Here is a 115343-nt window from a genome sequence, read left to right as displayed (position 1 = left end):
CCTTGGGCACGTATACTTCGAAAAGAGTTTCATAGCCGTAGTCATCCCAATAATTTTGCTCTAAAAATAAATGGTTCTTATATTCAGAATAATCTTTTCTTTTATCAATATATCTTTTAAACTTTTTAAATTGGGGGGTATTCATAAATTTATTCCTCATGGCTAATTTCTATATCTGATTTAGTTTAATTAACTCACAAATCAGATCATTCAAGTTTTCAATCTCCCTATCAATTTTTTGTATAAAATTATTAAATTCTATGCCACTAAAATACTCCACCATTTCATAAAAATAATTTTCTTTAAAAATTTCCATAGGAACCCCTGAAATCTCATAATGGAATATGTTATTTCGGAATTGACTTTTGTGAGGAAACAATACCTGTTTGCATTCGATTAGATTAGTTATTGAGGACTGTTGTTGCTTATCTAATTGGTTGGAGTATTTTTTATTTAAATTTTGTATAGCATTTACACTAGTCAAATAGCTTTGTAGTTTTGCACGATAGAAAAAGGTACCTTTAGAGTCGAAAATTCTTGGAAAAACGTAATTTACAAAATTATTCTGGCAATAAATATTAAATAAATAAAGTTGAAATTCATCATCTAATTCTCCTACCAAAATATCTCGTCTTTTAGAGTCCCTGAAAAAATAATCTTTATGACTAAATAATTCTTGGGCTACTTCAAAATTATTTTCGCTTTTGTTTAGTTCGGAAAGTCCAGAAATATGGGAAATTCCAGCTAAAAGAGAAGATAAGACTTCTGCATATTTAGCTAAGATAGTTTGTGATACTTCTTGAAATGCTGATATTGTATAAATATCATCTGGATCATAGAAGCTTTCTAAGTAGATACTGAGTTGACTGGTATTTCCGTATGGAACTCCTGAGAATGTAAAAACGCCTAGGTCTTTCTGGCCTACTAACTTTACCATGGCCTTTTGAAAAGAGCTGTATTCAGATTTTAAAATATTTAATCTTTGTTCTGCACCGCTATTTAATAATTTTTTAGCTCTATTATTTTTCTTATCTGTATATAGTTTATAGCTGATTCTTGATTTTTTCAGTAAGTCATAAAATGGTATTCCTTCGATATCGGGGAGTTCTGTACTTGTTCCATAACGTTGAATCCAACCATCAGCCAATGAAGATAAAAAGGGTAATAGAGCAATGGACAGTTCAGAATCTACCATGAAAAGATTATTATTTACCATTTTTAGTAGAATTTGAACTGCTTCATTTGTTTCTCTTGTCATTATTAATAATGAAATTTTTTCTAAATTATTCACTTTTGTATTCTCTTTTTGAAATTAATTTGATAATATTTTTGCTTTAATTCATTAATTGATTTATAGCGTTTTGTAATATCTGGGTGAGTACCAATTTTCATAAAATTTTCCAATCCCTCATATTCAAACTTAGTAAGTTTGCTAATTCTTCCCGTGATTACAAAATAAATTAATTTTGTTAATGCAAAACATTCATAACTAATATCATAACTTTTAAATCCATATAAATTCAGGTTGGTACTATCGTTCATTGCCCCTTTAACATCTGTATTTGTTGCAGTTAAAAAGCTATTTGATATTTTCCCTAGACCAAAATCGCATAGTTTTATCACTAATAAATCATCATATCTTTTTATCAAAAAATTTTTAGGACTTATATCTCTGTGCAAGATATTTTTAGTTGATAGAAATTCAAATACTCTAATAATTTGAGAACAAATTCTTTGTCTATCATTGAGGGATATTTTATTCCCATTTTTTTGAATATAATCAAATAGATTCATATCAGCTAATTCCATGGTGTATTCATTAGATTCTTTATTGAGTTTGTATACCTCAAGAATATAAGGAAATTGAAGCTGTTTCATTATATTAAATTCTTGATAAAATCTATTTAAGTCTGTTTGTGACAGATTCCTTTTAGCCCGTTTGACTGCAAATTCTTTGTCATAGAAAGCATCATGATATTTGTAAACTTCTGCATAAGAACCACTACCTATAGGTTGCAAACGATATGGAAATTTATCATTGTTTAAATTTGAAGAGACCGAAAAAATTGCTGAGTCGTAAACAATATCTATTTTTGCCATGTCTTCTGGAACTTCACTGCCTCCAGAAGATTTTAAAAATTCTTCAAATCGCTCTAGAACACCACTATAAGTGTCAATGATACAAAAATTTGAACTGTTTAATTCCTTAATTTTGCTTATTCTATCAATGATTTCGATTATTTGAAGGAGTTCTCTACTTGCATCTGCTAAATAATAGTAGTTTAAGTTTTGGATTCTATCATTAAACAATTTAAATAATCTATTTAATCGTAAATGAATATTTGATAATACCAACCCACATTCCATACCAAATGTGTTCTCGTATAAATACAAATTCCCATCGTCTGAAGATTCATTAAAATACTCATCGTTAATTTTTAACATTGTTTTTTTAAACAATGGATTGTTTAAATTTGAGGCTTGTTCCATATGATTAATTATACCATTTTTCTCATTTTCAAAAAGGCTGCCTTCACTATAATCATGCGATTGTATGATATTCAATTAAATAAAAGAGCAATTAAGAGTTTATAAGGTTAATATATAATTGTCGTATTATTTTAATATTTAGTATGCTATAATTCGGATAGCATATTTATGAGGTAAGTTATGAATCTAAAAAAACATTTTAAAGAATTTATGGATAACTGGAAAGACAATCTAAAGATATTTTTATTGTTTTTCTTTTTATCATCCTTTGTATTTTTAGGATTTATTATTAATTCCAAAGATGATTCAGCTATGAAGCTACTTATTTCAATTTTTAAAATTCTTAAGTACAGGTTCTTCTTCTTTGTACTGATTATCATATTTCAAGGAATGGTATTACAAATTTTAATTCACGAAGTCTTTAAGCTTATTTCACTAGAGAAACATAATGATATGAGGCGCTCTTTTAAAACTAGTTACGTACTTACACTAATTATCCTATTAGTATACTTACTAAACACCCTAGCTCTTGATCAGTTTAATTTATTGATCACGATTCTTGGTTTACCTATTTTATCAGTCTATTTTCTACCTGAAAAATTAATACAATTTTTAAAAAAGAAAATGAAGAAACAAGATCAATTTAAGAAGAGTTATCACCCCCGTCGTAAATTTCATTAATCATAACTGCCCATTTTGCTATTTAATATAAAATATGTTATTATGCACCTAAAGATAGCTTTCGAAGGATTACCGCTGTGTTCCCGAATGGGAGTAAGTCAATGGACGAGAATTCACACGCGCCTGGGATTATCTTTTTTAGTATGGCTGTTCTTTAGTCCCTCAGCAAAGTTTGAGGGTCTTTTTCTTTGCTCGTGTATTTGAATATTTAAAAAGCAGCCTTCGGTTTGGGCTGCTATGGTTAGTTCTACGATTCTATTAATAGACTAAATTGATAGACTTACTTCCTTAAAAAACTGGTTCATATCTATACACCTAACATTCAACTGTTTACAAACATCAGGAATTTTGGCATTTCTACTAGGATTTACCTTATTTAAACTAGGGACTGGCAGTTCGCTTGTAACGATGGTATACCCCTTCTCTTTAGCAATAGCTATTAACCATGGATCAGCAATTTTTTCATGTGCCCATCCTTTATCCGAAGCGAGGGCTTCAACTTTATAAAACCCACAGGTTTGAATGTGCGCTAATACTGCTCCCCACCCCTCAGCAAATTCTTTATGTTTGATGTATGAACGAGCATAATTTTCTGACAGCCACTCCTTTAGAAAGGTATCCTGATAGTTCTCATTAATGACGATATCTGGAATAACAACAGATGCGTTTAATATCTCAGGAAGTTTCTTCCAAAAACTCGGAAAAAATTCTTGCCGATAATAGCGATCATAAAAATTAATATAGATGTTCGAATCTAAAAGATATTCCAATCACTATCCTCCTTTTAACAAGGTTTTATAGCCCTTGTAACCAACTCCAACAATATTAAAGGCTTCTGTGTAAGTCAGCCTATTTTGCATAACCGCATTATTCACATATTGGAAAAAATTGCGATCCATTCTAAAGATTAAATTATTCTTGTAATTTCCTCTAGTATTTTCTTTTCTAGTAATATTTTCGAATTCTTTTGTTAGTTTTTCTACGGTATCGTCGTACTGTTTCTTAGTAATAAATTCCAAGTCAAACAGCCTTCTAACAATAACAAATTGGCTGACTTCAAAATACTTTGCTACAGTTACTAGCTGACTAAAGAAATCACTATTCCTATCAAGCCTCGTCATTAACTCTTCTTGAGGAACGAGTATCTCGGCGGTTACTCTATTAACAAAGCTTTCTAGCGGATCAACTGAGAAGGAAGTGCTCTCTTCAAATAAGTCATTTTCTCCTAAAAATAGGTGGACAAATTCATGAACAAGAGTGAAAAGCTGACCTGCTTTTGAATCTTTTTGATTGATGAAAATAATTGGAGCGCGTTTATCTGCTAAAGCAAAACCACGAAACTCTGATAAATTCAAATTACGGTGGGTGTTATCTTTAATTTTCCCATTGAAGAAAACAAAAACACCAGCTTGGTTTATCCTCTCACGATATTGTCGCAGTCTATCCTTATAAGAGGGAGTTTTTAGGTACTTTTTGATATCCTGAACAATGGTATTGGTATTCTCAGAAGCAGAAAACTTTCCAACAAAATCAAGGTCTGACTCGATTTCATTTTTCAAAAACTCCTGTTTCTCTTGCATCTCAAGAATAGTATCCTTCAACTCCGGACTCATCTCATCAATGGCTTGCGAACTGATGGTTCTGAAATTGAGATTAATGCTGTTGGTATCTACTTTATTGTTCAGCAGTAAGAGACCTGTTGGTACATTAATGAGAGTTGCTATTGCTGAAATTTGATTAAATGTGGGCTGTTTGGTTCCTTCTAAAATCTCTTGAATTTTAGGAACTTTTTTCTCTATGATCTCTAAAGGTGTATTCGATGATTTGATATAAGTCGATAAAATATCAGGATTGATAGTTAATCTTTGAACCATAAAAACACCTCCTTGTTACATCATATTTTATCAAAAACTCTATCATTATACTAGTTCTTTTCTAGCACTTACAGTTTTATGATAAAACTACTTTCATTGAAATGGTGGTAGTCTTACTGTCTCTAACTTTGCGCATCTTACCTACTTGGTCACTGTTGAGTTCTGCCGTTTTACAATAGCAGGTGCTTTTTAGGTCTTTGGGCGATCAGTTTTAGGACGTCGATCTTTTCTAGGTGGTCGATGGCTTTTTTGATGGCTAGTTTGGGATAGTCATGCGCTAGGATAGCCATGATATCATTGTCTGATAGGCTGTCGCCGGGGTCATCAACGAAGACTTTAGATTGATAGAGGAGAAAGAGAATGCTTTTTTGGAGATCGGTGTAAGCGGATTGCTCTAGCTCTTTGGAATAGTCTTCTAAGATGCTTCTTTTTTCTTCCAAAGTATGGATGATGTCCTCTTGACCGGCCTTTAAGATTTCCATGAGAGCAAGGACAAAGAAGGTGCCTTCTGCCTTGTTGTCGGCATCACCTGTGATCTTAAAGGCATCGTAGTATTTCTTCTTCTCTTTGATGATGCTCTGGGACATGACGAGACCTGAGTAGATATCTAGCTTTCTAGCTAAGTATCTGGAGAGAATGTATCTGCCTATTCAGCCGTTCTCTTTTACTACTATTATCAAAATTTCTATATTGGTGACTTTTAAGGGATTATAACTTATATGCCTTTTCCTATCTATCAAAAATAGCCAAAATCGAGAGATAGGATGACAAATTTCTAAACTTATCTCCTAATTTTGGCTAAAGTTGGAAAATACTATTTAAACCTCACTTCCTATCTTTTAAAAATCGTGAAAATTAGCAGATAGGATAGGTGGGAGCAATTAATGGTGTTTGATATAGAAATCGGTGGAAATTCAACTCAATAGAAAAAAGCCAGCATCATCGCTGACTTCTTTCCATAACCCGATATGCGAGCCAAGGGCGAACCTTGTTTCCTCAACTAACATTTTATTATGTTACTTCTAAAAAGTCAATAGTTTTACTTAAAATTGAGTCGAATAATTTTTTTATTGCACCTGAATCTTTTACTAATGCACTATCTTGATATCTTTTTAGGATCTCTTTTCCCTCAGCGTGTCTTCTATTATTCAGCTCATCTGAGCAAAGCTTAGCGTGGATATAAAACAGTGCTACGATATCTAATGTTTTCTGATATCGAATCAAGTGCGTATTAACTCCCATGCTATCTGCAAAAGATTTAATAGCAGGCTGGGGTCTGTAGACTGAAGAGTTAGCATCAAAAATATTGATTAAATAAACATCATTATGCGCACAAGCATTTCTAATGTTTTTTATAAACTTATGCTGAATGGCGTATAGATTTTTACTATCTCCTATTTTATATCCCTTATAAAATTCTAGAAATTGAATTAAAGTCCCATAATCTATAATTTCCATTAAAACCCAAACAGAAATTTGGTCTCTTTTTTGAAACATATCTTTCTTATAGTAATTGTTTCTAAAATGTCTGAGTATTTCTTCAAATTTATCAGAATTTTCGTCTCGAAAACTTTCAACAATACTATAGCCATCTTCACCTTCATCATTTGTAAGTATTGTCATTAACTTTGTCTTTGTTGCATGCTCAACATCCAAACATAAATCCAATAAGTATTCTCTTAATCGTACATCTAGCTTTGCTGTCTCTATAAGATGATCAAATGTCAAATTAAGGTACCCTTTACCTTGAGGATTTTTCGGATAATTTTTTCTATAACTAGCAATTTTATAATAATAACTTCTGGTCTGTAGATACTCAATAATTTGGTCATCTGTATAGCTACCATTAGAAATATTTCTCTCATGGAATTTATTCACTAAATCAGCAAAAGATAGCTTAGGTTTCAATTAATACTCCTTTTATCTAAAAATTATTTCTCATTAGGATCATTCTAACAAAACACTTTCTAAATATAATGAGTTTAGAGCATTTTGATTAGACAAAAATTTACTCGCTTATAGTGTATAAGCATTATCCGCTATATTTTAGCATAAAATATTGAGTTTGTTGACAACTACCGTCTCAGTCGCAATGGTTCGATGATGTTTTCGACTAGGTCCATGCAGGCTTTTTTGATTGCTTTTTGGTAGAGGAGGGGATTGAGGGGTTCTGCGACTTGGTTTTTGTAGTCTTGATAGCGCTGACTAGCATTGAGCTGGCTTTCACCTTCTTGCTTTTTACGGCCCTTTTGGTAGTGGGTGACTAAGTAGCTGAGCTCATCTTCGCCAATATACCATTTCTTGGCCAGATCTGCGACATGGCTTTGGATGATCTCTGCTATCATCTCGTCTAGGACAGTAGTCAAAGCATGGCCGCGGTAGCGTTCTGGATCATTCTTGATCTGGTGCCAGAGGGTGGACATGACGCTGGCGAGACTGCTGTTAGTTTTGGCGAGATTGGCGATATAGTCATCGATAGCGGCTAAGTCCTTGTCTGAGAGGTCGGCGGCTTCTTGGCCTTCTTGCGGGATCAGGGCTTGGATAAGCGAGAGGATATACTCGTAGTTGATCTCATCGACATGAACGGACTCGATTTCGTAGAGATAATTTATGGGCTCCTCGTCGTCTGCGCCTTCTTCTTCTTGCCGGCGCTTGAGCTCGGCGAGGACATTTTGGTAAACGCCCATATAGGACTCGAGTTGATCGGTGCTGAGACCGTACTCGGTATAGAGGGTCTCCTCATCGTACTCTTGGTAGACTTGGATAGAGGCGAATGTCTTGTCAAATTCCTGAAAGGCCTTGGCAAAGACCTTGAGCTCTTGGGTTGTAGCACCTTCTGGTGTGATTCCCAAGCTGGGCTCGTCGCTGACGTGGCTGCGAAAGGCTGCTAGCTTGACCTCAAAGTTTTCCTTCTCCTCCTGCCAGTCTGGGGCTAGGACGCTGGTCTGACCGCCATTTGAATAGAGCTGGAGGGCATTATCGACAGCTGCTTTAAAGCTATTTGGTGCTTGAAAGGTGATGATCTGTCCGTGGAGTTTGTTCCTGTCAAAGATCCGATTGGTCCGACTAAAGGCCTGAATGAGATCCTGAGGCTGCATGGGTTTGCGGTCGATAAAAAGGGTCGACAGACAAGGCGCATCAAAGCCAGTCAAGAGACGATTGACCACGATGACCAGATCCAGCTGCTCGGCTCGAAAGAGGTACTTGTCTTTCTTGCGGGCTAGGCGGTTGTTGACGTCGGTGTTGTAACTGCGCAAGTCGGCTGTTGTAAAGTGGGTGCCAAACTCTTTATTGTAATCGCTCAAGGATGCTTGCATCTTCTCCTGATTTGAGTGGGAATCCTCTTCATTTTCAGTGACTGAGTAGGTGATAGCGACCTTGGGGAAGTCTGGAAGAACCCGCTTGACGGACTCGCTGACCTTGAGGATCGTTTCCCCCTTTTTGATACGCTGGATAAGGTCGTAGTACTTCTGTGCCATGGGGATAGACTTGACCGTCAGGATGGCATTGTAGGTTTTGCCGACGCCGTTTTTAAAACCGAGCGGTCCCTTGGAGTGGTTGATGATGGTATCGAGGACCTGCAGCATGTGCTCTTCGTGCTCATAGGCCTCATCTGCGATAGTCTTCTCATCAGTCCCTTCATCAAGGAGCAGGGTACTTTTGTAATCAACTTTGAAGCCCAGAACGGCGCCATCATGGATAGCCTCTTTGACCGTATACTCGTGAAGCTTGCGGCCGTATAGTTCCTCGGTGGTTTGCGCCAGATTGCCCAGCTGCTGACGCTTATTCTCGCCAAAGATAGGCGTCCCTGTGAAGCCGTACCAGAGGGCATTGACAAAGAACTGCGAGATAGCCTGATGGGTCTGCGGAGTCACCGCACGGTGGCACTCATCGACTACGAAAGCAACCTTAAGCTGCTTGATTTTCTGAGCATTCTTGCTGTAGCGGCCTTCGCCAATCTTGCGCATGAGGGTGGAGAGCTTCTGAATGGTGGTTACGACCACGCGCTTGTCATCAGCCGTCAAACGCTTGACCAAATCGTGGGTGCTGTCGGTCTCATCGATATCGATGACATCATTGGTCGCATAGGACATGAAGCTCGAGGTCGTCTGCTGGTCTAGGTCGCGGCGATCCACGACAAAGATGGTCTTTTTGATGGAGGGAATCTGCAGGAGATTGCGAGCTACCTTGTAGGAGGTCAGAGTCTTACCAGAACCTGTAGTATGCCAGACATAACCCGACTCCTGCTTCTTGCTGGCTTCCTGAACCGCCTCAATGGCATGAATCTGATAGGGACGCAGCAGGATTAAAGCCTTCTTATCATCATCAATAACCGAATACTGCATGACCATCTGGTGGGCGCGCGGAATCGAGAGCACCTGCTGGGCAAAGGCAAAGAGATCTTCGACTGGCTGGTTCTTTTTGTCCACCCACTTGGTTAGAAATTTTCTGTTGAGCTTGTCGGCCTTGGCAGCTGCAATATAGCGTGTGTTGCTCTTATTGGAGATGACAAACATCTGGATGCTGGAGTAGAGCCCGCGAAACTTACCTTCACGGTCGTATTTCTGGATTTGGTTGAAGGCCTCATCTATCGAATGACTGGCACTCTTAAGCTCGATATGGATGAGCGGAAGACCATTGATCAGCAAGCTGACATCTGTCCTGCGGTCACGCTCAAGCTCTTTTGAGCGATTGCGGACAACCTGATGGACCACCTCATAGGCAGATTTCCCACCTGCAACATTGTCACGCCAGATCACAGACAGGCGGGCATTATCCAAAGTGGCATCCTCACGCTGGAGGTCGACCTTGGCAATACCATTTTCACCGACCAGCCACTTGGCAGCCTCGTAGTAGCTGGTGAAGTCCAGCTGTCCCTTGATCTGCTCCTTTTCCTGATTAGTCAGGGGATGGCCGTTGAGAGCTGCGGTATTATTTTGTTCCAGCTTGGCAAAGAAATTACCCCAAAGATCTTCTTCTGTGCGCAGGTCATCGCGCAGGCTCCACTGACTTTCGCCTGTTATCAATCGTTCAATGAGCTGTTCCTCAATCACCAGCTCATTTGTCACTGTAATCGCCATAGTCATCACTTTCTAATCTTATACTATCTTTATTATAGCATAGGAGAGGTTAAGGAAACATAAACCTTGGAAGATAAAGCCGCTAAAATCAAAAAAGCGCTCCAAACGTTAGTTTTTTGGACTAACTCTTGGGGCGTCTTTTCTTATGAAGTTTTTCTGCTAGGCACCGATTCTGTCAAAATTTGGATTTAGCTAGACCCTAGGATAAGATTGTAAACAAGAACTGCAGCTAGGGCGATAGGGTCGGGGCTGGACTAAAGACCGTTACCTATTTTTCAATGCCTAAGTCCTTTAATTGCTCTAAGATGCTTTCTGTGTCTGCACCAGCCTGTAAGAGTGCGGCGGCAGCATAGGCTCCTTCAACGATAGGGACATCCTTGATATGGATAATTTTTTCTGAAAAATCAGCGACCATTTCTAGGTTCATTTTAGCACTGCCTAGATCAAAGAAGGCCAAGAGCTCATCTCGTGAATTGCTTTCGATAACCTTTTGAACCTGATCAAAGCTGGTACCGATACCGCCGTCCTCTGTGCCTCCGATAGCCGTAATGTCGACATTGCTGGCGACTTCATCGATGAGATCAACAAGGCCTTGAGCGATATTCTTTGAGTGTGAGACTATAACAATTCCTGCTTGTGCCATACTAGGCACCTGCCTCCAGTAACGCTTCAAAAAGGTAGCCGGATGAGCAGGTCCCGGGATCGATATGCCCAATGGAACGCTCACCCAAGTAGGAGGCACGTCCCTTGGTTGCTCTGATAGGGGCAGAATCCTCAACATACTGATGGATCTTGTCTAGTGAGAGCTGTTCGGTACGTAAGTCCTCTAGAACCTTCACCCAAATGTCAACCATGGTTTTTTCGCCGACTTCTGCCTTGCCGCGCTTCTGAATCATCTCCAGTCCTGCTGCAACCGCCTCAGCTACGGAGTCACTGGTTTGAAAAGACTTGGTAAAGCCCATAAAGGCTGAACCGTAAAGGGGGCCTGAAGCACCGCCAACCTTGCTGAGAAGCTGCATTGAGACTACTTTAAAGACCTCAGCTGGATTAGCGAAATCTTTGCCTTCTAGATTTTCCATGACTGCAGCCATACCTCTTGCCATATTGCCTCCGTGGTCACCATCACCGATTGGCGTATCTAGCTGGGATAGGTAATCTTTATTGGCTTGAACCTTGTCATTAAATAATGACATCCATTTGATAGCTAATTCTGTATTCATATTAATCTCCTTACCAGGCAATTGTCCTAACAGGCGCCTCTAGTGCTTCTAGCCAAGTCTCGTCTTCCAGACGCACCAAGGTCAATGATAAACCAGCCATATCAATGGAGGTCATGACATTGCCCAGTTTTTTATAGGCGACCTGTATCTTTGCTTCTTCTAAAAGTTTCGCGAGGTCATTGGCGAAGATATAGAGTTCCATCAGCGGTGTTGCTCCCATACCATTGACGAGGACAGCATAGTTTTCACCTTCTTTTGGTTGGAAAGAATCCACCAGCTTTGTCACTAATTCTTTAGCGAGCTCGGCAGATGGTTTCATCTTTTCCCGCTGGTAACCAGGTTCGCCGTGGATACCGATGCCGTATTCGATTTCATCATCGGCGAGCTCAAAGCCTGGTTTACCAACTTCTGGAACTGTTGCACCGCTTAGGGCCAAACCGACAGTATGGATATTGGGAACCAGACGGTCTGCTAGCTCCTTAATCTCTGCCAGACTTTTTCCGCTGCGAGCTGCATGGCCTAGAATTTTATGAACGAGAACGGTTCCTGCAACGCCGCGGCGTCCTTGGGTATAGAGACTGTCCTCGACAGCGATATCGTCATCGACGACGACACTGGCGACAGAGATACCTTCCATTTCGGCCAGTTCTTGGGCCATTTCAAAGTTCATGACATCACCTGAATAGTTCTTGATAACCATGAAGACGCCTGCGCCCTCGTCGGCCTCTTTGATGGCTGCTAAGACTTGATCAGGAGTCGGTGAGGTAAAGACTGGTCCGCAGACAGCTGCAGAGAGCATGCCTTCTCCGACAAATCCTGCGTGGGAGGGCTCATGACCGCTACCGCCACCGGAGATAAGCGCTACTTTCCCTGTTTTCGGGGCATTACGGGCGATGATTTCCAACCCATCTACACGGTGAAGGAGCTCACCATGTGCAAAGACCATACCTTCCAACATTTCAGTGACAACAGCTCGAGGATCATTAATAATTTTTTTCATAAGTCCTAACTCCTTTGTTCTTCTTTATGCTTTTATTATAGTAAAGCGTTTGCAAAAAAGAAAGGGACAACTCTTAATGGCGTCCCTTTCCTTTTAAATGACAAAATAGAAAAATACTGAAGGGGTGAGTTTAGCACAAGTATCGCTATTCTTTTGCAAATAGTACAGTGAAAAAATTCAAAAAATCATAGGCTTTAAATTTACATAATTATATTTCCACCATATTTACTTTGCTGCTTAACCCACTTGCTTACTCGTGGAGCTCTAGGGGCAGGCCGTCGGGATCCTTGAAAAAGGTCATCTTTTCACCAGTGAAGCTATCACGGCGGATAGGTTCGCAGGTGATTCCCATAGCTTCAAGCTCAGCTACAAGGGCTTCGATGTTCGTAACACGAAAGGCCAGATGGCGCAGGCCTGCTGCCTCTGATACTGCTTCTGGATAGCCGACACGCTTGGGCGGTGCCTGATAGGCAGGATCGCTGGTCTTGTTGCCAAAAATCTCCAGCTCAATGTCTCCACACTTGAGATCCAATTTGTAGTCGTGACGCTCGGGGCGGTGGTTTTCCCGGATAATGTCAAAACCTAGTTTATTGACATAGAAGTCCCGAGACAGCTCATAATCTGAGACGATAATGGCAATGTGGTGAATAGCATTTAGCTGCATAGGTGATTCTCCTTAAGATTGAGTTTGAGCGGTCTGCATGTCATAGTAGACACCCTTCTTTCTCATAAGTTCCTGATGGCTGCCATGCTCGACGATATCACCATCCACCATAACCAAAATTAGGTCTGCTGTCTGGATGGTCGACAGACGGTGGGCGATGACAAAGCTGGTTCGCCCCTTCATCAAGGTTTCAAAAGAATCCTGAATCAGACTTTCGGTTCGCGTATCAATGGATGACGTTGCCTCGTCTAAAATCAAGATTTTAGGGACAGCAACAAAAATTCGAGCGATCGTCAAGAGCTGACGCTGACCTTGTGAGAGTGAACTGCCAGCATCGGCCAAATAGGTATCATAGCCGTCTGGTAGCTGGCGAATAAAGAAATCGGCATTAGCCGCCTTGGCCGCTTCGACAACGAGCTCACGCGTGGCATTGGGATGGCCGAAGGCGATGTTATCATGAATGGTCGCAGCCTGCAGCCACGTTTCTTGCAAGACCATACCGATCTGGCGACGCAGGCTGCTGCGAGTATAGTTAGTGATGGGCTTGCCATCCAGCAATATTCGACCTGAGGACACTTCATAAAAACGCATGAGTAAGTTGATCAAGGTTGATTTACCGGCACCAGTTGGCCCGACGATGGCAACGCGGCTGGCAGCCGGTACAGAGATATTGAGATCCTTTATCTGGGTCTTATAAGGTGTATAGCCAAAGCTTACATGCTCAAAAGAGATCTGACCTTCCACCTGATCGCTCCTCAACTCTTCATGTCCCGTCTCGACTAGACTGTCCTGATCTAAAACTTGATAAAGGCGTTGAGCACAGGCCAGTGCTCCCTGCAGTTCTGCCAGCACAGACGAAACGTCGTTGAAGGGCTTGGTATACTGGGTCACATAGTTTAAAAAAGTGGTCAGCTGGCCGATGGAAAAGGCGCCGCTCATAATCCGCAGGGCTCCGACAGCTGCTAAGAGAGCATAGATGAGGGCGTTGATAAAGCGTGTTGCCGGATTGACAGTCGAGGAATAAAAGATAGCGCTCTGCGAGTAGTCAGCATAAGTGTCATTGACCTTAAAAAATTGCTGAATAAACTGCTCCTGCGCATTAAAACTTTGAATCAGACTTTCTTGATTGAGGCTCTCCTCAATCATTTGAGTCTGGCGACCGCGGGATTGGGTTTGTTTTTGAAAGAGGAGGAAGGATTTGCGGGCAATAAAGCGCGATAAAAAGAGCGATAAGGGGGTTAGACACAGCACTAAAAGCATCATGAGCCCATCAATTTTAGCCATCGTGATAAGGGTCACCACAATGGTCAGTACGCCGACAAAGAACTGATTGAAAACCATGAGCAGGCCATTATTGAGCTGTTCGACATCTGTAGTCACGCGGCTGACGACATCTCCGACCGATTGACCCAGATAAGAGATAGGAAGCCGGTGCACCTTGTCAATAACCCGCTGGCGCAAATCTTGGCTGAAGGCAAAGATCAGTCGGTTGTAAAGCAAGGGATTGAGGTATTGCACCAGCGTATTGCTCAGAATGACGATGAGCATTTTAGCCAAAATCCCCCAAATCAGCTGGCGATTATGGGGCACTAAGACCGCATCGACAGCATTCCCAATCAGAATTGGCAGATAGATGGTCAGAGCAACCTGCAGGCAAATACCAATCAGGGCTAAGCCCAGCAAGAGCTTCTGTTTCAAAAAATCATGAACCAAACGTTTTAAAGGAGATGGTTTCATACCTGAGCCTCCTTACTATGCTGCGAATAGTGAATTTCCTGATAGGTAGGACAGGTCTCCAGCAGCTCCTCATGGCGGCCAAGACCAACCTGCTGCCCTTTTTCCAAAACCAAGATCTGATCTGCTGACTTCAGGCTGTTAGTCCTTTGAGATATAAGGATAAGGCTGGTTTTAAGCTCCGACTTAATCGCCTTGAGCAGGCGACTTTCTGTCAGGTAATCCAAGGCCGAAGTTGAATCATCCAAAATCAGAAAAGGCGCCTGCCGTAAAACCGCTCTGGCAATGGTTAAGCGCTGGCGCTGACCTCCAGAAAAATTGTGGCCAAATTCCTTAACTTGGGCATCTAAGCCACCCTCTTTTTCTTCGACGAAGTCGCGTGCCTGAGCGATTTCCAAAGCCCACCAGAGTTGGTCATCTGAGATGGTATCACCGTCTAAGCCCAATGTCAGATTGGAACGAATCGTTCCCAGAAAAAGCTCAGCCTTTTGGGGAACTAGGCCAATCCAAGAGCGCCACTCCGCTAAATTAGCCGGACTCTTGCCTTGATTAAAGATGGCCAGATGCCCTTGCTGCGCTTGGTACAATCCCATTAAGAGCTGCACTAGCGTGGATTTGCCAGAACCTGTTCCACCGATAATTCCCAGAGTTGTTCCTGCTGTCATTTGTAGTTCAATACCAGATAGAGAAGGCTGGGCCGCAGTTGGATAAGTGAATTTCACATCTGACAACGATAAAATTTGCTTTTTATCAGATTTTAGTAGGGGAATACTAGCTTGTAAATCCTCTTCTGGCTGAGCAAAAACTTGGCTAATCCGGCCAGCACTAATAAAACTCTGATTTAAATTAGTCACCATCATGGCCAGCTTGAGCAGCTCGGTCAAGATATTAAGCAGATAGTTAACCAAAGCAATCAAGCTGCCCTGACTGAGGAGGTTATCAGCAATAGCCAGATTTCCTCGCCAAATAATCATGACTAGGGTTCCGTTGACAATGAGATAGGTCAGAGGACTGACCAAACTTGACAGAGCACCTGTTTTAATCTGGGTTTTGGTGTAGATCTGATTGTGATCAGAAAACTGCTCTTTCAAACGCTCAGCTTGACCGAAGGCGCGAATCACCTGCATTCCCTCAAGCTGCTCTCGTGTCAGACTGACCAAACGATCGGTCTGTTTTCTAATCTTTAGGTAGAGCGGATTAACCAGCCGTGACATACCATAGATTAAAAGAGTTAAAAGCAACACCATCAGCAGAAACCACAGTGAAAGACTCGGGCTGATAACAAAGGCCATGATGACCGAGCCAAAGACAATGATCGGTGCTCTTAGAAAAAGGCGCAGAAATTGATTGATTCCTGTTTGAATTTGAAAGGTATCACTGCTCAGTCTGGTCAGCAGGCTAGCAGTCGTCAGGCGGTCACGGTCTTCCTTGGAAAGCCGCATGATTTTTCGATAAAGATCCTTGGTTAACTGCCTCGTGTAGCCTACTGCTGCCTTGGATGAAAAATACTGGGCTGTCACAGCCACAACAACACCCAATACAGCTAGGCAAACGAGAAGAAAAATCATCCCATACAGATGATTTTTGTCTTTATGGGGAATAGTAATATCAACTATTCTGGCTATAATGATGGGAACCAGCAATTCAAAACTGGCTTCCAGCAGTTTAAAGAGGGGGCCGAGAAAAGTTTCTTTCAGGTAGCCCCGAAAATAAGTTAATAGATGTTTCATAGTTTTAAAATTTCTCAACCAGTCGCACTAAAAAGAGATTAAACTGGACTTGTTTGGCATAGTAGAGATTGCCACCATCTACGTAAAGTTTACCGCCGCCATAGAGGATGGAGATGGTATTAAAATAATAATAGGTATCACCAGATTTATTGCCTAGACTGGGGGCGACCACATCTCTGGAGTAGGCCTTGGCAAGGTCGATCGTATTCTTACCGCCGTGCCTGGCCACATAAGGGATGTAGGCTGCCCCATAGTTATAGGCCTGAATAGCCGTCCAAGTGTCTGTCTCATGCTTTTGGGCTTTTTCCAAATTCTCAGCTAAAACTTTGGTGCCTTGTTTAATGCTGGCGCGATTATCACTGATGTCGTTGGTTTTTCCAGTCGAGCTTTCGCTGGCCTGCATAACATCATCATCACGTCCCTTAGTTTCGGTATAAATCACCGCCAGAACCAAGTCTTCATTGGTAGCATTGTCGTCCTCTGCCAGCACTTCTTCTACAAGGGGGCGGTAGGCCAGAACCGTTTTCACAGCCCGATAGACCGTCACCCCCTTATAAATAGCCAACAAGGCGATGATAATGATAATCAATCGTCTAATTTTTTTAAACATATTACTTGCTTTGGATATCTTCAATATTCTTGATTAAGATAGAGTAAGTGCCATCACTGTTTTGAATAAACTCCACCGCTTCTGCATCTTGATAGACCTGATTGGGTACCACCAGCTCAATCCCATTGGACAGGGATAATTTCTGACTCTCCAACTTCTTCGACTGACGGGAATAGTCCACATCTGCTACCGGAATCGGCTCTGGAATTTTTTCCTTAAGCTGATCCACAAAGGTTAGACGAGCCGTGAGATTATCATCAAAGAGCTGATTGGCCAGCTTTTCTGGCGAGAGCTCCTGATCTTCCTCCAGATTTTGAAAGATTGCTGACTTCATCTTAGACTGAAAGCTAAAATCATCCTGATTGAAATCATCGGCTACCTTTTGGGCTGTCTTTTCCAACAGATTGATGGATTTATTGACAGACTGATCCGGTTTAACCTTGAGCAGATTTTCAGAAAAATAGTTGGCAAAACTGCCATTATGCTTAATGCGTTTTTCAATCAAATAATAGCGATAGGACTGGCGGTTAATCACCAAGGCCTCATCTGGCGTTTGAGCAGCTGAAGGCAGATTATTCTGGGTGACCTTGAGCGGCTGCTCATCATCTCCCAGAATATGCGCCAAACTATCCTTGAGCACCAGTCGTAAGAAGGCGAAATGTTCAATACCATCCTTATCAAATTGGATAAAAATCAGATCATTAGTCTTTTGATCCTCGCTGATGACAAACTCTTCCTTCCAGAGCTGGGCTATTTTGCGGGCAGATTCCATAAAATCATCACCGAGGTTGGCGATAAAGTCATTTTCAGGCTCAAATGTTCCTCGCTTAGCATCGGCGGTAAAAACCTTAGCCAGCTTTTTACGGAAATATTCATCTAAACTTGGTGTTAAAGTCAGCGGCCTATCCGCAAAGCGAAGGTCGGTGTCGTCGGGACTGAATTGGTGGATAATAATCTTTTTTAAATATAAATCTAGCATGTTAGTAAAGTGGGAAAGTGTCTGTCAATAACTTGACATCTTGGCGAATGCGTTCCAGTACAGCCTCATCATCATGATTTTCTAAGGCTTGAATCATCAATTCAGCAATCTTGGTACTCTCAGCAATACCCATACCACGGCTGGTAATAGCTGGACTGCCGATACGGATACCCGACGTTTTAAAAGGTGACAGCGTTTCAAATGGGATGCTGTTTTTATTGAGGGTAATATTAACCTCTTCAAGGATATTCTGGGCCAATTTACCATTTTCAACGACCTTAGTCACATCAACGAGAAAGACATGATTATCAGTTCCGCCAGACACGACATGAAAATCAGGGTGGGCATCAAAAACATCAGCCATGGCCTGGGCATTTTTGATGACGTTTTGACCGTACTCTTTAAAAGCTGGGTCCAAGGCTTCCTTGAGGGCAACCGCTTTAGCCGCAATTACATGCTCCAAGGGACCGCCCTGCAAACCTGGGAAGACAGCGGAATTGATTTTCTTAGCCAGATTTTCATCATTGGTCAAAATCAAGCCGCCGCGCGGTCCGCGCAAGGTCTTATGAGTGGTTGTCGTCGTTACGTGAGCATAAGGCACTGGGCTAGGATGGTGGCCGGAAGCAACCAGACCAGCAATATGTGCCATGTCGACCATGAGATAGGCACCGACACTGTCAGCAATAGCGCGGAATTTGGCAAAATCAATAATCCGTGAATAAGCTGAAGCCCCCGCTACAATCAGTTTAGGCTGATGTTGAACAGCCAGCTGCTGGATTTCATCATAATCCAAAACTTCTGTCTCCTTATTAACATTATAAGGGACAAAATTGTAGGTTTTACCTGAAAAGCTGACGGGCGAGCCATGAGTCAGGTGACCGCCGGCCGACAGATCCATTCCCATGACGGTGTCTCCAGGTTGGATCAAGGCCATATAGGCTGCAGCATTAGCTTGACTGCCTGAGTGGGGCTGGACATTAGCGAACTTGGCACCAAAGAGCTCCTTGGCCCGCTCAATAGCGAGATTTTCAGCTACATCAACACAATCAGTTCCGCCGTAGTAACGCTTGCCGGGGTACCCTTCGGCGTACTTATTGGTTAAAACGGAACCTTGGGCAGCCATAACAGCCTTTGAGACCACATTTTCAGATGCGATCAACTCGATGTTATTTTGCTGTCGCACTTCTTCTGCTTGAATGGCCTGCCAGAGCTCTGGGTCGTAAGCCTTGTAATCATCTTTGTCAAAAATCATAAAATCACCTCATAGATTTAATAAAGCGCTTCTGGGAGTGGGAAAGAAGTCATAAATCATAGATTTTGACTTCGTTTTCCCACCCCCGCACAGTTGGCTAGGCTGATCGCTATCACTGCCTAGCAAGAGATAAGAACAGCCAGCCAACCACTGCGTTAAATGGGTTGGCCATTTTCATTAAAAGTAAGCCTGATAATAGTTGGCCAAAACTATCAACTATCCTATAGTGCCATAAAAAGCATGGGCATCTTTTCGATTGGCGCTTGAATTGAGCCGAATAAAGGCATACTGTCGTTTTCTAGCTTCTGCTTCCAGACCCTGCATCAGTTCTTTACCAATGCCTTGATTCTGATAGGCCGGCAAAACAGCTAAACCAAAAACATTGAAGCCAGTTTCTGAATAAAGTGTGTCATAAACCTCAGCATGGACATAGACAACCAATTCTTGGCTAACCTCACCTTCAAACCCTAACAAAAAATCTTGATCTAAGGTATAACCCAGCGAATAGCTGCAATATCTGATAAAACCAAAACTCTCACCATCAGTCAATTCTCCTTTAGAAATGTAATTCAGGCACTGCCTCCAGCAAGGCTTCCTTGCTGATAGTTCCTTGGCGAAGGATGATAGCCCTGTCTCCAGATAAGTCTAGGATAGTCGAATCTAAGCCTTGAATGGCTGAGTCATCTGCTATTCCTATCACCTGATAGTCCAACTGCTCAATAATGTCTTTGAAGTTTGTGCCAGAAGCTCGACCGGATAGGTTGGCCGATGGACCGATTAAGGGGCCGTATTTCCCAATGAGCTCCTGAGTTAGGGGATGATTAGGAAGGCGAAAACCGACCGTTGACAGACCCGAGTTGACCCAGCTTGGAACCTTGTCATTAGCCTTGAGGATAATGGTTAGCGGACCTGGTAGGAAGGCTTGATAGAGCCTAGCTAGATAGGCTGGCTGACCTTGGCTGTAGGCCAAAATATCTTCCAAGCTGGCTACGTTGAGGTTCATGGCCCTGTCGAGTGGACGTCGCTTCAGGTCATAGACACGCTTGACTGCCTGCTGGTTCAAGGCCTTGGCGAAAAGGCCATAAACGGTTTCAGTCGGGAGGACAACTGCTCCTCCTGCAGCTAAAATTTTAGCAACCGCTGCTTGATCAGCCATCATCAACCACCACCATTCTGTCCTGACCAAATTGGTCGGGCAAAACTCTTATCCGCTTATCTGGAAAGGCAGCTTGAAAGATCTGTGAGACTGCCTGCCCTTGCTTATAGCCAATTTCCAGGTAAATCTTGCCATCAGGTTTGAGATGAGCTGCTGCTCCTTCAGCGATCCTGCGGTAGACAGCCAGACCTTGCTCTTTGGCAAAAAGAGCAAGATGAGGCTCGGAGGTCAGAACATTGAGACCAACCTCCTCTTTATCTGCTTGGGAAATATAGGGCGGGTTGCTGACAATAATATCGAAAACCCCCTCAATCTGATCAAAAACATCGGATTGACGAAAATCTACCTGCACCTTGTTATCTAGGGCATTTTCACCAGCCAAGTCCAAAGCATCCTGGGAAATATCAGACGCCGTCACCCGCCAAGCCGGCCGACTGTGTGCCAACGATACTGCAATAGCACCGCTTCCAGTGCCAAGATCAAGCAAACTCAGCCCACTGTCCGCATTCTCCTCTAAAATCAAAGCAACCAATTCAGCTGTTTCAGGGCGAGGAATCAGCACTCGCTTATCAACCTTAAAGGTCAGATCGTGGAAGCTCTCATAACCAATGATGTATTGGGCTGGCTCGTGGGCAAGCAAACGTTGAACAAGCTCTGTCAGCAAGAAATCATCTTCCGCCGTCACCTCTCGGCGAAGCATGAGGATAAAGGCTGTCATGTCAAGCTTTTTAAGTTCTCTAAAGACAAAACTTAGGCTCTCAGCCTCCTCGCCAGCCGCCAGTAATTGTTCCTCATACTCCGTAAAAAGTTGAGCATAGGTCATTGATTTAACTCTTCTAATTTTTGAGTTTGGTCGTAAAGAACCAAAGCGTCAATGACCTCGTCTAACTTACCAGACAGAATCGTATCCAGTTTCTGCAGAGTCAAGCCAATACGATGGTCTGTCACTCGGTTCTGCGGGAAGTTGTAAGTCCGGATCCGCTCCGAACGGTCTCCAGTACCAATGGTTGACTTACGCTCAGCATCCTGCTCGTCTTGGGCAATTTGAGCAAAGTGGTCGGCCACACGAGCACGGATAACCTTCATTGCCTTATCGCGGTTCTTTTGCTGGGTACGCTCTTCCTGCATTTCCACTTTGATGCCTGTTGGAATGTGGACCATACGGACAGCAGTCGCCACCTTATTGACATTTTGTCCGCCAGCACCCGATGCATGGTAGATATCGACACGCAAATCCTTGGGATCAATATCATACTCTACCTCTTCAACCTCTGGCATCACTAGGACAGTCGCTGTCGACGTATGAACCCGACCTTGGCTTTCAGTCACTGGAACTCGTTGGACACGGTGGGCGCCGGATTCATACTTAAGCTTGGAGTAGACCGATTGACCTGATACCATAGCCACCACTTCCTTGATACCGCCCACGCCATTGTAGGATGCCTCCATGACCTCGAATTTCCAGCCCTGACTCTCGGCATATTTCTGGTACATCTGTAACAGATCGCCCGCAAAGAGCTGGGCTTCATCGCCGCCAGCAGCCCCGCGGATTTCCAGAATGATATTCTTATCGTCATTAGGATCCTTGGGCAGCAGTAAGATTTTGAGACGCTCCTCATAGTCTTCCTTGGCCTCCTTGGAATCTTTCAGCTCCTCCTTGGCCATCTCTTCAAGGTCTGGATCGCCGCTGGCATCCTTAATCATCTCTTCAGCATCATTAATATTTTGCAGCACCTTCTTATATTCACGGTAAACCGTGACTGTTTCGCGTGTACTAGCTTCTTCACGCGATAGTTCCATAAAGCGCTTGGTATCAGAGACCACATCAGGATCACTCAGCAGCTCACCTAATTCATCATAGCGGTCTTCTACAGCTTGCAGCTGATCATAGATATTCATAAAAAGGGTCATGCTCCTCTCTTAATCAATTTCTGGGTGGTAATAGTGCTTACGGCAGACCGAGATATAGGTTTCGTGTCCGCCGATTTGGACTTGTTCTCCCTCGTAAACGGGCTGACCGTCCTTAACTCGCAGTACCATGATGGCTTTTTTACTGCAGTATTGGCATATGGTTTTAATTTCCTCAATCTTGTCTGCCAAGAGTAACAGTTCGCGGGAACCTTCAAAGAGATGGTTGCGAAAATCATTTTTGAGGCCAAAGGCCATCACAGGTACATCCAACTCATCGACTACTCTAGCCAAATCAAAAACATTGGCCTTGGTCAGAAATTGGCATTCATCAACAAGGACACAGTAGGGCTTTTCAGGCAGGCCGTCAATATAACCAAAAATATCGGTATCTGCTGAAATTGGCTTTGCCTTACGCCTAAGGCCAATACGACTGGCAACCCAGCCGTATCCTTCACGTGTATCCAAGGCGCTGGTCATAAGGACAACTGGTTTCCCCTGCTCCTCATAATTGTAAGCAACCTTGAGAATTTCAATAGATTTCCCCGAATTCATGGTACCATAACGGTAATATAACTGTGCCAAAAATATGCCTTCCTGTCTAAAAAAGTTTATCGTCTTATTTTATCATAAATCAAGGGAATTATCAGTAGGAAATCTAAGAATCAAGACTTGGAAAATCATCTGCACAATCGCTTCAACTTTGCTATTCTTACAGTTTTCATGATACAATAAGAGAGTAATAAGTTATTTCTATTTTAGGAGGAAAGCCCTATGCCATTTGTCAAAATTGATCTCTTTGAAGGTCGTTCACAGGAACAAAAAATCGAATTAGCACGCGAAGTTACCGAGGTTGTTTCACGTATTGCCAAGGCCCCCAAAGAAAATATTCACGTCTTTATTAACGATCTGCCAGAAGGGTCTTACTACCCCCACGGTAAGATGAAAAAAAAGAACTAAGGTATTAGAAGGTGGAAATGCAAGAAAAAATAGACCCTCTGCCTATAGATCCTCAGGATTCTAAGGCAGGGGGCTGTTTTATTTTATGGTGTTCTTGCCTGCTGTATTTTTATGAGCTAGCTACCTACTTAACGAAAAGAAGATACCCGATATTCGATTCTTTGTGAGGCTCTTTTTTACCCAGTTCTTCCTAACTAAAAAAGAGCCGAAAGACGATTGATAATGGGAAAATGACTTCTAGATTTCAACGGGGAAAATAGGCGTAAGGAAACAATGTTAATTTTTTGAAAGCGCTGCCGATATTTGTTACAATTACCGTGTAAAAATCACTAGAAAGGAGCCAGGCTATGAAGGCTGCGACTTATTTAGAAAAAGGTAAGATCGGTTTGGTTGAGCAAGCTAAACCAAAGATTGTCAATCCAACAGATGCTGTTGTGAGGTTGTTAAAAACCACCATCTGCGGGACTGATTTACATATCTTGGGAGGCGATGTTCCAGAAACACCGCCGGGCACTATTCTAGGCCACGAAGGTATCGGTATTGTTGAGGACGTTGGTGATGCAGTTACTAATTTTAAAGTAGGTGACAAGGTTATTATTTCATGTGTTACAGCTTGCAATACCTGCTATTACTGTAAAAAGGGGATCCCAGCTCACTGCGAACAAGGGGGCTGGATCTTAGGCCATCTAATCAATGGTACGCAGGCAGAATATGTCCACATTCCGCAGGCTGATGGCAGTCTTTATCATGCACCAAAAGTGGTTGACGACGAGGCTCTAGTCATGTTGTCTGATATCCTGCCAACTTCTTATGAGATTGGGGTCCAAGCATCAGATGTTAAGCCAGGTGATACTGTTTGTATTGTAGGTGCAGGACCGATTGGCCTTGCTGCTTTACTGACAGCACAATTTTATTCTCCAGCACAAATCATCATGGTTGATTTGTCAGAATCGCGTCTGGAAGCTGCTAAACGTTTCGGAGCGACTGAGGTCATTTGCTCAGGAGACGCTGAAGAAGTTAAGAATCAGGTTGACGCCTTGACAGATGGTCGAGGGGTTGATGTTGCTATTGAGTGTGTAGGCTACCCAGCAACCTTTGATATCTGTCAAAAAATTATCGCAATTGGCGGTCACGTCGCTAACGTTGGTGTCCATGGTAAGCCAGTATCATTTGACTTACAAGATTTATGGATTAAAAATATTACCTTGTCAACAGGTTTAGTCAACGCTAACACGACAGAAATGCTGCTGAATGTTTTAAAATCTGGTAAAATTGACGCCAGTCAATTAGTCACTCATCATTTTAACCTATCAGAGGTTGATAAGGCTTATGACGTTTTCAAAAATGCAGGTGACAATCAAGCCTTAAAAGTGATTATTGACAATGACATCAGTCCAGTAGCTTAGTTCTCATCGTCTAAGAGGCCAATTTGGCCTCTTTTTCTACATGGAGCCGATAAAACCCGCTGAGAGTCAAAGTTCTCAGCGGGTTTTTAGGCTTAAAATTATCGTTAGGACAAACTCTCTTTGAGGAAAAAATCAGCAAAGAAGTCCTCAGCAAGAATTTTAATGATTTCAGGAACGCTGTAAGCAGCAGTCAGATTGGCAACACCTGATAGATGCATCACGGCAATTTCCTTTGTTTGGTAATCAAAGCTGACTTGAAAAGCAAACTGACCATAACCCCGAAAGGCTGAGCTAGATTCAAAAAAGTAGCACTTGTAACTGCGCTTATCAATTTCAGCTTCAACCAGTTCATAGCGCAGGGATCTCAGGGGGAGATCACTCATAAAGCGCAGCATAGCAACCAATTCATCTGTTCTCTCTGCCATGAAAGCATCAATATTGCTATCTTCAAATTTTTCCTTTATAAAGGCCATGACCACACACCCTCTCTCACTTTTTCAATAACATTCCACCCTTATCTTACCATTTTTTAGTGGAAACTGCTGTGTGAAGATTTGGCTAGCCCTGCTGCTTTTTAGACTTGGCATTAAAAATTATATTAAGCAAGATGGAGCTGAGCGTGGCAATGACTATACCGTTGGTAAAGAACATTTGGACAGTTGTGGGGGCGCTGGCAAAAAGGTTGGTATTATTGAATCCCAGTCCCGCTGCAATGGAGACAGCCGCAATAATGAAATTGTGCTCCTCATTTTTGAAATCAACCGTATTGAGCATCTGAATTCCTTGAAGGGCTACCATCCCAAAGAGTACCAGCATGGCACCGCCTAGAACAGGATTGGGAATCAATTGCGCTAAGGCGCCGAACTTAGGCACTAAACCAAGTACAATTAGAAAGACAGCCGTATAGTAAATCGGACGGCGGGTCTTGATCCCTGAGAGCTGGACAAGCCCAACGTTTTGTGAGAAACCAGTGTAGGGAAAGGTATTGAAAATCCCGCCAAGAAGGACTGCTAAACCTTCTGCACGATAACCGTTGCGCAGACGCTTGCTGTCTAATCTATCATTGGTCAAATCAGACAAGGCCAAGTAAACGCCAGTCGACTCGACCATGGAAACTGTCGCAATGATACACATCATAATGATCGAGGTCAGCTCAAACTTAGGCTGACCGAAATAAAATGGCTGCGGCACATGAACGAGCGGTGCCTGAGCGACAGCCGTGAAATCAACCAGTCCCATGAAACCAGCAAGAAGAGTTCCTCCCACTAGGCCAATCAAAATAGAAATGGACTTGATAAACCCCTTGGCAAAAATTTGTACTAAAAGAACGATGGCAATGGTTGTCAGAGATAGAAACAGAGAATCAAGACTTGGCTTATCAGCATTGTCCCCCATATTTCCCATGGCAACCGAAATCAAGCTGAGACCAATCACAGTAATAACTGACCCTGTCACGATTGGCGGAAAGAAGCGAGCAATTTTAGAAAAGACACCTGCCACTAAGATGACGTAAACTCCAGAGGCAATCAAGGCACCGAACATATAGCCTGAGCCCTGATTTTGGCCAATCATAATCAAGGGGGCAACAGACTGGAAGGCACAGCCAAGCACGACGGGGAGTCCGATACCAAAGTACTGATTGAGCTGGAGCTGCAGGAAGGTTGCGATCCCACACATAAAAATATCGGTTGCGATCAGATAGGTCAGCTGAGTCGCCGAATAGTTCAGACTGCTAGCAATCATGATAGGCACTAGAATAGAGCCCGCATACATGGATAAGAGATGCTGCAGGCCTAGAATAGCTGATTGGGTATGACTTTCTTTGTTCATTAGGCATCTGCCTCCTTGAAGTTTACTCGGCCATTAGCAAAACTAGCCACACGCGCCAAAGAGGTCACTTGAAGACCCATATTCTCTAAAATCTGGCGTCCTGTCTGAAATGATTTTTCGATAGCAATTCCGACCCCTACCACATCTGCTCCTGCCTGCTGGATAATTTCAATCAACCCCTTGGCAGCCTGTCCATTGGCTAAAAAATCATCAATGATCAAGACCCTGTCATCTTTGGAGAGAAACTTTTCAGCAATAGAAACCGTACTAGTGACCTGCTTGGTAAAAGAATAGACCTCTGCTGTCAAAATCCCTTGAGTCATGGTAATGTTTTTGTGTTTTTTGGCAAAAATCATCGGAACATCTAATGCTTGCGCTGTATAGACAGCCGGGACAATACCAGAAGCCTCGATAGTGACAATTTTTGTAATCCCTGCATCCCTGTAAACCTCCGCCCATACTTGGCCCATCTCCTGCATGAGTTGGTAGTCTACCTGATGGGTCAAGAAGCTATCTACTTTGAGAATGTCCTCCCCTAAAACCTGACCGTCCTTTAAAATCCGATCTTCCAGTGCTTTCAAAATTTTTTCCTCCTCTATTATTCCACAGGAAATCCTGAGACAGTACTTTTTAAAAATCATCATTAACTTCGGCAGGCCAACTAGCAAGAGCTTTAGCTGTTCCCATAGAACTTGGTGCAGAAAATTCAGCTTTAGCGAATTTTTAAGCCTTTGATTAGACTGATGAGATTTTTGAGTATAAAAGTACAAGGGAAAAACTACCTTGGTTCTCCTGATACATACACCTCAATCATAATAATTTGTGGTGCTGCCTACTTACCGCTTTCCCCAGTCATCAAGTCATTATAATCAGACGCCTTGTCCTTAATCGCTTGGTTGACAGCTTTGGAAAACTGGCCTTTAATGTCTTCGTCTAATTCCCCAGCAATCTTCTTCAGGCTGGACCTTGTCTCAGAAGCAATATGACTGATGGCTTTGTCATACTTGTCTATCAGCTCCTTACGCTTAGCCTTTTGAGCACTGGCACAAGCTCTAATAATCCCTTTCTCGTACTCCTTTTCAGCCGCTTCTGTATCTCCTGATACCGCGTCACCTACGGCTTTTCCCATATGTGTCCGTGTCACGCCGCCAGCCATTTCTTTGGCACTGTTCCAAGCATCCGTAAGGGCACTCATTGCTGTCCTCCTCTTTTCTTTTTCATCATTTTAGGATAATTTCCGCCGTTCAATATAGGCTGCTTCCAGTTTGTCACTGACAGGCTGGAAGGTTTTCTTATAAACCTTCTCTAATGATTCAAACTGATCGTCGTAATATCTAAAAACATCAATAAAGGCATTTTGAACCCGAGTGTTGATATCGGTTACGGTAGTGGTAAAATGCGTGCTGTCCTGAACCCCTAAGGCTCTAAAATCAGCCAGTGCTTCTTGATATTTAGTGTCCGTAATGGCGTTGAAGTTCTGCAGCCGCTCCTCATAGGATTCCCGCTCTTGCTCCAACTGTTTTTTGATCCGGCGGTAGTCCTCGTCCATAAATTCAAGTTCCAGCTCGTATTTCTTGATTTTATCTTGTATTACATCCCACTCATCCATCCTGAAATTTCTCCTCCTAAACGGCTGTCTTTGTCAATAAGCTCCTGCATACCTGTTTCAATTTGACCGCCTAGATTGGCAAACCCTTCAGATAGACTTGAGGCTTTAGTTGTTTTCTTGTCAAAATGATCTTTGACCTTGGTTACCATATAGTCATAGGTAATGCCTTCCTCGGCATAAACGGCTAAAATCTCATCATCTGTCAGCTTATTGACAGAAGCTGGGCGATCACTGGTCAGACTCTTATAGAGTTGTTCGGCCTCTTCACCAGCAGCATCGGCCTGTCCTTTGATGCTTTCATAACCGATTTGGGCTGCGCTTCCCAAACCAGAAGCCACGGCACTGGCAGACAGATAATCCAAGAAAATCTTTTCATGACCTGAATAGCCATCAGCCCCCAGCTTGGACTTCATGGCCTTGAAGTCCTTGCCCATGTAGCCAGAAACCATGGATTCCACCTCATCATAGACATGGGTCACATCTGCCACATTGCCGTTTTTATCAACCAGATTGCCATCTTTATCGAACTGCCAGCCAGCGACACTGTGGTCAGCCAGCATACCGGCATTTTTCCGCTCGACATAGATAGCCGTCTCAGTCTCATTGCCGGTGATGTTCCCTATTTTGTCATGGGGATTGCGGTAATTGCGGAACTGGCCCTTGTGCTTTTTCATGTAGGCAATTTCTTTATCCGAAAGCATATTATGGATATCAGGGCCATTGAAGCCGACATTGTTATAGCCCTTTTTCACAGACACATACATGGCTAAAGATTCTCCAAGGGAATGACCCGTCGTTGTAATCTCTGCTTTGGGATATTTTTTCGCGACCTTCTTAGCAAAGGCTTGGGCCGTTTTGAACTGAGAATCGACTGTCGGTCCAGTAGGCGAAGAACCGCGTTTTTTCAACTCATCACTCCCATGACCAATGGACTGAACATCTGTTGCAATATCATCAGAGTCAGCTTTATTCGTTCCAGCGTAGGCAATTACGACCTGGCTGGTATCCACATGACCATTTTTATCTACAGGTGCCACGGCCATAGCCTGCATACCGTTGTCAGTGTTGTCTTCGACTTTGAGGACTTTGTATTGACCATCCATTATTTCTTGTCCCTCTTTTATATGAACAACACCCTTTTTTCCACTGTCTACGTTGTAAACACGATTAGATAATTCGTTATAGTCTTTATCTGTGATTGTCATATTGATTACTCTCCATAATAAACTACTTTTATATCACCTTTAGAATCATTTGTTTTGTTTGTTTTAGGATGTTGAATGATAAAATCTTTTGTATAGTAGTCAAGAGATATTTCGCCACCAATACCTCTTTCATAAAACATCACTTCAAATTTATCATCAATTTCTGCAACACTAGTGTAGTAACCCGTTTTTGCATCCTTTTCAAAATTCTTAAACTCAATTTTTTCAACTCCTTCATAATGGCTAGCTAAGTATTCCACCATCCTATCCTGCTCTCCTTTATACCTTGGCTCATCCTTTCCTGTAAAGGGATTAATCATTATTATACCTCCTATTACTAAAACTGCTGTGATTCCTAATAAAATAACTGCCTTCTTTTTTACTGTCATAAAACCTCCTTAATATTATAATATAAGCTAAACCAGCTCTCTTTTAACTGGCTTGGATTAGATTATAATGCTCATCTTCAACTTTATCGACCAGATTGCCATCTTTATCGAACTGCCAGCCAGCGACACTGTAATCAGCCTGCATGCCATTGTCAGTATTGTCTTCGACTTTGAGAACTTGAAACTTTTGACCATCAGACTTGAATTTATACCCCTCAGCCACGGTATAGTCCTCTTTACCATCTTCGACAGCATAAGCTTGCTTTGTTATATCTTGATAATTCTTTTCCGTTATTGTCAATTTATTCCTCCAAATAACTAATATTAATATTTTTAAGTGTGGTGTCTTGGTCTACATCAGATTTTTCCTGAAGTTTAAATGTCTTAGAATCCCACTCCGGTACATAAGAATCGGTGTCATCTATATCATAAAATGTAATAGATAACTTATTACTATCGTTAATATTTAAATAAACTGTCTGTGAACCTGTTGTTTTATTTTCACTAACATCCTCAAATTTAACTTTATGAACACCCTCATAGTTTGCGACTAAATACCGTACAATCTTGTCCTGACTATCTTTATTGTATTTTGGAACTTTTTCGCCTGTAAAAGGATTAACCTTTCCTCCAAGCAGGTTAAACATCACTATACCTCCTATTACAAAAACTGCTGTGATTCCTAAGAAAATAACTGCCTTCTTTTTTACTGTCATAAAACCTCCTTTTATTATAATCTAAGCTAAACCAGCTCTTTTTTAACTGGCTTGGATTAGATTATAATACTTATCTTCAACTTTATCGACCAGATTGCCATCGTTATCGAACTGCCAGCCAGCGACACTGTGGTCAGCCAGCATACCGGCATTTTTCCGCTCGACATAAATAGCCGTCTCAGTCTCATTGCCGGTGATGTTCCCTATTTTGTCATGGGGATTGCGGTAATTGCGAAACTGGCCCTTGTGCTTTTTCATGTAGGCAATTTCTTTATCCGAAAGCATATTATGGATATCAGGGCCATTGAAGCCGACATTGTTATAGCCCTTTTTCACAGACACATACATGGCTAAAGATTCTCCAAGGGAATGACCCGTCGTTGTAATCTCTGCTTTGGGATATTTTTTCGCGACCTTCTTAGCAAAGGCTTGGGCCGTTTTGAACTGAGAATCAGTAACTTTAGCCGAATTCAGGCCTGAGCGCATTTGTAGCTTGTCTCTCCCCAGTCCAATAGACTGACTGTCGGTTTCGATATCTTTAATATCACTCTTATTCGTTCCAGCGTAGGCGATTACAACTTGGCTGGTATCCACATGGCCGTTCTTGTCCACCGGTGCCACGGCCATAGCCTGCATACCGTTGTCAGTGTTGTCTTCGACTTTGAGGACTTTGTATTGACCACCTGCTACGGTATCACCTGATTTAACAGGATTATCCACTTTTCCAGAATCAACACGATAAACTTCCTTCGAAATTTTATTATACTCTTGTTCAGTTGTCATAGTTACTCCTTAATCATAGTAAATCAGCTCAATGTCAGATAGATCCCGCTTGTTTTCCACGTTCTCTCGTATTTTGAATTCTTTAGAAGAGTAATTAGAAGTTGTTATCTCTTCACCTAATTTATCTTCTGTAAATGAAATTTTGTACTTATTATTTACTTTTATAGTAATACTCCAAAAGCCTGCCATCTCAATTTTCTGAAATTCTGTTACCTCTATCGTCTTGATATCATCACCATTTGTTAATTCATAATGGTCAATAAGATAGTTAGCTATCCTGTCCTGCTCACTTTTATACCTTGGCTCATCTTTGCCTGTAAAGGGATTAATCATTATTATGCCTCCTGCTACTAAACCTAAAACTGCTGCGATTCCTAATAAAATAGCTGCCTTCTTTTTTACTGTCATAAAACCTCCTTAGTATTATAATATAAGCTAAACCAGCTCCCTTTTAACTGGCTTGGATTAGATTATAATAATTAATTTGATCTCGTTCGACATGATTATCCTTCTCCACAGGCGCCACGGCCATAGCCTGCATGCTGTTGTCAGTGTTGTCTTCGACTTTGAGAACCTTGTATTTACCACCTGCTACAGTATTACCCTTTTTTACAGGATTAGCTACTTTGCCAGAATCAACGTCATAAACACGATCTGCAATTCTTTTGTAGTCTTTATCTGTTACCATTACTACCCCTCAAAATATATTATTTTAACACTATCTACACGATCACTCTTTAATTTTTCATCACTTTCTTTAAACTCCTTAGGAGAATAATTAGCAGTCTCAATTTCTTCCCCCAAGGAATTTTCTGAAAACGAAATATCATATTTCCCATTAATTGTTGTTGTTATTCGCCAAGTTCCCGTCATATCATTTTTTTGAAATTCAATAAACTCAATTTTTTTAATTGGTTCTCCATCAACTAATTCTATGTGTTCACCTATATACTGAACAATTCTATCCTGCTCTCCTTTATACTTTGGCTCATCTTTGCCCGTAAAGGGATTAATCATTATTATACCTCCTACTACTAAACCTAAAACTGCCGTGATTCCTAAGAAAATAACTGCCTTCTTTTTTACTGTCATAAAACCTCCTTAATAATTTAAACTAATCTAGGCTCAATATCAGATAGGCTCTACCATTAACCATCAATCTCATTTGCTAGCTCGTCAAGAATTTTTCCTAATTCTTCTGGAGTATAACCAGATGCATCAATTAGCTCTTGCCTTTCTTTCTGGACTTGGCACATATCTTCTTCTAACTTTTTGGCGAAGTCAGATAGTTCATGAACACTCTCTTGAGATAGTCGATGATGTTCTTTTACTTCCTCCCATGATTTATGTAACTCTTGAGCAAAGTCTAAATCTTGACGGCGTTTAGTTTCTGGCAAGAGGGCTAACGAGAATGTTCTGGTAAGTTCCAATATCCCCCGAGATAATTTTTCACTGTCATGGACTAGTTTTTCATTATTTCTAAGCTCAGCTTGATATTTTTCAATAATGGTTTCCCGTTTTAGTAAGGCAAGGAACTTGTTTTTGAACTCTATTGCCCTTTTGTCTAACATAGACTACACCTCCCTTCGTGCCATTGTAACATATTCCTATACATACTGTTTTATGGGCAGCAACTGATTTTGATTTTTGAGCATAAACCAGCAATTATGGCATAAAAAATGAGTATCCAATCGTGTCAGATACTCATTTTCAGCACTAGCTTTTTGAAGACTTTTGATACATAAAAAGAACTTCTAGAAGTTAATTGTTGTCTGCCATACTTATTGAAAGACATTTACGGTGTCTTGTAGAGACGCTGTGCCCTATTCACAGTTTAAATAAGTTTCTGATAGATTATTCTATTTGTATTATCGAAAATCGATTGTTTTAATCATATCACGCAGTAGGGAAAATGTAAATGCTGATTTATCCTTTTTCCCTAGGCTCCCAGTCTAATCTATGACCAGCTAGGAAGCTTGTTTTGAAATTCTCTATGGGATGAAAATAGGCCTTGCCAAATTCATCAATCAAGCCATGAAATTCTTGGGCGTCCTGATAAGTGAAGGGGCCTGGAAGCTGAGATAGCTGGCGGTTCAAACTTTGATAGGTGGTCAATCCCTCAACACCTAAAAGCCCAAAGAGCGTGCGAGCATACTTGTCCGCTACGAATTGCGGCTGGTCGAAAATATAAGTCAGCAGCACATCAGCCGTCTCAGGTCCGACACCATGCAGCTTAAGCAGGGTATCGCGCAAACTTTCGCCATACTGCGCCACAGTAGCCTTGGGATCCTGATCATGAGCTAGGTACCACTGGGTCAGCGTTTGGATGGCCTTGCTTTTATTCTTCATAAAACCGGCTGGGCGAACCAGTTCCTCCAAATCTTCCAGCGGCAGCTGCTGAATACGGTGGAAATCGTAATCGGTCTGGGCTCTAATCAGCTGTGACGCACGAACAGCATTGCGCTCAGTTGTATTTTGAATCAAAATAGCTTCAATAATAATTTGCTGCTTACTGTCAGCCGGCCACCAACCAGTCGGCCCCATGTGAGCCAGCATCTTTTGATAGAGATCGTATAGGGTTAACTCCATACTACTTACAAAGCCCCGACAACCTTGTGAGGGAGATATTTTTCTTCCAGATAATCCATATCTTCCTGAGTCAAGTGAAGGTCAAAAGCTCCCATAAAGTCATCCAGATATTTTTCCTTGGTGACACCGACAATTGGAGAGTGGACGCCTTTTTGCCATAACCACGCTAAGGCAATCTGCGTGCGGGTGACACCGTATTTGTCAGCAAGTTCAGCGACCCGGTTAACAATCGCCATGTCCTGCTCCTCGGTACTGTCGTATTTGCTTTGGGCTGTTGTATCCGTCTTACTGCGGGCTGTATCAGCTGTCCAATCGCGCACGACACGACCCGATGCCAAAGGACTGTAGGGCGCTAAACCAACACCTGTCTCCTGACAGAAAGGCAGCATTTCGCGCTCATCTTCACGATAGAGGAGATTATAATGATTTTGCATGACGGAAAATTTAGTCCAGCCGTTCTTTTCAGCAACATATTGCGCTTTCTGGAACTGCCAAGCATACATGGCTGAAGCTCCCAGATAACGAACCTTACCGCTGCCTACCAAATCGTTCAGAGCTGACATGGTCTCTTCAATTGGCGTATGATAATCCCAGCGATGAATATAGAGAATATCAATGTAATCAGTCCCCAGCCGCTTAAGGCTGCGCTCAACCTGATGGAAAATAGCCTTGCGTGAAAGCCCGTGGTTGTTGGGCTTACTTTCACCATTAGGCAAATCACTGAAGAAGCATTTGGTCGCAATCACCACATCTTCACGGTTGGCAAAATCACGAAGAGCTCGGCCGAGATACTCTTCACTGCTGCCAGCCGCATAAACATTAGCCGTATCAAAGAAATTGATTCCTAAATCCAAGGCTTTCTTAATGATGACACGGCTCTTGTCCTCATCGAGAAGCCAGCCTGAGTGAAATCCCAGCGTGGCATCTCCAAAACTCATACAGCCTAAGCAGAGCTTAGAAACTTCCAAACCTGTTGCTCCTAATTTCACATATTCCATGATGCTACCTCCTGTAGAAATTTCACCTTTATTCTATACCTTGAAGTCCACTATAAGTCAAGTTAAAACTTAAAAAACAAACAAATTATTTAATGCAGGATTCAGGCAGTTCCAGTCTTAACAGCAAGAAAAGTAAAAGAGAGTGGGATCAACCTAAAAATAACAAAAACACTGGTCAGCAAAATTTTATTTTTAACTGCTGTCCTGAAGGGCTGAGACAAAAGTCCTGTCGCCATAGATTATTTGAGATATAACAGTTTGACACAGTAGTTGGAAGTGAAGCTTGTTGGCTAGGTTAGCTTAGTCTTGCCATTGCACATTGGGCTAAGAGATTATTCCAAATTAGAAATACTGGATGAGTTTTTGCTCAACTTCTATCTGACACTCATGATAGAAGTTATCCAATCGAGCCTTCCATTTCAAAAGAAATCAATCGGTTCAGTTCAACTGCGTATTCCATCGGTAATTCCTTAGCGAAGGGTTCGATGAAGCCCATGACGATTTTTTCAGTCGCTTCCTGCTCCGTGAGTCCCCGGCTCATCAGGTAAAAGAGCTGTTCCTCAGAAATTTTAGAAACCTTGGCTTCGTGCTCTAAAGAAACAGATGAATTGTGGATCTCATTAAATGGTACTGTATCTGAAGATGACAAATCATCCATTAGAATCGTATCACATTCTATGTGGCTGAGAGACTGGCTAGCATTTTCCTTAAAGGTCACCTGACCACGGTAGTCCACCTTTCCGCCTCCCTTGGCCAGTGATTTGGAAATAATCGAAGATTTCGTATGGGGAGCATTGTGGATCATTTTAGCACCGGTGTCTTGGTCTTGTCCTTTATTGGCGAAGGCGATGGTCAGCATGGTTCCTGTTGCTCCTTGGCCGTCCAGATAGATAGCTGGATATTTCATGGTTGTTTTGGAACCAAGATTGCCATCGATCCACTCGACCGTTGCGTCTTTTTTAGCCGTCGCCCGCTTGGTCACTAGATTATAGACATTGTCCGACCAGTTCTGAATAGTGGTGTAACGAATGTGGGCGCCATCCAAGGCGAAAACTTCAACAACAGCGGCATGCAGACTATTGGTCGTGTAGCTCGGTGCCGTACAGCCCTCAACATAGTGCATGCTGGCTCCTTTATCAACAATAATCAATGTACGTTCAAATTGACCGGTATTTTCATTATTAATACGTAAGTAGAGCTGCAGGGGGACTTCCACATGAACTCCTTTGGGAATATAGATAAAGGTGCCCCCTGACCAAACAGCTGAGTTAAGAGCAGCCAGTTTATTATCAGTCGGCGGTACCAATTGACCAAAATATTGACGAAAAAGTTCAGGATACTCCTGCAGAGCCGAATCAATATCTGTGAAAATAATGCCTTGGGCTTCGAACTCCTTTTTCATATTGTGGTAGACCGCTTCGGACTCATACTGGGCAACGGTCCCCGCCAAATAGGATTGCTCTGCCTCGGGAACACCTAAACGCTCAAAGGTCTCCTTGACCTTATCCGGCACCTCATCCCAAGTCCTAGCCGGCGCATCGGAGACTTTTTGATAGTAGACAATATCATCAAAATTGACACCTGATAAATCCGGTCCCCATGAAGGCAGAGGCATCTCCTCAAAGGCCTTGAGAGCCTTCAGGCGAAAATCCAGCATCCAGTCCGGCTCCTGCTTCTTCTGCGAAATCTGCCGAACCACATCCTCATTCAGTCCCTTTCCTGTTGAAAAGACAGGATCCATATCCACGTGAAAATCATAGTCTTGCTGATCGACCTGAAAGTTATCTTGGCTATCTGTTGTCATTCAATCGCCACCTTTCTTGTTCTCCATTATAATATTTCTTCTGATAAAAATATAGCTTCTGGTCTAAAAAATTAGATTTATCCAAGAGGCTCTAGTTCTCTCGGTCAAATCGCTTGCAATTAATTCTGCAGCCCCCTATAATAAAACAGAAATCAATAGATAAGAAGCGAGGAATATGATTTATGTCAGTAATGACGATAATTTTAGCAAGCCTCGTTGCTCTGGAATTTTTCTATATCATGTATTTAGAAACCTTTGCAACGACATCTGCCAGCACATCACGGGTTTTTGGCATGACTCGAGAGGAACTGTCAGCACCATCCTTAAAGACCCTTTTTAAAAACCAAGGTGTCTATAATGGTTTGATTGGGGTTGGCATTCTTTATGCCCTCATCTGGAATCCAAGCATGCTGTTGCCCATCATGATTTATATCGTACTGGTAGCAGCTTACGGTGCAGCCACGTCTAATCCTAAAATCCTCCTGACCCAAGGTGGTCTAGCCATCTTGACTATTATTACTGCAATATTTTTAGGATAAACTAACTATAAAAACTAGGCTTAAGGTCGATTCTAAAACAGTCTGATAAGAATAGTCAGCTTTTTAGTTCATCTACGTTACAGTCTAGTTTTTTTATTTATTGGGACGGGCGTCCCTAAACGTTTTTCAGCACCTCATTTGAGAGTGCGTAGACGTTTGGAAGACCGTTTTTTTTTTTGCGGCCATGGATTCATAAAATAAGAGGTTGAGACAAAAGCAGGACTTTTGTTTCAACCTCTTATGTAGGAAAGATAACGGTAAAGGTGATGGTGTCCCCTTTGTAGCTGGCAAAAATACGTCCTTTAAAAAGCTTAACTACGCTTTCTGCCATGGACAGTCCAATTCCAAATCCCGATTTTTTCTTGTTGCTATGAGATTCTTCTTCTCGATAAAAACGCTCAAAGAACTTGCTGTAATCAGTACCCTGTCCTTCTTTGTAGGTATTGGAGACTTGCAGTCTGGCTCGTTTGCGGGTGCGCCCTACCTGACTGAGGCTGACGCTGACCTTACCGCCTGCATCACAGTACTTATTAGCATTATCAACTAGGATGGTTACCAATTCAAAAATTGATTTCTCTTCTGCCTTAATGTGAATATCAGGCGATATAGCCATGACAAATTCTTTACCATCTCTAACCACTGGTCCTTTAAAATCCTCGGCAGCATCTTCTGCGACTGCCGAAAAATCGACATCAGATAGGGTTATATCGGGCTGCTCTTCCAGCCTAGCCATAGCCACCATTGAATTAATGAGGTTGCCCAAGCGACTGACCTGATCCTTGGTGGAAAGTGACCACTCAGTCTCACCGGTCATGAGCTCCTGTAGTTCCGTATTGGCCTGAATAATAGCTAAGGGAGTCTTAAGCTCATGCCCCGCATTGGTAACAAAGCGTCTCTGCTTCTCCATATTTCTGACAAAGGGGCGAATAATCCGACCTGAAAAGAGGGAAAAGATAGTGAGAAAAAGGACAAAACTGACAAGAGACATAAGAGAAGTCAGATGAGTCAGCCGTTTAGTGGAGGCGTAGAATTGGCTGCTATCTAAAACGACAATCAAGGTTTTCCCACCTTCTATCGGCGTTCGCTGATAAGAAAATTCAACATCATTGACTGTTAATGTGCCCTTATCTTTTTTAGAGTTCAATACAGTTTTAATAATACTAGCGACATCATCCGTTTTGACCGATTGAATATTATCAATCGAGGCGGATAACAATTTTCGATCTTTATCTAGAGTCAGGCTGAAATAACGGTACTGGTAGAGGGCATCAGGAGACGTAATTCCCAAGCGATCCGAGGTCTTATCATTATAAGTCAGCTCACCGTCATTGTTAGCTAAAAGCTGCAAGACACTGTCAATCTGTTGACGGGCTGTCAAATAATAAGCCGAAGTGAGCACATTAGAAAAGATAAAGAGTGCCAAAGCGAGCGCTGCCGCGGCAATCAAAATAATTCGAAAGCGCAACCGTCTAAACATAAACATCACCTGCCTTCTGTTAATTCAAAACCGCCTTCTGGCTCACCAAGAATCTCCAAATCGGCCTTGATGGCCTTGAGTTTCTGCCGCAGATAGGAGATATAGACATAGACATAGTCCTCTGTCACTTGATCGGCATCATCCTTACCCCAGACCTGCTGAAAAATCTCCTGAATAGATAGGCGCTTGCCAACATTTAGCATGAGAAATTCCATCAATTTTGCTTCCTTACTGGCTAAGCGAACCGAATTAGCCGCCGTCAGCTCCTGCTCTGCAATATTGAGGGTGACAGATCCAACCTCCAGCACCTTAGCCGTATAGGTATCGAGACGGCGCTCCATTGAGCGTAAACGTGCCAGCAATTCCTTTAGAGAGATTGGTTTCGTCAGATATTCATCAGCCCCTGCGTCCAAGCCAGTTACTCGGTCATTGATTTCAGACATAGCTGTCAGCATGATGACGGGGGTACGATTGCCTGATTCCCGCATCTCCTTCAAAGCTTCTAGACCTGTTTTTACCGGCATCATGATGTCCAAGACCATCACATCGTAAGCCTTCTCGCGTGCCAAATTGACAGCTATTTGACCATTTGTCGCATGATCAACCTGATAGCCTTGGTGCTCCAAAGCTGCTTGATATACGCGAGCAAGTTGTTCTTCGTCCTCTGCTAATAAAATATGCATAGGCATTTAGTCACCACTTTCTTGAATCAAATTACGGATAGTCTGCATGGTTAAATCACAAGAAGCTAATTCATCAGCACAGCGTTTAAGTTCTCGCGTGATCATCTCCGGATTTTTAATATCGCGCTTATACTTCATCTGGTGTTCCAGACTAGCCCAAGAATCTTGAGCGATAGTCCGCAGCTGGATTTCTGCAAAATAATGCCCCCTGCTATTTCCATCTACATCCGGAAAGTCTGTTTCGATATCTAATATCAAATGATAGGAGCGATACCCATTAGGCTTAGCATTAAAAATGTAGTCCTTCTCATTGTAAACACTAACTCCCGGTAGATTCTTGAGCACCTCCACCGTTTTGTAAATATCGTCAACAAAGCCGCAAACTACCCGAATACCAATACTGTCTCGGATAGCTCTGAGAGCAGATTGCGGTTGAAGCGGAAGCTTTTTTCGGCGACATTTTTCAACCATGCTGTCCTCATCCTTAACGCGAGCAAGCAGGTGTTCATAAAGCTTAAAGCCAGTTGCTGCCTTCTGTTTTTTATTAGCAAGCTCAATACTATCTGTTAGAAGCTTTAAAATCTGCGGTAGGTAGTCGGCATAGTCACCATAGATACTTGACATAAGAATTTCCTTTTAAATAATAATAGAATGCACTTATTATAGCACACTTGCAAGCATAATTTGCTATTGAAAAAACCGCTTCAGCGAAACGGTTTTAACCACTCGAACCCATAAACGTAAGTGCCCCTTCTTAGGAGTTAGAGAACCAATCCAGTCTAAAAATAGTGTTATTGCTCCAAGGTCTAAAAAGTCAGGGATGCACCAAGCCATGCTCTGTCTAATAAGCTAGTTATTCTACTCACTCCCACAGACTCGGGACTAAAAACTAAATTCACAGAAAAAACGACCTTCTTCTGCCTTTTAAGCAGCTGCTTGTCCTTCCTTCAAAATTTCTTCAATCAGGTAAAGAATAAGACTGACTAGTAAGCTGAGGGCAACCGTCAGCAGGATCCCCCAAGCCAATTCGGGCAGACTCCTTGTGCGTAGACCATCAAAAAGAACAGTGCCTAGTCCACCAGCATTTACGGTTGAGGCAATAGTCGCAATAGCTATGATAGAGGTCGCAGCAAGGCGGATACCGGCGATAATGGCTGGTAAGGCCAAGGGCAACCGAATTTTAACTAACACCTGAACAGGTGTCATTCCCATACCAACCGCTGCTTCTATCACACTGGCATCTACCTGAACCAGTCCTTCAAGAAAGGTTCTCACCATAGTATACTGGGCATAAACAACCAGAGTAATCACAGCTGTCGCGGTTCCTAACCCTGTCCAAGGAATAAGGAGGGCAAAGAGAGCAAAACTGGGCACGGCGTACAGCAGCGACAAAATATAGACAGAAGGCTGGCGCAGTCTAGGTACCAAAAGCAAAATAACAGTAATGATACTAGACACTAGCAGAGCCAATAAAAGCGAGATACCTGCCAGCACAATATGCTCAATCGTTGCTGTAATTAGCTGATTCGACGCCGTTTGAAAATACTCAATCATTAGCAATACTCCATAAAGATTCTTGGGCACGTGCAGTCTCAACTAACTTGCGGACAAAGTCCCCCTGCGGCTCTCTGATAATCTGTTTAGGACTGGCAAACTGACAAACTTTCCCCTGATCCATGATTAAAACACGATTGCCTAATTTAAATGCCTCTGTAATATCGTGAGTGATAAAAATAAAGGTCTTATCTCCCAGTTGCTGATGGAGCTCTACAAGCTGTTCCTGCAAATCTGTACGCGTAATAGCATCAATGGCTCCAAAGGGCTCGTCAAATAGAATGACATTAGGATTCGATGCCAGAGCCCGAGCAACACCGACTCGCTGTTGCTGTCCACCTGAAAGTTCATGAGGGTAGCGCTTGCCATATTCAGCAGACGGTAGCTGGACCAGCTCTAGAAGGCGGTCTGTCTCCTCAGCTATTCGTTTCTTATCCCACTTGAGCAGTTTGGGAACCGTAGCAACATTATCAGTTACTGTCAGATGTGGAAAAAGGCCAATTTGCTGAACGACATAACCAATATGACGTCGGTGAGCGATGGGATCAAGCGACAGCAAATCCTTTCCTTCAAAAAACACCCGCCCCTTACTTGGTTCAATCAAGCGATTTATCATCTTCAGCGTCGTAGTCTTGCCAGAACCCGAGCTTCCGAGGATTGTGATAAATTCCCCTTTTTCAATGGTAAAAGTAACATCATCGACAACAGCCTTGTCGTTATATACCTTGCTGACATGATCAAATTGGATAATCTCTGCCATACTCTCCTCATTTCTTGTCTGTCAAAAATCTTTGCAAGAGGCCGAACGAAAATTCATCCAGTCCGCATGTTTTTGAATAAATTCTCAGTGCAGTAGGTGGCTGGCTTTCCTTTTGCCACAAGGTCAAAGCGGAAAGTTAAATGAATGCAATGAACGCTGTTCATCTTATCCCCAACCTCCAAAGATCCCAGCTTTTCCAGTCACTACCTGACAATCAGGAAGTGATGGGATCTAAAAATTTTTGAGGCTCTCCTTGCTTCTTGCACCTTCTTACTTAATAGTTTCATAGTAGTCTCTGGCCACTTTTTTATAATCTTCCTTATCAACATCAACCTTAGCGTTGAGTTTTGTCACCGTTTTAGTGGTCAAAGATTTAGTAACCTGATTCAGGATTCCTTTTACCTCAGGATATTTCTTAAGCGTTTCATCACGGATAACAGGGGCTAAATTATAAGGCGGCCAAAAGGCTTTATCGTCCTTCAAAAGCGTATACTTATCTGTATCAACCAGTTGCCCTTCTGTCGTATAGGCTGGCGTGACATCCGCTTTATTATTGGCCAGAATCTCATACTTCAAGCTATTATCATAGGTTTTTGACGATTTCCAATTAAAGCTACCATAAGTCTTTTCCAGCCCTGGCAAACCATCTTCACGCTGGTCAAATTCACCTTGACTAGCAAAACGGAGCTCCTGCGCATGTTTCTGTAAATCTGAAATCGTCTTAATATTTAATTTTTTTGCGGTTTCAGTCCGGATTACCAAACCTTGACTGTCATTAGCTTGAGCATAGTCCAGCCAAGTCAATTTGAATTTTTTTTCATAGTCTGTTTTTACCGTTTTATAAACAGCTTTGGGATCTGTCTGCATATTTTCTCCTAGGACAGATAGGAGCCCTGTTCCTGTGTACTCGGGATAAACATCAATCTCATCATTTTTTAAAGAATTATGAATGAGAGAACTTCCGATATTGGCCTTGCGGTCAACCTTATAGCCGTGGTCTTCTAAGGCTAAAGAATAAACTTCTGCCACGACAAGGTTTTCAGTGAAATCCTTAGAACCAAAACGAATCGTTCCCTTACTACCTGCGCCATTTGACATCTTTAAACCTGCAGCAAAGAATCCGCCAACAAGCAACACCAAGAGTGCTAAGATAGTGCCTAATAATATTTTTTTATTTTTCATTTGACATTACTCCATTTAATTCCTAAATCCAAAACCAGCATGCTGAAAAAGGATAAAATCGCTACCGAACCACCGCCGATAATCAACAAGTCATACCTAAAGAGCTGGAGTCCGGAAAAAATAAGATTTCCTAAACCGCCAGCACCGATATAAGCAGCCAGTGTAGCGCTGGCAATAATTTCAACCAAGGAGAGCTTAATCCCATTGAGAATATAAGGCAGGGCTAGAGGAAGGCTCACTTGAAGCATCAACTGAGACTGGGTCATACCAAGACCAATCCCAGTCTCCAGCAAATCATCTGAAACCTGTTCAAAGCCAACAACCGTATTAACCAAGATTGGCGGCAGACCCAAAAAGATCAATGCTATCAGGGCTGGTACTGTCCCAACTCCAACCAAAGGAATGAGGATAAAAAGTACACCGAGACTAGGGATAACCCTCAAAGCCTGACTGGCCCCCGTTATCAGCTGCTTGAGATGAGGCCTTCGATAAGCATAATAACCTAGACTAAAGCCCAAAAGCAGCGAAATAAAGAGCGCTGATAAACTCAGACTGATATGCTGCCAGACATAACCCCAATAGGCAGCGCTATGGGCCGTAAAATATTGACTAATTTTCTCAACCATTAGTGCACCTGATGACTTTCTATCAAGCTCTTAAATTTCTGCGAGAAGAGCCGAGTTGCCTCCAACAGCGTTTCTTGCTGCTGCTGACTGAGAGCAGACATCGCCTGCTCTTCGTAACCATAAAAAGGAGCAACGATCGCTTGGAACTCACGCTGACCATCTGCTGTCAGCATGACTAGTTTTTTACGCTTATCAACTAGACTAGGTTCTAAGCGGAGCCAGCCTTTTTGGCGATAGGTCTTAACGATGGCTTGAATAACCTGCTTGGTTGAAAAAGTCCGTTTGGCTAAACTCTCCTGCGTCATCCCCTTGGAACGATTGTAAATCCACATCAAAACCAAAAAAGATTTGCTGGTCATGCCGTGTTGACGGGCATAACTTTCAATGAGCGAAAACTGCTCATCCCGCAAAATAGCATATTGCTGCGCCTTAGTTAGCGTCATTTCTCATCCCTCACTCTTCAAATTTTAGAAAGTAAAAATATTTTACTATTACAGTTTAACATATTCTTTCTGTGAGTCAACTAATTAACACCCCCCTCTTAGTCAAAAACTCAGAGGTTAGGTTACTACTCTAGCAAGTATTTATTGCAAATCAATTATCACTATATTGAGAACTATTAAGAATTCAAGTAATTATCACTACAAGCTGCTCCTGCCAGCTTTTCTAGATGAGCCTGCTGTCTTAATTTTAGATGAGGTCGATTTCAAAAGTCTATAAGCTGCCCTTACCTAGTTTGATTTTAATGTTTTGTGACTATAATTAATGGATAAAAATAAAAAATACAAAGCCTTCTTTGCCTCGAAAGCTAAGGCAGAGAAGACTCTGTGTTTGTCTGAGTATTTATTTTGTTCTGCTGCTCTTCAAACTCAAAGCTAATAGGAAACCGGCAATAGCAAGGCCTAATGTGAAATAAAAACCGTAATGAATCCCATTTGTAAAGGCAGCTGCATGATTGGAACCATGGTAATGAGATTGCCCCAATACCAAGAAACTCGTAGCTAATGCTGTAGCTATAGCACCGATAATTTGCTGCATCGTATTCATAATCGTTGAACCATCAGCCGATTCAGCCCCATGCAAACTGTTAAGAGCATGTGTTTGCGAAGGAGACATAGCTAAGGGACAGCCAATCATTAAAACAATATGGGCAGCAATAACATAAGTGACCGATGATGCTGGAGTAACAAGAATCAGCATAACAGCCCCTATAATAGCGATGATAAATCCTAACCGAGCCGGCATCGGTGCTCCCAAATTATCATAAAGGCGGCCTGATACAGCTGATACTAGAGCATTAACAAGGCCGCCAGGCAACATAATAACCCCTGTCATAGCAACAGGCAAACCCATACCATTTTGAATAAATTGCGGAAAGAGATACATAGCTGATAAGATAATAGCAAAATCCAACATAACCAGAACAGCCCCGATCCTAAAGGCTGGTTTGGTAAAAATTTTCAAATTAAGAATAGGATTTTGAAGATGCAGCTGACGGTAAGTATAAAATGTCAAAACAAGGATTCCAACTGCCAAAGCTCCCAGAACAATCGGTGAGCCCCAGCCTTGATCACTAGCAAAACTAACACCGAAAACCAAGGCGCCAAACCCCACAATACTGGATAAAACAGACAGAAAATCAACCTTAGGTTTCGTCAACTCTGCCACATTTTTTAGAAAAACTAGGGCAAAGATTAAGGCGACTGCCAGAATAAGGGCAAAAGACCAAAAAATATAGCGCCATGACAGTTTTGCCAGCAAAAGTCCTGTTAAAGTCGGACCAATAGCAGGAGCAAACATGATAACCAGCGCATTAACTCCCATAGCTGCTCCTAGCTTTTGCATAGGAAAAATCTTCATGGCTACAGTAAACATTAGGGGTAGAATGAGACCAGTTCCGATCCCTTGAATCATTCGACCTGCCAATACAAGACTAAAATTGCTTCCCAAGGCCGAAACAACAGCACCGCAGATAAAAGCCAGAATAGCAAAGATAACTGTCTGCCGGGTCGTAAACCATTTTGAAATCAAGCTGGATAAAGGCAAAACGATACCAATAACCAGCATGTAACCCGTTACCAGCCACTGCAAGGATGACGCTCCTACATTTAAGGCGACTTCCAATTTAGGCAGGGCAATATTTAGTGATGTTTCAGAAAGCATCCCCACAAAGGCTCCGATTAACATACTTGTCATAGCTAACCAAGGATGAGCAACATGAACCGAAGCTCGCGCAGTGTTTTCTTGCTTGTGTTCTTCCACAATAATTCTCCTCTCAGTAAACAACAGCTAATTCTGAAGCTAAATAAAAAGAGCCTTTCAAAACAAGAAGGAGACAAAACTTGCGAACAAGCAAGGCTTGTTTCAACTCCCACTTCGAAAAAACTCATTTTTCTGCAATATAAATGCTGTTTTTTTTGTATGATTATAGATCCCCTAGTCAAAAAAAAATCAAAATCAGGCCGGGCAACCAGGCAACAAAGCATCCCAGTAACTATGGGCAGCCTGCTGCAGGCGATCCACCTAGCTGCCGTACTAGTTGTCAAAGTCAGCAACCTGCCTTTGTAATTTCCAAAGAGTATCGACTCAGCGATCCATGGCTTATCTTATCAAATTAAAAATTTTTTTGTAAGTCTTTTCTCAAAAAAAGAAAAACAATTTCTGAAAATCACAGGAAAGCGATCTATAAAAGAGCCCTCCTTTCGGAAGGCCCTTTTACAGTTTTAGGCTGAAGCGAACTGTGAATTGTAAAGGTCGGCATAAAAGCCACCTTGAGTCATGAGCTCATCATGATTACCCTGTTCGATAATATTACCTTCTTTCATTACCAGAATCAGATCGGCATTGCGAATAGTAGATAAGCGGTGAGCGATGATGAAGGATGTCCGTCCTTCCATCAGTTTGTCCATAGCCTGTTGAATCAACTCCTCTGTCCGAGTATCAACCGATGAGGTTGCTTCGTCTAAAATCAGGAGCGGTGAGTCCTTGAGCAAGGCCCGAGCGATAGTCATGAGCTGCTTCTGACCGACAGACAGGGTAACCGAGTCATCCAGAACAGTATCATAGCCCTGCGGCAGGGTTTTAATATAGTGATGGACACCGACTGCCTTGGCAGCAGCAATAACCTGGTCATCTGTTATATGATCTTGGTTATAAATCAAATTCTCTTTAACGGTTCCCTCAAAGAGCCAAGTATCTTGAAGCACCATTGAGAAGGCATCGTGAACTTCAGAGCGTTTCATATCGTGGATATTAACACCGTCGATGGAAATGCGTCCTTTATTGATTTCATAAAAACGCATCAGCAAGTTCACAATAGTCGTTTTACCAGCACCAGTTGGACCGACAATAGCAATCTTTTGGCCAGATTTAGCATGAGCAGAAAAATCATGGATAATGGTTTTATCCTCATTGTAACCAAAGAAGACATTCTCAAAAGCTACATCCCCCTTAACAGTTTGCAATTGGCGGCTCTTGCTTCCTTCTTCTTCCATTTCCTCTTCATCTAAGAATTCAAAAACACGCCCCATTGCAGCATTAGCCGACTGGAGTTGGGTAATCCCCTGCGCAATCTGAGAAATAGGCTGGGTAAAGATGCGAACATAGGTCATAAAGGCCACGATCGTCCCCATGGTAATATCACCATTGATTGCCATCCGTGCCCCAACGATACAGACCATAACATATCCAAAGTTCCCGACAAACTGCATCATGGGCATCATGATGCCTGAGAAAAATTGAGATTTCCACATACTGGAAAAGAGCTTCTTATTGAGGACTTCAAACTGTTCCTTACTTTCCTGCCGAGCGTTATAGCTGGTGACAACATTGTGTCCTGAGTAGATCTCTTCCACATAGCCGCTGACGTCAGCGAGATTCTTTTGCTGACGTTTAAATAGGGGTTGACTTTTAGCTATGATAAGAGCTGTCACAGAAAAGCCCCCAAAAACCGATAAAATCGCTGTTGCTGCCATAGTACCATTAGTCCTGATCATCATAAAGATGGAACCCAGCAGTAAAATAACCGCCGATACCATGGAAACCAAGCTTTGGTTGAAGGACTGGGTCAGCAAGTCCACATCATTAGTCACTCGTGATAGGGTATCGCCTTGGGAGTGGCTGTCAAAATAACTCAAGGGAATTTTATTAATCTTATCAGCGATAGCATCGCGCAGACGCTGTGAAAATCGCTGGATAATAGTCGAAACGATAAAGCTGGCTGCGTAAGACACCAAAGCGCCACCGGCATAAAGTAAGGCCAGCGTCAAGGCGATATGACCAATCTTATCCAGATCAATTTCGCCTGTCAGCCCTTTGGTCATGGTATCTGTCATCTCCTTGAGACGGTCAGGACCAATAACGGTAATTGTGCTGGATACAGCCGTAAAGATAACCGCTAATCCAAATACTGCCCGATACCCCTTCAGATAAGGAGTCATTTGGCTGAATAAAGATTTAGATTTCTTTTTATTTTCCATTTTCTAACTCCTCCTTAGATAATTGTGAATAGGCAATTTCTTGATAAACAGGATTATTGGCTAAAAGCTCTTTATGGGTACCCTGCCCAACGACTCGCCCTTCATCCAGAACCAAGATCTGGTCAGCATCCATAATAGTCGAAATCCGTTGGGCAACAATCAATTTAGTCAAATCTCTAGTCTTATCATTAAGTTCTTGGCGCAGAATCCGATCGGTCTTATAGTCCAAAGCCGAGAAGGAATCATCGAAAATCAGGATTTCCGGTTTACGGGCCAAGGCACGGGCAATAGCCAGACGTTGCTTCTGACCGCCAGAGAAATTGGTTCCGCCTTGGGCAACTTCTGTATCCAGTCCCTTTTCCTTACTTTCAACGAAATCCTTGGCTTGAGCTAGTTCCAAGGCTTCCCAGATATCATCGTCTGACAGCTGACCTTGGGCACTTTCACCCATGGCAATATTAGAACGAATAGTTCCGCTAAAGAGGACGGCTGTCTGTGGAATATAGCCCACCTTGTTATTAAGATCATCATGGTTATAGTCATCGACCTTGACCCCATCCACTTTAATCCAGCCTTCTGTCGCATCATAGAAACGCGGAATTAGGTTAACCAGAGTTGATTTCCCCGAACCAGTAGAACCGATAAAGGCAACAGTCTGTCCCTTTTCAGCTGTAAAGGAAACATGTTCAATAACAGCAGCAGAATTTTTACTGTAGCGGAAAGAGACATCATGCACTTCCACTCGTCCCTTGCTGCCATCATCAGCCTTGGAATCTTTTTTGAAGATAACCGATGGCTTCAAGGCTAAAACTTCGTTGATCCGCTTAGCAGAAACTAGAGCCCGCGGCAGAATAATAAAGATAGCCACCATCATCATAAAACCAATAACAACTTGCATAGCATAAGATGAAAAGACCACCATATCACTAAAGATGGAGACACGATCCTTGAGCGCGTGTGCAGCTGCTGCTACCATCTTCATTACTTGAGGGCTCGTTTTATCCACTGCCGGAATCTTGATATCATTAAGCAAGTTGGCACCGATCCAATAAATAGCCAGAGTCAAACCGCTGGAAACGGCAGTCATAACAGGATTCATCAAGGACATCAGACGAAAAACAAAGAGATTAAGCTTGGTCAGATTGGCATTTTCTTCTCGGAACTTCTCATCCTGATAGCTTTCCGCATTATAGGCCCGAACCACACGCACACCCGTTAAGGATTCACGAATAGTAGCATTGAGATCATCGGTCAAGCCCTGAACCTTGCGCTGCCGCGGAAAAGCGACAAACATCAAGACCGACAGCAAGATAAAGACAACCAAAACAGCTACACCGACAGCGCCAGTCCACTCATCGCTTTTGCCCCAAATTTTAGTCAGGGCCCAGACAGCCATAATTGGTCCGCGGGTTACCACCTGCATCCCCATAGTAACCATAATTTGCAGCTGTGTCAGGTCATTGGTCGTCCGAGTCAGCAAACTCGGCACAGAAAATTTCTTAATCTCAGCCTGAGAGTAGTCCGTCACCTGGTTGAAGATATCCGAGCGCAGCTGTGTCGTAAAGCTGGCAGCCGTTCGTGCTGCCAAAAAACCGACTAGAACAGCCATCAAAAAACTCCCAAATGAGAACATGAGCATCTTAGAACCAGGCTTCATGATATCTGATGTCGTCGTCCCTTTATCCTGCAGCAAGGTAGTGATTTTAGACATGTATTCTGGTGTCTTTAAATCCATCCAAACTGCTAGACAAATGAAGACCGTACTTAAGACAATCATGCCCCACTCTTTGGCACTTAATCGTTTAAAAATTTTAAACATGTACGCCTCCTATTTTTCTAAATTAATTTTAAGCTGTTTAAAAACTTTATGGGTAACTTCCAAATCTTGTTCATCAATTCCTTTGAGAAGCTTGTTATGAATTTCCTGACGAAAGATAGCTAGCTCTTGGGCTTTTTCACCCCCCCAATCCGTCAAGACAATCTGCTTACAGCGCTTATCTCTCAAGGAAGGCTTAACTAGAATAAATCCATTCTTCTCCATGCGCTTGATGAGATTACTAGTGACAGACTTGGAAATATCCAGCTTCTCCTCAATATCCTTGATGAAAATTTCGTCATGACGATTTTCGTAAAGATAAGAAACAGTGAAACCCTGAGGGCCAGCCAAGTGTTCGACCCCTCGTGCCTTGGCCAATTCCTGAATAGCAGCTTCCATAGTATTGATGAAGTTTCTGAAAGTATCAAAAGGATCTTTCATGAAAACACCTCACATTTCCTGAAAACATTTTAGTTCTCGTGAGAATCATTCTACTCGCCCTATACTTTAAAGTCAAGCAATAAGTTCTCATGGAAACTTTTGGCTAATGCTTAAAAAGATAATTGTTCGTTTATATACAAACAATCGATAAAAAATATATTGAATAATTCGTTATTTAGTTGTAAACTTATGTAGAAAAAGTAAACTATTCGGAGGTATTTATGAAAAAACGTATATTACTAAAAAGTAGTATTTTAGCCATCGCAGCTAGCTTGATCCTTCTAGCTGCTGAGGTTTCAGCCGATCAAGTAGATGTCCAAGTTCTCGGAGTCAATGACTTTCACGGTGCCTTGGATACGACGGGGACGGCTTCTATGCCAGATGGGCCTGTCAGGGATGCTGGCGGGGTCGCCCAGCTTGATGCTTATATGGATGATGCCCAGGCACAATTCCAAGCTGAGCATCCACAGGGTGACACGACTCGAGTACAAGCTGGTGATATGGTTGGAGCCAGTCCTGCCAATTCAGGTCTTCTGCAGGATGAACCGACTGTTAAAGCTTTTAACCAGATGGATGTCCAATTCGGAACCATTGGCAATCACGAATTTGATGAAGGTTTGGCTGAGTACAACCGAATCGTTCAGGGACAAGCACCGGAACCGGGTCAATTCGATCCAATTGTTGACCAATATTCAGCTGACGGCCAGCAAGAAGCCGCAAAACAGCAGATCCTAGTCGCTAACATCATTGACCAACAGACAAATCAAATTCCCTTTGGCTGGCAGCCCTATGCTATTAAGACCATTCCTATCAATGGCAAAGAAGTCAAGATGGGCTATATTGGTATTGTTACGACTGAAATTCCCAATCTCGTCTTGAGGAAAAATCTCGAAGGCTACACTTTCCTAGATGAGGCTGAAACCATTGCCAAATATGCCAAGGATTTAAAGGACCAAGGCGTCCATGCCATAGGTGTTCTGGCTCATGTTGCTGCCGACAATGATGCGGGAGAACTTGAAGGTGATGCTGTGCCGATCCTTAATAAGCTCAACCAAATTTATCCAGACCATAGTGTTGATATTTTCTTTGCCGGTCACAGTCACAAGTACGCCAATGGGGTGGTTGGCAGAACACGTGTTGTTCAGGCCACTTCTCAGGGTAAGGCCTTTGAAGATGTCCGCGGCGTCTTAGATACCGATACAGGTGATTTTATTGATATTCCAAGCGCTCAAATTATCCCTGTAGCACCAGGCAAGGCAGGTAGTCCTGACCTTCAAGCTATTGTTGACGATGCCAGCAGGCGGGTAAAAGCTGTCACACAGGCTAAAATCGGTACTGCTACCCTTCCTCAAGCTATCACTCGGGAGACCAACCAAGATAAGGAAACAGCTGTTGGTGATTTGGTTACTCAAGGACAATTGGCCATTGCTCGCAAAACCTATCCTGATGTTGATTTCGCTTTAACGAATAATGGTGGTGTTCGTTCAGATTTGATTGTTAATCCTGATAAATCTATCACTTGGGGAGCTGCCCAAGCCGTTCAGCCATTTGGTAATGTCTTACAAGTTGTTCAGCTGACAGGCCAACAGGTTTATGACGCCCTTAATCAACAATATGACGAGCAACAACGCTATTTCTTACAAATGGCAGGGCTTCACTATCTCTATACCGATAATCCTGCTGGGGGCAAGGAAACACCTTATAAAGTTGTCAAAGCTTATAAGGATGACGGCAGCGAAATTGATCCGAGTCAGGCCTACAAGGTGGTCATCAACGACTTCCTCTATGGTGGTGGGGATGGCTTCTCTGTGTTGCGCAATGCTCCCCTGATCGGTGCGATTGATCCTGATACCGAAACCTTTGTCCAATACATCAAAGATCAAGAGGCCGCTGGTAAAACGGTTGATATACCGGAGATGATCCACAAAACCTATGTCACCGTTCAAACGGCCCATATCTACCAAGACCGACCTGATGGTCGTCATCTGCTGACTATAGAGACCTATGTCAATCGTCAAGGTCAGCCAGTCGGTCAAGCAATTATCAGCGACCAACTGATTAAAGAAAATCAGTCTGACGCAAGAACCGAGCAAAAAACCCAAGTTCTACCAAGTGCTAGCTTTAGCCTCACACCTCTTGCTGACAAGACAGGAAATCAGTCAACCGCTGCTCAAGCGAAACAAGTTAAGCGAACTGAGGCTAAGTCCTTGCCGGAAACGGGGGCCGAGGAGAAATCAGCGACTGCCCTCAGCCTAGTCGGTCTGATCATGACATTTACAGTCTTCTTTATGGGAAAGAAAAAGGAAGAAAACTAGCTCTAGCTTAAGAATTTTTCTATGAAATGAAAAAAGCATGACATCTCATTCCTCAAACGAAGGGAAAATGTCATGCTTTTTTGTGATAGGTAAAACTAGACTTTCAAGCGGATAGATCAGATTCTTCTTATAATACAAGAAAAAGCCTATTTCTATTATCATTTTCGAAATTTTTATCGTTGGTCTGGGCTAAATCAAAATCCTGCATGCGATCTAAACGCTCAGATCTTTCCTTTGGTAATAAGCTGCGCTGACGATCAAGCTAATTGCAATAACAGCCCCAGCAACAGCTAAATAGGCTGGCTGTAATTTGATTTGACTGAAACATCTGCGCCGCTCGCAAAATAGTAGGGTGTCAGGTATTTGAGAAATGCGATATCCGGCACAATACGGCACATCATATCCATGACGTAGAGCAGCAAAACCAGCCCGAGTGAGAGACCAATTTGTTTTTTACGGCTGAAAGCAGAAACTAAGAAAGCCAGGCTGGCAATTTCAATCTGCAGCAAAAAGGCTAAGACGTGATACCTGAGAAAGAGATTATAAGAAAAGTCTAAATCAATCTGCCAGATACCAAATACTTCCAGTCCTATAACGATTAGATTAAATATCAGCAGCATAAGGATCAGGCTAATATACTTCCACATCAGGATGTTCAGACGGGCAAAAGGAAGCGTGTAAAGAAATTCACTGGTATGTCCTTCTTCTTCCTTGGACAGACTGCTTGCTCCCATCATAGCCGCAAACATCCCAGCCCCCAGTCCGAACATTAAAACAATCTCAGTCGCAAAATAGCCGTCTAAAGTGGCGATACTAACCTTATCCAGCCCCAAAGCTTTGGCCATCTCTCCCATATTAGCATAGAGAGCTGCTGTATCTGTCAGCTGATCCTTCACACTTTTGTATAAGACAATGCAGCCCCAGCAAACAGCGAATGGTTGTTGATTTCCCAGAACCATTTGAGCCCAAAAAACCAAAGATTTCACCTTTCTCAACAGATAGGGAAACATCTTCGACGCCCATGTGGCGGCCATAGTATTTGCGCAAATGCTTGATATCAATAACAGTTTCCATGTGATTGCTTCCTTTCCTTAGATAGAAGTGTTTAAGAATTCCAATAACAGTTGATTATACTTATCAGGCTTGAGCATATTAGACGGATCAAAGGAATCTTCAATAACTTTAATTTGGCTGGATGGCATAACTTGATGAATTCTCTTCATATAGTCGATCAAAAGATTATAACGGTCTCCCACCAACAACAAGATAGGTATTTTTAACTGACCAATCTTCTCAGTATAATTAATTTGGTTAATAGCCCTGCGCTGTAAAACCACTTCCCGACTGCGTAAGTTTCCCATAATGGTTTCCATATAACTTTGTGCTTCTGGAAATCCTTTATACTGTGATTTTACCGACCATTTAAGAAGACCGCGACAATAATAGAGCCATAAACTAGCACTTATAGCCATTTTATTAAGAAACTCCTTGATGTTATGAATAGTCGTATCAGAAAATGTATCAGTTAAAACCAATCCCTTAACATAATTTGGATAGTTGACTGCAATATGCTGACAGACAATCCCACCATATGACGTTCCACAAAATACTGCCTCTTTAATGTTAAGTTCATCCAGTAAAGCAATCACAGCAGCAGCCTGCTTTTCAATCACTTGCTTAACAGGGACTTTTAAAATAGAGGATTTTCCGTTTCCCAATAAATCAGGGCAAATTACTCTATATTGATGCTGAAAAGCTAGAATTTGCTGTAAAAACATTCGTCCATCGCAGCCAAGACCATGTAAAAAAACTAGGGCGATACCTTCCCCAGTATCACTGTAATACATCTCGTCATTATTTAATTTCATTAATTTTATCTCTGACATAATATTCCACTTGCCACTTTCTTTGATTCTTATAATCATCCAACAATCTATTTAGCTTCTTGCTGTCAATGTTACGCTTGATTTTGTTGGCAATAAAAATAGTCAAGTATTCCAGCATCACATAGAGGACAAAGCAAGCAGCTGCTAGGAGATTGCTATCAAACCAGCTCAGCCATTGCCCAACAGCACCATAGAGGCAGGAACAAACGATTAAGCCTAGCAGTTCTCTCCCTGCTAACCTATCAGCTTCATCAAAGTTTTTAAACAGAAAAACCTGAATCTGAGTGATAACATAGGCCGCAATGACCATTTCGATTAAATAATAGATATTGGCTGTTGTTCTTCCCTGCAAAAGCTGGTAAACAGCATAGAAAAAATAAACACAAAAACAATAGATAGCTGTCTTATATTCATTGGCAATTTCCTGACTTAAGAAACGTTCCCACCGCTTAGTCTTCATCTTTAATTCCCTCCTGCAAGACCTGTCTGAGTTTATTGGCGTATTTACGTGAGATAAGGACACGTTCACCATTGTCCAGAGTGGCTTCGATCCGGCCAAAAGACTGGCTTTTAAAGCTCTCAATGTGGTACATATTGAGCACCATAGCTTTAGCAGAGCGAAAGAAGCCGCAGTGAGCATAAGCGACAGTCAAGTTTTTCAGACTTGGCGCAACCTGATAAACTGATTGAGCAGTATAAAGAAAGGTTTTGCCGTCAATACTCTCAAAGTACAAAATATCGTCCAAAGCCAAATAGCGGTCTCCGCTGTCATTGCGCGCTAAAATTTTATCGCTGTCTTGATTAACCAGACGGCTGATAGCTTCTACCTTGGTACTGTATTTTCGATAGCGAATAATCACTTCTTCTTCGCCATCAGAAATTTCTTCTAACTTCAATTTCACAGGATCGCCTCCTTAGCGACTATTATAACAAATCCCTCCTCTTGTGAAAGCGTTTTAGAGCTGAGATGCAAGAAAATGCTCTAACATGCAGCTAAAGAAAAAACGGCAATAGTTTCATTAGCCTTTTAACGTGAAATGAATCGCAGATCATAAACATTTATTTATCCCCCTGCATACCAAAAGTTAGAGGAAAATTCCGAACTTTTCAAAAGTTCAATTTTTCTCCCCTTTTTTCTTACTGAACGCTTGATCTGAAAAAGACACTTCTGCATCATATATAGGTAAGCGGGACTTTAAAAACTTGATTTATCGGTGTGTCAGAGACTATTTCAGTTACTACGACTTATCAATATAAAATAAACAAAAAAAGAGTTTGGAACAGTCTTTGTGATATACTCCCCTCATAGTGGACAGTGAAAAAACAAAATTCACTAGACACTATAAGGGGAGTTTTTCGTATGTCTAAAAGAAGTCGCCAATCAGTAGAAGAGAAACTAGAAATTGTTCAGTTGTATATGACGCATCACTACTCGCTCAGTCAATTAACTCAGCAGTACCAAGTTTCTGATTATACCCTTAGACAATGGATAAAACGCTATGAAACGGCTGGTGTGGAAGGGCTAAAAAAACAGTCGAACGTGGAAACCCTATGCCAAAGAGCTGAAAGAACAAGCAGCTAAGGATTATCTTGATGGAAAGGGCTCTACCTATGACATCTGTCAGCGTTACCAGATTTCGTCTCGTTCTGTTCTCTCAAAATGGCTAAAAAGGTATACTAATGGTAAAGATTTAAAAGCCACTAGTAAAGGATTGACTCGAATGAAACAGGGACGCAAAACTACTTTTGAAGAACGCATTGAGATTGTTCGCTACACCTTAGCACATGGGAAGGACTACCGAGCCGCCATGGAGAAATACGGTGTCTCCTACCAACAGGTCTATTCCTGGGTTCGTAAGTATGAAAATGGTGGTTCGCCCTCTCTAGAAGATCGCCGTGGAAAAGGGCTAGCCACCAAGCCTCACCTAACAACTGAGAAAGCTCTCCAGCTCAAAATCAAACAATTAGAAGAGCGCAATCGTCTCTTAGAAATGGAGAACGGTCTGCTAAAAAAGTTGAAAGCCATCCAGAGGCGAAACCACAGGTAAGAATAGGCCGCCACCTAGCAGCCTACCAAGCTATTTATGAGTATAAGGAAGAGAATCAGAAGGCTCCCATTAGTCATCTCTGCCGGCTTTTGAGTGTCTCGCGTTCTGGTTACTATAAGTGGCTGGCTCACGAAGAGACAGAGTCTGAGGCAGTCAACCAAGAGTTATGTGAACGCATTAAAGAACTGCATGCCAAGTACCGTGGCATTTTAGGCTATCGGCGAATGACCCGTTTTATTAATCGTCAATTAGGAACTCACTATAATACGAAGCGGATTCGCCGTCTCATGCGGATTCTTGGTCTCCAGTCTGTGATCCGCCAGTCACATAGTTATTGCACCAAGACCAGTTACCAGCATACCGCAGAGAATCTTCTCAACCGTGAGTTTACAGCGAGTGCTCCTAATCAGAAATGGTGTACGGATGTCACCTTCCTGCCGTATGGTTTGGGTTCCAAGGCTTATTTAAGTGCTATCAAGGATTTATATGATGGGTTTATTGTGGCTTACCACATGAGTCCTCACAATGATAATCCCTTGGTTATGGAGAACCTGAGAAAGGCAATGGTCGCCAATCCTGGTGCAAGGCCTTTGATTCATAGTGATCGAGGCTCTCAGTACACTTCTAGAGAATACCGTATGGTGACCACACAGTATGGCTTGACCCGTTCCATGTCTCGGGTCGGTAAATGTATTGATAATGCCCCAATTGAGAGCTTTTTCGGACACTTCAAGACGGAGTGTTACGACCTAAAAACTTACAAGACTTATGAGGAGCTAGTCGCTGATATTGACACCTATATGACTTTTTATAATAACCACCGCTATCAAGAGAAGCACAAGGGCCTTGCCCCTCTTGAAGTGAGGAACAAGGCCCTTGCTTGATCGTTTATTATTTCACTGTCCACTTGACAGGGAGCTGTTCACTTTGTTCCAGACTCTTTCGTTCTATTAGCATTACCGATTCTTGTTTCTACGGCTCATCAGACTGAATCCAGCCAGCAGCAAGCCCAATCCCATAACTGTTATGGCGACTGTCCTCCGGCTGCCAGTAGCAGGTAACATTTGTCCGTTTTTAACCGCTTCTTCTTGAGAATTCTCAGAAGCATTTAAATTCTGAGCCGATCGAGAAGACGGATCAGATAGATCAGCTGCTGGCAGATTATTTACTAATGATTCGGTTGTATCTTCCATTTCTGATTTTTCATTGATTGGCTTATCAGATTCAGATGGTACAGGATTGTCTGTCTGGTTTTCGGAGTTAATACGAGCAACCAAGTTTTCAAAATCTGTTGGCAATCGGTCATACGGATTATTCTTTACGTCATCTGTAATCATTACCCAGCCAGCATTTCTAGCTCGGGATAGAGCAATAATATCATCATATTGCGAAGGGTCAACCGCATAAATCACATGATAGATGCGATTAGCATTGGCAGGATCAGCCTCAAACTGGGAAATCGGCTGGTAAAAATTATTGATATAGGTATCGGCACTGACTTCACTTGTCAGCCAGATATCAGCATAAGGAGCGATTTCGTCAGTAATAGACCGGCCAGCATTGGCCATGACAATCATGTCAGGATAATTTTGTTTAACATATTGATAGTATTCCGCCATCTTTGGAGCATCTGAAGCATTTCCACCATAAGATGCCTCGTCAAAAAAAATACCTGCAAGATTACCTTCTCCATAAAATTCCGCATAACGGTCTACATCGTTTAAGACATCCGTACTTGGGCGGTTAAAGAAACCGGTTGGAACATAGGCAACATTTTTAATTCCCCTGTTGATATTATTGGCAATGTGTTTCTGATAGGCCTCATCAATTTTGGGACCTGGACCGCCGGCAGGATTGACAATAACATAAGGAATCTGATCTCCGCCAACATTTTCAATCCTCGTCCAGAAATCATCTCCTCGCTGATAGGCCGGAATAATTACTGACTGAGAAGTAAGTTTTGTTGGCTCTACCGTTTCAGTCTCTGAAGCAAGAGAAGATGGAACTGTTTGGACAGTTTGAGCATTATCTTGGACAGCCTCACTCTCTTCTTGATAAGCTTCCTCAGTTTCTGCAAGAACTGAGGTGCTGTCCGCCTCTTCTACAGCTACTGTAGCCGATTCTGGAGCAGAGGCAACACTATCTGTCTGGTTAGTATTGACAGCATCAGTTTGAGTGCTTTCCGCCACCTTGGCAGCCTCAGACGGAACTGCCGTGCTGGCACTGCTTTCTAGTTCATCGGCCTGCGTCACCAGAGGACATCCTATAAAATAAACTGGCAGTGTAGCTAATAAAGCTTTCCTAAGAATAAAACGTTTAGATTTCATAAATTCTCCTCCATTTCAAAATCATCATTCATCCCCCATTTTATCATATTCCAATAATTTATTATAATTCCCTAGTTTCATTATCAAAAATAACCTATACGGTTTCTTTATGTTAGACCGTATAGGCTATTAACTAAAACACTTCAGCATCTGAAAGAAACTGAAGTGTTTTATCTGTTTTATAATATTTATTGGAGTTTTATAGCAAAATAACTATCGGATTGCCTAGACAATACCTTGTGCTGACATGGACTCAGCAACTTTAAGGAAACCAGCGATATTGGCACCAACAACAAGGTTGCCCTCTTGATCAAATTCTTTAGCTGCCGCTGCTGAATTTTCATAGATACCCTTCATGATATCATAGAGTTTAGAGTCAACTTCTTCAAATGTCCATGATGTGCGTCCGCTATTTTGAGCCATTTCGAGCGCTGATACGGCTACACCACCGGCATTGGCAGCCTTGGCTGGACCAAATGAAACACCATTTTTAAGGAAGACATCAATGGCACCCAGCGTTGATGGCATATTTGCCCCTTCAGAAACGGCGATAACTCCGTTTTTAACCAAGGTTTCAGCGTCAGTTTCGCTCAATTCATTTTGGGTAGCACATGGGAAGGCAAGGTCAGCCTTAATAGACCAGATCGTGGTTTCTCCACCTGCTGGGATGAAACTTGCATTTGGACGAGCATCTGCATAAGCTGTAATACGTGCACGATCCACTTCTTTTACTTGTTTGAGCAGGTCAACATCAATACCATCTGGATCATAAACATAACCAGATGAATCAGATACGGCTACAACCCTAGCACCGAGGCTCTGCAATTTTTCGGTTGCGTAGATAGCAACATTACCTGAACCAGACACAATAGCTGTCTTGTTGTTAAAGTTTTCACCACGCGCATTAAGCATTTGCTCTGCAAAGTAGACAGCACCGTAACCAGTTGCTTCCGTACGAGCCAGTGAGCCACCCCACTGTAGGCCTTTACCAGTCAGGACACCAGTATATTCATTGCGAAGGCGTTTGTATTGACCATAGAGGTAGCCAATCTCACGTCCCCCAACACCGATATCACCAGCGGGGACATCGGTGTCTGCGCCAATATGTTTGCTCAGCTCGGTCATAAAGCTTTGGCAGAAACGCATGATTTCATTGTCAGACTTGCCTTTAGGGTCAAAGTTAGAGCCACCTTTACCGCCTCCGATAGGCTGACCAGTTAGTGAGTTTTTAAAGATTTGTTCAAATCCGAGGAACTTGATGATAGATTGGTTTACCGATGGGTGGAAACGAAGTCCCCCTTTGTAAGGCCCGATAGCAGATGAGAACTGCACGCGGAAACCACGGTTTACCTGAACCTTTCCTTGGTCATCAACCCATGGGACACGGAAAGACACAATACGTTCTGGCTCAACCAAACGCTCTAAAAGATTTTCTTCGATATACTTAGGATATTTATCAAAAACAGGAACCAAAGACTGGAAAACTTCTTCCACTGCTTGCAGGAATTCTGGTTCATGACTATTTTGCTTCTTGACCTTGTCAAAGACGCTGTTAACGTACTCTTGTCCACTTGTCATTACACTTACCTCCGATATGACATTTTTGTAATTATAATTACGTCCTTTATTATATAAATATTCTGAATATTTTGTCAAGGATTTTTCGCATCTTTTTCTATTTTTTTATGTTTCATGTGATATTTTATAACATAGCCCTCCTACTGTTTTCCTTCCTCGTTATCAGAGAATTAAAACCTCAAAAGGTTTTGGTAAAGTTTTAAATGCTTAAAAAAGATCTCTCACCCCATCGTATAAATCTTGTAGGATATCAATCAGCACCTTGATACTAGTGATGCGATTATCCTCATGTGTCACTAAGACAAAGTCAAACTGCTCTGGACAGTCAAATGGTATCCAGGCAAACTGTCCTGAGTAGTCATTAAGAAAGCCTGGCGAGAGGCAGATGGCCTTACCGCTTGCGACTTGGATCAGTGTGAAATCATGTATCGGACTGTTATAGTGATGGATAGGCACACTTGATAAGACGCGCTGCTGGACCTGGCGAAGTTTTGGCGATGATCCACCGTTTACCAGCAAAGTACGATGGGCCAAGTCATCAGCAGTAATAACTTCTTTTTGGGCAAGCGGATCCGAATTTTGACACAAGAGATAGATGTGACTTGTAAAAAGTGGATGGATACCGACACCCGTCAGCGTTTCAGCTTCCTCCCGCGGCAACAAAATTATGTCCAGCTCTCTGCGCATAAAAGAGCTGATGAAATCATCGGGTGACTGAATTTCTGGCACAATCTGCACCGATGGTTGTTTTTTCTTCAAAGATTTTGATAGCCTCAGGCAGATAATAGAGGGACGTTCGGGTTGAAAATCCAATTTTAATCGAATCCTTGTAACGCTCCCCCATATTTTGTGCCTGCTCAATGGCAAACTGCAGCTCCTGCGAAATGCGCTGCAGCGACACAATCAGGTCCCCTCCTGCAGGCATCAAGCGGATGCTTTTCCCGATACGGTCAAAAATCGCAAAGCCAACTTCTTCCTCAATAACTTTGATTTGGTAAGATAGGGATGGCTGAGAAATGTAGAGATTTTCAGCGGCACGGCTCAAATTCAGGGTCTTAGCCGTTTCAATCAGATAGGTTATTTGTTTGGTATTCATAATTAAGATACAAGGGCTTCAAGCACACACAGCTAAAACAAAAAGCTAATCGAGAACACTGACGTTCAAGAAATACTTATTTTTAAGAATGATAGGTTCTCTTTGCTTTTCTTTTATTGCTAAACTATAATAGAGGTAATTATCGAAGTGAGGTATATTTATGAAATGGTTTCCTTTAATCGGAGGGGTGTTTTCAATCCTGTACGCTGGCTTTCTCTTTGCGAATCCACTAACCAGTGTGGCTACGATTGCCTGGATCATCGCCTTAGTTATCTTTGTGACTGGAATTGCTAGTTTTCTGGAATATTTGAACAATCCCCAATACCGCAGCATTTGGCAGCTCGTTCAAAGTCTGCTTTCTGTCGTCTTTGGCTTTGTACTTCTGAGCAGCTCTGTCTTTTCCTTAACCAGAGCCTTTATGACCATCATTGCTTACTGGGTCTTGCTATCTGGACTGCTGCGCCTAGTCACTGGCGTCCAGCTGCGTCGAGCTGGCTATCCGAGATACTCCATCAATCTCTCCTCGGCTGTTCTTACTATCCTATTTGGCCTTATTCTACTGGGCAGCCCCCTGTTTTCAGCCAGTATTATTGGCATTATAGTCGCTTTCTTCTTCTTAATGATTGGAATTGCCCTCCTCTCGCTCTACTTTAGAATTCGCTAAACTGTAAACGATTAAATAACAGCAAAAGATCCGAAAAGAATCGGATCTTTTTAATTTCAACCACTAAAATATTTTCAAAAATTTAATCAATCCACCCTTTTAATATCTAAATCTAATCTGGCTAATCATAATAAGAAATATTAGCTTCATAACTACAAGGTATTCTCAGCCTTGTAAAATATAAAAATTCAAAAAAGATCGATAATGCGAAACTCATACTATAAATAGTCACTAATGAAATGGCCTGCAGCTCCTGTGCCAAAATTTCAGAAGTCATAGAGTTTCTTTGCTTGGCAGAAAGGTGTATGACTTCTTGACCTTTATCTTTCAAAATTATCATACACTTCTCTCCTTTCCTTACATCCTTATCATAGCAATTTTTCTCCTAGTCATTTAAAAATCTTTGTCCATAGCAACAGGCATTTGTTTTAATCGCCGCATACAAGCCACTATATTTGAATTCTCTTCGCTCAGCGGGGTTGAAGACCTTTATTATAATGTGTTTGGAGTTTTTAGGATAATGGTAAACTGGCGTAGAGTTAATGAGTAATTTATTTGTTTAGCGTCCAAAATCGCATAATAAATGGAAACTAGAAGCCTTATCAGCCACCAGCTTAGCTGGTGGTCTTCTTGTTTTTCTCAAAGAGAAAAACTAGCTCCAAGCCATAGCAAAAAATCCAGCATCATGGCCGATGCAGGATTGACAAGTATTAATGATTCACGTGTTTGGTTGTCTGTTAGGCCGAGAAAAATAGGCTGTACTATATATATTCTTATCCCCCTTATGCTTTTCTAATTCAGTATATTTCCTGATAAAGTCTGCTTTAGCCTCCGTATAACTATTACGGTCGTGTTCGAATTTTTTCCAGAGAGAAAGTTTCAACTCTTCATAAGCTTTAGCTGTTTTCGGATGTTTAATCAGATAATCTCTAAAATAGAGTTCATCACAATCTCCCAAAAGTCGCAGATGCAGATGAAAAACTCTTGGAGCAAAGCCACTTGTTGTGTAACCTTTCTTAAGCGATATGCGATTTTCGGTTTTGCTCATAAAAAGCCAACCATTAGCCAGCAGGATGGTCTTAATCGCTTGAAGACTTTGTCTGTTATCAGCTTCCAGTAAAATATCCACAATGTTTTTAGCCCAAATCTTGGGAATAGCGGTGCTGCCAATATGATGAACGCTGACAGAAAATTTATCCGCAAGTAAGTCCAAAATACTCTTTTTCTCCTCTTCATACCAATTTGTCCAGTCATCATTGTGGGCTACCAAAAAGATAGGAAAAAGCTGCCGAAGTTCTTCTGAGCTCATATCTTCTAATCCATTCATTGTCAACCCCTTTGTTTAAAATAGACTTTCCGTGTTTTTTTCATTCTCGATACGCTTCTCCCATAAATACTTTCATTCAAAAGGGCAAAAGAGGTTAGCCTGCAGTGAAGGAATTGATAGCACTGATTTAAGACTGGCTGAATTGACTCATATAAAGATCATGATAGAAGCCTTTATCAGCCAAGAGGCTCTCGTGGGTACCCTGCTCAATAATTTGACCGTCCTTGAGGACCAGAATCTTATCAGCTTCTTGAATGGTTGATAGGCGATGGGCAATGACGAAGCTTGTCCGTCCCTCCATAAGTCGACTCATGGCTTTTTGAATCAAGAGTTCTAAACGGGTATCAACCGAGGAAGTCGCCTCATCCAAAATCAGAATCTTTGGATCGGCCAAAAGAGCCCTAGCGATGGTTAAGAGCTGCTTCTGCCCCAGAGAAACATTGCTGGATTCTTGGTTCATTTCCATATTGTAACCGCCTGGCAGGGTTCGAATAAAGTGGTCAACATTAGCCGCCTTGGCTGCTGCGATAATTTCCTCATCTGTCGCATCTAACTTAGCAAAGCGTAAGTTTTCCTTGATGGTTCCTTCATAAAGCCAAGCATCTTGGAGCACCATACCGAACTGTTGACGGTACTCCTGCCGAGATAGATGGCGAATATCGTGGCCATCTACTGTAATAGCGCCCTTGGTCACATCATAAAAGCGCATAAGCAGGTTGATTAGGGTTGTTTTGCCTGCTCCAGTCGGCCCAACAATAGCAATCATCTGACCAGGCTGAACATCCAAATTAAAGTCCTTAATCAATGGCTTTCCTTCTGCGTATTGGAAATCTACATGCCTGAAGGACACCTGACCGGTTAAATCATGGGAGAGGTGCTCGGTGACATCAGCTACTTCATTCTCTTCATCCAGAACAGCAAAAATCCGCTCCAATGATGAACGGGCAGCCTGCAGCATCCCCGCCAGCTGAGTCAAAGTTTGAATGGGCTGCCCAATCTGCCAAAGGTATTGGACAAAAGCCTGCAAGTTACCAATTGTCAGAGTTCCAGCAATCACCTTAAGTCCACCCCAGACAGCAATAATCAAATAGGAAGAATCTGAGATAGCATTGAGGATGGGCATCATGATACCTGAAATAAAGCTGGCTTTGAAACCAACCTCCTGCAGCTCCTCTAAGATTCCCTCAAATTCTTTAGCAGAAGCCTCTTCTCGGCCGTAGAGCTTGATAACATTAAAACCCGTCAGATTTTCTTGAACAAAACCATTCATATCTCCCAGTACATCAGCTTGACGTTTAAAATAGGGTTGGGATTTATTCAGCAGGTATTTGGCAGATAGATAAGTAACAGGGATACTGATGATTACCACCACAGCCAACTGAAGATTGAGATAAAGCACCATAACAATGACCATAATTAAGGTCAATACGGCATTGACAACTTGCAAGAAAGATTGCTGCAGAGCATTAGAAACAGTTTCGACATCATTAGTGAAACGGCCTAGCATGTCCCCAAATTTATGCTGGTCGAAATAAGACACTGGGATCTTATTGATTTTATGACTAAGGTCATAGCGCAAATCGTGGATAGAACGCTGTACTGTCCGCGTCATAAAATAGTTGGACCCGTAACTACCGATCTCCGATAATAAACCGCGAACAGCATAGATGATAAGTAAAACTACAAGGCGGCCAACATTAATAGGGCTCCCTGACACCAGACTCCCAGTCAATTCTGTCACCATCAAGCCCAAAACAAAAGGCTCTAAGACACTGGCAAGGGCAGCAACAATCTTTAGAAAGACCGCCAAATAGAGCGTTCCCCTATAATGCTTCAGATAGGACCAGAGCCGTACAAATACATTTTTACGCATCTTTTCCTCCTATGCTTCTTCTAGCTGATTGCTACTGTTAAGTTGAGAATCAGCAATTTCACGGTAAATTTCATTAGAAACCATTAGCTCATCGTGAGTTCCGCGGCCAACGATTTCGCCTTCATCCAGCACAATAATTTGATCAGCATCCATAATAGTTCCAACCCGTTGGGCAACAATGAGAACAGTGGCATCTTGCGTAACCTCTTTGAGACGGCGACGCAATTCAGCATCCGTTCGGTAATCAAGAGCTGAGAAGGAATCATCAAAAATATAAATATCCGGCTTTTTCACAACCGCTCGAGCAATGGCTAAGCGCTGTTTCTGCCCACCGGACAGATTGCTGCCACCTTCAGCTAAATGAGTATCGTAACCATCCTCACGACTGTCAATAAATTCCTTGGCTTGGGCAACTTTAGCAGCTTCTTCTAAGTCCTCAACTGTGGCATCCTGCTTACCATATTTGAGATTTTCCTCAATGGAGCCTGTAAATAGCAGGGCTTTCTGCGGGACAAAACCAACTTTCTGGCGCAGGGCCTTGAGATTATAGTCTCTAACATCGACACCATCCACTAGGATCCTGCCCAAAGTTACATCGTAAAAACGCGGAATAAGACTGACCAATGAAGACTTACCAGAACCAGTCGATCCGATAAAAGCTGTCGTCTGACCCGGACCTGCCTTAAAAGAAATATTATGAAGAACTGGGCTTTCTGTCTCGCCAGGATAGGCAAAGGTGACACTGTCAAATTCTAAGTAACCTCGGCTTTGAGTCTCAGTGACCCCGTCTGGATTTTTAGAGATGGACAAGTCCATAGCCATCACTTCCTGAATACGGTGGCTGGAAACCACCATACGCGGATACATGGTAAAAAGATTCGCGAAAATCAAGAAAGAAAAGAGAGCATGGAAACTGTACTCAATAAAAGCGACCAGATCTCCGATCTGTAAGCTTCCCTTATTCAGGGGCTCCAAAGCAAACCAGACAATGGCGACAATCATAGCTACAATAATCTGGATAAACAGAGGCTCTGTCAGTCCTGTTAAGGTAAAGAGCTGAGTTGAAATGCCCGCATAATCTTTATTTTTGCTATCAAAGCGCTCCTCCTGGAAGGATTCGCGGGCGAAAGCACGGATAACCCTGAGACCGGTCAGATTTTCCCGGACGTACTGGTTTATCTTATCTAAAGTCTTCTGCTGTTTCTCCGAGAGCGGACCAGTCTTGGCAGCTACATAAGCAATGGTAGCAATCAAAAAAGGGATAAAAATTGCAACAACCCAGGCCAATGAAGGACTGGTCAGCAAAATCATAACAACCGAAAAGCTCATCATCAGGGGCGTAACAACGCCAATCCGTAAGCTTTGCTCAGAAAACTGCATGAGGACAAAGGCATCCGTTGTCATCCGTGTCACCAAAGAAGATACGCCAATTTTTTCATACTCTTCATGGGAATAATCCTGAAGCTTGGCATACATGTCCTTACGCAAATCCTTAACCATATTAGTGGACAACTTCCCGGTTGCATAGGCCAGCGTCATTCGCCCAACAATTCCGGCAAGTACGACCAGAAACATGATGGCAGCCCAAAAATAAAGTGCCTGCTTATCTTTAGGATTGATCGCTAAATCAATCATCCGCGCTAAAACTGTCGGTAGGCCTAAATTGACCACGACAAATAAAACAGCACCAAACAAATCATAAACCAGCCACTTAGGATACTTTTTCAAATAAGACCAAATTAGGTTCATAGTTTTCCTCTCTAAATTTTACATTTAGTATTTGAATACTATTCAATAAATAATCAACATCCACCTTGCTAATTTTGCTTATAATAGCATAAAATGAATCATCTCTTATATCCCTTCTGCCAGAGATTTTACCATCCAGATATCCATAGCAGTATGAGGGCTGTCGGCCTGCAAGGGAGAGGCCAACTGGCTATAACCAAGATGTTCGTATACTGCTACGGCCTGATCCAAAAGACTGGAAGTTTCCAAATAAATCCGCTCGTACCCTAGAGTGCGCGCTGCTGTTTCAATCCTCTCAACAAGTTGGCTGGCAAGTCCTCGTCCGCGATAATCAGCCGCTAGATAGAGCTTTTGCAGCTCAGCCGTTTGCTTAAACAAAGGACCGAAACCACCGCAGCCAACGATTTCACCATCGTTTTCTAAGACAAAATAAGCTGATGACTTCACCCTGTCGTAATAACCAGCCAAATCATCTAACTGGGGATCATCATAGGCTGTTTCTGGCTTATCCAGACCATAGGCCTGAAGACTATCGCGGATAAGAGCCGCAACAGCAGCATTATCATCGGGTTCAATCGGTCGAATCCTCATGTTTCCATCTCACTTAGATATTCATAACGCTCATATTTTTCCAAGAGCTGTTCGTTTTTGCTGTCTAAATCACTTTGCAGCTTGCTCAGCCTAGTAAAGTCACTGCCGCAGTCTTGCATTTCAGCTTCGATAGTTGAAATATCAGCTTCTATAGCAGCAATATCTTCTTCAATACTTGCCCATTCCTGCTTCTCTTGATAAGACATCCGTCTTTTATCTGTTTTGGGTTTGTGGACTTTGGAGCTTTCAGATTTTTGAATCACTGCTGCATTGGCTTTTAAAAATTCCTGCTCATCCAGATAGTCCGTATAATTACCGAAGAATTCACGGACGCTGCCGTCTTCAAAAGCCAGAATTTTATTAGCCACCTTATCTAGGAAATAGCGATCATGGCTAACGGTGATAACAGCGCCGCCAAAGTTCTGTAAAAATTCTTCCAAAACTGTCAGAGTGGCTATATCAAGATCATTGGTAGGTTCATCCAGTAAGAGAACATTAGGCTTTTCAAGCAAAATTCTAAGCAGATAAAGACGCTTCTTCTCACCACCAGATAGCTTGGCAATCTGGGTACCATGAGTAGAGCGCGGGAATAAAAATTGCTCTAACAAATCAGTCACACTGCTCGTACCAACAGATGTTTTCACCTCATCTGCGACTTCCTGCAAATAGGTAATCACTCGCTTGGACTCATCCATATCCTTAATGAGCTGAGAAAAATAGCCAATACGCACTGTCTCACCAATATCCAAACGGCCACCAGTTGGTTCCAAGTCCCCACTGATTAGGTTGAGCAGGGTTGACTTCCCAACACCGTTATCCCCGATAATCCCAATACGATCCTTGTTCTGCACCAGCAAGTTGAAATCTTGCAAAATGGGCTTATCAGGATAGGAAAAGCTGACCTGATCAAAGTTCAGTACTTTTTTACCAATTCGGCTCGTTTCAAAATCGATAGCCAGATCTGCTTTTGCATTAGCATGGCTAAGATCACCTTTTAATTCCTTAAAGCGATTAATACGTGCCTGCTGTTTGGTCGCTCGAGCCTGTGGCTGAGTGCGCATCCAAGCTAGTTCTTGCTTATAAAGCTGCTTTTTCTTATGCAGGGCCGCTGCATCGCGCTCATCCTGTTCTGCTTTGAGGCGGACATAGTCCTGATAATTTCCTTGATATTCTATCAAACTCGCCTTGTCCAATTCAAAAATTCGTGTTGCGACATTGTCCAAGAAATAGCGGTCATGTGTAATGAAAAAGACTGTCTTTTTAGAATTCTTGAGGTAAAGGGTCAGCCAAGCAATTGTATCAATATCTAGGTGGTTGGTAGGTTCATCCAGTAAAAGTAAGTCAGCTTCGCCCAAGAGGACCTGAGCCAACTGCACCCGCCGACGCATGCCACCAGAAAGCTGACCAACCTGTTTAGTCCAGTCAGAAATCCCCAGTTGAGTCAGCACCGTTTTAACCTCACTTTCAACGCTCCAGGCATTGAGACTATCCATTTCAGCCATAACACGCTCTAGTTCAGCTTGATATCCTGCTTGATAATCCAGCATCAGTGCTTCATAGCGCCGAATTAGAACCATCTCACGCAAATCAGAAGACAAAACGGTATCTAAAACCGTTCGCTTATCATCAAAATCAGGTTCCTGCGTCAAGTAAGCAATCTGATAATCCTTAGGCTTACGAAAAGGAGAGACATCCCCATCGAATCCCAGTCTATCTGCTATAACATCTAAAAGTGTAGTTTTTCCTGTTCCATTGACTCCGATGAGACCGACTCGGTCACCCTCATGAATCATAAAAGAAATCTTCCGAAAAACAGTCTTATCCCCAACCGTCTTGGTTAGATTTTCAGCGCTAAAATCACTCATTGCTCTCTCCCTATTACACTACTAAATTTTTCAATGACTTTCCAAAAGGCAGATAAAATAAGGATCTCTGGCCCCTAAGCACAGGCAGTGAGATTTATCATATTTAAAATCCCCTTAGAGTCCGCTCTTAACAAAATCCAAGATAGCCATCCGTTCATTGGGAAGTCCGCCTTGAACGATGGCCTCTTCAATATTCCTCAAAATCTGCCCTAAGTCTGGTCCCGGCTTTAGTCCCAGTTCCTTTATCAGGTCACCGCCTTTGATAAGAATTTCATGTTTATCATGAATGGTTAGCGCTTCGTCCAGCTGCTCAATCAAGGGGAAATCAACTATTAGTCCTTGTGCCTGACGCAGACTTTCAGCCAGTAAGACCAACTCCTTACCGTAGTCATAAAGTGTCCGCTTGCTATGCGTAGACTTTTGACGATAACGGTAGATAGCCACGAGATCAGCTACTGTTTTTTGAAAATGAGTCGCCGTCTTCCATTTTTTCAAAAAGGTAACCGCATCATTAATTTCCAGAACTAAGCAAAGAGCTGCCCAAGCTTGTTCGCTTGTCGCAAAAACAAAATTATCTTCGTACACCACTAAAAACTGCTCCAAGGCCGGTCCTTTTCCCGCTAGATCTGGCAGATACTCGTAAGCTTGGCTGTCGATTAGAGCTTGCAGTCCCTTTTTCCAATGGGGAGCTGTTAACAATTTATCAAATTCAATGAAAATACGTTCAATCGAAATTTTTTCTAAGAGCGGAGCATAGCGTTCCATAGCAGCAAAAGTCTGCTCCTCAATAGAAAAGTTAAGACTGGCCGCAAAGCGCAGACCGCGCATAACTCGCAAAGCATCTTCACTGAAACGCTCCTGAGCCTTACCGACAGCGCGCAAGAGATGATTGTCCAGATCACTCAAACCATTAAATAAGTCGATAACGCGGGCATCTTCAGCTAAAGCAAAGGCGTTGACAGTGAAATCACGCCTTTTAAGATCTTCTTCTAAAGAGCGCACAAAAGAAACACTGGAAGGTCGGCGATAGTCCACATAGGCATCTTCCGTCCGAAAAGTGGTCACCTCATACTCACCACCGTTTTCCAAGACCAAAACTGTTCCATGTTCGATACCAATATCAACCGTTCGATCAAAAATTTCCTTGGTCTCTTGTGGATAAGAGCTAGTTGCGATATCGACATCATGAATGGGACGGCCAAGCAAAGCGTCACGGACTGAACCACCTACAAAATAAGCTTCAAATCCTGCTTGCTTTATTTTCTCTAACACTGGCAAAGCCTCCTGAAATTCAGAAGGCAACTGTTTTAATCTCATAGCAACTGTTCCAAACCGTACACAAGTTTATCTCGTTTAACAACTTCCTTGATACCGAGGTTAACACCGCTCATAAAGGAAACGCGGTCGTAGGAATCATGGCGCAAAGTTAGTCCTTGACCTTCAGCCCCAAAAATCACCTCTTGATGGGCTACCAAACCAGGTAAGCGCACCGAATGAATGCGGAAACCGTCAAAAGCTGCCCCGCGTGCACCCTTAATACTCTCTTCTTCATCAGGAGCACCTTGTTGTTTAAAATCACGCGCTTCACGAATCAGCTCCGCCGTCTTAATTGCCGTACCGCTTGGGGCATCCTTTTTTTTATCATGATGGAGTTCAATAATTTCCAAATCTGGGAAATACTTAGAAGCCTTGGCTGCAAATTCCATCAGCAAAATCGCTCCAATCGCAAAGTTAGGGGCAATTAAACCACCTAGACTCTTCTCAGCAGAAAGAGCTACCAATTCAGCAATTTGTTCTTCGGTAAAGCCTGTTGTTCCAACGACAGGCGCAAAGCCATTGTCTAAGGCAAAGCGAGTATTTTCATAGGCAACCTTAGGCATGGTGAAATCCACCCAAACTTGGGCATCGAAACCAACTAAATCCTTCTTGTCAGTAAAAACAGGGACACCATCGACTTCTTTCTCAGTCGCAAAAGGATCTAGGAGGGCTGCCAATTCCAGATCGGCATCGCCTTTAACCATGTCGACTGCAGTTGAGCCCATCCGTCCTTTAAAACCTGCAACAATAACTTTAATACGCATCTTTCTTTCCTCCTCTTATAGTACCTCTGGCACCATGCCAATCCTGCCTTCAGCCTTATAATACTATCTGCAAACAGTCTATCAGTCAGCTGCTTCTTATCGGTGTAAATCCAACAGCAACCGCTCCTTCACCCAGATGGGTCGAAATCACGCCACAAAAAGGCACAATATCAACGGGACCCTGATAACCACTGTCTACCAAAAGCTGGCGAAAATGTTCAGCCTTACTCTTGGCATTAGCCTCAATAATCCAAGTCTGGCAGTTTGCCTGCTGGGATTGATGATCGAGGATAGCTAGTAAACGTTTGAAGGCTTTTTTCTCTGTCCTGACCTTCTCAAAAACCTCAATACCTCCATCGTTGAAGTACATGATGGGCTTAATGCTCAGGAGATTACCCAAAAGGGCTGCACCGTTCGAGAGGCGGCCGCCCTTGACTAGATGATTGAGGTCATCAACTACGATATAAGCCTGCGTCCCATCAATCATGAACTGAACAGAAGCTAGAATATCTTCAAAACTCCGACCTGATTCAGCCATACGCAGAGCCGAGATCACCATGTACCCCATAGGACTGCTGGTGATCTTGCTGTCTGGGAAGGCAATCGTCAATTCCTTATGCTCATCAATCAAAAATTGGATATTCTGCCAGAATCCTGAGATACCGCTGGACAAAAAGAGTCCCAATACATGTGTATAGCCACCGATAACTAGATTGGTCAGAATATCATCCAGCTCAGCGATACTGGGTTGACTGGTTGTAGGTAGACTAGCAGCCTGACGCATCTTAGGGTAAAACTCCTCAATAGTCAAATTTTTCCCTTCAACATAGGTCTCACCATTTATCATAATCGGAATATCTAAGATATACAAATCTGGGTGATCCAAAAATTCCGACGGCAAATAGACTGATGAGTCTGTGATAATTGCTAGTTTCATCTTAGAACTCTAGACTGATACCCGGACGGTCCAAAGCAATCTCTGATACTTCATAAGTCATGCGCTGCAAGACCTCCAAAAGAGGGGCTGCTAAATTTTGCACTTCTTCTTGTGAAAATTCCTTAGGCTCATTGACGAGGCGGTTTTTAAGATGAACCATCTGCGAAATAACACCAGCAATAACAAACTCACTGCGTACAATTTGGAACTGGAGAACCGACACCAAGTGTGTCTCATATTTTTCCTCATCCTTGCTGACCAACTGGAAGGTTACTTCTACATTAGTCTTAGGCTCCCCGTGCTGCTTCTCCCACTCCAAATTACGAGCGTCATAGTGGTACTGATTAACAAAAACTTGATCACGCGTTAATTCCATTTTTCTCTCCTAACTACTAAACAACTACTCAAAGAAAATTAAATTGGACAAGGCAAAGCCCGAGCTGCTCTGGAGGGCATTTTATACCCCTTAGAAATTGGAAATAAGAAAAGATTAGCTTTCTCAACTAAAACCGAGCTAGAGCAAGCCCAAGTTCGTAAGATATTTTTATTTTCAACGAGTAGGAATTACTCAATACAGCTTATTATAGCATACTTCTGCCGCTCTTCAAAGACCTTCACTAGAAATACAAAAGTAAGAGAGTGTCGCTTTTTTCTGCTAAAGGAGGAGGCAGACTTTTTGTATTAAAGTCCAGCAGGACTTACTAGAGCTAGCTTTATGATGCCTACAAATTATAAGACCGCTCCAAATTTTTTTCGGGGGGCATTTAACAATTTCAGGATGGACTGATAAGGCAGCCTTTCCTTTTGCTGATAAGGTATCGCCATCAAAGCTAAAAAAACGGAGCCAACTTTCTTGCTGAATAGCTCTGCTATTTTTTCATCCAGCTCTGAGCATTTGAACGAGGATTTCTTTTATGACAAATAGAATCAAACCTGTAAATATAACAGCCAAGGCACTACTTTCAAAGTGAGTAAAATTAAATTTATGCATGAGCAAAAGTCCATTTACCATAATCCTCACAAACATAAAACCGATAATATGTGCCAACCTAGGAATTCTCAAGTCTGAAATATTTTACGGCTATGAAAAATCTTACCAGACTCTTGATGAGCTAGAACAAGCTATTACAGATTACATTTTTAACTACAATAATAAACGCATTAAAACAAAACTAAAAGGACTTAGTCCCGTCCAACACAAAACTAAATCCTTGTAATAATTTCTTATCCAACTTTCAGGGGTCAGTGCACAATCCCGTATGAATCATTCAGGACTGAAGCAATAGCAGAGCCCTCCAATAATTGAGATAATATTGATAGTGGAAAACTATCCAACATTTCGAGGAGTTATGCTATGGTTTTAATTTTCTTATCTTGCTTAGCTTGCAAACCTAATTTAGACCGCTTCTGCTTCCTACCATTATCGCCTTTTTCCCACGCATGGTTCCCTCCTAAGTTATACATTCTCATAAGGCGGATATTTTGAAAGTTTAATCTTATTCGGAGAAATTTTCTTGTAAGTTGAAATCTGAGACTTTCTTCCTTCTCTGTCATAAGTCGTTAGAATCAGGCGATTCCCCTTCCTCTTGTAATATCTTGGTAAACGAGACGCATATGTATGAGCAAAACCATTCACATAAGGCTCAGTCAAGTCAAAATCATCTTGAATCCGACTCAAATGACGGGCGTAGTCACTTGATGAATAACGGTTGACCACAGTCCTTGAGAATTTTTTTATCTTGATTCCGTTTGATAGCGGATCACTAGCTACATACTCATTATCTCCTTCAGCTTCGTAGTAATCTTTGTCAAATTCACGATATTGACTACCCATCGCAACAACCAAATCCGGACTACTATTTTCCTTATCTTCCTCCCAGACATCCTTTGCATAATGGTACCTATAACTAGATTCTTCCAACCAATAGCCATCAATATTACCAGTCATATAGCGATAAAAGAAGCCTGCCCCAAGGAGCAATAGTATACTTGGTATTAGCCACTTGAGGAGGTTCAGCTGTCTCTTATTAAAAGACTTAATCCATAACATCCTATACAGCCTCCAAATGAAAATCAGCGTCCTCGATATACTTATACTTAACTTGTTTTTCCAAACTGCCATCCTCATGAAAGTAGGTCACAGTCAGATAATCACCACTAACTTTATAAGTCATTTTAGACCTCTTAGCATATGTTTCCAAGGGTTCTTCACCATTGCTGCCATCACCCTCACTATTTACCATCTTTTTATAGGCCTTTACCGATAAGTTTGGCACAACTTTTCTTGATAGAGGATTTAAGCGGTAGCTATTTTGAGGCTCATCAATAACCAAGCTATTGACATGGTCGCCATAGCGGTACATGGTCACTCTTTGCGATGCTACTACTAAGACTGGTCGTTTCCAGCCATCGTACTCGTCATCCCATTCTTCCCATCGCTCTGTAACCAGATTATAGTTTCTCTCAGCCACAAATCGCCAGTAACCATCAGCCTGACCTGTCACATATCGATAAATAACAATACCATAGAATGCCAGCGAGTAGATGAGGGCACCTACTATTATCGTTTTTACCTTAGTGGTTATAGGGCGCCTACTAGCTGCTCCTTGGGGTAATGGACCGAACCATTCTCTTTTATTTTCTATTTCTACCATTCTGACCTCGCCTTTATTATCCTGTTTTCATCAGTGTAGCACAGAAAATTAAGATTTAAAATAGATTTTTAAATATTTTTTACTTGGAGAGATCTTGTAACTTCGTTTCATTTTACTTTGATGTCAGTTCCTCTAAGTCATCATCTGAGGTAGTCCGAACTTCCTTGACCTCTACTTTGCCCCAGTGCTCAATATTTGGTGAAAAACGACTGTGATAGACAGAAGACCAATCCTTTAAAATCTTGTGCAGACTTTTGTCGCCGTAATGGTAGATTTCCACTTCAGAAATATTTTTCTTTTTCAATATTCTAGCAATCTCAGAGGACTGCTTACCTGTGTATAGAATCTCATCATGCTGAGACACATAAATATAATATGATTTAGACAGAACTTTTGTTTTGGCATTATAGTAGTAATTAATACCAATGTTATAATCATCATCCAAAGCCCAATTTGTAGAAAATCTAACAATACCATCGTTGTAAAGAGTATCAGGAGGGTAGTAAAAATAGATATTCAGATATCGTCTACCTTCTTCTAACGTAGACTTATCATAACGATAACTAGAATTAGGTCCTTCAATGGGGATAGCTCCTTCATCTCCGCGTCCCCTGTGATAAGCTTTAACACCTTTTACGTGATTAAAATGGGTGCCCCCAAAATGGAAAACTCGAGTCGCAAAAGATGTCTCATCATAATACATTTCATCAAAAATATTGGTACTTTTTTGACGCGTCTGATGATTTAATACAGATAAAGCAACAAAACCAGCTAAAAGTAAGGTGAGTAGAATAGCCAATAATAGCTTATAATGACGTTTCATATCACTTACCATCTACTTTCAGGTCATCACTCTTTTCTTTAAGACTGTCTATAAAGTCTTTGTACAAGGGGTTTTCCCCTGCCTGAAAGGTATAGACTTCATATTCTGACTCAAGAATTTTCATACCCTTGTCATAATCACCATCTCCAATATTGGTCACAAACTGTTCAGCCCGATAACTATCGTCAGATTCTACGTTATCAAAATAAGTATTCATAGAGGTGACAAGATTCTTGCCTCCTTTTAATTGATTATAGAGGTTCACCGCATCCAGATCCGCATGATAATCCCCATTGTTCATCGAAATATCTCCTGGAATCGTTAAATCACCGTAGTATCCCGCATATTTATTTTGTGTACCATCAAAGAAAAAATTTTTCTTATAATGAGCAGAAACAGTTGCGCTGGTATGGGCAAAATCCGTTTTGCCACCATATTGATCTAACAACTCTTGTAAACGTTTCCTATCATTATCATCTCCGGCATCCATATCATAAACCTTTGCAAGCTCTTTTAGCCGTTCCTCATTGGTTGTCCCAGAAAGCCCAGTCACATTAGATTGGTTCCAAATCGCAGTTTTAAGGATCTCAATCTTTTTAGAGCTAATCCCTAAATCTTTTAGCTTCTTCTCAACCTCATCAGGTTTGATCAACCCTCCAACATATGACCATGAATAACCTCCAACATAGCTATCACCATAAACAAATGAACCCATATAGACGAAGAACTGCTGGTTAGCCTTATCTTTATTACCGTCATATTCCTTGACCAAGCCAACATAAACATCCAGCATAATATCAGCTTCTTCAGCACTAAAACCATACTGGGTCTGTAACATGTTTCTAAAGGCAACGCGTTCTTCCTTGGACACGCTCAACACTTCACCAGCCTTCACCATCATGGTATTGAGCTGTTTCACCCAGTCCTTGTCTTTCGGCACCTTAAAAGTCCCGCTCTTACTGTCCCAGCACTGGCCTGCCTCGGATAAGCCCGTCTCAACCACAGACTTCAGGGCATCAATCTCTGAAAATAGCTGCGGAGAGGAAGCATGAAAGGCACGGAGCTTCTCCAACTTCTCCTCCAAAACCCGCTTGCTGCTCTCCCCTATCTCAATCATCCGATTGTAGCTGTTCAGCCGCGCCCCTTCATTGGCATCATGGCGATCCAGATTCATAGCGTCAACCGCATCCCGAGCGTTGGAAATCCGCAGATTTAACTCGGCAATAGCCATCTCCAGCTCCGATTCTTTCAGACTCTCATGAGCCACCTGTTCCATATAAGCTTCTGGGAAGCGCTGAACAGCCTCACCAACCGCCTGCGCTAAACGCTTGGCACCGGCAACCAAAGGACGAAGAACGCTCTCCGAATAGAGGCGGGCAGAATCATAAGCCTTTCCCTTTAAATCAGCTTGGCTGTTCTCAAATTCTTCTAAGGCTGTCTCCAGTTCTTCATAAGCTTGAATCTCCTGTTGGGCTAAGGCCTTAGCACTGGCTGCCTGAGCCTGTGACTGCTCCAAATACATATCAATACTCATGGAATCTTTCGAATCTCCTCTTCTAAATCGTCTATCTCAATCGTCAGTTTCTGACGCTGATCGTAAAACAATCCCTGTTTCTCGATAACCTGCCTTTTTCGAACCTGTACAGCCTCTTTGGCTTCTTCCAGTAAATAACTGGCGCTGTCCCGCTCTTGAAAGAAACTATGGCGGTTCCCTGCTGGCTCACCAGAAAATTGATAAGCGTAGGCCAGACCTTCTAAGACACCGCCCAGCTGACTAAAGACATCACCGGCCATCTGCTCGTGTTCTTCTAACCGCCGACTTTTAGACTGGAGCTCATATTCCTCATCATACAAGTCCTGTTCCTGCTGCCAAAGCTGGCTTTGTTCCGCTTCCTTGGCCTTTATGGGCTTGCGCTTCTCCTGACGTTTGGCTTCGGCTTCGGCCTCCTTTTTAATGCGGGCTCGGCGCCGTTCCAGCTCCTCCAAGTCCTCTTTACTGGGCGGGATCGGCCGAACGCCGCTGCTAGAGATTGGCCGCCCATTCTCTAGAATTAAGGTTCGGCTGGTTCCTCTTTGCCAATCTGAATTGGTGTTAGGAACAGATTTTTTAGTCCCCTGTTTTGATTTAACTGGCTTGTCAGCAATCATCTGTTTGGGCACATATTGCCCTTGCTCCGACTGAGACGGCGTTGTCTCCTGCTTAGGAACAGACGACTGCCTCAGAGAGACTGATTGAACGCTCTGAGCTGAATCTGGTCTTGACTGCGATGTCACATCCAAGTTGGAGCCTGCTTGAACAGGCACTGGCGAAACCACTGGGGAACCAGCTAGATTCACAGGCTGAACAGACTGAGGGGCTGCTGGCTGAGACGACGTTGCAGTTGGTAGGACCTGAACACTAGCAGGATTGACCGATTGAACGGACGGCTGAGCAGAGCCTGTCAGGGATTGAGAAGCCATCTCCCTAAACTGGTCAGGTGTGTGTTGGGGCAGCGGATAATCTTTAAATGGCTGATACTGTCCATTAGCACTAGTGCTTGAGCGTCTGAATAATTGTCTAAAGAACTGAAACATGGCTGATCCCTCACAAAATTGAACGAATAGCCTGAGCCTGATGGGCATCAACAGTCTCAAATTCACTGGCAACACTGTGAATATTTGAAGAAGCATGACTCAGCAGTTCAGAGATCGCTTCTCGGGCTGATTTAACCGTCTCCAGCGCTTCATGCGCCTTAGTATTGCCGGCCACAGTTGTGGCGTCATCCTTGGATACTTCACCCAGACCACCCAGCGCACCTCCCTTGGATGAAAACTGACTGGCATGCAATTGAGCGGCAGATAAACTACTTTTAATTTCCATGAAATTCCTCCTCATAAAAACCTAAAATGGTAATAATAAATACAGACTTATTCTAGCTTTCAAAAGGTTTATCTGTCAAGGATTTTTATCATCTTTAATTCTTTTATCACCAGCAAGGAGAAGCCCTATTATATCTTAGACATGCAAAAGAAGTCCGAGAATCTCCGGACTTCTATATTACAAGCTACTGATCATTTAGATAAAGCGGTTTCTCTTCAAATATGTTTGCTAATCCAGCTTCGTTCCATTTGATGCAATAACCTGCTTATACCAATCAAAGGATTTCTTCTTAGAGCGTTTGAGGCTGCCGTTACCTTGGTTGTCGCGGTCGACATAGATGAAACCGTAGCGCTTCTTCATCTCACCGGTTCCAGCTGATACAAGGTCGATACAGCCCCAGGTGGTGTAACCAAGAAGTTCAACGCCATCTTCGTTGATCGCCTGATTCATCGTTTTAATGTGTTCACGCAGATAGTCGATACGGTAGTCGTCTGTGACATAGCCATTCTCATCAGGGGTATCAACAGCACCGAGACCATTTTCCACGATAAAGAGCGGTTTTCGATACCGATCCCAGATGGTATTGAGGGTAATGCGAAGGCCGAGCGGATCGATTTGCCAGCCCCATTCAGATGCTTCAAGGTAAGGATTTTTCAGCGAAGCAAAAATGTTGCCAGCTGTCTTATCGGTCAAGCTTGGATCAGCAGATGATACACGGCTTGAATAATATGAAAATGAAATAAAGTCAACTGTATGAGCCTTGAGAAGGTCGAGATCTTCCTGAGTCATCTCAATATTCAATCCCAGACGTTCGAACTTCTTCTTAGCATAATTTGGGTATTCTCCGCGCGCCTGCACATCAATAAAGAAATAATTTTCACGGTCATCCTGCATAGCCTGCCAGTAGTCTGCTGGATTTGGCGTGTTAGGGTAGTATTGACCTGCCGCCAGCATACAACCAACCTTGATATCGGAATCCACTTCATGGGCAATTTTCGTCGCCAATGCCGAAGCTACTAGTTCGTGATGAGCTGATTGATATTTAACTTGATCCTCATTTTCGCCTTCTTCAAAGTAGAGGCCTGCCCCCATAAAAGGTGCGTGCAAAATCATGTTGATCTCATTGAAGGTCAGCCAGTATTTAACCAATCCCTTGTAGCGATTAAAAAGGACACGGCAGAGACGTTCGTAAAATTCGATCATTTTACGATTGCGCCAACCACCATAGTGCTCGATCAAATACATAGGGCAGTCAAAGTGGGTGATCGTCACCAAGGGTTCGATACCGTACTTGCGGCATTCTTTAAAGACATTTTCATAAAATTGAAGCCCTGCTTCATTGGGCTCAAGCTCATCTCCCTTAGGGAAAATGCGGCTCCAGCCGATAGACATGCGAAAAGTCTTGAAGCCCATCTCAGCAAAGAGAGCGATATCTTCCTTATAATGGTGATAAAAATCAATAGACTCCTTAGCAGGATAGAAATAGCCATCCTCAAAGTCGAACATCTTCTTCTTACCAGCAATGATAGGGAAACGATCCTCACCAATCGGTACTACATCAACGTTTGCTAGGCCGCGCCCGTCTTCATCATAGGCACCTTCACATTGGTTGGCAGCCGTTGCACCGCCCCACAAAAAACCATCTGGAAAAGGCTTTAGTTCTGTCATTGTCATCGCAAACTCCTTTATTCTATTAGATTCTAACTACCAATATCATAACACGACTAAAATCTAAAAACTTATCTTATCATAGGAAAAAATGATACTATCCAAAGATACTGGCCTATGTGCAAAGAAAATCAGAATCAGACGAGATGCAGCTAAGAATTTATTATTTCGATTTTCAAAGTATTAACAGGCAAACGACTAATAGATAAGGATAAAAAACTGGTGAAAATGCCCTTCCTCTTCCGCTCTCTTTTGAGTAAAACAGTCCTAGTTTAAATATGCCTTAAATCAACATATAAATAATTATGTAAACCTAAATATCAAAATGACACCCCAAACCTTCTTAAAAGTTGAGGTGTTCTATTTATTTAGATACCTAGTAGCCCAATACTACTCCAAATGACTGAGGTTAAAGCGAACAAAAACGATAGCTAAAAGGGCACAGGCCAAGGCAGCTAGAATGACTAAGGCAAAACTGTGCCCCACAGTCAAGCAGCTCAGCAAACAACCAGCCAGCCAGATTCCAAGCGATTGACCAATCAAACTCAAGGAGATCTTGTGGCTCTCCTTATTGAATCGCTGAATACCAAATAGACTGATTAATAGTAAGAAAATGCCAAGATAAAGCAGGAAGATGGAAAAACCATTGTCAGCCTTTGCTTCGCCTAAAAAACCTAGGGAAACTGTCACAAAACTGAGTCCGAAGAAAATTGGATAATGCCAGTAAATCAAACTATTACTATTTTCCACCGGCTTGTTGACATCAATCATGTGGTCAATCTCGACGATATAGATCATAAAGAGATTAGCTACCACTGAAAAAATCAAGACAGAGTAGACTGACAAAGCCTCTGGTGTAAAATACTTAGCGATACCAATAATCATCTCCCCAAATGTGATAATGACCAGCAAAGATAAGCGCTCTACCAAGTGGGGGAAGTTGACCAGACGTACCTCTGACCTTACCGCACTTCTGCTGGTTAAAAGACCCGGCAAAATCCAGCTAATCAAGATACTGGCAGCCGCCACCCACAGACCAATAGACATAGGTAGGAACACAGATATCAAGAGACCTGTGGTTCTTAGTCCTAAAATGTAAAAAAACTGTTTAATAAAAAGCCTGTTCTCTTTCTCCTTAGCCCTCACATACTCGATAAGGTACTGCAATAATAGCAAGAAAGAAATCCCAGCGTAGGGGCCATAAAAATACTGGAAGCTCTGATGGGTAAACTCTCCAGATGATGAGGCCAAAGAAATCAGCAAGAGACACATCTGCGCAAACATAAAGAGAATGTTGGTCAAAGAATTCTTCCCAAATCGATTAGTAAAAACGGTCTGAACCATCCAGGAATTAATCATGATGATCATTCCAATGGCAAATGAAAAAAAGTTCATCCAAGGAATCACTCCGTGATGAACATGATGAATCAAGGACGTGCCCTGACTCATACCGTAGACAAAGACCAAGTCATAAAAGAGCTCGGTCAGCTCAACTTTTTTGTGCTTCATTAGCGATGCCATAAATCCTCCAAATCCCTCTATTTACTTACAAAAAGGGGCGTTCCTTTTTTAATTTTTAACTATCAAGCTTTATCTCTTGAAACGTGCTGGCATGGGACCAACAACAAAGAAGGCTGCCAGTACAACAGAATACATCATAGCTGGAGGATAAACCGTCAGGCTAACAGCCAGACCGATAAACTTGACGGCAATATCATAAATCATGGCTCGATTGTGTCCGATGGCAAACTGTTTGGCTTGCGGACTGCTGCTGATATGGGCCAAGCTATTATACATCCAAACATTAGAAAAGCTGACCAGCAGAACAATCAGACCGTAAAAACCTTGGGCAACACTGCTCTCAAAATGAGTTGCAACAATGCTTGTCGCATACGGAAAGAAGGAGGCAAAAAAGAGGAGAAAAAGGGACTGCCAGACTTGCTTATTGCCAATCTTCTCCACATCATGCCAAGACTGGTGCAGGTTGACCCACATAGCTCCTAACCAGAAAAAAGAGACCGTATAGGCAAAAAAATTCATCCGTAAATCCCAGAAGGCAGACCAGCTGAGAATGCTTGGCTTCTCCAACTCCAAAACCAAGATCGTCATAATAATAGCAAGAATAGCGTCTGTAAAGGCGACTAAGCGTTCCTTAGACATAAACACACGTTCCTCCCTTATTTATCCACATTATATTTTATCACAAGATTGTTAAATGCAATAATCCTACTGCTTGCAAGACAGTTACAACAGTATCTGTTAGATAGGGCTCGCTTGCGCTTGAACCTGCTGGATAAAAAATTTAGAACAGCTTATTTCATGTAGCTGATGAGCAGCGTCGTTTGGTTTTTTCTGACTTGGCCTTGTGTAAAAGGAAGACCGGTCAGTAGTGGCCCATTGGTGTTAGAATACCTAATGAATTGTGCAGGGGTAAAACTTCTTGGCGCCACCAACAAGTCTTATTCCCAACCATTGCGCCAAGGCCAAGGGTTTATCCAAAACAGAAATACTGGACGAATTTTTGCCCAACCTCATAAAATCATGCAAAAATGAAACTCAATCCCAAGGAGGGACTGAGTCTACCCATTTATCATCTTAATCGAGAATTTCTAGTAGCTTCTGGTAAGTAGCTACCGTATAGGTTGGCTGAGCCTGACTAGTATTTTCCTTACCGTCTGGATTGTACCAAACCGTATCAATCCCAGCATTGTTACCGCCTTGAATATCACTGAGAAGACCATCACCGATCATAAGGGCCTGCTTGCGGTCAAAGCCCTTGATAGCCTGCGCAACCTTGTCAAAGTAAGCAACAGTCGGTTTTTGATGACCCAGATCATCCGAGATAAACACCTGCTCGAAATAGTCTTTAATACCAGAGCGATCCAAACGACCGTTTTGGATAAAAGTCACCCCATTAGTCGCAGCAAAGAGACGACAACCACGCGCCCCAAGGATTCCCAGAAGTTCCTTAGCCCCCTCTAAAACCTGTCCCTGCTGGCTGAGGAAGTGCTGATAACGCTGGGCATAATAGCGGCCATCCACATCTTGATCAAAGTGGGCAAATAGTCGGGCAAAACGCGTATCGATCAACTCTTGCTTGCTGATCTTACCCAAGCTCAAATCGTCCCAAAGCCCACGATTCATAGGGACATAGTAGTCCATATAAGCTGCAATATCTGACACTTGCGCCTCAAGCAAAAGTTGGTGCAGCGCAAGGTTTTCCGCAGCATCAAAATCCAGCAGGGTATGATCGAGATCAAAAAGAAGGTATTTGTAGAGCATGATGATCCTTTCAAAAGTTTTTACGCTTATTATAGCAAAAACTTCAATCGCGGTCCTGACTGTTAATTATCCTAAGTCCTCTCCATTAGAAGCAATAACCTTCTTATACCAGTAGAAAGAGTCTTTCGGTGTTCGGTTAAATGTCCCGTTGCCTTTGTCATCTTTATCGACATAAATGAAGCCATAGCGCTTACGCATTTCACCTGTACCGGAAGATACAATATCAATACAGCCCCAGGTTGTATAAGCAATTAAATCAACTCCATTTGCTATGGCCTTTGCCATAGCATCAATATGATTTCTATGATAGTTGATGCGATAATCATCGTGAATGCTGCCATCATCAGATACGGTATCGACGGCTCCAAGTCCATTTTCGACGACCATCAATGGAATTCCATAGCGATCATAAATTTTTTCAAGATAATAAGTTAATCCGAGCGGATCTTCTGCCCATCCCCACTCAGAATAAGTTAGATACTCATTACGAGCCCCAGTAGAATAATTTCCGTCTACCATATCTTTGGAATCCAAGTGGTGAGTTGTCACATTGTTCGACATGTAGTATGAAAAAGTATACATATCCACACAGCCTTCACGTAGCTCTTCTAAATCTTTATTTGTGATATCAAGTTCCACATCATGTAGCTTCCAAAGGCGCTTAGCATAGGTAGGATATTCCCCTCTTACCTGCACATCTCCACAATAATAAATTCCTTGTTGCCATTTATGCTCATTGGCCAGAACATCATTGGGATCGCACGTTGCCGGATAAAATGTAATGCCACAAATCATGCAACCAATCCTATTTTCAGGGTTAATTTCATGTCCAATTTTAACAGCACGCGCGCTGGCTACAAATTGATAATGCAGTTGCTGATAGCCCTGTTGGTACATCTCTTTAGTAGCCTTTCTGCCAAACATATCCAACATCATGACCGTATTATTAATTTCATTGAACGTTAGCCAATACTTAACAAGACCTTTGTATTCTGTAAAGATTACCCTGGCATATCTTTCGTAAAAATCAATCAATTGACGATTGTTCCAACCACCATATTTCACTTCTAGATTTAAAGGTGTATCAAAGTGCCAAATTGAAACCAAGGGCTCTATACCATATTTATGACACTCTTCAAATACTTGACGATAAAAATCTAAACCTTTTTGATTGGGTTCTTGGTCATCACCATTCGGGAAAATACGACTCCAAGAAATCGATAATCGAAAAATGGAGTAGCCCATTTCGGCAAAGAGCTTAATATCTTCCTTATAGCGATGGTAAAAATCGACACCATCATGATTGGGATAATAGTGGTCCTCCAAAACCGCATAGTGTGCTCCCTCTGGAATAACTGCATGGTGACCACGACCCGGTACCTCACCCGAATTACCATCCTTATCAAGGTAAGTTGTCATACGAGGAGTATCTTTTGTTCCCCCTGTAGTCACATCGAGTTTGATTAAACCACGCCCATCTTCCTTGTAGGCTCCTTCTGCTTGCGTTGCAGCAATTGCACCGCCCCATAAAAAATTTTTTGGAAATTTATTTGACATTCTGAACTCCTTTCTCTAAAACCATTGTTGCATGACTAATTGTGCTATAAGATAAATTACTGGTATTGATATAATACAAGTTACAATTGAGAGACCAATTTCAATAATTGAAAACTCAGGATTTCCTTTGACCTGGATTGTAAATAGAGTAACTAAAGACCCGATTGGACAAGCAAATAAAACGACATTTGCAAAATAGTCTATTCCTTTTATTCCCATGAGTGCAAATAGCAATACTCCAATAACTGGCATCAATAGATTACGGTAAAACACTGTTACAATCATCCAAGGTTTGACAACTTTTCTATCCATCGCTATATTTGCCAAACTATTCCCTATCAAAAACATCGATAAGGGAGTATTGGCACCCGCCAGATATCCCAGACCTTGGTTTAGAGTAGTTGGAAGTCTCACACCTGAGAAAAACAATACCAGACCTACGCTTATTGCTATGGTGTTAGGATTTTTAGACATCTTTAGAAGCTTCTCTTTTAAACTTCCGTCACCATTCTCAAAAAGAGTCATTCCATGTGTCCAGACAAAAGTATTATAAACCATAATACCAATGGCTGAATAAAACACTCCTCTGTCGCCAAATAAAGCACTTGCAATCGGTATTCCAACAAAACCAATATTAGAATACACGGTTCCCATAATTGCACTACGCTTCATATCTAAAGAACATAAATATGAAAAGCTCACATTGGATAGTAAGATAGCTATAAAATAGAGAATCACCAGAGCAATAACAACAAGGGCAATTGTTGTTAAACTATAGGAACTCCGATCTTGCTGCATTGACTTTAGTATAAGCGCTGGGCTTATGACATATAGCAAAATATTGGTCAAATCAGGACCTGTCTCTTTATGAAGAAATTGAATTTTATTTAGTGCAAACCCAATCCCAACCAATACAAACATCAAAAATACTTGATTAAGAATATTAGTAAACATTCTTCCTCATCTCTAATCCAAGAAAGAGTCTGAGATATTTCCAGACTCTTATTTCTTAGTTACTTGACTGTCTTCATCAAGAAATCACCAGAATTAATGGCACCTGCTACTGTCGGCTTAATAGCCTGATACTCTGAAGCATTGGTAATGACAATGGGTGAAATAACTGATAATTTCGCTTCCCTGATTTCTGACAAGTTAAATTCAAGCAATTTATCACCCACTTTTACTTTATCGCCAGGTTTTACAAATGACTTGAATCCTTTACCAGCCAATGACACAGTATCCATACCAATATGGATCAGAATTTCTGCACCGTGCTCAGTTTTCAGTCCAACAGCATGACCAGTTGGAAACACTAAAGTAATCTCACCAGCAGCCGGCGCAACAACTGTACCGTCTGTAGGATTAATCGCAAGACCTTGTCCCATGGCACCAGAAGCGAAGACCTCATCAGGCACTTCAGAAAGTCGAACGACAGAGCCAATCATGGGACTTTGGATTTCTTCTCCAATTGGTTCAACCGCTGAAGTTGTAACTTCAGACTGTTGCTTAACAGTAGATTTTTCATCAGGTGTCCCATATAAATTTGGAACAGGAACAAACATTTGAATAGTAAACGAAATCAGAACGGCAAGAATATCAAGAATGATAAGAATAAACATAGGACGCAATCCTTGGCTAGGGCTTACATAACCAGGGACTCCAAAAATACCGAGCGCACCCATTGCATAATTCTTTAGTCCAAAAAACTGAGTCCATCCACCTAAAACAGCTGAAACAATACAAGAAATCAAAAACGGTGTTTTCATTGGTAAAGTGATACCATAGATAGAGGGTTCCGTAACACCGAAAATTGAGGAAATAAATGCTGGCCAGCCAACTGATTTTACCTTTTTCTCTTTAGTTTTGAGAAGAATTGCTAAAAGGACACCTGTTTGGGTAAAGGCAACAATTGAATTTTGCACAATAATTGTTGTCCACCCCTTATCAGCAAATTGGAGAATAGCTAATGGAATAATGGCCCAATGCAAACCAAACATCACCAATATTTGCCAAAGGCCAGCCAAGACTGCACCATAAACAAATGGACTAAAGTCTAGTATTGCCATAAATCCTTTTGAGAGCAGATCTGAGATAAGATTTGCGACTGGTCCCACAATAGCAAATGTTAATGGAACTGTCACCAATAATGTAGTAAATGGAACCAAGAACATTTTTGCTACTTCAGGTGACATTTTTTTGACAAACTTTTCAACATGTGAAGCAAACCAAACGGCTAAGATAATCGGAATAACCGTTGATAAATAACTACCTGATGATGGTAGCGCAAACGGTAAACCAAGCATATGAGTAATTCCTGCTTTCTCCAGTGTTTCAACACCTGCAGGAAGAGTTGGATATACCAAGGCAGCACCAATGGCTGCTGCGGTAAACTCTGACATCTTAAATTTTCTAGCTGCTGTAACAGCTAGGATAATCGGTAAAAATTGATAAAGGCCATCACCTGCAGCATTGAGTACTAATGCTAGGGCCGAATTGTCTGGAGTAATAGCAAAAACTGCTTTTAATAATGCTACGATCCCTTTGATAATCCCAGCTGCTGCCATTACTCCTAGAATTGGTTGAAAAATACCAGAAATAACATCAATAACCCTGTTAAAAATATTGGTATCAGTGTCTTTCTGACTCAAGTCATCAGAAGTTGTCGTTGCCATGACGCCTTGCTCAAGGACTGCAGCATAAACATCGGGTACATGATTGCCGATTACAACTTGATACTGTCCACTCGCTTGAACTACCGTTACGATTCCTTCTCTCTTTTTGAGGTAATCAGTATCAGCTTTGGATTGGTCTTTTAGTGTAAAGCGCAGACGTGTAACACAATGGCGTAAGTCAATGATATTATCTTTTCCACCAACATGCGCCACAATATCCTTGGCTAAAGCTGAATAGTCTTTTGCCATATTCTAGGCTCCCTTCTTTGTTTTTACACTTTTATTATAGATGAGCCAACACTCGCATACAATGTCAAAAAGATAGTTGATTACTATCAAAAAGTAAGATAATATAGTATTATGAATTTTGAGCAAGATATAAAATCCTTAGAGAAACATTTATTTGCCTATACAGAAAATGAAAGTTACTATCTTTCCAATCCTAATAGCCTTTCCAAGCGTTATAACAATGGCAGCACTCCCCAGCGAATATTGAATGGAAAAGAAATTTTTGAGATTAACGATTACAAGCTAAGAGTATCACCTCTCCACATTCGTAAAGATTCTCGTTTTACCCCCATGCCTCCTCATATTTATTCCAACATTAATCTTAATTTCATCTACTCCGGCAAATGCACCTATGTTATAAATAATAAGGAGGTAACACTGGAGGCTGGAGACATTTGTTTCTTTGATACACAAGTGATACGTGAAAAACGGAAACCAGATTATGATGATATTATTATTAATATAGTGATGAAAAACAGTTATCTTAAATCATTGCTAACAGTGGATACTTCTAATTTATTGTCTACTTTTATTAGTAAGACTTTATACTCAAATACTAGCCACAATAACTATATTATTTTTAAAACAAAGGACAGTAACAAAATAAGACGGCTATTTCAAGACCTCCTTCTGGAACACTACAGTGACAGAGACTACAAGCACCAAGCTATCCAGTATTATTTCTCGCTGATTTTCCTTGAATTGCTGTATATTGGAGAACATCAGAATCAAACAGAAATTCATTTCTCAGATGCATTATCTAATAATATTTTTAATATCGTCAATTACATTGAAAATAATTATAAAGAGATTAATCTTAAAAAGCTTGCCAAACTATATGGTTACCACGAAAAGTATCTCTCGAGTCTTTTGAAAAACTCATACGGTAAATCTTTTAAAGAAATACAGATGACTAAACGAATATCCGAGGTAGAAAATTATCTTGTCAACTCCACATATACTATCTCTGAAATCGCTGAAAAAACAGGCTTCTCTAACCAAAATCAACTCTATCAGAAATTTAAAGATAGGTATGGTATGCTACCAAATGAATATAGAAAATTAAACCAAAGATAAAGAAATGCCTAACGTTTTCGTCAGGACGAAATTATACACTTATTTGAAAAAATACTGAGTATAGTACAATAAAGCAGAAAAGGAGCTGGACGGCGATCCAACTCCAATGTAGAACTGTTAAAAAATGGCAGCTTGTTTTACAGAATAAATCCGTCCAACTAGCCAAAAGTGGGGACGGATTTATTTTTTGTCTCTATCTTTGAAGATTTTATAGCACAAGTTAATCAAAGCAATAGCAAGCTACCAAAACCAAGAGTCGTTTCTACGACTTCAAGCTGCCTATTTGGTGGTTATTTAGTTTCAATTCCCCCAGAGAGTATAAGGTTGAGAGGATTTAAAAATAATATATTAGTCAATTATTTAAATCTCCTATTAAAACTCTACATATAATGTCATAAATTTATTATACCCTAAATGCCCCAATACAACTTTATCACTAACAAGATCCAAACTTTCTTTTGTTTCCTCTTTCAAGTTTACAATTTCTACTACTGAAGGAAGCTTTTTAAAAGAAATTTCTGGAGAGATTTCTTTATCGTATTGTCCATTATAAAGTCTTATAATATATCCTGATCGCTCTTCTGCTTTTTTAACAACACTGAGAATTCCATCTGAATTGAGACAAAACAATTCATTTGATGTAGCCAATGTTTTTTTAACCTCAAATTGGGTAAAGCGAAGGCGGGTATTTAAGTAATCCGCATATTGATAAATTTGAACATCTTTGAGATATTCACTTACCACATTTGCTAAACGATAGCTGTTCATATCTCCTTGATAATAAATAGCTGAAAACTGGTAATTCATAACTTTATGACACTGTGCATCTGGAGTCGTGATGACTGTCTCACCTGAAGCACGTCCTGGTCTATATAAGAGATTTTCTTTGCCCATGTGGCCGTATGTTCTAAACAAAGTTAAGCGAATCGTATCAAAATTATCTCCTATTATCTCATATTCACGAACACCTTTAGGGATAACAGCAACACCTCGTTCATCATCATCTAAGGTGACAAATGACTGACAGGTTTCAATCGCAATTGGAACTTCATTCCATTTCTCCGGCTCTTTTTCCCACAATGCCATGTTATCAGTAATTACTGGACGTTTGATAGCACCGAATTGGTGGTCTGCTTTAGAGAATTTAGAAGCAATTTCACTATTGAATAACACGCACATGCGATGACTATCTACAAAACGATTATCTACCTCAAAGTTAAACTCGATAATTGGTGACTTATCTTTTAGAGTAATATCCAATTTAACTGGCAGATCTGTTGTTTTAAGACCTTTTGCACGCTCTTCAAGATTTCTTGGAACCTTGAAATCATAACTTAAACTCATTGTACTTATTAACTTAGAAACTCTTGTTGAAGCAGCTGGTACAAACTCATTAGAGTTAATGACTAAATCTTCACGTGGTGGAGAATAGTTAAATGAATCTCCACCATCTCCATTTTCTTGTAAAACTGCCTGGTTGCAGTAAAGTTTACCAGATATTTTATCTAAAATATTAACTGTATTTTCAGCATTCAAAGTAATGCTATAATACTGATTTTCAATAGTTGTTGATTGAGAAATCGCTTGTTCCTGATGAGTATCTGTATTCAAATCAAGATAGAATGACTTATAACCAAAAGATGGCAAATTCTCAAACTTAATAGCAATTTCAACCTTAAAAACTTTGGATGGTTTATAAGTCTCTTTGGTAGAATCCAGAACATTTCCTTGCCCTAAAATATAGTCCGTTTGGTCTTCAGAAGAAGTAATCGTGTACTTATAACTATTCCCTTCAGCATCTTTAATAGCAAAATGATGCTGGGGAACATAGAATGTTGTCTCAAAAACTCCAGATTTTTCTCGACCTGACAAATTGAACACCGTAGCCGTAATATCTCGGTCAGTATCAATCCTCATGACAATTTCACGCATTTTCAATTCTGCAAGATTTTCAGCTAAATCACGCGCCTTCTTATATCTCAAATACACATCTTCATTCGTTGTATCTGAAACACAGGAACCAATTGAATCATGAGCTGCATTTTCAAACATCAACTTCCAAATTTCTTTGACTACTTCTACTGGATATTCAAAACCTAAAGATTGTGAAAATGATAATAGGGGCTCAAGAACGTTTACGAGGTAGTTTTGTACCTGAGTATTCAATTTTTTTAAGTCAGAGCGAGATGAAAAGATTGATTTATGAATACGCATTAACTTGCCATTTAGCAACTCACCAGCAACTTCTTCTAACTCAGGATGCTGTTCTTTAATAGCTTGGATATAATCAGCGTAAGTTGAAATTTTAAATTCAAACTCTCCTTCATAAAATTTCTTCATACGCTCAACTAATTCAACGAGATTTTCCCTAGCCGGCGCTTGGTCAAATCCATTTGGAAAAACAACCTGATCCGTGCTACTTCTTGCCCAAATTCTGCTATAGGGCTCTTTATGTAGGTATTCTTTTAAGCGCTTATCATCTTCTGGAATATCTCCACCGATGTAATAACCTGCTTGAATTTGATAAGCATTAACGGTTGTTCCGTCTTCACCACGCCACTTGAACTCTGATTGCTTGACATCATCATCACTGACACCACGCCAAAACAGAGTGTCTTCAATACCAAATTCTTTATAAATTTGTGGCATTGCTGCTGATTGACCAAAAGAATCTGGGACATAGCCAACATTCATGTAATTACCAAACTCTTTGGAAATAGTCATGCCATAGAGCATATTTCTGACAATACTTTCCCCTGAAATAACCATTTGGTCAGTCTGTGTATACCATGGACCAATAATTAACTTACCTTCTTGGACTAATTCTTTAATAACTTCCCTATCTTCAGGACACCAAGCTAGATAATCATCCAATAAAGAAGCCTGCCCATCCAGAGTATAAGTATCATAACCATTTTCTTCTTTTAATAAGGAAATAACTTTCTTTAAATTATTCATCAAATAGATTTTTGAACGACTTGTAGTAAAATACCACTCTCTATCCCAATGAGAGTGAGGAACAATGTGTATAGTTTTTTTCATGATTAAACCTTCCTATTAAAAAAGCACATACCTCTTATGATATGTGCTAATAATACGTATTTACTCGAAACTAATCTCGATATCATCAACACTAATGTCTTCTGTTGAAGTACTTTCTTTAAAGTTGACAAATATTGGGGCTACCAATCCGATAAATGCTGCTCCAGCAAATAGACCGATGAGATAAGCCCATCCATTGCCTACTGTAAAGAAACCATACACACCACCAACTGGAGGCATTTTAGCATACATGCCAAGAGCAATACCGATAGCTGACGCAAGAGCACCGCCAATCATATTAACTGGAACCAACTTAAGTGGGTTTACCAGTGTAAATGGGATGGCACCTTCCGTGATACCAATGAACCCCATCACATAGTTATTGCGACTTGCATCCAACAATTCATCACTCATTTTATTTTTGTGGAAAAGTGAGGCAAAAGCATACCCCATTGGGACGGCACAGATGGCAACATTTACGATAATTGCTGGAAGATAAATACCTTCCGCTAGCAAAACATTACCAGCCATCCAAGATGCTTTGTTGATTGGACCACCCAGATCAGAACCAATCATAGCTCCCATAATAAGGGCCAGAACAACTTTATTGACATCATTTTCAATCATGCCTTTAATCCATGCGACAAGTCCCGTATTAATCGCGCCAAGTGGATCTGCAAGTAGAACTCCCATAACCAAAGCAACGGACATTGTTCCAAAGAGCGGAAAAACAATCAAAGGTAAAATGCCATTATATTTTTCTGGTACTTTGATATGATTTTTACACCAGACAACAACATAACCGGCTACAAAACCTGCAATCATAGCTCCCAAGAAGCCGGCATTTGTTTTTGAGGCAATCGCACCACCGATAAAACCTGCTCCAAGGGCTGCTTTGTCCGCAATTGAGTAAGCAATAAAACCCGCAAGAACTGTATTAATCAGGCCAATACCAGCCCAACCAACTTGTTCAATTTGATATAAATAATGCGTGAATCCTGACGTTTCAGCATAGGGATCCAAACTTGTAATTCCCATTACAAGAGCAATCATTTTGGGAATTGCTACAACTAATGACGCTCCAATAATCATAGGGAGAGCATAGCTAATCCCCGTCATTAAATGACCTTTGGCCGTGTTAAGAAATTTTTTCATCCCAATCACTCCTTTATTTATTCGACCTTAATTACTTTTTTAATACTGCATCTACACATTTGGTTAGTACAGCCTCTGGTGCTTTAATACATGTTGCAATATTTACTCGAATTTGTTTTTTTCCTTCGAAACGTTCTTGATCCACAATCTTTTGGTCCGTCGCCAACAAAACAAACGCTGCTTCAGCAATTTCCTGAGCAGTCAGCTTATTGACTTGTCCCATAGAACCCTGTTGCTCAATACGTACTTTATAACCTAATTTAGAACCAGCTTTTTCCAATGCCTTAGCAGCCATTGGTGTATGAGCTAACCCAGCTGGACAAGAGGTGATTCCTACAATTTTCATTTTAATAAGCTCCTTCCATTGCTTTTTTGATTTGTTTTTCTAATTCATCCTTATCTGATGAATTTTTGACTGAGGTAATGAATTCTTCTTCTAAAAGAGATGTAGCAATTTTACTAATCATTTCTAAATGCAATATGCCTCTGTTTTTACTAGGAACCAGCAATACAAAGACATTTGATACTGGTTTCTCATCAAATGTTTCCCATTCAATGGGTTCCTTTAACTTAAGAAAGAGAACTGTTGGTACTTTTATAAAATCCGACTTTGCGTGTGGTATGGCAAATGAATCTTGCAACCCCGTCGAGACCTCTTCTTCCCTTTCAAGAAAGGCCGTCACTAACGCAGATTCATTATCAATAATATTCTTTTTCCCAGCATACTGAGCAATATAACGAAACAGTTCTAACTTATCTTTAACGTTAACATCTAATAAAATATTGTCTTTTGTAAATTCCATTACTCAACCTCCTTTCATTTTACAGATACATCTTAACATCAAAATACGGAGACGTCACTAACACCTTTTTCCACTTTATTTCCGCAAGAAGCAAAAAATATTTTTTACTTTTTTCAACTTTTTGTTTGAAAAACATCAAAATTTTCAAAAATGATTTTATGATAAAATAAAAATAGCCTAAGAATAAGGAGGTTCTTATGTCTTTTTTTGACTACCAAAGACTTGATGATATCGTGAATCTATTATTGAATAAAAAAGAGGCTGTTCACATTAATGAATTAAGTTCATACTGTAGTGTTTCTGACAGAACCATCCGTTCGGACATCAATACTATCAATGATTATATTAAAGACCATGGTGCGCATGTCATTTTAATCAGGAAAAAAGGATATGTCATAGAGTACTTTGATAAAAAGGCCTTTGATGAATTTTGGTCTCACCAAGATACTGGAACATTTCTTTTTACGACTTCTGAAGCCCGACTAACCTTTCTTATTCGCCTATTTTTAACTTCTGAGGAATTTATCAGCCACAACTATCTTCAGTCTGTATTATTCGTTAGCCAAAATACACTCTACAGTGATTTACGCGCTTTAAGACAATCTCTAACTGGATATAATCTCAAAATTCAAAATAAAAGTAATTTAGGATATAAAGTACTTGGTCAAGAACAAGACTTTAGAAGTGCCATCATAGATCTCATTTTCAAAAATAATTTTACAGAATATCTCACAGCTGCAACTTCTGCCGAGAAAGACGTCTGTAGCAATATCAACTATGATCAATTTAATAAGATTTATGAGGAACAGCTTTCTAAAGAAATATTTATTGATTCTGATTACTTCCAAAGAAATATTTTTACAAGTTTATTGTTAACTGTCAGTAGAGTTAAAGCTGGGCATACGCTATCTAAATTTGAGCAAAGTATTAGACTTAGTCAACATTTCAGACCAGTAATTAACCAGTTCATTAAAATCATTGAAAAGCAATTTGATTTAAAGCTATCAGCTATAGAAAGAAGTTATATTAATTTTTGCATAGCTGAAAATTCTCCACATCTCATCGATGATTCAGCAATCAACGAAAATCAAGAGCTTGCTGAGAATATCCTTGAACTCATCCACAATACTTTACAAAAGTTGACTGATTCAAATTGGATTGATGATCTTACCTTAGAAAACAATCTGCTAGAACATATAAAACTTTTTCTTAAGATTCAAACCATCAAGGGCAATCGAAACAATCCTTTATTGAATACTGTCAAAAATAATTTCCCTTATGCCTTTGATTTAGCAATTGGCTGCAGTAGGGAAATTGTTAAGAGGTTCAATATCCACTTTTCAGAAGATGAAATTTCATATATCGCTTTGCACTTTGCAAATGCTATAGAACGTAACAGCGCAGAAAACCACAAACAAGTATCTTTAGCTATTATTTGCGGAACAGGACAGACTCTTAGTTCAATCATTGAAGCGAAGATAAAAAGAAAATTTCCTAATGCTTTTTTTAATATTGAAAAACTCTCCTACACTACTTTTTTAACCTATGATAAGCCATTCAATAAATTTGATCTAATTGTGTCTACTATACCTATTAGAGAAAATACCGCTAACATTGTTTTTATCGACGTTAATGATTTAGATGCCTCAATGACCCAAATTGGTAATAAAATAAACGAGTTGGCGGTTCATTCAATTAACACTCCTGAAGGATTACTTTCAGCTAAACACTTCCATGTTATACACAAGAAATCGACAAAGGAAGATGTCCTAAGTTATCTACATACAGAGCTACTCTCTCAAGGATATGTCAAAGAGAACTTTTTAACTGAAGTTTATGAAAGAGAAAGTATCTCATCTACCATCATTTCGGACTCTGTTGCCCTACCACACCCACTTGGTGATGCCGTTATAACAAGTACCATTTTTCCTGTAATTGCACCGAAAGGAATCGCATGGGATGGCAAACTAGTAAAATTTGTTTTCTTGTTTGCTATTAAGGCAGAAGAACCGGAAAAAATGGAATTCATCTATGAGCGACTATTAGATTTTATAAGTTCAGAAAAGCTACAAGCCAAATTATTAAAAGAACCCACCTTTGACTCTCTGCTTTCTATTTTGGTGAAAAATAAACATCAGTAATCGATTCTTAAATTTTAATTTTTTATTCTGAGTAGGGGGCAATGATGCCTCTCTATTAAACCATTTAAAGAATTGATACTTTTATTGTACTAATTTAGACCGACCTCAAAATTAAATTACTTCTTGATAGAGTAAGACAGTAATCAATCGCTATTTCAAAACATCCAAAAAGTCCTTAAAACTAAGTGATTTCAAGGGCTTTTAATTATTGATTTGTATATCACGTATAGTTGTGGAACAGAGCAATTCATAAATTCAATTGAGAATAACTCCAATAAAAAAGAAGATCTAAGTGACCTTCTCTGACTATGACTATTTTATACTTTCTCTTCACTCCGCCACATGTCTATCGCCTAAGAGATATTCCTTTGGACTTTCAAACATTTGGGCTACTGTAATTGGCCGCCTTCCTGTTAGTTTAACAAAATCACTAGCTGCTACATCTAAGAACCCTTGAGTAACAGTCGTACCAAAGCTGACCATTCCTTCAGATGTTGCCTGAATAGGACTCTTACTGAAATCACCATCAGTATCACGAGGCACACCAATACTGTCGAAATAAGCATAAAGCTCTTCATCCGTGAGTTTTGTATAAGTAATATTATTTTGAGTTGCCTGATTCGCAATATCTAAAAAGCGTTGATAAGACACTGGTTCCAGACCATTGATATTCAAGATTTCTCGGTGTAATAAATCATTTGCCAAAGCACAGCTAGCTGCAAATGCAGCATCTTTTCTTGAAATGAACCAAACACGACCATCTCCCATATTTTTTGAAATCGTATCTTCGCCGGACTCTACAGATCGCAGATAATCACTAATAAAGGCTTCCGCGAACAAAGAGTTTCTCAATATAATATAATCTAATGGTGAGTTTTCAATCAGTGCTTCTGTATAGCTGTGATCGACATTTTCAATACTTGGATTGAAGGGATGACTTGCTGAAAGAACTGAGGTATAAATCATTTGTTTAACATTTGCTTTTACACAGGCTTCCACTACATTTTTATGAGCAAAACGACGTTTTTCACCAACAAATGGCATCGATACGAGCAATACCTTATCAGCATTATCAAAGACCTCAACTAAATTTTCCTGAGAGGTAAAATCGGCAACAGCTGTTGCAACTCCTTCCCGCTTATACCACTCTAATCCATCTTCTTTGGGTGCTGTAAAGAGTAATGATTCCTTAGGCAATAACTCTAAAACATTTTTGGCAACTTGAGCCCCCAAATTACCGTCAACTCCATTAACCACAATTTTAGTCATCATATTTCTCCTTTAATTAAGCGACAAAAGTGTGCGACACACAGCAAAATAGGAAACCTAACATAGACGCTTGAAGCGGCTAGGAAGTCTTTATATTTTGCAAGAGGTGTTGTCGCTGTATTATTTAATTATCTTGAGAGTGTCGCTCTCCAACTTGGAATTCTGCTTCATGTTCAAACATATACCGAACAGTCAAAGCCTTGTCTCCCGTAAGATTTTCAAAATCATCAGTACAAAGATCCATCTTACCTTCACGAATGGCTTGAGCAAACGTCACCATACCTTCCGATGAATAAGGGGCTTCAGAGTTATCTTTAAAATCACCATCGGTTGTACGAGGGACACCCATAGCATCAAAGATAGCATAATTTTCATCGTCGGTAATTGCTTTATAAGTAATATTATTGCCAGTAACGTCATTACCAATGGCCACAAACTCTGCCATAGTCAAAAGCTCTGGTCCATTAATATTTTGTATAGATTTATGCAAATCATCTGCTAACAAAGCGTAAGCCACTGCTTTTGCACAATCCCTTCGAGAAATATAAGCCATCTTGCCATCGCCCTGGCTATTAGCAAGCGGTGCGTTTGCGTGAACAAAGGTGAAATAGTTTGTAATCATGGCTTCAGCATACTGTGAGTTCCGTAAGAAAATATAATCGAGACCAGATTCTTCTATATATTTTTCGGTAAAAGCATGGTCGATCTTTTCCTTACTAGGATTGGTTGAATCAGATGCATTTACCAAAGAAGTATAGATAATTTTCTTCACTCCTGCTTCTTTAGCTGCATCTACAACATTTTTATGAGCGGCTTGTCGTTTTTCACCAACAAATGGCATAGAAATAAGGGCCAAAACCGCTACATCTTCAAATTTTTCAGCCAGACCTTTGTGGTTGAAATTCATTTGGCGAGTCTCAACTCCTTGATTTTCATATTTTTCAAGAGCTGACTTGCTATAGCCGCCAAAGATAAGGCTAGATTTTTCTGCTAGGCTAAGCAGATAATCCGCAGCAAGACTACCCAAATTTCCGTCAACGCCTGTTAATAATAATTTGCCCATGTGAATATCCTCACTTTCAGTAGATAAACTTATTATAGGTGAAACGCTACCAAAATGCCAATTCTGATTTGTGATGAGCTATAAATTTTTATAATATGTAAGTGCTTAACTGCCTTATAAACTGGGCTAATGCTTCATTCTCAGTGTCATCCTTATAGGCTAGCACAAGTTCATAAGTATGCTGACTACTATTTATGGGAATACTCTTGATAATTCCTTTTAAATTATCAAGAGCATACTCATCAATCGCAAATCCAATCAACTGCTCAGTGAGGATATAAAAGAAACCTTCTTCAAAATCATCTACAGTTCTGGCTATATTTGGATAAAAGCCATCTTCCAAGGAACGTTCCCTCATTGTTTGATAAGGCTTTCCCATTTTTTCTTCACTTAGCATAAGCAAAGGATACTTATATAAATTCTCGACATCAATACTATCATATTTAAAAAGATCGTGTCCTTTCGGAACTAAAGCTCTGTAAGTCCCGGATTTAACGATCATTTTTGATATGTCCTCGTTCATAAACTCCTCTGAAAATGATAGTGCCATATCAGCCAATCCTTTTAAAAGATAGTTCTCAATATCCTTGCAGTCAACTTTTTCTAGCTCCACACTGAAAACTTGTGGTTGATTCTTTAGAAAGCTAATAAGAGGTAGCAGTAACTTTATATCACTTAAAGATGTATAAGCTAAAGTAATTTTGGGAATTTGTTGACTTTGGGAACGACAAATAGCCTCTTGGGTTTCTTCATACTGCCTCAGTAATAATTGTGCATGATCATAAAATATTTTTCCTGACTCTGTAGATCTTATGGGATTTTTAGAACGATCGAAAAATACCGTATCAAACTCTTTCTCTAAGCTAGAAATGTATTGACTAATGGTAGCTTGAGAAATATAGTTTTTTCTCGCCGTTTCAGTAAAGTTTCTACAATCGTATAGGTCAATAAAGTATTTAAGTTTTTCGATGTACATATCTTTCTCCCGTTATAGCACTAAATATTAATAAAACTTTTTCCCAACTAATCTTCTATACTTTCATCATAATCGGATCGCAGAAATAACCTTCTTGTGCCTTCTCCCGTTCTTTCGTTGGTCTGCCTCCATTTCAACACTCGAGTCGATTTTAAGCGCTTCTACTTTAAATCTCATGCGCTTTTTTAGCCATATATTTATAAAGAGCTGCATAGCGGGTAGTATAATTAGGTTTCCAAGGCTTGTCTCGACCAGCAAAGTGCAAAAAGACTGTATTTTCAATAACCCAGTCAATATCCCAATGGCCGCTGCTACGTGCTTGGTACAAACGACTGTATCTAGCATCGTAATTGTAAATCTCATCAGGCACAGCTTGTACTCTGTCTGCATAGAGGCCATTTAAGACATCCTGATCAGGCAAAATCAGCTTGGTCCGATTCTTTTCGATATAGTCTAAAATATCCTGACGCTCTACAGTTTGACGAATCATAGGAAGATTCATAAGGAGAATACCTGTATTGAAATAAGAGGACTCCATCTCATAATTCTGAAGGCGCAGCTGATTGATCATATCCATAATTTTACTGTCAGCATTATGACTGGCCGCGGCATAAAGATTTTGCCCCAATTCTTGCTGGTAAAACTCTCTAAAATCATTGAGACAGAGGATATCTGCATCCAGATAGAGAATCTTGTTCATATCTTCCGGTAAAAACGCGTGCGCCAGAAGGCGATAATAAATAGTATCAGGATAGCGATCTGTCGTCGGGGCATCCCTGAAGAGTTGATCCCCTACAATAATAGGATGGTAATGATAATCTAAGGCTTGACAAAAACGAGCTAGCTGGTCGTTTTTTCTTAGGAGTGTTTTTTGCAGAAGATAAACATGCACCTCAGCAGCAGATAGATTTCGCTTAACAGAATAGAGCGTTACTTTAAGCTGCTCGACATAGGCATCATCGACAGTGAACAACAAATTGACTGGCTCCATAACTCAATTCCTTCTTTTTAATGCTAGTGTCATTGTAACACGCTCAACCTAAAAATAAAATACGAGTAGAAAGGGCTCCTTGAAAGATAGAGACAAAATGAACTGCACCTCAATCGTTAGATTTTCTGTCTAACTTTTGGGGTACAGTTCATATTAGTCCTCTTTTTGGAATGTCTTATCCTTAACAGAGGTGCACGCTGAATCGTAGTAGTAGTACTACTATGCCTAACTGATACGCTCTGGGCACTTGTACAATTATGATTTAATAAATATCTCTTGGATGTCCAAATTCCAAGACTAAAATAATCATTTTGTCATCTTTAATATCACACATAAGCTCGCAATCACTAATTCAGTAGCATCATACAAACAAGCGCTCAAATTCTTCCTCAATACAAACCTCTTAATTTCTCTTTGAATTCTTCCTTAGTCAACTGTTCATTATAGAATGGCAATCCAATAATTCGGTATTTATCATCATTCAATAATATTTTTGCCTCATCTTTTTCAGTAATCTGAGTCAAAAACCTCTGCTTCCAGCCTTCTTTTCCATTTTCAAATCTACCATTAGCATCTTGAAATTGGCTTCCTTTAGGTTCAATAAATAACTGCCATGATACGTTTCCATTGCGTTTATTGTTAGCAAACATCAAGAAATCAGGTTCAAACGCTTGTCCAGCATCAAAACTATAAATTTTAACAGCTTTTTCATTCCTTAACAAGTAAATGTCAGACCATTTTTTCTCTAACTCCGACATCATCTTACTTAAAGTTAGGACAAGATACTTTTCTTCGCTTGTCCCAAAATTGTCATCATAGGCATACCAGGGTAATGCATCCAGATCTTCATAAATATTGGTTTCACTTCTATCTTTTTGTGATTTACCAAATTCTGAATCACCATTCAAAGCAATTGTATACTTCCGTAAAATTTTACTTTCAAATAACTCACTGATAGGTTTTGCTTCAAACTGTTCTGTACCCACAAAACGTTCCTCAGTGATTATTAAATCTTTCTCCATGTACTTCAATAGCTGTTCAACAATATAGAGTTTATTCTCTTGTGATAGGAATTTTACAGAGTTTTCTGCACCTACTATTGTTATCTGTACTTTCTCAAGCTCCGCCATAAAACCAGACATTGAGGTTAAACCAAAAAAGACATCTTTTAAGCGGTTAAAAGTATAATTGGGATTTTGGTTTATGGCAAATCGAATGATATTTTTTTCAATTTTACGACCTAATTTAAAGGTATCGACTGTTGAGAGACCTGCAACTTCTGTATCTTCTGATGCAAACGCACTAACATCCATTGATCGTTGAGAAGCTAGCGTTACTTCAAATTCCTCAGGTATAATTCTGTCACTCAAACTAAGTTGTTCGTGATTTTTCAAGTAAACAGTATAAGGAATACGTCTATTTACCCACACTTTACCATTCTGATAGGTTCTTGTTTTCATGAACTCAGGTTTAAGACTCAATTCACGCTCAACCAAGGCCTGATCATCATAAATACCAGATTCACGAAGAACTTGTTTAAGTTCTGAAATATATTTAGGATTATTAGCAGAATGGTAGTGAAGTTGTTCGATGACTCGCAATTCATTGAACTCATTATCATCAAATTTACGAATGTACTTCTCCTCAATTTTTCCATCAATTACAAATGGATAGTAACGAGCTCCACGACCGATGAGCTGTTTTTCTGCATTAGTGGTCTTACCATCACGTGTATCATACAAACGAACAATATCAAATAAGTTTAAAACATCCCAGCCTTCATTGAGCATATCCACTGCGAAAATGGCACGAATTTCATTAGAAGGAGACTCTAGAGTATTCAATTCAACAAGATTATCACGACTTTTATTTTTTCCATCAATGAGAAGCAGTCGCTCTTGTCTAAAGTCTTCCTGTATTTCTTCGATAAGGTTATGATCACTAATATCCGAGTGCTCAAAATAGTCAAAAGCTTTCTTCAAAATACCATCAGTAGCTACTGCTCTCTGAGCTTGAATATCTTCTTCTCTAATCCGACTCAACAAATCAAGAAAACTCTCTAAGTTAGCTTTACTGTCCGCAATTTTTTGCGACTTAAACATAACAAGTGGCTTAAGATAAATACCATGTTTAAGAGCCACTTTCTTTCTATATTGACTGATGATAATGGCTTGTAACATGCGTGTAGGAAGGTCATCATCAACCAAATGGAAAAGCACATCTTTTGAGTAACCATCTAAGCGAAACTCTTTTAAATCGTATTTGAAAATTAGGTGTTTTTCATAGCGCTTTGCTAAATCTGAATTTGTTAAATCAATAGTTGCTGTAAATTCAAGCAGACTTGACCGCTTGGCAGTTTCCTGAATTGTAGCAATGGTTGAAGTCCAACTATTGTTATCGTCTTTTTCCGCTTTACTAAGTCCAGCATTTAGATGGTGGGCCTCATCAGCCAGCAAGACAACCGAAATATCTTCGAATTGGTCGTAAGTTAAGCAGTTTTCTCGTGGTGCATGAAGATCCTGATGCAGTTTTTGAATCGTAGTAAAGACAATATTGATGCTATCTTCTTGGCTATCCGAAAAATCGCTCACTTCACGCACAGTTACAATCTGATTATCAATGACAATCTTATCTGCAAAAAGATACTTACCTGTCCCATTTTCAAGGAAATTAGCCCTAGTCTTGGTCAGGATATTATCATTATTAACAAAGAAAATAAAGTTACGTTCACCCTGCTTATACTTTTCAATGATCATCGCAGCCATGAGTAAGGTTTTACCAGACCCTGTCGCCATATTAAACAGCAAATGCTCTGGTAACACTCTATTGGTCTCATCGTTTTTGTAATAGATATACCTTCCCAGCGCTTCCTTTTGATAAGGACGTAAATCGTGGCGGACGTTCCTATCAATATAATCTGGAACCTTCTCACTGAAATTCACAAATCCATTATCACTAGCACTATCATAGATTTCGTATAAAAATGACATTGGGGTCACTCCTCACCATAAAACTGACGGTTCAACTTTTTATCTTTATCTGAAACCTTATAATCAGTATCTTCCATATCCTCATAATTGACGTAGAGATTATTGTTATCAATAATTTCTAATAAAACCTGTTTTTGTTCGGCAAGACTAAATGCTGAAAACTCATCAACTTGAAGTTTTTTAGGATCAACTCGATAAGATAGGAAGGAAGATTGTTTTGCAGTCTCAAAAAGTTCTAAAAGTTCACTAGTTTCAGTTGCATTTAGAACTGCTTGTTTGAAATCTTCGGCATCGTTTTTGAGTTCTGCATAAACAAAGGAACCGCCTCCAGTCCAATTGACGTCTTTTGAGATACCACCTTGCTCACCAGCAATAACTTTTTTCAACCGCTCAACGGAAACTGTCTCAATATAGTCCATCTGTTCAATACCGATATACTGGCGGTTCATCTTGTGGGCAACCGCTGCAGTTGTACCAGAACCTAGATGATAGTCAAGAACGATATCTTGTTCGTCCGTAGCAATTTCAATAATTCGTTTAATCAAACTCTCTGGTTTGGGGAAAGAAAACACTTTTTCTTCAAAAAGAAGCTGTAATTCTTCTGTTCCACGCCTATTCGTAAAGCTTGTTTCATTCCAAACAGTTCTAGCAATTTGCTTTTTAGGTCTCATTTTCTGAGCAATTCGATATGTACCATCAGTTTTTTTCTGAGCTACTAAATTGTATATTTCATTTTTTGCTTTTTCTTTTCCCCAACGCCAAACAAACTGCGTACCATCAGTTTGAGACTTAGGAGGGTATACCTCCATCTTATGTTGCATATCCTTTTCCAAAGATATACTATAATACCCTTCACTATCACAATTCTCCGAAATATAAAAGGGATAATATAAATTAGGACGATTTTTGCTATGAAACGCCGAATTACTATTAAATAATGGATGAAGATAGTACTTTCCGAGGCTATCCTCCTTTTTGAACTTATCTTCAGCTACATCCAATTGGTTAAGCACTACTGCTTCTCTATCTTTGGAGTAAATATGTATATAATCGTGAGTCTGAGCAAAGTTACCATAATCTCTACCATTTGGTGTCGAAATATTTATAACCGTCCCTTGATAATTATCTTTAAATAGTTCATCAAGTAATACTTTTAACTCTGCAAATTCATTTCGATCGATACTTAAAAATAACACACCTTTATCAGAAAGTAATTCTCTCGCTACTTTCAAACGATTTTTCATAAAAGTAAGCCAAGTAGAATGATTAAAATTATCGTTATAGTTGAAAGAGTCGCTACCTGTATTATAAGGTGGATCAATATAAATCAGTTTTACATTTCCAGCGAAACGTTTCTTTAAGCTATGAAGCGCAATGAGATTATTTCCCTTGATGATGAGATTGTCTGTATCTTTCAGCTCTTCAACGTCATGCTCTCCACTTTCATCATAACGCTTAAAGTTAGTCAATACTTTCTTATCCAATAGACGATTAATCTCAGTTGGCGCTAATGTTTCATTGAAGAAAATTTCCTGTCGCTTAGCATCTTCTTTATCCTGTCCTCCTTCCAGAACACAGTCCTTATAAGGAAAATTAAGAACAACCTCCTTATTTTCAGTCAAATAGTGATTGTCCGTCGCTAAGCCAATCTTTGTTTTGTAGGCTGTAAAGCTATCAGGAAGAAACTCTTTATTATTCAAAAATTGGAGAAAGACATCTTGCTTAAATACAAGAACACCGTCTTCGATTTCAGTAAAAAAGTGTCTAGCAATTGTATCATTTGATTGTAAGAGCCTAAGCAATGTCACATCATACTTTCGGGCAAGATCAGAGAGTAGATTTTTATTCAGCTTACCATCAATCATAAAATCTGATTGACTGCTCAATAACTGTTCCAGTTCATGTTTCATGTCAAATCCCTTTCATGTTCCTCGGAAAGGGACAGCAATTAGTATTAGTGTATTACATAGTAATACACTAAGGGTACCCTTACCTCAGATTTTATTTCCATATCATTATAACATGTCCCAGCTTCTTGTGATCGCTTAATTGAAAAACTCGAAGTCAATTTTTCTCCCACATTCAATTCTCCAAATGATTTTCACTTTTTGAAAATAATCAAAACCCTTGATTGACGACTTTCAACCAAGGGATCTAACTATTTGACAAGGAATCTTTCTAGGGGTGTTTTGAGGTATTTATCGACGATAAAGACACCGATGACGGCAATCAAGAAGTTTGAAACACCTACAGAAAAGACGCTGATGGCAAAGGCCTTGCTTTCAAATGGAATCTTGGTTACGTAAAAAATGACGCTTGAAACGACGAGACCAGCTGTTAGGGCATATAAAAAGCTTTTTAGGTAAGCTGATTTGAAGGCTTTATTATAGACGAATAGGGATAGAGTTTGGATGACAAAGCCACCCAAGACATCAATCAAGCCGAAACCTGTAAAGAAGTTGCTGACCATGACCCCGATCACAAGGCCATAAGATAGCCTTGGAAAGAAAAAGGGAACTGCCATCAAGAGTGTTGATAGGCGAAATTGGAAAATCCCACTTGAGATAGGGTTGATGAGAGTCAGCACTAGATAGATGGCTGCGATCATGGTATTTTGTGCGATGAGTTTGGTAGATAGTTTGCTCATGGTTCACTTCCTAATCTTATTCTATAATTTTGTCACTGCTATTGCTTGCAGGTTCACAAGAGACAGGACTATTATTGTAACAAGAATAGCAGCTGAGGTAAAGAATTGTTTCTGGAGAACTAGAGCGTCAGCATGTTTATAGCCTTGACTAAACAATAACCGTTTTAATCGGTCTAACTTTATTTCATGTGGTCATGACCACGGAATGGCCCTTTTGGGATACCCAGTTTTCTTTTTTTGTAATCGCTTTCATCATGTCTAGCGTGTCTGACAACTTGCACAAATCAGCTAGACAGGCATGAAGTCTAGCATTCTCTGTCTTCTCCTTAACCTCTTGCAGGGTCGCCTGCAATTTCTTGGGATTGCGACCGTGTAAGATAACCTCATGGCTTTCGCTGGCTAATCTCGTTGCTAAGTGCTTTCCAATACCGTCCGTTGAGCCGGTGACGAGGATAGTTTTAGTCATGTGATACTCTTAAGAAATCCTCTAAATCCTTAGCAAATTGATCAGCATACTGAAAGAGTGAACCATGACCAGCATTGGGATAGATGATGAGCTGGCTATTGTTAATCCTATCGTTCATGATATAAGAATTTTCCGTCGGCACCATCATGTCCTTATCCCCATTGGCGATAAAAGTCGGTTGGCTGATAAAGCTCAGGTCATCCTCTGCTGACTTGCCCCAGCGTTTGATGGCTTTAAGCTGACGCAGGAAAGACGGAACTGCCATGGCCTTGTCCGCATAAGCCTGATCACGGCTGTCTAAACGACTGAGAACCTTATCTGCTTCTATTTTGCCCTTAGCATCATGCCCGTAAAAAATATAGCGTTTAGGATCTACGTGGTGGAAACCAGCACGCGCCATGTAACGAAAGGTCGTTGCCGTTACTTTATCAATACCGACACCGCCTCGGTGCCCTGTCCCAACTAGAACGAGGCGGTTGACTAAAGTTGGCGCAAGCCGCACGACTTCTTGAGCGACCATACCGCCCATGGACAGTCCCAGTAGGTTGATGCTGGCATAACCCATGGCCTTGATAATCTCAATCACCTGCTCAGCCATGCCTGGAATAGTTGGGGCAACCTTACCCTCGCTTGTTCCAACACCCGGTAAATCAAGCAGAATGACATGTTGTCTTTGGGTCAAAAGGTCGATCAGCTTAGGATCCCAGTTGTCCATGGTTGCTGCTAAGTGGACCAGCATGACCAAGGGACGTTCGGATTTGCCTTTTGCGATTTCACGGTAGGCGATTTTATTGCCATTAACAGTAATATATTGATTTTTAGTTGTTAAATAAGCCATGTTTTACCCTTTCATGCTGAGGACTGTTTTACCACGTGAGCGACCATTAGCGATTTTGTCTAAGGCTTTATTGATATCTGAAAAGGCAAAGACGCTATCTATAGACGGCTTGATCTGGCGCTCGGTAAAGATAGCTGCCACTTCTTGCAACTGCTTGCCGTTGCTTTCCACGAAGATAAAGTCATAATGGACCCCGTATTTATCAGCCATTTTATCGAATTTACGGCCAGCTTGAGCAAAGAGAAGCTGCTTATATTTGGGAAGGTTCATACGCTTGGCAAAGGCTCCATTGGGCATAGCACGAAGCGACACTAAGTGACCAGCAGGTTTTAAGACAGTCATCTGTTTCTCGGTCTCCGCACCGCCTAGTGTGTCTAAAACCAAGTCAATATCTGACAAGAGCTCGGTATAATCCTGTGTCTTGTAATCCAAAAATTGATCCACACCTAGTGATAGGACACGATCACGACTATCAGCTCCGCCATTGGTGATAACATTTAAGCCTTTAGCCTTAGCAAGAGGGATAGCCATAGCTCCGACGCCACCAGTTCCACCTGAGATAAAAAGGGTCTGCCCGGCTTTGGCATCCATCAGCTCTAAGGCCTGCATAATGGTTAGAGCAGTCAGTGGCACACCAGCGGCTTCTTCATCTGTCAAATAATCTGGAACGATAGCCAAGGCTTCAGCATCCACTGCCACATATTCGGCAAAAGCACCAATACTATCTAACGGCAGGCGTCCAAAGACACGTTCCCCCTTCTTGAACTGGTTCACATTGTTGCCGACCTCCTCGACTATACCGACTACTTCGTTACCAGCGATGAGAGGCGTTTTATAAGGAACGATCATCTTGACCTCACCACGAGTAATCATGTTGTCCAGTGGATTAACACCGGCAGCCAATACTTTGATGAGGACTTGGCCTTGCGCTGGTGTTGGCTTTGCGACATCGACTAGGTCAAGGTTGAGGTTGTTTTTGTTGTAGGCGTTTAATTGTGCTGCTTTCATGATTTTCTTCTTTCTAATTTTTGAAACTAGCAGAACTGAGTCTGCCAGTGATTAAGAGGATTATTAGTCATCTTGTTCTTGTTTTTAATACAGATACAAGATGGTTTTAATAATTAGCCAAGCTCATCACTTGGCTAAACTCGCTTGTTTGTAGAGGTTGGCAATGACATCCGCCAAGGTTTGACCAGCTAGCTCCTGAGCTAGTTGTCTTTCTGCTTGTTGGAAGACTGGGCTGATAGCCCCTTCGATGTGCTTGCCAACTGGACAATCCCTATTGGCATGCTGGTGGACTTGAAAAAGCCTGACCTGCCTTACCTCTTGTGTCGCATAATAGATGTCTAACAAGCTAATATCTGAGGGAGTCTTAGTGAGCTCATAGCCGACCTTGCCCTGATGAGAGGTCAATAAATTGGCATTTTTTAAAAGAGCAATGACCTTGCGAATATAGCTAGCATTGGTCCCAACGCTTGTTGCCAAAGCTTGTGAAGATAAGCTTTCCTTGGTTTCAGCAATCATAGCTAAAATATGGATGGCCACTGAAAATTTCGTATCCATAGCACTCCTTCTCTAAACTCTACTGCCTGCATCTCACAAATCAGTTACAAACTTGTTCTTGTTTGTGATACAAGTATAGGGCCTTTTTCTAAAAAAGTCAAGTACAAAGATTTAACTACCTAAATGTCCTTTAATTTACTATTTAGCTATTATTTCAAATTATCAGCAAAGAATGCCGCCAACTTCTCAAATGGAATTTTATCTTTTTGGTCATAAAGGTCTACATGATCAGCATTAGGAACAATCAATAATTCCTTTGGCTCACTGGCTGCTTCAAAAGCTTCTTCGGAATAGTAACGTGAATGAGCATTCTCCCCAGCAACAAGAAGGATTGGGCGTGGCGAGATATCTTTAATATTATGATACAAGGGAAACTCGTAAAACGCCATCGGAGTTGTGGCTGTCCAAGCTGCTGTCGAATTGATCGAGCGCTCATGATAGCCACGTGGTGTGCAATAATAATCAAAGAAGTCTTTTGAAACTGGATCTGCATCCTCTGGGAGTTTTTCTGGAAACAGACTCTCACTCGTCACCACATTGCCATCTTCATCAAATCCTAGCTCATGATAGCCTAAAGTATAATTTCCAGTTTCCAATGCCCCTTTATCGACATCGACCCAGCGCTGTTGGCTAACGTGTTCCCGCAATTTAGCTCTTTGTTGGTCTGTGTAGGCATTCTTATAGCCTAAATACATGGATTTTGACATATCATACATCGAGGTCGTCGCAACTGCTTTAATACGAGTATCAGCTCCCGCTGCTGTCAACGCCATTCCTGACAAGCCACAGATAGCTTGAGCACCGATACGCTCACGGTCAACGTAAGGCAGAGTTCCAAGAAAATCAACCGCTGCACTATAATCTTCTGTAAACATGACTGGTTCAGCTACATTGCGGACAAGACCGCTAGACTCCCCAGTGAAAGAGGGATCAAAGGCCAAGGCCACAAAGCCATAATTAGCAAATTCCTGGGCGTAAAGTCCTGAGGCCTGCTCTTTCACAGCACCAAATGGTCCAGAGACCACAATAGCAGGATTTTTTTGTGTCTCATATCCCACAGGAAGGTATAAATCTCCTGCAAGTTCAATCCCAAAGCGGTTTTTGAACCGAATATTTTGTGATTCAATGTCTTCGTAACGATCAAATGTTTTTGTCATAATTGTCCTCTTTCTATTACTAGCCTTCAATCATTTTAATCACCTTAGCCGGAACCCCAGCAACTACTGTATTGGCTGGAACATCCTTTGAAACAATGGCTCCTGCTGCTACAACAGCATTCTCACCAACAGTTACACCAGGTAAAATTGTCGCATCTGCTCCAATCCAAGCATTTTTCTTGATGGTAACAGACCTGAGTTCTAACTTGTGACGAGCTTGTGGCGGTAAGGGATGATTCACTGAGATTAGCTTGGCTCGAGGTCCAACAAGCACACCATCTTCAATGAAGATACCACCTAAATCCACCATCAAAACCTCTTTATTGATATAGATATGTTTCCCAAACTGAATGTGGCGACCAAAATCGGTTTGAAAGGGAATATTGATGGTGACGGTATCGTCAATCTTATCTTTAGTCAACTGTTCTATGATTCGTCTGGTACTGGCAATGGTTTGAACTTGGGTATTCAATTCCTGCACCAACGACTGATTTTCAGACTGAATAGCTGAAATAAGCTGACGTATCCCATCTTTTTCAGGCACTAATTTTCCAGTATTTATATACGAGTCAAAACGTTTATCAATCATTATCTTCCTCCAAGGAAAGGGTAATCCTTACGCCGCCTTTCTCTGATAGACCGCTAGCAGTCTCTTCCATGTGACCAAGCTTGGTATAAGACCAGTTATTTGAGCCATAAAAGAGAACAACCTGGCTATCATTATAGAGCATGATGTCGCCTGGCTGAGCAGTTTGTTGCTTGTTTTGACTGGGTAGCGCCATACCAAGGTCGCCAACTTGTTCAAAACCACCATAGGGTGACAGGTCTATCGTCAAATCCTGTTGAGTGAGTTTTTCTTTTAAGGCTGATACCGCCTTATTTTCTTCCCAAGTCACAGGAATTTTCTGGCCATCTATCGATAAAGCAATTGACATCTGATGATCTCCTTTTTCTTGTACTTGTTGGCTGGTCTGCCTCTGTTCGTTAGACGAAGAAGACGAATTGGCGTTTGAACAAGCAACTAGTCCCAAGCATAAGCCCAGTAGCCCAAGCCGTAAAATTTTCCTATATTTTAACGATAATCCATTCAAGTTAATCCCTCCTTTTTCATGATAGAATTTGGAGATAAGCAGGCCCTATTTTTTTCTGCCTCTTGTTTACTGGAAAACGTCCAGTACCTGCCTCCCATTTTTTCCCATTAAGAACTGAGCCAAGATAACATTAGATGAGCATATAGACTATCTCTCACCGACATTGCCAGTTTATAGTCAAAAATAACTGGGTGATTGGATTGACTATGATTAGCCTCATGTGTTTACAATAAGAGCCACATAAGATACCAGAGTCATTCACTCTGCTCCCAGACATCCTTAGCTAGTCCAAAGGCTGACCAGGCTTTAGGCCAGCCAACATAAAAAGCCAATTGAGTTATTATTTCTGAAATGTCGTCTTTGGTCACACCATTCTTTTGGGCCACTTTCAAATGATAGGCTAATTGTTCCCAATTGCCCCCTGTGATAAGAGCAGAAATGGTGACAATCGAGCGAATTTTTGGAGATAGCTCTTTCTCACGCGCCCAGACTTGCCCAAAGAGGACATCATCATTGATACTTGCAAATGTAGGTGCAAATTCGCCTAATTGATCACGACCAGCTGTTTGCTTTTTAATCATCCTTAGTCCCCCTGTTCATTAGCTATGTCATATTCTTCATCTGTCACGGGCCCATAAAATTCACTGGCACCTGCAGTGATGGCTACATGACTGAACCAAGAATCTTTTGTAGCACCGTGCCAGTGGTTTACGCCTTTACCAGTCACAATCACATCGCCTGTTTTTAGATGGCGAGCAGGTTTCCCAGCTTCTTGATAGAGGCCTTCACCACCAGTGACTAATAAAATTTGGTACCCATCCAAATGCACATGCCAATTGTTACGACAACCCGGCTCAAAACTAACATTACCAACACTAGTAGAACCATCCGGCGCTTGTGCTAACATTGCCAGATAGGATTGACCCGTAAAACTAGCACTATAGGGATTTATTTCGCCAAACTCAAACAAAGGATTTGTTTTTACTTCTTCGTGTTTGACCATAAGTGTTCACTTCCTTTTTGAGCGTTTCTTTTTTCAAACCAGCCTTATAATGCTCCACCAAAAACTGGAAAGAAGCTATCCTCTCCATAATTCTCGATTGGATCCAAATTTTTTAAAATTTCCATATCCTCATCAGCAATCGTAAAATCAAGGTCTGCATTATTTTTGATATGAACTGGATTAGCACTTTTTGGTAGAACTACTAACCCTAGTTGCAAATCATAACGCAAGCACAGTTGAGCGATACTGACATGATATTTCTCTGCCATAAACCTGATATCTTCACGTTTAAGAACAGCGCCATGACCAATTGGTGAATAAGCTTCTGCAACAATGTCGTTAGCTTGACAATAGCTTATTAATGCTTGAGGCGTATTTGTAATATGGCAAAGAATCTGATTGACCATTGGCTTGATTTCTGCCTTATCTATTAAATTTTGCAGATCTTCTCGTAAAAAGTTAGAAACACCAATAGCCTTGACCAGCCCTTCTTTATAAGCATCTTCCAAAGCCTGCCACACATCTAAATTTTCAACAAAATAGCGATTATCTGATTGATTGACCTCTGCCCAAGGTTGGGGACTATGGATTAAAACTAAATCAAAATAATCCAGATTTGCTGCAGCTAATGATTTTTTCAAACTCTCAGTTGCCGACGCATAAGTTTTGTGTTCAGCAGCAATTTTTGTCGTGACAAAAATCTCCTCACGTACTATACCGGATGCCTTAATAGCTGCTCCAACGCCTTTTTCATTTTCGTATGCTTGTGCTGTATCGATGTGACGATAACCTTCATTAATTGCGGCTAGCACCGCTTTTTCTGTCTCTTCATTTGACAATAGCCATGTTCCAAGTCCAAGTGCTGGAATTTTAATATCATTAGACATCGTTAAAAAATACTTGTCCATAATGTTTTCTCCTATCTTTATTTTATACAGCTAGTATACGCTTCTTCCCTTCTATACACAATTACTTATATAACATATATTATATGCCTTTAGAGCATATTTAAATAGTTTATGATATACTTTTAAAAAGGAGTGAGGTAAAAATGATGGAAATTCGTCTCTTACAGTATTTTGTGGCTGTTGCACAGGAAAAATCAATTTCAAGGGCTGCTAAAAAGTGCCATGTTACCCAGCCAACTTTGTCGCGTCAGTTAAAGCAATTAGAGGAAGAGCTTGAAACAACACTCTTTCTTCGAGGGAGTCGAGAAGTTACTCTGACTGAAGATGGTCAATTTCTATACAATCGTGCTCTTGAAATCTTGTCCCTCGTCAATAAAACGACTAGCAATTTTATCGACAAAGAACCCATTCTAGGCACCATCACAATAGGATCTGCAGAAACTCGCGCCATCACATCTTTCCTAAAAACCATTAAAACTTTTCTCAATACCTATCGAGATTGTCAATTTGATTTCTATAGTGCAAATGCAGATGATATTATTGAGAAAATTAATACTGGTATCCTTGATATCGGCATCATTTCTCAAGATATTAGTCATTCACAATATGAAAGCCTTTCGTTACCCATTCAAGACCAATGGGGAGTCTTAGTCCCTAAAACTCACCCGCTTGCCCAGCAAAGCACTGTAAGGTTAAAAGACTTGTCCTCCTTCCCTTTGATTGTTTCCAATCAGTCTAACTCACAAGATTTTTTTACCAACCAGATTCCTAACGCAAACATCGTTGCTACCTATAATCTCATCTTCAATGCAAGTTTGATGGTTGAATCAGAAATTGGAGTTGCCATAGTCTGGTCAAGTTTAGTGTCTACAAACAGTTTAAATAGCGCTTTAACATTTGTCCCTTTGACTGGTGAACTTCCTTCGATCAGTTTAAATATCATTTGGAAGCGTCACAAAACGCATTCCCATGCTGTGACTGCATTTATCCAAGAAATTAAAAAAATGGATATTTCCCCTCTGAACAAATGACGAGCTCAACAACAACTGATTAGAGTTAAATAAAAAACCAGTTAAAACAAGGCTTAACTGATTTTTTTAAAACTCTCTTAATTTTATTAACTAAAAAGTGATGAATCATAAGACTCTCCTATTGCTAGAGCTAAACTCTAACGATTGGGAGAGTTTTTTGATAAGATTTTTAATCTTGATAATGTCCCAAGATAGTCTTGATGGCAACGATAGCAAATAACAGTCCAAAGATCAAGTCACCTAGACCGTAGATGGCAAAAAAGCTTTGCAGGACACCTGCTTCTGACAGCTGGTGATAAGTTAGCCAAGTTAACCAAGCAACTACATAGACTGACTTTTCAATAGCAAAGACAGTGACCAGCTGAGGAAGCTTGAAAAATTGCCTGCTCACACTCAAGTAGGCCAGCCCCCAGAGGATGATACCGACCTGTCCCAGCCAAGAAAAGACGACTGGATCGACGCTAGCCATAGTTTGGTCAGTAAAAAAGCGATTAGGAACTAGGATCCCAGCCAGATTGTAAAGACCAGCCAAGATAAAAATATAAGATGATTTAAAGCGCATTGCGCCTCCTATTCTAAGGTGTTGAGACACCAGTTATCACTCTAGCAAAACAGACAAAAAATAGCCACAAAAGTGGCTATTTCAGACTGAAGACAAAGCTCTTGGAATTACATTTCTAAGAGCTTTTTGCTCTGTTTAGGAGTATACTAAAAGAAAACAGTTTGTGAGGTAAGGCCATGTTTCACAAAGAAAAGCCAGATTATAA

General features: G+C 41.1%; 111 protein-coding genes, 6 pseudogenes and 1 riboswitch (1 of these 118 running past the window's edge). Of the genes and pseudogenes, 11 read left to right on the top strand and 106 right to left on the bottom strand.

Annotated elements, in window-relative coordinates; genetic code table 11:
* The 3 genes in view from AC4HAL_RS03150 to AC4HAL_RS03140 are tightly spaced (at most 24 nt apart) and all read right to left on the bottom strand, a layout consistent with a single transcriptional unit that may run on beyond the window.
* A protein-coding gene (locus tag AC4HAL_RS03150) for an ATP-dependent nuclease (RefSeq protein ID WP_491092940.1) crosses the window boundary here: on the bottom strand, positions 1–145 show its start. The gene continues 1469 nt to the left of window position 1, outside the view; 145 of the gene's 1614 nt are visible here — the first part of the coding sequence; its start codon is at positions 143–145; its stop codon lies off the left edge, out of view.
* Positions 146–169: 24 nt separating this feature from the next.
* On the bottom strand, positions 170–1291 hold the full coding sequence (locus AC4HAL_RS03145; RefSeq protein ID WP_491092939.1) for a hypothetical protein: 1122 nt from the start codon (positions 1289–1291) through the stop codon (positions 170–172).
* Positions 1288–2490, bottom strand: coding sequence for a protein kinase family protein (locus tag AC4HAL_RS03140; RefSeq protein WP_491092938.1), 1203 nt, complete (start codon positions 2488–2490; stop codon positions 1288–1290). Before AC4HAL_RS03140 ends, AC4HAL_RS03145 begins: the two co-directional genes overlap by 4 nt.
* A 180-nt stretch (positions 2491–2670) precedes the next feature.
* On the opposite strand from AC4HAL_RS03140, the gene AC4HAL_RS03135 reads away from it, so the two are divergent.
* Positions 2671–3171, top strand: a complete 501-nt coding sequence (locus AC4HAL_RS03135; protein WP_491092937.1) for a hypothetical protein — start codon at positions 2671–2673, stop codon at positions 3169–3171.
* A 266-nt stretch (positions 3172–3437) separates the two neighbouring features.
* On the opposite strand, the gene AC4HAL_RS03130 is transcribed toward AC4HAL_RS03135, so the two are convergent.
* The 19 genes and pseudogenes from AC4HAL_RS03130 to AC4HAL_RS03040 form a co-directional block, all read right to left on the bottom strand.
* A complete protein-coding gene (locus tag AC4HAL_RS03130) occupies positions 3438–3941 on the bottom strand; it encodes a DUF4411 family protein (RefSeq protein WP_491092936.1) in 504 nt (167 codons plus the stop codon).
* A gap of 3 nt (positions 3942–3944) precedes the next feature.
* Positions 3945–5045, bottom strand: a complete 1101-nt coding sequence (locus tag AC4HAL_RS03125; RefSeq protein ID WP_491092935.1) for an ImmA/IrrE family metallo-endopeptidase — start codon at positions 5043–5045, stop codon at positions 3945–3947.
* A 170-nt stretch (positions 5046–5215) separates the two neighbouring features.
* Positions 5216–5632: a hypothetical protein gene (locus AC4HAL_RS03120; protein WP_004225411.1), complete on the bottom strand. Its 417-nt coding sequence runs from the start codon at positions 5630–5632 to the stop codon at positions 5216–5218.
* Between the two features lie 424 nt (positions 5633–6056).
* A complete protein-coding gene (locus tag AC4HAL_RS03115; protein ID WP_491092934.1) occupies positions 6057–6953 on the bottom strand; it encodes an Abi family protein in 897 nt (298 codons plus the stop codon).
* A gap of 167 nt (positions 6954–7120) precedes the next feature.
* Positions 7121–10126, bottom strand: coding sequence for a type I restriction endonuclease subunit R (locus AC4HAL_RS03110; RefSeq protein WP_491092933.1), 3006 nt, complete (start codon positions 10124–10126; stop codon positions 7121–7123).
* A 268-nt stretch (positions 10127–10394) separates the two neighbouring features.
* Complete coding sequence (gene dhaM, locus AC4HAL_RS03105; RefSeq protein WP_491092932.1) at positions 10395–10769, bottom strand: dihydroxyacetone kinase phosphoryl donor subunit DhaM; 375 nt, start codon at positions 10767–10769, stop codon at positions 10395–10397.
* Position 10770: 1 nt separating this feature from the next.
* Positions 10771–11346: a dihydroxyacetone kinase subunit DhaL gene (dhaL, locus tag AC4HAL_RS03100; protein WP_491092931.1), complete on the bottom strand. Its 576-nt coding sequence runs from the start codon at positions 11344–11346 to the stop codon at positions 10771–10773.
* A gap of 10 nt (positions 11347–11356) precedes the next feature.
* The gene (gene dhaK, locus AC4HAL_RS03095) at positions 11357–12346 is read right to left on the bottom strand and encodes a dihydroxyacetone kinase subunit DhaK (RefSeq protein ID WP_491092930.1); all 990 of its coding nucleotides are present in this window, start codon (positions 12344–12346) and stop codon (positions 11357–11359) included.
* Between the two features lie 250 nt (positions 12347–12596).
* Positions 12597–13010, bottom strand: coding sequence for an SMU1112c/YaeR family gloxylase I-like metalloprotein (gloA2, locus tag AC4HAL_RS03090; protein ID WP_491092929.1), 414 nt, complete (start codon positions 13008–13010; stop codon positions 12597–12599).
* A gap of 12 nt (positions 13011–13022) precedes the next feature.
* Positions 13023–14747, bottom strand: a complete 1725-nt coding sequence (locus tag AC4HAL_RS03085; RefSeq protein ID WP_491092928.1) for an ABC transporter ATP-binding protein — start codon at positions 14745–14747, stop codon at positions 13023–13025.
* Entirely contained in the window at positions 14744–16474 is a 1731-nt protein-coding gene (locus tag AC4HAL_RS03080; RefSeq protein WP_491092927.1) for an ABC transporter ATP-binding protein, read from the bottom strand. The genes AC4HAL_RS03085 and AC4HAL_RS03080 overlap by 4 nt, the downstream gene beginning before the upstream one ends.
* A gap of 4 nt (positions 16475–16478) precedes the next feature.
* Positions 16479–17084: a lysozyme family protein gene (locus AC4HAL_RS03075; RefSeq protein ID WP_491092926.1), complete on the bottom strand. Its 606-nt coding sequence runs from the start codon at positions 17082–17084 to the stop codon at positions 16479–16481.
* A gap of 1 nt (position 17085) precedes the next feature.
* On the bottom strand, positions 17086–18063 hold the full coding sequence (locus tag AC4HAL_RS03070) for a nucleoid-associated protein (RefSeq protein ID WP_491092925.1): 978 nt from the start codon (positions 18061–18063) through the stop codon (positions 17086–17088).
* A gap of 1 nt (position 18064) precedes the next feature.
* On the bottom strand, positions 18065–19315 hold the full coding sequence (gene glyA / locus AC4HAL_RS03065) for a serine hydroxymethyltransferase (protein WP_491092924.1): 1251 nt from the start codon (positions 19313–19315) through the stop codon (positions 18065–18067).
* A gap of 216 nt (positions 19316–19531) precedes the next feature.
* Positions 19532–19801: pseudogene (locus AC4HAL_RS03060) on the bottom strand (GNAT family N-acetyltransferase); the annotation flags it as partial.
* A gap of 70 nt (positions 19802–19871) precedes the next feature.
* Positions 19872–20471, bottom strand: a complete 600-nt coding sequence (locus AC4HAL_RS03055; protein WP_491092973.1) for an L-threonylcarbamoyladenylate synthase — start codon at positions 20469–20471, stop codon at positions 19872–19874.
* Positions 20464–21294 carry a peptide chain release factor N(5)-glutamine methyltransferase gene (gene prmC / locus AC4HAL_RS03050; protein ID WP_491092923.1) on the bottom strand — a complete coding sequence of 277 codons (831 nt, stop codon included), beginning with the start codon at positions 21292–21294 and terminating at the stop codon, positions 20464–20466. Before prmC ends, AC4HAL_RS03055 begins: the two co-directional genes overlap by 8 nt.
* Positions 21291–22370 carry a peptide chain release factor 1 gene (prfA, locus tag AC4HAL_RS03045; RefSeq protein ID WP_447451327.1) on the bottom strand — a complete coding sequence of 360 codons (1080 nt, stop codon included), beginning with the start codon at positions 22368–22370 and terminating at the stop codon, positions 21291–21293. The genes prmC and prfA overlap by 4 nt, the downstream gene beginning before the upstream one ends.
* A gap of 21 nt (positions 22371–22391) precedes the next feature.
* On the bottom strand, positions 22392–22964 hold the full coding sequence (locus AC4HAL_RS03040; protein ID WP_447451326.1) for a thymidine kinase: 573 nt from the start codon (positions 22962–22964) through the stop codon (positions 22392–22394).
* Positions 22965–23153: 189 nt separating this feature from the next.
* Here AC4HAL_RS03040 and AC4HAL_RS03035 point away from each other — a divergent pair, with 189 nt between their 5' ends.
* Both AC4HAL_RS03035 and AC4HAL_RS03030 read left to right on the top strand, forming a co-directional pair.
* On the top strand, positions 23154–23339 hold the full coding sequence (locus AC4HAL_RS03035; protein ID WP_491092922.1) for a 4-oxalocrotonate tautomerase: 186 nt from the start codon (positions 23154–23156) through the stop codon (positions 23337–23339).
* A gap of 347 nt (positions 23340–23686) precedes the next feature.
* Positions 23687–24745: a zinc-dependent alcohol dehydrogenase family protein gene (locus tag AC4HAL_RS03030; RefSeq protein WP_491092921.1), complete on the top strand. Its 1059-nt coding sequence runs from the start codon at positions 23687–23689 to the stop codon at positions 24743–24745.
* A 104-nt stretch (positions 24746–24849) separates the two neighbouring features.
* On the opposite strand, the gene AC4HAL_RS03025 is transcribed toward AC4HAL_RS03030, so the two are convergent.
* The 17 genes from AC4HAL_RS03025 to sufB form a co-directional block, all read right to left on the bottom strand.
* Entirely contained in the window at positions 24850–25218 is a 369-nt protein-coding gene (locus tag AC4HAL_RS03025; RefSeq protein ID WP_491092920.1) for a hypothetical protein, read from the bottom strand.
* Between the two features lie 85 nt (positions 25219–25303).
* Entirely contained in the window at positions 25304–26575 is a 1272-nt protein-coding gene (locus AC4HAL_RS03020; RefSeq protein ID WP_491092919.1) for a nucleobase:cation symporter-2 family protein, read from the bottom strand.
* Positions 26575–27156, bottom strand: coding sequence for a xanthine phosphoribosyltransferase (locus AC4HAL_RS03015; protein WP_491092918.1), 582 nt, complete (start codon positions 27154–27156; stop codon positions 26575–26577). Before AC4HAL_RS03015 ends, AC4HAL_RS03020 begins: the two co-directional genes overlap by 1 nt.
* A gap of 251 nt (positions 27157–27407) precedes the next feature.
* Positions 27408–27770 (bottom strand): hypothetical protein, encoded by a 363-nt coding sequence (locus tag AC4HAL_RS03010; protein WP_491092917.1) that lies wholly within the window; start codon positions 27768–27770, stop codon positions 27408–27410.
* Between the two features lie 30 nt (positions 27771–27800).
* Positions 27801–28184 carry a hypothetical protein gene (locus tag AC4HAL_RS03005; RefSeq protein WP_491092916.1) on the bottom strand — a complete coding sequence of 128 codons (384 nt, stop codon included), beginning with the start codon at positions 28182–28184 and terminating at the stop codon, positions 27801–27803.
* Positions 28166–29389, bottom strand: a complete 1224-nt coding sequence (locus AC4HAL_RS03000) for a triacylglycerol lipase (RefSeq protein WP_491092915.1) — start codon at positions 29387–29389, stop codon at positions 28166–28168. The genes AC4HAL_RS03005 and AC4HAL_RS03000 overlap by 19 nt, the downstream gene beginning before the upstream one ends.
* 5 nt (positions 29390–29394) lie before the next feature.
* Complete coding sequence (locus AC4HAL_RS02995; RefSeq protein WP_491092914.1) at positions 29395–29778, bottom strand: hypothetical protein; 384 nt, start codon at positions 29776–29778, stop codon at positions 29395–29397.
* 43 nt (positions 29779–29821) lie between these two features.
* A complete protein-coding gene (locus tag AC4HAL_RS02990) occupies positions 29822–30079 on the bottom strand; it encodes a hypothetical protein (protein WP_491092913.1) in 258 nt (85 codons plus the stop codon).
* Between the two features lies 1 nt (position 30080).
* On the bottom strand, positions 30081–30494 hold the full coding sequence (locus AC4HAL_RS02985) for a DUF1433 domain-containing protein (RefSeq protein WP_491092912.1): 414 nt from the start codon (positions 30492–30494) through the stop codon (positions 30081–30083).
* 42 nt (positions 30495–30536) lie between these two features.
* Positions 30537–31277, bottom strand: a complete 741-nt coding sequence (locus tag AC4HAL_RS02980) for an alpha/beta hydrolase family protein (RefSeq protein WP_491092911.1) — start codon at positions 31275–31277, stop codon at positions 30537–30539.
* 9 nt (positions 31278–31286) lie between these two features.
* Positions 31287–31685 (bottom strand): hypothetical protein, encoded by a 399-nt coding sequence (locus AC4HAL_RS02975; RefSeq protein WP_491092910.1) that lies wholly within the window; start codon positions 31683–31685, stop codon positions 31287–31289.
* Positions 31686–31728: 43 nt separating this feature from the next.
* The gene (locus tag AC4HAL_RS02970; RefSeq protein ID WP_491092909.1) at positions 31729–31965 is read right to left on the bottom strand and encodes a hypothetical protein; all 237 of its coding nucleotides are present in this window, start codon (positions 31963–31965) and stop codon (positions 31729–31731) included.
* 2 nt (positions 31966–31967) lie between these two features.
* Positions 31968–32369: a hypothetical protein gene (locus AC4HAL_RS02965; RefSeq protein WP_491092908.1), complete on the bottom strand. Its 402-nt coding sequence runs from the start codon at positions 32367–32369 to the stop codon at positions 31968–31970.
* 56 nt (positions 32370–32425) lie between these two features.
* The gene (locus AC4HAL_RS02960; RefSeq protein ID WP_491092907.1) at positions 32426–32848 is read right to left on the bottom strand and encodes a hypothetical protein; all 423 of its coding nucleotides are present in this window, start codon (positions 32846–32848) and stop codon (positions 32426–32428) included.
* A gap of 193 nt (positions 32849–33041) precedes the next feature.
* A riboswitch (purine riboswitch) is annotated at positions 33042–33139 on the bottom strand.
* A 64-nt stretch (positions 33140–33203) separates the two neighbouring features.
* Positions 33204–33866 (bottom strand): endonuclease III domain-containing protein, encoded by a 663-nt coding sequence (locus tag AC4HAL_RS02955; protein ID WP_491092906.1) that lies wholly within the window; start codon positions 33864–33866, stop codon positions 33204–33206.
* Positions 33867–33871: 5 nt separating this feature from the next.
* A complete protein-coding gene (locus AC4HAL_RS02950; RefSeq protein ID WP_447451311.1) occupies positions 33872–34864 on the bottom strand; it encodes an aldo/keto reductase in 993 nt (330 codons plus the stop codon).
* A 397-nt stretch (positions 34865–35261) separates the two neighbouring features.
* The gene (gene sufB / locus AC4HAL_RS02945; RefSeq protein WP_491092905.1) at positions 35262–36668 is read right to left on the bottom strand and encodes a Fe-S cluster assembly protein SufB; all 1407 of its coding nucleotides are present in this window, start codon (positions 36666–36668) and stop codon (positions 35262–35264) included.
* A gap of 182 nt (positions 36669–36850) precedes the next feature.
* Here sufB and AC4HAL_RS02940 point away from each other — a divergent pair, with 182 nt between their 5' ends.
* Positions 36851–37207: a DUF1304 domain-containing protein gene (locus tag AC4HAL_RS02940; RefSeq protein WP_447451309.1), complete on the top strand. Its 357-nt coding sequence runs from the start codon at positions 36851–36853 to the stop codon at positions 37205–37207.
* 238 nt (positions 37208–37445) lie between these two features.
* Here the strand turns inward: AC4HAL_RS02940 and AC4HAL_RS02935 are convergent, their stop codons facing one another.
* The 12 genes from AC4HAL_RS02935 to AC4HAL_RS02880 form a co-directional block, all read right to left on the bottom strand.
* Complete coding sequence (locus AC4HAL_RS02935) at positions 37446–38684, bottom strand: sensor histidine kinase (RefSeq protein ID WP_447451308.1); 1239 nt, start codon at positions 38682–38684, stop codon at positions 37446–37448.
* A gap of 5 nt (positions 38685–38689) precedes the next feature.
* Entirely contained in the window at positions 38690–39373 is a 684-nt protein-coding gene (locus AC4HAL_RS02930) for a response regulator transcription factor (protein ID WP_491092904.1), read from the bottom strand.
* Positions 39374–39991, bottom strand: a complete 618-nt coding sequence (locus tag AC4HAL_RS02925) for a GTP pyrophosphokinase (RefSeq protein ID WP_491092903.1) — start codon at positions 39989–39991, stop codon at positions 39374–39376.
* A gap of 300 nt (positions 39992–40291) precedes the next feature.
* Positions 40292–40921, bottom strand: a complete 630-nt coding sequence (locus AC4HAL_RS02920) for an ABC transporter permease (RefSeq protein WP_491092902.1) — start codon at positions 40919–40921, stop codon at positions 40292–40294.
* Positions 40914–41672, bottom strand: a complete 759-nt coding sequence (locus tag AC4HAL_RS02915) for an ABC transporter ATP-binding protein (RefSeq protein ID WP_491092972.1) — start codon at positions 41670–41672, stop codon at positions 40914–40916. The genes AC4HAL_RS02920 and AC4HAL_RS02915 overlap by 8 nt, the downstream gene beginning before the upstream one ends.
* A gap of 279 nt (positions 41673–41951) precedes the next feature.
* The gene (locus AC4HAL_RS02910; RefSeq protein WP_491092901.1) at positions 41952–42863 is read right to left on the bottom strand and encodes a glycine betaine ABC transporter substrate-binding protein; all 912 of its coding nucleotides are present in this window, start codon (positions 42861–42863) and stop codon (positions 41952–41954) included.
* Entirely contained in the window at positions 42860–43489 is a 630-nt protein-coding gene (locus AC4HAL_RS02905) for an ABC transporter permease (RefSeq protein WP_491092900.1), read from the bottom strand. Before AC4HAL_RS02905 ends, AC4HAL_RS02910 begins: the two co-directional genes overlap by 4 nt.
* Positions 43489–43932, bottom strand: a complete 444-nt coding sequence (locus tag AC4HAL_RS02900; protein WP_491092899.1) for a MarR family winged helix-turn-helix transcriptional regulator — start codon at positions 43930–43932, stop codon at positions 43489–43491. The genes AC4HAL_RS02905 and AC4HAL_RS02900 overlap by 1 nt, the downstream gene beginning before the upstream one ends.
* Before the next feature lie 400 nt (positions 43933–44332).
* The gene (locus AC4HAL_RS02895; RefSeq protein WP_491092898.1) at positions 44333–45751 is read right to left on the bottom strand and encodes a DHA2 family efflux MFS transporter permease subunit; all 1419 of its coding nucleotides are present in this window, start codon (positions 45749–45751) and stop codon (positions 44333–44335) included.
* 461 nt (positions 45752–46212) lie between these two features.
* On the bottom strand, positions 46213–47967 hold the full coding sequence (locus AC4HAL_RS02890; protein WP_491092897.1) for an ABC transporter ATP-binding protein: 1755 nt from the start codon (positions 47965–47967) through the stop codon (positions 46213–46215).
* Complete coding sequence (locus AC4HAL_RS02885) at positions 47957–49786, bottom strand: ABC transporter ATP-binding protein (protein WP_491092896.1); 1830 nt, start codon at positions 49784–49786, stop codon at positions 47957–47959. Before AC4HAL_RS02885 ends, AC4HAL_RS02890 begins: the two co-directional genes overlap by 11 nt.
* A gap of 9 nt (positions 49787–49795) precedes the next feature.
* Positions 49796–50224 (bottom strand): MarR family winged helix-turn-helix transcriptional regulator, encoded by a 429-nt coding sequence (locus AC4HAL_RS02880; RefSeq protein WP_491092895.1) that lies wholly within the window; start codon positions 50222–50224, stop codon positions 49796–49798.
* Positions 50225–50445: 221 nt separating this feature from the next.
* On the opposite strand from AC4HAL_RS02880, the gene AC4HAL_RS02875 reads away from it, so the two are divergent.
* A complete protein-coding gene (locus tag AC4HAL_RS02875) occupies positions 50446–52539 on the top strand; it encodes a surface-anchored 5'-nucleotidase (RefSeq protein WP_491092894.1) in 2094 nt (697 codons plus the stop codon).
* Between the two features lie 213 nt (positions 52540–52752).
* Here AC4HAL_RS02875 and AC4HAL_RS02870 read toward each other — a convergent pair.
* From AC4HAL_RS02870 to AC4HAL_RS02850, 5 genes and pseudogenes are all read right to left on the bottom strand, one after another.
* Positions 52753–53498 (bottom strand): annotated as a pseudogene (locus tag AC4HAL_RS02870) (ABC transporter permease subunit).
* Positions 53407–53613 (bottom strand): annotated as a pseudogene (locus tag AC4HAL_RS02865) (ATP-binding cassette domain-containing protein); the annotation flags it as partial. The pseudogenes AC4HAL_RS02865 and AC4HAL_RS02870, both read right to left, overlap by 92 nt.
* Before the next feature lie 17 nt (positions 53614–53630).
* On the bottom strand, positions 53631–54425 hold the full coding sequence (locus AC4HAL_RS02860; protein WP_491092893.1) for an alpha/beta fold hydrolase: 795 nt from the start codon (positions 54423–54425) through the stop codon (positions 53631–53633).
* On the bottom strand, positions 54394–54885 hold the full coding sequence (locus tag AC4HAL_RS02855) for a DUF3021 domain-containing protein (protein WP_491092892.1): 492 nt from the start codon (positions 54883–54885) through the stop codon (positions 54394–54396). The genes AC4HAL_RS02860 and AC4HAL_RS02855 overlap by 32 nt, the downstream gene beginning before the upstream one ends.
* The gene (locus AC4HAL_RS02850) at positions 54875–55327 is read right to left on the bottom strand and encodes a LytTR family DNA-binding domain-containing protein (RefSeq protein ID WP_491092891.1); all 453 of its coding nucleotides are present in this window, start codon (positions 55325–55327) and stop codon (positions 54875–54877) included. Before AC4HAL_RS02850 ends, AC4HAL_RS02855 begins: the two co-directional genes overlap by 11 nt.
* Positions 55328–55785: 458 nt before the next feature.
* Here AC4HAL_RS02850 and AC4HAL_RS02845 point away from each other — a divergent pair.
* Positions 55786–57357, top strand: a pseudogene (locus tag AC4HAL_RS02845) (IS3 family transposase).
* Between the two features lie 72 nt (positions 57358–57429).
* On the opposite strand, the gene AC4HAL_RS02840 reads toward AC4HAL_RS02845, so the two are convergent.
* From AC4HAL_RS02840 to AC4HAL_RS02825, 4 genes are all read right to left on the bottom strand, one after another.
* Complete coding sequence (locus AC4HAL_RS02840) at positions 57430–58800, bottom strand: spherulation-specific family 4 protein (RefSeq protein WP_491092890.1); 1371 nt, start codon at positions 58798–58800, stop codon at positions 57430–57432.
* Between the two features lie 225 nt (positions 58801–59025).
* On the bottom strand, positions 59026–60378 hold the full coding sequence (gene gdhA, locus AC4HAL_RS02835; protein WP_491092889.1) for an NADP-specific glutamate dehydrogenase: 1353 nt from the start codon (positions 60376–60378) through the stop codon (positions 59026–59028).
* A 207-nt stretch (positions 60379–60585) separates the two neighbouring features.
* Positions 60586–61137: a LysR substrate-binding domain-containing protein gene (locus AC4HAL_RS02830; protein ID WP_491092888.1), complete on the bottom strand. Its 552-nt coding sequence runs from the start codon at positions 61135–61137 to the stop codon at positions 60586–60588.
* Positions 61082–61474 carry a LysR family transcriptional regulator gene (locus AC4HAL_RS02825; protein ID WP_491092887.1) on the bottom strand — a complete coding sequence of 131 codons (393 nt, stop codon included), beginning with the start codon at positions 61472–61474 and terminating at the stop codon, positions 61082–61084. The genes AC4HAL_RS02830 and AC4HAL_RS02825 overlap by 56 nt, the downstream gene beginning before the upstream one ends.
* Positions 61475–61634: 160 nt before the next feature.
* On the opposite strand from AC4HAL_RS02825, the gene AC4HAL_RS02820 reads away from it, so the two are divergent.
* Entirely contained in the window at positions 61635–62138 is a 504-nt protein-coding gene (locus AC4HAL_RS02820) for an HdeD family acid-resistance protein (RefSeq protein WP_491092886.1), read from the top strand.
* 121 nt (positions 62139–62259) lie between these two features.
* On the opposite strand, the gene AC4HAL_RS02815 is transcribed toward AC4HAL_RS02820, so the two are convergent.
* The 10 genes from AC4HAL_RS02815 to AC4HAL_RS02770 form a co-directional block, all read right to left on the bottom strand.
* Complete coding sequence (locus AC4HAL_RS02815) at positions 62260–62478, bottom strand: hypothetical protein (RefSeq protein ID WP_491092885.1); 219 nt, start codon at positions 62476–62478, stop codon at positions 62260–62262.
* Positions 62479–62856: 378 nt separating this feature from the next.
* Entirely contained in the window at positions 62857–63465 is a 609-nt protein-coding gene (locus AC4HAL_RS02810; protein ID WP_491092884.1) for a GrpB family protein, read from the bottom strand.
* A 127-nt stretch (positions 63466–63592) separates the two neighbouring features.
* On the bottom strand, positions 63593–65338 hold the full coding sequence (locus AC4HAL_RS02805) for an ABC transporter ATP-binding protein (protein ID WP_491092883.1): 1746 nt from the start codon (positions 65336–65338) through the stop codon (positions 63593–63595).
* 9 nt (positions 65339–65347) lie between these two features.
* Positions 65348–67087 (bottom strand): ABC transporter ATP-binding protein, encoded by a 1740-nt coding sequence (locus AC4HAL_RS02800; RefSeq protein WP_491092882.1) that lies wholly within the window; start codon positions 67085–67087, stop codon positions 65348–65350.
* A 105-nt stretch (positions 67088–67192) separates the two neighbouring features.
* Positions 67193–67678: a GNAT family N-acetyltransferase gene (locus AC4HAL_RS02795; protein WP_491092881.1), complete on the bottom strand. Its 486-nt coding sequence runs from the start codon at positions 67676–67678 to the stop codon at positions 67193–67195.
* Positions 67675–69543, bottom strand: a complete 1869-nt coding sequence (locus AC4HAL_RS02790; RefSeq protein ID WP_491092880.1) for an ABC-F family ATP-binding cassette domain-containing protein — start codon at positions 69541–69543, stop codon at positions 67675–67677. Before AC4HAL_RS02790 ends, AC4HAL_RS02795 begins: the two co-directional genes overlap by 4 nt.
* Before the next feature lie 114 nt (positions 69544–69657).
* Positions 69658–70860 carry a CCA tRNA nucleotidyltransferase gene (locus tag AC4HAL_RS02785; protein WP_491092879.1) on the bottom strand — a complete coding sequence of 401 codons (1203 nt, stop codon included), beginning with the start codon at positions 70858–70860 and terminating at the stop codon, positions 69658–69660.
* Positions 70857–71624, bottom strand: coding sequence for a 4-hydroxy-tetrahydrodipicolinate reductase (gene dapB, locus AC4HAL_RS02780; protein WP_491092878.1), 768 nt, complete (start codon positions 71622–71624; stop codon positions 70857–70859). The genes AC4HAL_RS02785 and dapB overlap by 4 nt, the downstream gene beginning before the upstream one ends.
* Positions 71625–71709: 85 nt before the next feature.
* Positions 71710–72561, bottom strand: coding sequence for a DegV family protein (locus AC4HAL_RS02775; protein WP_491092877.1), 852 nt, complete (start codon positions 72559–72561; stop codon positions 71710–71712).
* A 1-nt stretch (position 72562) separates the two neighbouring features.
* On the bottom strand, positions 72563–72937 hold the full coding sequence (locus AC4HAL_RS02770) for a DUF1149 family protein (protein ID WP_491092876.1): 375 nt from the start codon (positions 72935–72937) through the stop codon (positions 72563–72565).
* A 676-nt stretch (positions 72938–73613) separates the two neighbouring features.
* Here AC4HAL_RS02770 and AC4HAL_RS02765 point away from each other — a divergent pair.
* Positions 73614–73778: pseudogene (locus AC4HAL_RS02765) on the top strand (IS3 family transposase); the annotation flags it as partial.
* A 239-nt stretch (positions 73779–74017) separates the two neighbouring features.
* On the opposite strand, the gene AC4HAL_RS02760 reads toward AC4HAL_RS02765, so the two are convergent.
* The 13 genes from AC4HAL_RS02760 to AC4HAL_RS02700 form a co-directional block, all read right to left on the bottom strand.
* Complete coding sequence (locus tag AC4HAL_RS02760; RefSeq protein ID WP_491092875.1) at positions 74018–74611, bottom strand: hypothetical protein; 594 nt, start codon at positions 74609–74611, stop codon at positions 74018–74020.
* A gap of 1 nt (position 74612) precedes the next feature.
* Complete coding sequence (locus AC4HAL_RS02755; RefSeq protein ID WP_491092874.1) at positions 74613–75215, bottom strand: hypothetical protein; 603 nt, start codon at positions 75213–75215, stop codon at positions 74613–74615.
* A gap of 112 nt (positions 75216–75327) precedes the next feature.
* Positions 75328–76038: a TipC family immunity protein gene (locus AC4HAL_RS02750; protein ID WP_491092873.1), complete on the bottom strand. Its 711-nt coding sequence runs from the start codon at positions 76036–76038 to the stop codon at positions 75328–75330.
* 1 nt (position 76039) lies between these two features.
* Positions 76040–77572, bottom strand: coding sequence for a hypothetical protein (locus tag AC4HAL_RS02745; RefSeq protein ID WP_491092872.1), 1533 nt, complete (start codon positions 77570–77572; stop codon positions 76040–76042).
* On the bottom strand, positions 77569–78612 hold the full coding sequence (locus AC4HAL_RS02740) for a hypothetical protein (protein WP_491092871.1): 1044 nt from the start codon (positions 78610–78612) through the stop codon (positions 77569–77571). Before AC4HAL_RS02740 ends, AC4HAL_RS02745 begins: the two co-directional genes overlap by 4 nt.
* Positions 78613–78622: 10 nt before the next feature.
* Positions 78623–78898 carry a TIGR04197 family type VII secretion effector gene (locus AC4HAL_RS02735; protein ID WP_491092870.1) on the bottom strand — a complete coding sequence of 92 codons (276 nt, stop codon included), beginning with the start codon at positions 78896–78898 and terminating at the stop codon, positions 78623–78625.
* A gap of 228 nt (positions 78899–79126) precedes the next feature.
* Complete coding sequence (locus tag AC4HAL_RS02730; RefSeq protein WP_491092971.1) at positions 79127–80566, bottom strand: 6-phospho-beta-glucosidase; 1440 nt, start codon at positions 80564–80566, stop codon at positions 79127–79129.
* A 390-nt stretch (positions 80567–80956) separates the two neighbouring features.
* Entirely contained in the window at positions 80957–82087 is a 1131-nt protein-coding gene (locus AC4HAL_RS02725) for a low temperature requirement protein A (RefSeq protein ID WP_491092869.1), read from the bottom strand.
* Positions 82088–82156: 69 nt separating this feature from the next.
* Complete coding sequence (locus AC4HAL_RS02720) at positions 82157–82726, bottom strand: TMEM175 family protein (RefSeq protein ID WP_491092868.1); 570 nt, start codon at positions 82724–82726, stop codon at positions 82157–82159.
* Between the two features lie 435 nt (positions 82727–83161).
* Positions 83162–83848: a pyrimidine 5'-nucleotidase PynA gene (pynA, locus tag AC4HAL_RS02715; RefSeq protein ID WP_491092867.1), complete on the bottom strand. Its 687-nt coding sequence runs from the start codon at positions 83846–83848 to the stop codon at positions 83162–83164.
* Between the two features lie 66 nt (positions 83849–83914).
* Entirely contained in the window at positions 83915–85405 is a 1491-nt protein-coding gene (locus AC4HAL_RS02710) for a family 1 glycosylhydrolase (RefSeq protein ID WP_491092866.1), read from the bottom strand.
* A gap of 15 nt (positions 85406–85420) precedes the next feature.
* Positions 85421–86359, bottom strand: coding sequence for an AEC family transporter (locus tag AC4HAL_RS02705; RefSeq protein WP_491092865.1), 939 nt, complete (start codon positions 86357–86359; stop codon positions 85421–85423).
* Positions 86360–86418: 59 nt separating this feature from the next.
* The gene (locus AC4HAL_RS02700; protein ID WP_491092864.1) at positions 86419–88326 is read right to left on the bottom strand and encodes a beta-glucoside-specific PTS transporter subunit IIABC; all 1908 of its coding nucleotides are present in this window, start codon (positions 88324–88326) and stop codon (positions 86419–86421) included.
* Between the two features lie 111 nt (positions 88327–88437).
* On the opposite strand from AC4HAL_RS02700, the gene AC4HAL_RS02695 reads away from it, so the two are divergent.
* Positions 88438–89442, top strand: coding sequence for an AraC family transcriptional regulator (locus AC4HAL_RS02695; protein ID WP_491092863.1), 1005 nt, complete (start codon positions 88438–88440; stop codon positions 89440–89442).
* Between the two features lie 372 nt (positions 89443–89814).
* Here the strand turns inward: AC4HAL_RS02695 and mngB are convergent, their stop codons facing one another.
* The 4 genes from mngB to AC4HAL_RS02675 are packed head-to-tail and all read right to left on the bottom strand — an operon-like array spanning position 89815 to position 94442.
* On the bottom strand, positions 89815–92484 hold the full coding sequence (gene mngB, locus AC4HAL_RS02690) for a mannosylglycerate hydrolase (RefSeq protein ID WP_491092862.1): 2670 nt from the start codon (positions 92482–92484) through the stop codon (positions 89815–89817).
* A 60-nt stretch (positions 92485–92544) separates the two neighbouring features.
* Positions 92545–93639 carry a PTS fructose transporter subunit IIC gene (locus AC4HAL_RS02685; protein WP_165211118.1) on the bottom strand — a complete coding sequence of 365 codons (1095 nt, stop codon included), beginning with the start codon at positions 93637–93639 and terminating at the stop codon, positions 92545–92547.
* A 31-nt stretch (positions 93640–93670) separates the two neighbouring features.
* Positions 93671–93985, bottom strand: coding sequence for a PTS fructose transporter subunit IIB (locus AC4HAL_RS02680; RefSeq protein ID WP_165211121.1), 315 nt, complete (start codon positions 93983–93985; stop codon positions 93671–93673).
* A 1-nt stretch (position 93986) separates the two neighbouring features.
* Complete coding sequence (locus AC4HAL_RS02675; RefSeq protein WP_491092861.1) at positions 93987–94442, bottom strand: PTS sugar transporter subunit IIA; 456 nt, start codon at positions 94440–94442, stop codon at positions 93987–93989.
* A gap of 197 nt (positions 94443–94639) precedes the next feature.
* On the opposite strand from AC4HAL_RS02675, the gene AC4HAL_RS02670 reads away from it, so the two are divergent.
* Positions 94640–96583, top strand: coding sequence for a BglG family transcription antiterminator (locus AC4HAL_RS02670; protein ID WP_491092860.1), 1944 nt, complete (start codon positions 94640–94642; stop codon positions 96581–96583).
* 330 nt (positions 96584–96913) lie between these two features.
* Here the strand turns inward: AC4HAL_RS02670 and AC4HAL_RS02665 are convergent, their stop codons facing one another.
* The 18 genes and pseudogenes from AC4HAL_RS02665 to AC4HAL_RS02580 form a co-directional block, all read right to left on the bottom strand.
* A complete protein-coding gene (locus tag AC4HAL_RS02665) occupies positions 96914–97855 on the bottom strand; it encodes an NAD(P)H-binding protein (RefSeq protein ID WP_491092859.1) in 942 nt (313 codons plus the stop codon).
* A gap of 121 nt (positions 97856–97976) precedes the next feature.
* The gene (locus AC4HAL_RS02660) at positions 97977–98915 is read right to left on the bottom strand and encodes an NmrA family NAD(P)-binding protein (protein WP_491092858.1); all 939 of its coding nucleotides are present in this window, start codon (positions 98913–98915) and stop codon (positions 97977–97979) included.
* 88 nt (positions 98916–99003) lie between these two features.
* Complete coding sequence (locus AC4HAL_RS02655; protein ID WP_491092857.1) at positions 99004–99891, bottom strand: LysR family transcriptional regulator; 888 nt, start codon at positions 99889–99891, stop codon at positions 99004–99006.
* A gap of 166 nt (positions 99892–100057) precedes the next feature.
* The gene (locus AC4HAL_RS02650) at positions 100058–100882 is read right to left on the bottom strand and encodes a glycosyltransferase family 8 protein (protein WP_491092856.1); all 825 of its coding nucleotides are present in this window, start codon (positions 100880–100882) and stop codon (positions 100058–100060) included.
* Between the two features lie 262 nt (positions 100883–101144).
* A pseudogene (locus tag AC4HAL_RS02645) lies at positions 101145–101234 on the bottom strand (type II toxin-antitoxin system RelE family toxin); the annotation flags it as partial.
* A 37-nt stretch (positions 101235–101271) separates the two neighbouring features.
* Positions 101272–103872, bottom strand: a complete 2601-nt coding sequence (locus AC4HAL_RS02640; protein WP_491092855.1) for a DEAD/DEAH box helicase family protein — start codon at positions 103870–103872, stop codon at positions 101272–101274.
* Between the two features lie 5 nt (positions 103873–103877).
* The gene (locus AC4HAL_RS02635; RefSeq protein WP_491092854.1) at positions 103878–105782 is read right to left on the bottom strand and encodes a DNA methyltransferase; all 1905 of its coding nucleotides are present in this window, start codon (positions 105780–105782) and stop codon (positions 103878–103880) included.
* Positions 105783–106030: 248 nt separating this feature from the next.
* Positions 106031–106519, bottom strand: coding sequence for a QueT transporter family protein (locus AC4HAL_RS02630; RefSeq protein ID WP_491092853.1), 489 nt, complete (start codon positions 106517–106519; stop codon positions 106031–106033).
* A 184-nt stretch (positions 106520–106703) separates the two neighbouring features.
* Positions 106704–106985, bottom strand: a complete 282-nt coding sequence (locus AC4HAL_RS02625; RefSeq protein WP_491092852.1) for an SDR family NAD(P)-dependent oxidoreductase — start codon at positions 106983–106985, stop codon at positions 106704–106706.
* Positions 106978–107823, bottom strand: a complete 846-nt coding sequence (locus tag AC4HAL_RS02620) for an alpha/beta fold hydrolase (protein ID WP_491092851.1) — start codon at positions 107821–107823, stop codon at positions 106978–106980. Before AC4HAL_RS02620 ends, AC4HAL_RS02625 begins: the two co-directional genes overlap by 8 nt.
* A 3-nt stretch (positions 107824–107826) precedes the next feature.
* Entirely contained in the window at positions 107827–108831 is a 1005-nt protein-coding gene (locus AC4HAL_RS02615) for an NADP-dependent oxidoreductase (RefSeq protein ID WP_491092850.1), read from the bottom strand.
* 126 nt (positions 108832–108957) lie between these two features.
* Complete coding sequence (locus tag AC4HAL_RS02610; RefSeq protein WP_491092849.1) at positions 108958–109386, bottom strand: Rrf2 family transcriptional regulator; 429 nt, start codon at positions 109384–109386, stop codon at positions 108958–108960.
* 149 nt (positions 109387–109535) lie between these two features.
* Positions 109536–110543 carry an alpha/beta hydrolase gene (locus AC4HAL_RS02605; protein WP_491092848.1) on the bottom strand — a complete coding sequence of 336 codons (1008 nt, stop codon included), beginning with the start codon at positions 110541–110543 and terminating at the stop codon, positions 109536–109538.
* A 19-nt stretch (positions 110544–110562) separates the two neighbouring features.
* Positions 110563–111132, bottom strand: a complete 570-nt coding sequence (locus AC4HAL_RS02600; protein ID WP_491092847.1) for a DapH/DapD/GlmU-related protein — start codon at positions 111130–111132, stop codon at positions 110563–110565.
* Positions 111125–111478, bottom strand: coding sequence for a cyclophilin-like fold protein (locus tag AC4HAL_RS02595; RefSeq protein WP_491092846.1), 354 nt, complete (start codon positions 111476–111478; stop codon positions 111125–111127). The genes AC4HAL_RS02600 and AC4HAL_RS02595 overlap by 8 nt, the downstream gene beginning before the upstream one ends.
* A 410-nt stretch (positions 111479–111888) precedes the next feature.
* A complete protein-coding gene (locus AC4HAL_RS02590) occupies positions 111889–112215 on the bottom strand; it encodes a carboxymuconolactone decarboxylase family protein (RefSeq protein WP_491092845.1) in 327 nt (108 codons plus the stop codon).
* Positions 112216–112217: 2 nt separating this feature from the next.
* The gene (locus AC4HAL_RS02585; protein WP_491092844.1) at positions 112218–112637 is read right to left on the bottom strand and encodes a cupin domain-containing protein; all 420 of its coding nucleotides are present in this window, start codon (positions 112635–112637) and stop codon (positions 112218–112220) included.
* A gap of 44 nt (positions 112638–112681) precedes the next feature.
* Positions 112682–113545 (bottom strand): aldo/keto reductase, encoded by an 864-nt coding sequence (locus AC4HAL_RS02580; protein ID WP_491092843.1) that lies wholly within the window; start codon positions 113543–113545, stop codon positions 112682–112684.
* 143 nt (positions 113546–113688) lie between these two features.
* Between AC4HAL_RS02580 and AC4HAL_RS02575 the strand changes: the two genes are divergently transcribed.
* Positions 113689–114576, top strand: coding sequence for a LysR family transcriptional regulator (locus AC4HAL_RS02575; protein ID WP_491092842.1), 888 nt, complete (start codon positions 113689–113691; stop codon positions 114574–114576).
* A gap of 169 nt (positions 114577–114745) precedes the next feature.
* Here the strand turns inward: AC4HAL_RS02575 and AC4HAL_RS02570 are convergent, their stop codons facing one another.
* On the bottom strand, positions 114746–115138 hold the full coding sequence (locus AC4HAL_RS02570) for a hypothetical protein (protein WP_491092841.1): 393 nt from the start codon (positions 115136–115138) through the stop codon (positions 114746–114748).
* Positions 115139–115343: the final 205 nt, after the last annotated feature.

Source organism: Streptococcus sp. ELY_125 (assembly GCF_058314535.1).
The sequence above is the reverse complement of the archived record's forward strand: the minus strand, read 5'-3'. Positions and strand labels throughout refer to the sequence as shown.

What these genes read in the sequence shown, in the direction of transcription:
- AC4HAL_RS03140 (WP_491092938.1), bottom strand. Translation starts at nt 2,490, where the DNA reads ATGGAACAAGCCTCAAATTTAAACAATCCATTGTTTAAAAAAACAATG.
- AC4HAL_RS03135 (WP_491092937.1), top strand. Translation starts at nt 2,671, where the DNA reads ATGAATCTAAAAAAACATTTTAAAGAATTTATGGATAACTGGAAAGAC.
- AC4HAL_RS03125 (WP_491092935.1), bottom strand. Translation starts at nt 5,045, where the DNA reads ATGGTTCAAAGATTAACTATCAATCCTGATATTTTATCGACTTATATC.
- AC4HAL_RS03120 (WP_004225411.1), bottom strand. Translation starts at nt 5,632, where the DNA reads ATGTCCCAGAGCATCATCAAAGAGAAGAAGAAATACTACGATGCCTTT.
- AC4HAL_RS03110 (WP_491092933.1), bottom strand. Translation starts at nt 10,126, where the DNA reads ATGGCGATTACAGTGACAAATGAGCTGGTGATTGAGGAACAGCTCATT.
- dhaM (WP_491092932.1), bottom strand. Translation starts at nt 10,769, where the DNA reads ATGGCACAAGCAGGAATTGTTATAGTCTCACACTCAAAGAATATCGCT.
- dhaL (WP_491092931.1), bottom strand. Translation starts at nt 11,346, where the DNA reads ATGAATACAGAATTAGCTATCAAATGGATGTCATTATTTAATGACAAG.
- dhaK (WP_491092930.1), bottom strand. Translation starts at nt 12,346, where the DNA reads ATGAAAAAAATTATTAATGATCCTCGAGCTGTTGTCACTGAAATGTTG.
- gloA2 (WP_491092929.1), bottom strand. Translation starts at nt 13,010, where the DNA reads ATGCAGCTAAATGCTATTCACCACATTGCCATTATCGTCTCAGATTAT.
- AC4HAL_RS03085 (WP_491092928.1), bottom strand. Translation starts at nt 14,747, where the DNA reads ATGAAACCATCTCCTTTAAAACGTTTGGTTCATGATTTTTTGAAACAG.
- AC4HAL_RS03080 (WP_491092927.1), bottom strand. Translation starts at nt 16,474, where the DNA reads ATGAAACATCTATTAACTTATTTTCGGGGCTACCTGAAAGAAACTTTT.
- AC4HAL_RS03075 (WP_491092926.1), bottom strand. Translation starts at nt 17,084, where the DNA reads ATGTTTAAAAAAATTAGACGATTGATTATCATTATCATCGCCTTGTTG.
- AC4HAL_RS03070 (WP_491092925.1), bottom strand. Translation starts at nt 18,063, where the DNA reads ATGCTAGATTTATATTTAAAAAAGATTATTATCCACCAATTCAGTCCC.
- glyA (WP_491092924.1), bottom strand. Translation starts at nt 19,315, where the DNA reads ATGATTTTTGACAAAGATGATTACAAGGCTTACGACCCAGAGCTCTGG.
- AC4HAL_RS03055 (WP_491092973.1), bottom strand. Translation starts at nt 20,471, where the DNA reads ATGGCTGATCAAGCAGCGGTTGCTAAAATTTTAGCTGCAGGAGGAGCA.
- prmC (WP_491092923.1), bottom strand. Translation starts at nt 21,294, where the DNA reads ATGACCTATGCTCAACTTTTTACGGAGTATGAGGAACAATTACTGGCG.
- prfA (WP_447451327.1), bottom strand. Translation starts at nt 22,370, where the DNA reads ATGAATATCTATGATCAGCTGCAAGCTGTAGAAGACCGCTATGATGAA.
- AC4HAL_RS03035 (WP_491092922.1), top strand. Translation starts at nt 23,154, where the DNA reads ATGCCATTTGTCAAAATTGATCTCTTTGAAGGTCGTTCACAGGAACAA.
- AC4HAL_RS03030 (WP_491092921.1), top strand. Translation starts at nt 23,687, where the DNA reads ATGAAGGCTGCGACTTATTTAGAAAAAGGTAAGATCGGTTTGGTTGAG.
- AC4HAL_RS03025 (WP_491092920.1), bottom strand. Translation starts at nt 25,218, where the DNA reads ATGGCCTTTATAAAGGAAAAATTTGAAGATAGCAATATTGATGCTTTC.
- AC4HAL_RS03020 (WP_491092919.1), bottom strand. Translation starts at nt 26,575, where the DNA reads ATGAACAAAGAAAGTCATACCCAATCAGCTATTCTAGGCCTGCAGCAT.
- AC4HAL_RS03010 (WP_491092917.1), bottom strand. Translation starts at nt 27,770, where the DNA reads ATGAGTGCCCTTACGGATGCTTGGAACAGTGCCAAAGAAATGGCTGGC.
- AC4HAL_RS03005 (WP_491092916.1), bottom strand. Translation starts at nt 28,184, where the DNA reads ATGGATGAGTGGGATGTAATACAAGATAAAATCAAGAAATACGAGCTG.
- AC4HAL_RS03000 (WP_491092915.1), bottom strand. Translation starts at nt 29,389, where the DNA reads ATGACAATCACAGATAAAGACTATAACGAATTATCTAATCGTGTTTAC.
- AC4HAL_RS02995 (WP_491092914.1), bottom strand. Translation starts at nt 29,778, where the DNA reads ATGACAGTAAAAAAGAAGGCAGTTATTTTATTAGGAATCACAGCAGTT.
- AC4HAL_RS02985 (WP_491092912.1), bottom strand. Translation starts at nt 30,494, where the DNA reads ATGACAGTAAAAAAGAAGGCAGTTATTTTCTTAGGAATCACAGCAGTT.
- AC4HAL_RS02980 (WP_491092911.1), bottom strand. Translation starts at nt 31,277, where the DNA reads ATGACAACTGAACAAGAGTATAATAAAATTTCGAAGGAAGTTTATCGT.
- AC4HAL_RS02975 (WP_491092910.1), bottom strand. Translation starts at nt 31,685, where the DNA reads ATGACAGTAAAAAAGAAGGCAGCTATTTTATTAGGAATCGCAGCAGTT.
- AC4HAL_RS02970 (WP_491092909.1), bottom strand. Translation starts at nt 31,965, where the DNA reads ATGGTAACAGATAAAGACTACAAAAGAATTGCAGATCGTGTTTATGAC.
- AC4HAL_RS02965 (WP_491092908.1), bottom strand. Translation starts at nt 32,369, where the DNA reads ATGACAGTAAAAAAGAAGGCAGTTATTTTCTTAGGAATCACGGCAGTT.
- AC4HAL_RS02960 (WP_491092907.1), bottom strand. Translation starts at nt 32,848, where the DNA reads ATGTTAGACAAAAGGGCAATAGAGTTCAAAAACAAGTTCCTTGCCTTA.
- AC4HAL_RS02955 (WP_491092906.1), bottom strand. Translation starts at nt 33,866, where the DNA reads ATGGAGTTAACCCTATACGATCTCTATCAAAAGATGCTGGCTCACATG.
- AC4HAL_RS02950 (WP_447451311.1), bottom strand. Translation starts at nt 34,864, where the DNA reads ATGGAATATGTGAAATTAGGAGCAACAGGTTTGGAAGTTTCTAAGCTC.
- sufB (WP_491092905.1), bottom strand. Translation starts at nt 36,668, where the DNA reads ATGACAACAGATAGCCAAGATAACTTTCAGGTCGATCAGCAAGACTAT.
- AC4HAL_RS02940 (WP_447451309.1), top strand. Translation starts at nt 36,851, where the DNA reads ATGTCAGTAATGACGATAATTTTAGCAAGCCTCGTTGCTCTGGAATTT.
- AC4HAL_RS02935 (WP_447451308.1), bottom strand. Translation starts at nt 38,684, where the DNA reads ATGTTTAGACGGTTGCGCTTTCGAATTATTTTGATTGCCGCGGCAGCG.
- AC4HAL_RS02930 (WP_491092904.1), bottom strand. Translation starts at nt 39,373, where the DNA reads ATGCCTATGCATATTTTATTAGCAGAGGACGAAGAACAACTTGCTCGC.
- AC4HAL_RS02925 (WP_491092903.1), bottom strand. Translation starts at nt 39,991, where the DNA reads ATGTCAAGTATCTATGGTGACTATGCCGACTACCTACCGCAGATTTTA.
- AC4HAL_RS02920 (WP_491092902.1), bottom strand. Translation starts at nt 40,921, where the DNA reads ATGATTGAGTATTTTCAAACGGCGTCGAATCAGCTAATTACAGCAACG.
- AC4HAL_RS02910 (WP_491092901.1), bottom strand. Translation starts at nt 42,863, where the DNA reads ATGAAAAATAAAAAAATATTATTAGGCACTATCTTAGCACTCTTGGTG.
- AC4HAL_RS02905 (WP_491092900.1), bottom strand. Translation starts at nt 43,489, where the DNA reads ATGGTTGAGAAAATTAGTCAATATTTTACGGCCCATAGCGCTGCCTAT.
- AC4HAL_RS02900 (WP_491092899.1), bottom strand. Translation starts at nt 43,932, where the DNA reads ATGACGCTAACTAAGGCGCAGCAATATGCTATTTTGCGGGATGAGCAG.
- AC4HAL_RS02890 (WP_491092897.1), bottom strand. Translation starts at nt 47,967, where the DNA reads ATGGAAAATAAAAAGAAATCTAAATCTTTATTCAGCCAAATGACTCCT.
- AC4HAL_RS02885 (WP_491092896.1), bottom strand. Translation starts at nt 49,786, where the DNA reads ATGTTTAAAATTTTTAAACGATTAAGTGCCAAAGAGTGGGGCATGATT.
- AC4HAL_RS02880 (WP_491092895.1), bottom strand. Translation starts at nt 50,224, where the DNA reads ATGAAAGATCCTTTTGATACTTTCAGAAACTTCATCAATACTATGGAA.
- AC4HAL_RS02875 (WP_491092894.1), top strand. Translation starts at nt 50,446, where the DNA reads ATGAAAAAACGTATATTACTAAAAAGTAGTATTTTAGCCATCGCAGCT.
- AC4HAL_RS02860 (WP_491092893.1), bottom strand. Translation starts at nt 54,425, where the DNA reads ATGTCAGAGATAAAATTAATGAAATTAAATAATGACGAGATGTATTAC.
- AC4HAL_RS02855 (WP_491092892.1), bottom strand. Translation starts at nt 54,885, where the DNA reads ATGAAGACTAAGCGGTGGGAACGTTTCTTAAGTCAGGAAATTGCCAAT.
- AC4HAL_RS02840 (WP_491092890.1), bottom strand. Translation starts at nt 58,800, where the DNA reads ATGAAATCTAAACGTTTTATTCTTAGGAAAGCTTTATTAGCTACACTG.
- gdhA (WP_491092889.1), bottom strand. Translation starts at nt 60,378, where the DNA reads ATGACAAGTGGACAAGAGTACGTTAACAGCGTCTTTGACAAGGTCAAG.
- AC4HAL_RS02825 (WP_491092887.1), bottom strand. Translation starts at nt 61,474, where the DNA reads ATGAATACCAAACAAATAACCTATCTGATTGAAACGGCTAAGACCCTG.
- AC4HAL_RS02820 (WP_491092886.1), top strand. Translation starts at nt 61,635, where the DNA reads ATGAAATGGTTTCCTTTAATCGGAGGGGTGTTTTCAATCCTGTACGCT.
- AC4HAL_RS02815 (WP_491092885.1), bottom strand. Translation starts at nt 62,478, where the DNA reads ATGATAATTTTGAAAGATAAAGGTCAAGAAGTCATACACCTTTCTGCC.
- AC4HAL_RS02810 (WP_491092884.1), bottom strand. Translation starts at nt 63,465, where the DNA reads ATGAATGGATTAGAAGATATGAGCTCAGAAGAACTTCGGCAGCTTTTT.
- AC4HAL_RS02805 (WP_491092883.1), bottom strand. Translation starts at nt 65,338, where the DNA reads ATGCGTAAAAATGTATTTGTACGGCTCTGGTCCTATCTGAAGCATTAT.
- AC4HAL_RS02800 (WP_491092882.1), bottom strand. Translation starts at nt 67,087, where the DNA reads ATGAACCTAATTTGGTCTTATTTGAAAAAGTATCCTAAGTGGCTGGTT.
- AC4HAL_RS02795 (WP_491092881.1), bottom strand. Translation starts at nt 67,678, where the DNA reads ATGAGGATTCGACCGATTGAACCCGATGATAATGCTGCTGTTGCGGCT.
- AC4HAL_RS02790 (WP_491092880.1), bottom strand. Translation starts at nt 69,543, where the DNA reads ATGAGTGATTTTAGCGCTGAAAATCTAACCAAGACGGTTGGGGATAAG.
- AC4HAL_RS02785 (WP_491092879.1), bottom strand. Translation starts at nt 70,860, where the DNA reads ATGAGATTAAAACAGTTGCCTTCTGAATTTCAGGAGGCTTTGCCAGTG.
- dapB (WP_491092878.1), bottom strand. Translation starts at nt 71,624, where the DNA reads ATGCGTATTAAAGTTATTGTTGCAGGTTTTAAAGGACGGATGGGCTCA.
- AC4HAL_RS02775 (WP_491092877.1), bottom strand. Translation starts at nt 72,561, where the DNA reads ATGAAACTAGCAATTATCACAGACTCATCAGTCTATTTGCCGTCGGAA.
- AC4HAL_RS02770 (WP_491092876.1), bottom strand. Translation starts at nt 72,937, where the DNA reads ATGGAATTAACGCGTGATCAAGTTTTTGTTAATCAGTACCACTATGAC.
- AC4HAL_RS02760 (WP_491092875.1), bottom strand. Translation starts at nt 74,611, where the DNA reads ATGTTATGGATTAAGTCTTTTAATAAGAGACAGCTGAACCTCCTCAAG.
- AC4HAL_RS02755 (WP_491092874.1), bottom strand. Translation starts at nt 75,215, where the DNA reads ATGGTAGAAATAGAAAATAAAAGAGAATGGTTCGGTCCATTACCCCAA.
- AC4HAL_RS02750 (WP_491092873.1), bottom strand. Translation starts at nt 76,038, where the DNA reads ATGAAACGTCATTATAAGCTATTATTGGCTATTCTACTCACCTTACTT.
- AC4HAL_RS02745 (WP_491092872.1), bottom strand. Translation starts at nt 77,572, where the DNA reads ATGAGTATTGATATGTATTTGGAGCAGTCACAGGCTCAGGCAGCCAGT.
- AC4HAL_RS02740 (WP_491092871.1), bottom strand. Translation starts at nt 78,612, where the DNA reads ATGTTTCAGTTCTTTAGACAATTATTCAGACGCTCAAGCACTAGTGCT.
- AC4HAL_RS02735 (WP_491092870.1), bottom strand. Translation starts at nt 78,898, where the DNA reads ATGGAAATTAAAAGTAGTTTATCTGCCGCTCAATTGCATGCCAGTCAG.
- AC4HAL_RS02730 (WP_491092971.1), bottom strand. Translation starts at nt 80,566, where the DNA reads ATGACAGAACTAAAGCCTTTTCCAGATGGTTTTTTGTGGGGCGGTGCA.
- AC4HAL_RS02725 (WP_491092869.1), bottom strand. Translation starts at nt 82,087, where the DNA reads ATGGCATCGCTAATGAAGCACAAAAAAGTTGAGCTGACCGAGCTCTTT.
- AC4HAL_RS02720 (WP_491092868.1), bottom strand. Translation starts at nt 82,726, where the DNA reads ATGTCTAAGGAACGCTTAGTCGCCTTTACAGACGCTATTCTTGCTATT.
- pynA (WP_491092867.1), bottom strand. Translation starts at nt 83,848, where the DNA reads ATGCTCTACAAATACCTTCTTTTTGATCTCGATCATACCCTGCTGGAT.
- AC4HAL_RS02710 (WP_491092866.1), bottom strand. Translation starts at nt 85,405, where the DNA reads ATGTCAAATAAATTTCCAAAAAATTTTTTATGGGGCGGTGCAATTGCT.
- AC4HAL_RS02705 (WP_491092865.1), bottom strand. Translation starts at nt 86,359, where the DNA reads ATGTTTACTAATATTCTTAATCAAGTATTTTTGATGTTTGTATTGGTT.
- AC4HAL_RS02700 (WP_491092864.1), bottom strand. Translation starts at nt 88,326, where the DNA reads ATGGCAAAAGACTATTCAGCTTTAGCCAAGGATATTGTGGCGCATGTT.
- AC4HAL_RS02695 (WP_491092863.1), top strand. Translation starts at nt 88,438, where the DNA reads ATGAATTTTGAGCAAGATATAAAATCCTTAGAGAAACATTTATTTGCC.
- mngB (WP_491092862.1), bottom strand. Translation starts at nt 92,484, where the DNA reads ATGAAAAAAACTATACACATTGTTCCTCACTCTCATTGGGATAGAGAG.
- AC4HAL_RS02685 (WP_165211118.1), bottom strand. Translation starts at nt 93,639, where the DNA reads ATGAAAAAATTTCTTAACACGGCCAAAGGTCATTTAATGACGGGGATT.
- AC4HAL_RS02680 (WP_165211121.1), bottom strand. Translation starts at nt 93,985, where the DNA reads ATGAAAATTGTAGGAATCACCTCTTGTCCAGCTGGGTTAGCTCATACA.
- AC4HAL_RS02675 (WP_491092861.1), bottom strand. Translation starts at nt 94,442, where the DNA reads ATGGAATTTACAAAAGACAATATTTTATTAGATGTTAACGTTAAAGAT.
- AC4HAL_RS02670 (WP_491092860.1), top strand. Translation starts at nt 94,640, where the DNA reads ATGTCTTTTTTTGACTACCAAAGACTTGATGATATCGTGAATCTATTA.
- AC4HAL_RS02665 (WP_491092859.1), bottom strand. Translation starts at nt 97,855, where the DNA reads ATGATGACTAAAATTGTGGTTAATGGAGTTGACGGTAATTTGGGGGCT.
- AC4HAL_RS02660 (WP_491092858.1), bottom strand. Translation starts at nt 98,915, where the DNA reads ATGGGCAAATTATTATTAACAGGCGTTGACGGAAATTTGGGTAGTCTT.
- AC4HAL_RS02655 (WP_491092857.1), bottom strand. Translation starts at nt 99,891, where the DNA reads ATGTACATCGAAAAACTTAAATACTTTATTGACCTATACGATTGTAGA.
- AC4HAL_RS02650 (WP_491092856.1), bottom strand. Translation starts at nt 100,882, where the DNA reads ATGGAGCCAGTCAATTTGTTGTTCACTGTCGATGATGCCTATGTCGAG.
- AC4HAL_RS02640 (WP_491092855.1), bottom strand. Translation starts at nt 103,872, where the DNA reads ATGTCATTTTTATACGAAATCTATGATAGTGCTAGTGATAATGGATTT.
- AC4HAL_RS02635 (WP_491092854.1), bottom strand. Translation starts at nt 105,782, where the DNA reads ATGAAACATGAACTGGAACAGTTATTGAGCAGTCAATCAGATTTTATG.
- AC4HAL_RS02630 (WP_491092853.1), bottom strand. Translation starts at nt 106,519, where the DNA reads ATGAGCAAACTATCTACCAAACTCATCGCACAAAATACCATGATCGCA.
- AC4HAL_RS02625 (WP_491092852.1), bottom strand. Translation starts at nt 106,985, where the DNA reads ATGACTAAAACTATCCTCGTCACCGGCTCAACGGACGGTATTGGAAAG.
- AC4HAL_RS02620 (WP_491092851.1), bottom strand. Translation starts at nt 107,823, where the DNA reads ATGGCTTATTTAACAACTAAAAATCAATATATTACTGTTAATGGCAAT.
- AC4HAL_RS02615 (WP_491092850.1), bottom strand. Translation starts at nt 108,831, where the DNA reads ATGAAAGCAGCACAATTAAACGCCTACAACAAAAACAACCTCAACCTT.
- AC4HAL_RS02610 (WP_491092849.1), bottom strand. Translation starts at nt 109,386, where the DNA reads ATGGATACGAAATTTTCAGTGGCCATCCATATTTTAGCTATGATTGCT.
- AC4HAL_RS02605 (WP_491092848.1), bottom strand. Translation starts at nt 110,543, where the DNA reads ATGACAAAAACATTTGATCGTTACGAAGACATTGAATCACAAAATATT.
- AC4HAL_RS02600 (WP_491092847.1), bottom strand. Translation starts at nt 111,132, where the DNA reads ATGATTGATAAACGTTTTGACTCGTATATAAATACTGGAAAATTAGTG.
- AC4HAL_RS02595 (WP_491092846.1), bottom strand. Translation starts at nt 111,478, where the DNA reads ATGTCAATTGCTTTATCGATAGATGGCCAGAAAATTCCTGTGACTTGG.
- AC4HAL_RS02590 (WP_491092845.1), bottom strand. Translation starts at nt 112,215, where the DNA reads ATGATTAAAAAGCAAACAGCTGGTCGTGATCAATTAGGCGAATTTGCA.
- AC4HAL_RS02585 (WP_491092844.1), bottom strand. Translation starts at nt 112,637, where the DNA reads ATGGTCAAACACGAAGAAGTAAAAACAAATCCTTTGTTTGAGTTTGGC.
- AC4HAL_RS02580 (WP_491092843.1), bottom strand. Translation starts at nt 113,545, where the DNA reads ATGGACAAGTATTTTTTAACGATGTCTAATGATATTAAAATTCCAGCA.
- AC4HAL_RS02575 (WP_491092842.1), top strand. Translation starts at nt 113,689, where the DNA reads ATGATGGAAATTCGTCTCTTACAGTATTTTGTGGCTGTTGCACAGGAA.
- AC4HAL_RS02570 (WP_491092841.1), bottom strand. Translation starts at nt 115,138, where the DNA reads ATGCGCTTTAAATCATCTTATATTTTTATCTTGGCTGGTCTTTACAAT.